Origin of the sequence: Pimelobacter simplex (genome assembly GCF_900114845.1) — a bacterium.
GTDB lineage: Bacteria > Actinomycetota > Actinomycetes > Propionibacteriales > Nocardioidaceae > Nocardioides > Nocardioides simplex.
This window is the reverse complement of the sequence record NZ_FOUK01000001.1, coordinates 619,131-722,453: the sequence shown is the minus strand read 5'-3', so window position 1 is coordinate 722,453 and position 103,323 is coordinate 619,131. Positions and strand designations below refer to the sequence as shown.

Annotated in this window: 105 protein-coding genes, 4 tRNA genes and 1 pseudogene (1 of these 110 cut by a window edge); 43 read left to right on the top strand and 67 right to left on the bottom strand. The window is 72.6% G+C overall.

The window, feature by feature from the left end; genetic code table 11:
- Together BM223_RS28820 and BM223_RS28230 are read left to right on the top strand one after the other, a co-directional pair.
- Positions 1-1,011, top strand: a pseudogene (locus tag BM223_RS28820) (hypothetical protein); the annotation flags it as partial.
- Entirely contained in the window at positions 993-1,613 is a 621-nt protein-coding gene (locus BM223_RS28230; protein WP_038681631.1) for a hypothetical protein, read from the top strand. The pseudogene BM223_RS28820 and the gene BM223_RS28230, both read left to right, overlap by 19 nt.
- On the opposite strand, the gene BM223_RS03405 is transcribed toward BM223_RS28230, so the two are convergent.
- Positions 1,576-2,637 (bottom strand): alpha/beta hydrolase, encoded by a 1,062-nt coding sequence (locus tag BM223_RS03405; protein ID WP_235319053.1) that lies wholly within the window; start codon positions 2,635-2,637, stop codon positions 1,576-1,578. The genes BM223_RS28230 and BM223_RS03405 overlap by 38 nt on opposite strands.
- Positions 2,638-2,740: 103 nt before the next feature.
- Here BM223_RS03405 and BM223_RS03400 point away from each other — a divergent pair, with 103 nt between their 5' ends.
- The 3 genes from BM223_RS03400 (at position 2,741) to BM223_RS03390 (ending at position 6,673) form a co-directional block, all read left to right on the top strand.
- The gene (locus BM223_RS03400) at positions 2,741-4,903 is read left to right on the top strand and encodes an RNA degradosome polyphosphate kinase (protein ID WP_082003791.1); all 2,163 of its coding nucleotides are present in this window, start codon (positions 2,741-2,743) and stop codon (positions 4,901-4,903) included.
- Positions 4,904-5,022: 119 nt separating this feature from the next.
- The gene (locus BM223_RS03395) at positions 5,023-5,640 is read left to right on the top strand and encodes a DUF47 domain-containing protein (RefSeq protein ID WP_038681635.1); all 618 of its coding nucleotides are present in this window, start codon (positions 5,023-5,025) and stop codon (positions 5,638-5,640) included.
- Between the two features lie 4 nt (positions 5,641-5,644).
- On the top strand, positions 5,645-6,673 hold the full coding sequence (locus BM223_RS03390; protein ID WP_038681638.1) for an inorganic phosphate transporter: 1,029 nt from the start codon (positions 5,645-5,647) through the stop codon (positions 6,671-6,673).
- 73 nt (positions 6,674-6,746) lie between these two features.
- Here the strand turns inward: BM223_RS03390 and BM223_RS03385 are convergent, their stop codons facing one another.
- The 6 genes from BM223_RS03385 to BM223_RS03360 form a co-directional block, all read right to left on the bottom strand.
- Positions 6,747-7,487: a response regulator transcription factor gene (locus tag BM223_RS03385; RefSeq protein ID WP_052139011.1), complete on the bottom strand. Its 741-nt coding sequence runs from the start codon at positions 7,485-7,487 to the stop codon at positions 6,747-6,749.
- A 32-nt stretch (positions 7,488-7,519) separates the two neighbouring features.
- Positions 7,520-8,299 (bottom strand): phosphate ABC transporter ATP-binding protein PstB, encoded by a 780-nt coding sequence (pstB, locus tag BM223_RS03380; RefSeq protein ID WP_038681640.1) that lies wholly within the window; start codon positions 8,297-8,299, stop codon positions 7,520-7,522.
- 11 nt (positions 8,300-8,310) lie between these two features.
- Positions 8,311-9,366 (bottom strand): phosphate ABC transporter permease PstA, encoded by a 1,056-nt coding sequence (gene pstA, locus BM223_RS03375; protein ID WP_038681641.1) that lies wholly within the window; start codon positions 9,364-9,366, stop codon positions 8,311-8,313.
- Complete coding sequence (pstC, locus tag BM223_RS03370; RefSeq protein WP_038681643.1) at positions 9,363-10,334, bottom strand: phosphate ABC transporter permease subunit PstC; 972 nt, start codon at positions 10,332-10,334, stop codon at positions 9,363-9,365. Before pstC ends, pstA begins: the two co-directional genes overlap by 4 nt.
- An 89-nt stretch (positions 10,335-10,423) precedes the next feature.
- On the bottom strand, positions 10,424-11,521 hold the full coding sequence (gene pstS, locus BM223_RS03365; RefSeq protein WP_038681646.1) for a phosphate ABC transporter substrate-binding protein PstS: 1,098 nt from the start codon (positions 11,519-11,521) through the stop codon (positions 10,424-10,426).
- Between the two features lie 197 nt (positions 11,522-11,718).
- Positions 11,719-12,591, bottom strand: coding sequence for an NUDIX hydrolase (locus BM223_RS03360; RefSeq protein ID WP_038681648.1), 873 nt, complete (start codon positions 12,589-12,591; stop codon positions 11,719-11,721).
- 19 nt (positions 12,592-12,610) lie between these two features.
- Here BM223_RS03360 and BM223_RS28815 point away from each other — a divergent pair, with 19 nt between their 5' ends.
- Positions 12,611-13,663 carry a hypothetical protein gene (locus BM223_RS28815; RefSeq protein WP_038681650.1) on the top strand — a complete coding sequence of 351 codons (1,053 nt, stop codon included), beginning with the start codon at positions 12,611-12,613 and terminating at the stop codon, positions 13,661-13,663.
- 321 nt (positions 13,664-13,984) lie between these two features.
- Here the strand turns inward: BM223_RS28815 and BM223_RS03350 are convergent, their stop codons facing one another.
- From BM223_RS03350 to BM223_RS03330, 5 genes are all read right to left on the bottom strand, one after another.
- Complete coding sequence (locus tag BM223_RS03350; protein ID WP_038681651.1) at positions 13,985-14,188, bottom strand: cold-shock protein; 204 nt, start codon at positions 14,186-14,188, stop codon at positions 13,985-13,987.
- Positions 14,189-14,477: 289 nt separating this feature from the next.
- The gene (locus BM223_RS03345) at positions 14,478-16,094 is read right to left on the bottom strand and encodes a flavin-containing monooxygenase (protein ID WP_038681653.1); all 1,617 of its coding nucleotides are present in this window, start codon (positions 16,092-16,094) and stop codon (positions 14,478-14,480) included.
- A complete protein-coding gene (locus BM223_RS03340) occupies positions 16,091-17,056 on the bottom strand; it encodes an alpha/beta hydrolase (RefSeq protein ID WP_038681655.1) in 966 nt (321 codons plus the stop codon). Before BM223_RS03340 ends, BM223_RS03345 begins: the two co-directional genes overlap by 4 nt.
- Before the next feature lie 98 nt (positions 17,057-17,154).
- Positions 17,155-17,925 carry a glucose 1-dehydrogenase gene (locus tag BM223_RS03335; RefSeq protein ID WP_052139012.1) on the bottom strand — a complete coding sequence of 257 codons (771 nt, stop codon included), beginning with the start codon at positions 17,923-17,925 and terminating at the stop codon, positions 17,155-17,157.
- A 90-nt stretch (positions 17,926-18,015) separates the two neighbouring features.
- A complete protein-coding gene (locus BM223_RS03330; protein ID WP_038681656.1) occupies positions 18,016-18,891 on the bottom strand; it encodes a DICT sensory domain-containing protein in 876 nt (291 codons plus the stop codon).
- A gap of 58 nt (positions 18,892-18,949) precedes the next feature.
- Here BM223_RS03330 and BM223_RS03325 point away from each other — a divergent pair, with 58 nt between their 5' ends.
- The 10 genes from BM223_RS03325 (at position 18,950) to BM223_RS03290 (ending at position 25,885) form a co-directional block, all read left to right on the top strand.
- Positions 18,950-19,228, top strand: coding sequence for a sigma-70 family RNA polymerase sigma factor (locus tag BM223_RS03325; protein WP_052139013.1), 279 nt, complete (start codon positions 18,950-18,952; stop codon positions 19,226-19,228).
- Positions 19,225-20,127 (top strand): NAD(P)H-binding protein, encoded by a 903-nt coding sequence (locus BM223_RS03320; RefSeq protein WP_218030669.1) that lies wholly within the window; start codon positions 19,225-19,227, stop codon positions 20,125-20,127. The genes BM223_RS03325 and BM223_RS03320 overlap by 4 nt, the downstream gene beginning before the upstream one ends.
- Entirely contained in the window at positions 20,124-20,897 is a 774-nt protein-coding gene (locus BM223_RS03315; RefSeq protein ID WP_075018455.1) for a CPBP family intramembrane glutamic endopeptidase, read from the top strand. Before BM223_RS03320 ends, BM223_RS03315 begins: the two co-directional genes overlap by 4 nt.
- Before the next feature lie 9 nt (positions 20,898-20,906).
- Positions 20,907-20,982 (top strand) — tRNA-Lys (locus tag BM223_RS03310).
- A 350-nt stretch (positions 20,983-21,332) separates the two neighbouring features.
- A complete protein-coding gene (locus BM223_RS03305; RefSeq protein ID WP_038681658.1) occupies positions 21,333-21,818 on the top strand; it encodes a hypothetical protein in 486 nt (161 codons plus the stop codon).
- A 9-nt stretch (positions 21,819-21,827) separates the two neighbouring features.
- A complete protein-coding gene (locus tag BM223_RS03300; RefSeq protein ID WP_075018454.1) occupies positions 21,828-22,565 on the top strand; it encodes an ABC transporter ATP-binding protein in 738 nt (245 codons plus the stop codon).
- Positions 22,566-22,768: 203 nt separating this feature from the next.
- On the top strand, positions 22,769-23,842 hold the full coding sequence (locus BM223_RS28220) for an MFS transporter (protein ID WP_143128545.1): 1,074 nt from the start codon (positions 22,769-22,771) through the stop codon (positions 23,840-23,842).
- Positions 23,839-24,390 (top strand): hypothetical protein, encoded by a 552-nt coding sequence (locus BM223_RS28215; RefSeq protein WP_141267372.1) that lies wholly within the window; start codon positions 23,839-23,841, stop codon positions 24,388-24,390. The genes BM223_RS28220 and BM223_RS28215 overlap by 4 nt, the downstream gene beginning before the upstream one ends.
- 279 nt (positions 24,391-24,669) lie before the next feature.
- Positions 24,670-25,368 carry a hypothetical protein gene (locus tag BM223_RS03295; RefSeq protein WP_141267373.1) on the top strand — a complete coding sequence of 233 codons (699 nt, stop codon included), beginning with the start codon at positions 24,670-24,672 and terminating at the stop codon, positions 25,366-25,368.
- 52 nt (positions 25,369-25,420) lie between these two features.
- Positions 25,421-25,885 carry a hypothetical protein gene (locus BM223_RS03290; protein ID WP_075018453.1) on the top strand — a complete coding sequence of 155 codons (465 nt, stop codon included), beginning with the start codon at positions 25,421-25,423 and terminating at the stop codon, positions 25,883-25,885.
- A 40-nt stretch (positions 25,886-25,925) separates the two neighbouring features.
- Here the strand turns inward: BM223_RS03290 and BM223_RS03285 are convergent, their stop codons facing one another.
- Positions 25,926-26,348 (bottom strand): Fur family transcriptional regulator, encoded by a 423-nt coding sequence (locus BM223_RS03285; RefSeq protein WP_038681664.1) that lies wholly within the window; start codon positions 26,346-26,348, stop codon positions 25,926-25,928.
- A gap of 168 nt (positions 26,349-26,516) precedes the next feature.
- Here BM223_RS03285 and BM223_RS03280 point away from each other — a divergent pair, with 168 nt between their 5' ends.
- Positions 26,517-27,530, top strand: coding sequence for a hypothetical protein (locus BM223_RS03280; RefSeq protein WP_038681666.1), 1,014 nt, complete (start codon positions 26,517-26,519; stop codon positions 27,528-27,530).
- Here BM223_RS03280 and BM223_RS03275 read toward each other — a convergent pair.
- On the bottom strand, positions 27,520-28,047 hold the full coding sequence (locus BM223_RS03275; protein WP_038681668.1) for a GNAT family N-acetyltransferase: 528 nt from the start codon (positions 28,045-28,047) through the stop codon (positions 27,520-27,522). The genes BM223_RS03280 and BM223_RS03275 overlap by 11 nt on opposite strands.
- Positions 28,048-28,110: 63 nt before the next feature.
- On the opposite strand from BM223_RS03275, the gene BM223_RS03270 reads away from it, so the two are divergent.
- A complete protein-coding gene (locus tag BM223_RS03270) occupies positions 28,111-28,755 on the top strand; it encodes a PaaI family thioesterase (protein ID WP_038681670.1) in 645 nt (214 codons plus the stop codon).
- On the opposite strand, the gene BM223_RS03265 is transcribed toward BM223_RS03270, so the two are convergent.
- Positions 28,739-30,229, bottom strand: a complete 1,491-nt coding sequence (locus BM223_RS03265; protein ID WP_052139015.1) for an NAD(P)/FAD-dependent oxidoreductase — start codon at positions 30,227-30,229, stop codon at positions 28,739-28,741. The genes BM223_RS03270 and BM223_RS03265 overlap by 17 nt on opposite strands.
- 286 nt (positions 30,230-30,515) lie before the next feature.
- Between BM223_RS03265 and BM223_RS03260 the strand changes: the two genes are divergently transcribed.
- Genes BM223_RS03260 through BM223_RS03250 form a run of 3 tightly spaced genes read left to right on the top strand, consistent with a single transcriptional unit; the run spans position 30,516 to position 32,225 of the window.
- Positions 30,516-31,496 carry an ATP-binding protein gene (locus BM223_RS03260; RefSeq protein ID WP_038681672.1) on the top strand — a complete coding sequence of 327 codons (981 nt, stop codon included), beginning with the start codon at positions 30,516-30,518 and terminating at the stop codon, positions 31,494-31,496.
- Positions 31,497-31,506: 10 nt separating this feature from the next.
- On the top strand, positions 31,507-31,899 hold the full coding sequence (locus tag BM223_RS03255; RefSeq protein WP_038681674.1) for a fluoride efflux transporter FluC: 393 nt from the start codon (positions 31,507-31,509) through the stop codon (positions 31,897-31,899).
- Positions 31,896-32,225: a fluoride efflux transporter FluC gene (locus BM223_RS03250; protein ID WP_038681676.1), complete on the top strand. Its 330-nt coding sequence runs from the start codon at positions 31,896-31,898 to the stop codon at positions 32,223-32,225. The genes BM223_RS03255 and BM223_RS03250 overlap by 4 nt, the downstream gene beginning before the upstream one ends.
- Here BM223_RS03250 and BM223_RS03245 read toward each other — a convergent pair.
- The 4 genes from BM223_RS03245 to BM223_RS03230 form a co-directional block, all read right to left on the bottom strand.
- Positions 32,216-32,572, bottom strand: coding sequence for a metallopeptidase family protein (locus tag BM223_RS03245; protein ID WP_038681678.1), 357 nt, complete (start codon positions 32,570-32,572; stop codon positions 32,216-32,218). The two genes, BM223_RS03250 and BM223_RS03245, sit on opposite strands and share 10 nt — an antisense overlap.
- An 85-nt stretch (positions 32,573-32,657) precedes the next feature.
- A tRNA-Asp gene (locus BM223_RS03240) sits at positions 32,658-32,731 on the bottom strand.
- A gap of 81 nt (positions 32,732-32,812) precedes the next feature.
- Positions 32,813-32,885, bottom strand: a tRNA-Glu gene (locus BM223_RS03235).
- A 79-nt stretch (positions 32,886-32,964) separates the two neighbouring features.
- Complete coding sequence (locus BM223_RS03230; RefSeq protein ID WP_235319054.1) at positions 32,965-33,468, bottom strand: MarR family winged helix-turn-helix transcriptional regulator; 504 nt, start codon at positions 33,466-33,468, stop codon at positions 32,965-32,967.
- Between the two features lie 67 nt (positions 33,469-33,535).
- Here BM223_RS03230 and BM223_RS03225 point away from each other — a divergent pair, with 67 nt between their 5' ends.
- Together BM223_RS03225 and BM223_RS03220 are read left to right on the top strand one after the other, a co-directional pair.
- Complete coding sequence (locus tag BM223_RS03225) at positions 33,536-34,366, top strand: sulfurtransferase (protein ID WP_038681680.1); 831 nt, start codon at positions 33,536-33,538, stop codon at positions 34,364-34,366.
- A gap of 3 nt (positions 34,367-34,369) precedes the next feature.
- Positions 34,370-34,708: a hypothetical protein gene (locus BM223_RS03220; protein WP_038681682.1), complete on the top strand. Its 339-nt coding sequence runs from the start codon at positions 34,370-34,372 to the stop codon at positions 34,706-34,708.
- Here the strand turns inward: BM223_RS03220 and BM223_RS28810 are convergent.
- Positions 34,701-34,871, bottom strand: coding sequence for a GNAT family N-acetyltransferase (locus BM223_RS28810; protein WP_158510228.1), 171 nt, complete (start codon positions 34,869-34,871; stop codon positions 34,701-34,703). The two genes, BM223_RS03220 and BM223_RS28810, sit on opposite strands and share 8 nt — an antisense overlap.
- A 190-nt stretch (positions 34,872-35,061) precedes the next feature.
- Between BM223_RS28810 and BM223_RS03215 the strand changes: the two genes are divergently transcribed.
- Positions 35,062-35,135: transfer RNA gene (locus BM223_RS03215), tRNA-Phe, on the top strand.
- A 41-nt stretch (positions 35,136-35,176) separates the two neighbouring features.
- Here BM223_RS03215 and BM223_RS28805 read toward each other — a convergent pair.
- Complete coding sequence (locus BM223_RS28805) at positions 35,177-36,145, bottom strand: hypothetical protein (RefSeq protein WP_038681684.1); 969 nt, start codon at positions 36,143-36,145, stop codon at positions 35,177-35,179.
- 10 nt (positions 36,146-36,155) lie between these two features.
- Complete coding sequence (locus BM223_RS03205) at positions 36,156-38,201, bottom strand: MMPL family transporter (protein ID WP_038681686.1); 2,046 nt, start codon at positions 38,199-38,201, stop codon at positions 36,156-36,158.
- Between the two features lie 17 nt (positions 38,202-38,218).
- On the opposite strand from BM223_RS03205, the gene BM223_RS03200 reads away from it, so the two are divergent.
- Positions 38,219-38,692 carry a MarR family winged helix-turn-helix transcriptional regulator gene (locus BM223_RS03200; protein ID WP_038681688.1) on the top strand — a complete coding sequence of 158 codons (474 nt, stop codon included), beginning with the start codon at positions 38,219-38,221 and terminating at the stop codon, positions 38,690-38,692.
- Positions 38,693-38,696: 4 nt separating this feature from the next.
- Here BM223_RS03200 and BM223_RS28205 read toward each other — a convergent pair whose 3' ends face one another.
- The 10 genes from BM223_RS28205 to BM223_RS03150 all read right to left on the bottom strand — a co-directional run bounded on the left by BM223_RS28205 (position 38,697) and on the right by BM223_RS03150 (position 47,607).
- The gene (locus BM223_RS28205; protein ID WP_141267374.1) at positions 38,697-39,068 is read right to left on the bottom strand and encodes a lipoprotein; all 372 of its coding nucleotides are present in this window, start codon (positions 39,066-39,068) and stop codon (positions 38,697-38,699) included.
- 10 nt (positions 39,069-39,078) lie between these two features.
- Positions 39,079-39,501: a GlcG/HbpS family heme-binding protein gene (locus BM223_RS28800; protein ID WP_038681691.1), complete on the bottom strand. Its 423-nt coding sequence runs from the start codon at positions 39,499-39,501 to the stop codon at positions 39,079-39,081.
- A gap of 11 nt (positions 39,502-39,512) precedes the next feature.
- The gene (locus BM223_RS03185; RefSeq protein WP_038681693.1) at positions 39,513-39,896 is read right to left on the bottom strand and encodes a RidA family protein; all 384 of its coding nucleotides are present in this window, start codon (positions 39,894-39,896) and stop codon (positions 39,513-39,515) included.
- Positions 39,893-40,726: a mycofactocin-coupled SDR family oxidoreductase gene (locus BM223_RS03180; RefSeq protein ID WP_038681695.1), complete on the bottom strand. Its 834-nt coding sequence runs from the start codon at positions 40,724-40,726 to the stop codon at positions 39,893-39,895. Before BM223_RS03180 ends, BM223_RS03185 begins: the two co-directional genes overlap by 4 nt.
- 32 nt (positions 40,727-40,758) lie before the next feature.
- Positions 40,759-41,796, bottom strand: a complete 1,038-nt coding sequence (locus BM223_RS03175) for an ABC transporter permease (protein ID WP_075018452.1) — start codon at positions 41,794-41,796, stop codon at positions 40,759-40,761.
- Positions 41,759-43,282, bottom strand: a complete 1,524-nt coding sequence (locus BM223_RS03170) for a sugar ABC transporter ATP-binding protein (protein ID WP_038681698.1) — start codon at positions 43,280-43,282, stop codon at positions 41,759-41,761. The genes BM223_RS03175 and BM223_RS03170 overlap by 38 nt, the downstream gene beginning before the upstream one ends.
- 31 nt (positions 43,283-43,313) lie before the next feature.
- On the bottom strand, positions 43,314-44,456 hold the full coding sequence (locus tag BM223_RS03165) for a sugar ABC transporter substrate-binding protein (protein ID WP_141267375.1): 1,143 nt from the start codon (positions 44,454-44,456) through the stop codon (positions 43,314-43,316).
- Between the two features lie 112 nt (positions 44,457-44,568).
- A complete protein-coding gene (locus BM223_RS03160; protein WP_038681702.1) occupies positions 44,569-45,822 on the bottom strand; it encodes an aminotransferase-like domain-containing protein in 1,254 nt (417 codons plus the stop codon).
- A gap of 42 nt (positions 45,823-45,864) precedes the next feature.
- Positions 45,865-46,698 (bottom strand): mycofactocin-coupled SDR family oxidoreductase, encoded by an 834-nt coding sequence (locus BM223_RS03155; RefSeq protein WP_038681704.1) that lies wholly within the window; start codon positions 46,696-46,698, stop codon positions 45,865-45,867.
- 54 nt (positions 46,699-46,752) lie between these two features.
- Positions 46,753-47,607 (bottom strand): SDR family NAD(P)-dependent oxidoreductase, encoded by an 855-nt coding sequence (locus tag BM223_RS03150; protein WP_082003795.1) that lies wholly within the window; start codon positions 47,605-47,607, stop codon positions 46,753-46,755.
- A gap of 231 nt (positions 47,608-47,838) precedes the next feature.
- Here BM223_RS03150 and BM223_RS03145 point away from each other — a divergent pair, with 231 nt between their 5' ends.
- Both BM223_RS03145 and BM223_RS03140 read left to right on the top strand, forming a co-directional pair.
- Positions 47,839-48,438, top strand: a complete 600-nt coding sequence (locus BM223_RS03145) for a TetR/AcrR family transcriptional regulator (RefSeq protein ID WP_052139019.1) — start codon at positions 47,839-47,841, stop codon at positions 48,436-48,438.
- Complete coding sequence (locus tag BM223_RS03140) at positions 48,435-49,037, top strand: TetR/AcrR family transcriptional regulator (RefSeq protein ID WP_052139020.1); 603 nt, start codon at positions 48,435-48,437, stop codon at positions 49,035-49,037. Before BM223_RS03145 ends, BM223_RS03140 begins: the two co-directional genes overlap by 4 nt.
- Positions 49,038-49,272: 235 nt before the next feature.
- Here the strand turns inward: BM223_RS03140 and BM223_RS03135 are convergent, their stop codons facing one another.
- The 12 genes from BM223_RS03135 to BM223_RS03080 all read right to left on the bottom strand — a co-directional run bounded on the left by BM223_RS03135 (position 49,273) and on the right by BM223_RS03080 (position 62,850).
- A complete protein-coding gene (locus BM223_RS03135; RefSeq protein WP_038681706.1) occupies positions 49,273-50,205 on the bottom strand; it encodes an ABC transporter permease in 933 nt (310 codons plus the stop codon).
- 1 nt (position 50,206) lies between these two features.
- Positions 50,207-51,301 carry an ABC transporter permease gene (locus BM223_RS03130; protein ID WP_200887017.1) on the bottom strand — a complete coding sequence of 365 codons (1,095 nt, stop codon included), beginning with the start codon at positions 51,299-51,301 and terminating at the stop codon, positions 50,207-50,209.
- Positions 51,294-52,862, bottom strand: coding sequence for an ABC transporter ATP-binding protein (locus tag BM223_RS03125; protein ID WP_075018451.1), 1,569 nt, complete (start codon positions 52,860-52,862; stop codon positions 51,294-51,296). The genes BM223_RS03130 and BM223_RS03125 overlap by 8 nt, the downstream gene beginning before the upstream one ends.
- A gap of 2 nt (positions 52,863-52,864) precedes the next feature.
- Positions 52,865-53,863 carry a BMP family protein gene (locus BM223_RS03120; protein ID WP_082003797.1) on the bottom strand — a complete coding sequence of 333 codons (999 nt, stop codon included), beginning with the start codon at positions 53,861-53,863 and terminating at the stop codon, positions 52,865-52,867.
- A gap of 219 nt (positions 53,864-54,082) precedes the next feature.
- The gene (locus tag BM223_RS29645) at positions 54,083-55,855 is read right to left on the bottom strand and encodes an ABC transporter substrate-binding protein (RefSeq protein WP_038681710.1); all 1,773 of its coding nucleotides are present in this window, start codon (positions 55,853-55,855) and stop codon (positions 54,083-54,085) included.
- A 94-nt stretch (positions 55,856-55,949) separates the two neighbouring features.
- On the bottom strand, positions 55,950-56,948 hold the full coding sequence (locus BM223_RS03110) for an ABC transporter permease (protein WP_038681712.1): 999 nt from the start codon (positions 56,946-56,948) through the stop codon (positions 55,950-55,952).
- Positions 56,932-58,446: a sugar ABC transporter ATP-binding protein gene (locus BM223_RS03105; RefSeq protein ID WP_038681714.1), complete on the bottom strand. Its 1,515-nt coding sequence runs from the start codon at positions 58,444-58,446 to the stop codon at positions 56,932-56,934. The genes BM223_RS03110 and BM223_RS03105 overlap by 17 nt, the downstream gene beginning before the upstream one ends.
- A gap of 20 nt (positions 58,447-58,466) precedes the next feature.
- The gene (locus tag BM223_RS03100; protein WP_038681717.1) at positions 58,467-59,498 is read right to left on the bottom strand and encodes a sugar ABC transporter substrate-binding protein; all 1,032 of its coding nucleotides are present in this window, start codon (positions 59,496-59,498) and stop codon (positions 58,467-58,469) included.
- A 79-nt stretch (positions 59,499-59,577) separates the two neighbouring features.
- Positions 59,578-60,420, bottom strand: coding sequence for a polysaccharide deacetylase family protein (locus BM223_RS03095; protein WP_038681719.1), 843 nt, complete (start codon positions 60,418-60,420; stop codon positions 59,578-59,580).
- Between the two features lie 36 nt (positions 60,421-60,456).
- On the bottom strand, positions 60,457-61,329 hold the full coding sequence (locus BM223_RS03090) for a nitrilase-related carbon-nitrogen hydrolase (protein ID WP_038681721.1): 873 nt from the start codon (positions 61,327-61,329) through the stop codon (positions 60,457-60,459).
- 37 nt (positions 61,330-61,366) lie between these two features.
- Entirely contained in the window at positions 61,367-62,092 is a 726-nt protein-coding gene (locus BM223_RS03085) for an SDR family NAD(P)-dependent oxidoreductase (RefSeq protein WP_038681722.1), read from the bottom strand.
- 38 nt (positions 62,093-62,130) lie between these two features.
- Positions 62,131-62,850: an SDR family NAD(P)-dependent oxidoreductase gene (locus BM223_RS03080; RefSeq protein WP_038681724.1), complete on the bottom strand. Its 720-nt coding sequence runs from the start codon at positions 62,848-62,850 to the stop codon at positions 62,131-62,133.
- A gap of 168 nt (positions 62,851-63,018) precedes the next feature.
- On the opposite strand from BM223_RS03080, the gene BM223_RS03075 reads away from it, so the two are divergent.
- Complete coding sequence (locus BM223_RS03075) at positions 63,019-64,419, top strand: ethanolamine ammonia-lyase subunit EutB (RefSeq protein ID WP_038681726.1); 1,401 nt, start codon at positions 63,019-63,021, stop codon at positions 64,417-64,419.
- Positions 64,416-65,153: an ethanolamine ammonia-lyase subunit EutC gene (gene eutC, locus BM223_RS03070; protein ID WP_038681728.1), complete on the top strand. Its 738-nt coding sequence runs from the start codon at positions 64,416-64,418 to the stop codon at positions 65,151-65,153. The genes BM223_RS03075 and eutC overlap by 4 nt, the downstream gene beginning before the upstream one ends.
- 4 nt (positions 65,154-65,157) lie before the next feature.
- Here eutC and BM223_RS03065 read toward each other — a convergent pair whose 3' ends face one another.
- Entirely contained in the window at positions 65,158-65,760 is a 603-nt protein-coding gene (locus BM223_RS03065; protein WP_038681730.1) for a TetR/AcrR family transcriptional regulator, read from the bottom strand.
- Positions 65,761-65,859: 99 nt separating this feature from the next.
- On the opposite strand from BM223_RS03065, the gene BM223_RS03060 reads away from it, so the two are divergent.
- Positions 65,860-66,615 carry an SDR family NAD(P)-dependent oxidoreductase gene (locus tag BM223_RS03060; protein WP_038681732.1) on the top strand — a complete coding sequence of 252 codons (756 nt, stop codon included), beginning with the start codon at positions 65,860-65,862 and terminating at the stop codon, positions 66,613-66,615.
- 1 nt (position 66,616) lies between these two features.
- Here BM223_RS03060 and BM223_RS03055 read toward each other — a convergent pair whose 3' ends face one another.
- Positions 66,617-67,903, bottom strand: a complete 1,287-nt coding sequence (locus tag BM223_RS03055; RefSeq protein ID WP_038681734.1) for an alpha/beta hydrolase domain-containing protein — start codon at positions 67,901-67,903, stop codon at positions 66,617-66,619.
- Between the two features lie 35 nt (positions 67,904-67,938).
- Between BM223_RS03055 and BM223_RS03050 the strand changes: the two genes are divergently transcribed.
- Positions 67,939-69,270, top strand: a complete 1,332-nt coding sequence (locus BM223_RS03050) for a hypothetical protein (RefSeq protein ID WP_052139022.1) — start codon at positions 67,939-67,941, stop codon at positions 69,268-69,270.
- A gap of 20 nt (positions 69,271-69,290) precedes the next feature.
- Here the strand turns inward: BM223_RS03050 and BM223_RS03045 are convergent, their stop codons facing one another.
- The 4 genes from BM223_RS03045 to BM223_RS03030 form a co-directional block, all read right to left on the bottom strand.
- Positions 69,291-69,479, bottom strand: a complete 189-nt coding sequence (locus BM223_RS03045) for a DUF3073 domain-containing protein (RefSeq protein ID WP_038681736.1) — start codon at positions 69,477-69,479, stop codon at positions 69,291-69,293.
- Between the two features lie 142 nt (positions 69,480-69,621).
- Positions 69,622-70,683 carry a phosphoribosylformylglycinamidine cyclo-ligase gene (gene purM / locus BM223_RS03040; RefSeq protein WP_200887198.1) on the bottom strand — a complete coding sequence of 354 codons (1,062 nt, stop codon included), beginning with the start codon at positions 70,681-70,683 and terminating at the stop codon, positions 69,622-69,624.
- Between the two features lie 26 nt (positions 70,684-70,709).
- Positions 70,710-72,170, bottom strand: a complete 1,461-nt coding sequence (purF, locus tag BM223_RS03035) for an amidophosphoribosyltransferase (protein ID WP_235319055.1) — start codon at positions 72,168-72,170, stop codon at positions 70,710-70,712.
- 33 nt (positions 72,171-72,203) lie between these two features.
- A complete protein-coding gene (locus tag BM223_RS03030; protein WP_052139024.1) occupies positions 72,204-73,595 on the bottom strand; it encodes an FAD/NAD(P)-binding protein in 1,392 nt (463 codons plus the stop codon).
- A gap of 84 nt (positions 73,596-73,679) precedes the next feature.
- Between BM223_RS03030 and BM223_RS03025 the strand changes: the two genes are divergently transcribed.
- Complete coding sequence (locus BM223_RS03025) at positions 73,680-75,218, top strand: PQQ-binding-like beta-propeller repeat protein (protein WP_038681738.1); 1,539 nt, start codon at positions 73,680-73,682, stop codon at positions 75,216-75,218.
- Between the two features lie 15 nt (positions 75,219-75,233).
- On the opposite strand, the gene BM223_RS03020 is transcribed toward BM223_RS03025, so the two are convergent.
- Positions 75,234-76,586, bottom strand: a complete 1,353-nt coding sequence (locus BM223_RS03020) for a dipeptidase (protein ID WP_038681740.1) — start codon at positions 76,584-76,586, stop codon at positions 75,234-75,236.
- 44 nt (positions 76,587-76,630) lie between these two features.
- On the opposite strand from BM223_RS03020, the gene BM223_RS03015 reads away from it, so the two are divergent.
- The gene (locus tag BM223_RS03015; RefSeq protein ID WP_141267377.1) at positions 76,631-77,287 is read left to right on the top strand and encodes a SecDF P1 head subdomain-containing protein; all 657 of its coding nucleotides are present in this window, start codon (positions 76,631-76,633) and stop codon (positions 77,285-77,287) included.
- Here the strand turns inward: BM223_RS03015 and BM223_RS03010 are convergent.
- Together BM223_RS03010 and BM223_RS03005 are read right to left on the bottom strand one after the other, a co-directional pair.
- Complete coding sequence (locus BM223_RS03010) at positions 77,274-77,639, bottom strand: sterol carrier family protein (protein WP_052139025.1); 366 nt, start codon at positions 77,637-77,639, stop codon at positions 77,274-77,276. The genes BM223_RS03015 and BM223_RS03010 overlap by 14 nt on opposite strands.
- Complete coding sequence (locus BM223_RS03005) at positions 77,639-78,241, bottom strand: winged helix-turn-helix domain-containing protein (protein WP_052139026.1); 603 nt, start codon at positions 78,239-78,241, stop codon at positions 77,639-77,641. The genes BM223_RS03010 and BM223_RS03005 overlap by 1 nt, the downstream gene beginning before the upstream one ends.
- Before the next feature lie 69 nt (positions 78,242-78,310).
- Between BM223_RS03005 and BM223_RS03000 the strand changes: the two genes are divergently transcribed.
- Positions 78,311-79,570 (top strand): MFS transporter, encoded by a 1,260-nt coding sequence (locus BM223_RS03000; RefSeq protein WP_038681751.1) that lies wholly within the window; start codon positions 78,311-78,313, stop codon positions 79,568-79,570.
- Positions 79,571-79,647: 77 nt separating this feature from the next.
- Positions 79,648-80,691, top strand: coding sequence for a hypothetical protein (locus BM223_RS02995; RefSeq protein ID WP_141267378.1), 1,044 nt, complete (start codon positions 79,648-79,650; stop codon positions 80,689-80,691).
- Positions 80,692-80,865: 174 nt separating this feature from the next.
- Here the strand turns inward: BM223_RS02995 and purL are convergent, their stop codons facing one another.
- Complete coding sequence (gene purL / locus BM223_RS02990) at positions 80,866-83,139, bottom strand: phosphoribosylformylglycinamidine synthase subunit PurL (protein WP_038681756.1); 2,274 nt, start codon at positions 83,137-83,139, stop codon at positions 80,866-80,868.
- Between the two features lie 228 nt (positions 83,140-83,367).
- Here purL and BM223_RS02985 point away from each other — a divergent pair, with 228 nt between their 5' ends.
- Positions 83,368-84,795 carry a glycoside hydrolase domain-containing protein gene (locus tag BM223_RS02985; protein ID WP_052139027.1) on the top strand — a complete coding sequence of 476 codons (1,428 nt, stop codon included), beginning with the start codon at positions 83,368-83,370 and terminating at the stop codon, positions 84,793-84,795.
- A gap of 12 nt (positions 84,796-84,807) precedes the next feature.
- Here BM223_RS02985 and BM223_RS02980 read toward each other — a convergent pair whose 3' ends face one another.
- From BM223_RS02980 to BM223_RS02970, 3 genes are all read right to left on the bottom strand, one after another.
- Positions 84,808-86,133: a radical SAM protein gene (locus BM223_RS02980; RefSeq protein WP_038681758.1), complete on the bottom strand. Its 1,326-nt coding sequence runs from the start codon at positions 86,131-86,133 to the stop codon at positions 84,808-84,810.
- 1 nt (position 86,134) lies between these two features.
- Entirely contained in the window at positions 86,135-87,766 is a 1,632-nt protein-coding gene (locus BM223_RS02975; protein WP_038681760.1) for an NUDIX domain-containing protein, read from the bottom strand.
- Positions 87,767-87,866: 100 nt separating this feature from the next.
- Complete coding sequence (locus tag BM223_RS02970) at positions 87,867-89,402, bottom strand: PucR family transcriptional regulator (protein WP_038681762.1); 1,536 nt, start codon at positions 89,400-89,402, stop codon at positions 87,867-87,869.
- Positions 89,403-89,531: 129 nt separating this feature from the next.
- Between BM223_RS02970 and BM223_RS02965 the strand changes: the two genes are divergently transcribed.
- Positions 89,532-89,990 carry a nucleoside deaminase gene (locus BM223_RS02965; RefSeq protein ID WP_038681764.1) on the top strand — a complete coding sequence of 153 codons (459 nt, stop codon included), beginning with the start codon at positions 89,532-89,534 and terminating at the stop codon, positions 89,988-89,990.
- The gene (gene codB, locus BM223_RS02960; RefSeq protein WP_038681766.1) at positions 89,987-91,285 is read left to right on the top strand and encodes a cytosine permease; all 1,299 of its coding nucleotides are present in this window, start codon (positions 89,987-89,989) and stop codon (positions 91,283-91,285) included. Before BM223_RS02965 ends, codB begins: the two co-directional genes overlap by 4 nt.
- A 96-nt stretch (positions 91,286-91,381) precedes the next feature.
- Here the strand turns inward: codB and purQ are convergent, their stop codons facing one another.
- The 3 genes from purQ to BM223_RS02945 are packed head-to-tail and all read right to left on the bottom strand — an operon-like array spanning position 91,382 to position 93,317.
- Positions 91,382-92,050, bottom strand: coding sequence for a phosphoribosylformylglycinamidine synthase subunit PurQ (gene purQ, locus BM223_RS02955; protein ID WP_038681769.1), 669 nt, complete (start codon positions 92,048-92,050; stop codon positions 91,382-91,384).
- Positions 92,047-92,292 carry a phosphoribosylformylglycinamidine synthase subunit PurS gene (gene purS / locus BM223_RS02950; protein ID WP_038681770.1) on the bottom strand — a complete coding sequence of 82 codons (246 nt, stop codon included), beginning with the start codon at positions 92,290-92,292 and terminating at the stop codon, positions 92,047-92,049. The genes purQ and purS overlap by 4 nt, the downstream gene beginning before the upstream one ends.
- A complete protein-coding gene (locus BM223_RS02945) occupies positions 92,274-93,317 on the bottom strand; it encodes an AraC family transcriptional regulator (RefSeq protein ID WP_244895414.1) in 1,044 nt (347 codons plus the stop codon). Before BM223_RS02945 ends, purS begins: the two co-directional genes overlap by 19 nt.
- A 44-nt stretch (positions 93,318-93,361) precedes the next feature.
- Here BM223_RS02945 and BM223_RS02940 point away from each other — a divergent pair, with 44 nt between their 5' ends.
- Genes BM223_RS02940 through BM223_RS02930 form a run of 3 tightly spaced genes read left to right on the top strand, consistent with a single transcriptional unit; the run spans position 93,362 to position 94,644 of the window.
- Positions 93,362-93,616, top strand: a complete 255-nt coding sequence (locus tag BM223_RS02940) for a DUF4242 domain-containing protein (RefSeq protein WP_141267380.1) — start codon at positions 93,362-93,364, stop codon at positions 93,614-93,616.
- An 18-nt stretch (positions 93,617-93,634) separates the two neighbouring features.
- Positions 93,635-94,141 carry a YflT domain-containing protein gene (locus BM223_RS02935; protein ID WP_038681774.1) on the top strand — a complete coding sequence of 169 codons (507 nt, stop codon included), beginning with the start codon at positions 93,635-93,637 and terminating at the stop codon, positions 94,139-94,141.
- On the top strand, positions 94,138-94,644 hold the full coding sequence (locus BM223_RS02930; RefSeq protein WP_038681776.1) for a GNAT family N-acetyltransferase: 507 nt from the start codon (positions 94,138-94,140) through the stop codon (positions 94,642-94,644). Before BM223_RS02935 ends, BM223_RS02930 begins: the two co-directional genes overlap by 4 nt.
- On the opposite strand, the gene BM223_RS02925 is transcribed toward BM223_RS02930, so the two are convergent.
- From BM223_RS02925 to BM223_RS02910, 4 genes are all read right to left on the bottom strand, one after another.
- Positions 94,577-95,269, bottom strand: a complete 693-nt coding sequence (locus BM223_RS02925; RefSeq protein WP_038681778.1) for a hypothetical protein — start codon at positions 95,267-95,269, stop codon at positions 94,577-94,579. The genes BM223_RS02930 and BM223_RS02925 overlap by 68 nt on opposite strands.
- Positions 95,256-97,046, bottom strand: coding sequence for a M91 family zinc metallopeptidase (locus tag BM223_RS02920; protein WP_038681780.1), 1,791 nt, complete (start codon positions 97,044-97,046; stop codon positions 95,256-95,258). Before BM223_RS02920 ends, BM223_RS02925 begins: the two co-directional genes overlap by 14 nt.
- A complete protein-coding gene (locus BM223_RS02915; protein ID WP_052139029.1) occupies positions 97,046-97,432 on the bottom strand; it encodes a hypothetical protein in 387 nt (128 codons plus the stop codon). Before BM223_RS02915 ends, BM223_RS02920 begins: the two co-directional genes overlap by 1 nt.
- Positions 97,433-97,498: 66 nt before the next feature.
- Positions 97,499-99,055 carry a long-chain-fatty-acid--CoA ligase gene (locus tag BM223_RS02910; protein WP_038681782.1) on the bottom strand — a complete coding sequence of 519 codons (1,557 nt, stop codon included), beginning with the start codon at positions 99,053-99,055 and terminating at the stop codon, positions 97,499-97,501.
- On the opposite strand from BM223_RS02910, the gene BM223_RS02905 reads away from it, so the two are divergent.
- On the top strand, positions 99,054-100,106 hold the full coding sequence (locus BM223_RS02905; protein ID WP_082003799.1) for an RNA polymerase subunit sigma-70: 1,053 nt from the start codon (positions 99,054-99,056) through the stop codon (positions 100,104-100,106). The two genes, BM223_RS02910 and BM223_RS02905, sit on opposite strands and share 2 nt — an antisense overlap.
- On the opposite strand, the gene BM223_RS02900 is transcribed toward BM223_RS02905, so the two are convergent.
- From BM223_RS02900 to BM223_RS02890, 3 genes are read right to left on the bottom strand one after another with little or no spacing between them, the layout of a single operon-like run.
- The gene (locus tag BM223_RS02900; protein ID WP_038681785.1) at positions 100,076-100,978 is read right to left on the bottom strand and encodes a phosphoribosylaminoimidazolesuccinocarboxamide synthase; all 903 of its coding nucleotides are present in this window, start codon (positions 100,976-100,978) and stop codon (positions 100,076-100,078) included. The two genes, BM223_RS02905 and BM223_RS02900, sit on opposite strands and share 31 nt — an antisense overlap.
- A gap of 30 nt (positions 100,979-101,008) precedes the next feature.
- Positions 101,009-102,028, bottom strand: a complete 1,020-nt coding sequence (locus tag BM223_RS02895) for a hypothetical protein (protein ID WP_038681787.1) — start codon at positions 102,026-102,028, stop codon at positions 101,009-101,011.
- On the bottom strand, positions 102,025-102,591 hold the full coding sequence (locus tag BM223_RS02890; RefSeq protein WP_038681789.1) for an RNA polymerase sigma factor: 567 nt from the start codon (positions 102,589-102,591) through the stop codon (positions 102,025-102,027). The genes BM223_RS02895 and BM223_RS02890 overlap by 4 nt, the downstream gene beginning before the upstream one ends.
- 95 nt (positions 102,592-102,686) lie before the next feature.
- Here BM223_RS02890 and BM223_RS02885 point away from each other — a divergent pair, with 95 nt between their 5' ends.
- Positions 102,687-103,323, top strand: partial view of a sulfotransferase family protein gene (locus BM223_RS02885; RefSeq protein WP_052139030.1) — the 5' portion only. Its footprint extends 362 nt past the window's final position; the window shows 637 of its 999 coding nt (coding positions 1-637); its start codon is at positions 102,687-102,689; the stop codon falls past the right edge of the window.

Sequence of the window (103,323 nt, the reverse complement as noted above, 5' to 3'; positions counted from 1 at the left end):
GAGCCCGAGCCGATCGCGGAGCCCGAGCCGATCGCCGAGGTTGAGCCGAAGCACGAGGAGTCGGACTCCTTCACCTCCGTCGCGGCCCAGATGGCCCAGATCCGGGCGCGTCTGCGCGCCGAGGAGGACGGTCCCGCCGAGCCCGAGGTCATCGAGCCGGAGCCCGAGTCCGAGGTCGAGGCGGCCGCCGCCGACGCCCCGGCGATCGCGGACGACGACCGGCCGCCGTCCCTGCTCGAGCAGTGGCACGCGTCGGCCGGGTCGGTGCCGGTGGCCGAGGTCGCGTCGGTGCCGGACGAGACCGATGAGCTGATCGACGCCGAGGACGACGACTCGGCGAGCGAGGACTCCGAGGAGCCGCCGACGCCGTGGCGGATGCGGACCGCGGCCGAGCTCGTGGACGAGGCCGACGAGATCCAGCCCGAGCCCGAGCCCGAGCCCGAGCCGGAGCCCGAACCAGAGCCGGAGCCGGAGCCCGAGGCAGTCATCGAGCCCGAGCCCGAACCAGAGCCGGAGCCCGAACCAGAGCCAGGGCCCCAGCCGCAGCCGGTCGCCGCCTTCACCACCAAGACCACCACCAAGCCCATCCCCTTCCACGCCAAGCGCGGCAACGGCAGCCTGGCGCCGGTCGCGATCCTGGTCGCGCTCGCCTGCGCGGCGGTCGTCGGCCGGATGGCGATCAAGGGCAGCCTGTGGGACGACATCGGGTTCAGCGCGACGCTGACGGTGGCGGCGGCGGTGCTGCTGGGCTATGCGCTCAAGGTGTCGAGCTCGTCCCGGAGCGTCCACATCGACGAGGTGGGCGTGCTCAAGGTGACGGTGGGCGACACGAACAGCCAGTTCGACCTGACCAGCCCGAACACGAAGATCGAGCAGACGGGGACGCCGGGCCAGCGCAACTGGCGCGTGCTGATCCTGCGCCGGAGCATGTCCCCCGTGGTCATCGACGCGCGGATGGTCGAGCCGCGCACGTTCCTGGAGGCGCTGCGCCAGTGGCGAACGGACCTGTAGAGCCCGACGAGGCGACGTCGCTCCGCACCGAGCGTGACGACCTGCTCCGGCGCTGCGAGGAGGCCGAGGCGCAGGTCGCGGCGCTGACCGGTGAGCTGGCGGCGGCGCGGGAGCGGATCGCTCAGCTCGAGGCCGACGGCGGCTCGCTGTCCTTGTTCGACGGCGACCCGGCGCCGGGCAGTGACCGGCTGACCGGTGACGGCAGCGACCCGCGGATCCTGTCGCTGGTGCTCGGGGCGACGGCGGTGGTGGCCGCGATGGTGGCGCTGCTGGCGCTGCTCAACGGCAAGATCGCGACGCCGTTCGGCGTGGTGATGATCGCGCTGACGATCGGTCTGGCGTGGGGCGCGGCGCGCACCCGGGTGGTGCCGGTCGAGGTGAGCGTCGTGCGCGGCATCGTGTACGTCGAGCAGGGCGAGACGACCTACCGGTTCGACCTCCGCAAGCCCGGCACCCAGGTCGAGATCAGCGGCCGCCCGGGCGAGAGCGGGTGGGCGGTGCGCTTCCCGCGCCGCAACCTCGACCCGTTCGTCGTCGACGGGTCGATGGTGGACGCGGCGGACTTCACCCGTCAGCTGCGCGAGTACCGCCCCGAGCTGTAGCCAGCTCCCGCAGCCGCCCGGCGATCTCGAGGACGGCGGCCCGGCTGGACCGGCCCACGCCGACGATGTTGAGGAAGCCGTGGATCTGGTCCACGAACCGGCGCAGCTCGACCTCGGCGCCGGCCTCGACCAGGTGCCGGGCGTAGGCCTCGCCCTCGTCGCGCAGCGGGTCGAACCCCGCGGTCACCACGTACGCCGGCGCGAGCCCGGGAGGCAGGGCGACGTCGAGCAGGTTGACCCGCTCGTCCGCACGCGCCTCGGGGGTCGTGAGGTAGGTCGCGGTGAACATGTCCATCGACTCGGCGGTGAGGTAGAGCCCCTCGCCGAACAGCCGCAGGCTCTCGGTGTCCCGGTCGATGTCGGTGCACGGGTAGACGAGCAGCTGGAACGCCAGCGGGATGCCGTCGCGGGCCGCGGCGATGGCGGTCCAGGCGGCGATGTTGCCGCCGGCCGAGTCGCCGCCGACGCCGATCCGGTCCGGGTCGACGCCGAGCTCGTCCGCGTGGTCGCGCACCCAGCGCAGGGCGGCCTCGGCGTCGTCGAAGGCGGCCGGGAAGGCCGCCTCGGGGCCGACGCCGTAGTCCACCGCCAGCACCGGGACGCCGGACTCCTCGGCGAGCACCCGGCAGGGGGCGTCGTGGGAGTCGAGGTCGCCGTAGAGGAAGCCGCCGCCGTGGAAGAAGAGCAGCAGCGGGGTGCCCTGGTCGGCCGCGTGGGCGCCGTGCGGAAGGTAGTGGCGGGCGGGCAGGCCGGCGACGACGAGGTCGCGGACGGCGCCGATGGGCTGCCGGCCGCCGGCGAGGGCGGCGTTGGCGCTCAGCGCGGCCCGGCCGGCCTCGAGCGAGGCGCCGCCGAGCTCGCCGCGGCGGGCGAGCTTCTGCATCCCCAGCAACAGCTGGAGGTCGGGCGCCAGGGTCTGCCCGTCGAGGACGAGCGGGCGCCCGGACAGCGCGCGCTGCACCGTCGCCGGCAGGCTCAGCAGGGTCTTCAGGGCGCCGCCCTCGATGGTCGCTCGCAGGTCCACGGGCACAACTTACCCGTGAGTCACCTCGGTGGGGAGGGGTGCTCGCCCGAGCGGGCACCGCGACGTCACCTCGCGTTCACCCGGAACTGCCACACTCGATCACATGTCCCTCGAGCAGCAGCCGGACCTCGCCGTCGTCCCGTCCGAAGGCCACCCCGCCGACCCGGCCGCGCTCGATCTCGACGGCATCCCCAACCCCGGTCTCGTCGCCGCGATCGAGGACGTCGACAACAGGTTCATCGACCGCGAGCTGTCCTGGCTGCGCTTCAACGAGCGCGTGCTCGAGCTCGCCGAGGACGAGAGCCTGCCGCTGCTCGAGCGGGCCCGCTTCCTGGCGATCTTCACCAGCAACCTCGACGAGTTCTTCATGGTCCGCGTCGCCGGCCTCAAGCGCCGGATCGCGACCGGCCTCGCCGTCCGGGCCGCCAGCGGGATGATGCCGCTCGAGGTTCTCGAGGCGATCTGGCAGCGCACCGCCGAGCTCAGCCACCGCCATGCGCGCGCCTTCCACGACCAGGTGATCCCCGAGCTCAACCAGCAGGGCATCGAGCTGGTCCGCTGGTCCGACCTCGACCGCGACGAGCAGAAGTTCTGCAAGCGCCTCTTCAAGGACCGCATCTTCCCGGTGCTGACGCCGCTGGCGGTCGACCCGGCGCACCCCTTCCCCTACATCTCGGGGCTCTCGCTCAACCTCGCGGTCGTGATCCGCAACCCGAAGACCGAGAAGGAGCTGTTCGCGAGGGTCAAGGTGCCCTCCAACTTCGACCGCTTCGTGGCGCTCGGCAACGCCCGCTTCGTCCCGCTCGAGGACGTCATCGGCGCCCACCTCGGCCGGCTCTTCCCCGGCATGGACGTGCTCGAGGCGCACACCTTCCGGGTCACCCGCAACGAGGACCTCGAGGTCGAGGAGGACGACGCCGAGAACCTCCTCGCCGCCCTCGAGAAGGAGCTCCTGCGCCGCAAGTTCGGCCCGCCGGTGCGCCTGGAGGTCGAGGAGTCCATCGCGCCGTCGGTGCTCGAGCTGCTCGTCTCCGAGCTCGACATCAGCCCCAAGGAGGTCTTCCGGGTCCGCGGCCCGCTCGACCTGCGCGGCCTGCACTCCATCGCCGACCTTCCGCGCGACGACCTCAAGTACCCCTCGTTCGTCCCCGCCACCCACGCCCGCCTGGCCGAGGTCGAGTCCGCCGCTCCGGTCGACGTCTTCAAGGCGCTGCGCCGGCGCGACGTCCTCGTGCACCACCCCTACGACTCGTTCGCGACGTCCGTGCAGCGCTTCATCGAGCAGGCCGCCGCCGACCCCCACGTGCTCGCCATCAAGCAGACGCTCTACCGCACCTCCGGCGACTCCCCCATCATCGACGCCCTCATCGACGCCGCCGAGGCCGGCAAGCAGGTGCTGGTGCTGGTCGAGATCAAGGCGCGCTTCGACGAGCAGGCCAACATCCGCTGGGCCCGCAAGCTCGAGCAGGCCGGCTGCCACGTCGTCTACGGCCTGGTCGGTCTCAAGACCCACTGCAAGCTGGCGATGGTGGTCCGCGACGAGCCCGAGGGCATCCGCCGCTACACCCACATCGGCACCGGCAACTACAACCCGAAGACCTCGCGGATGTACGAGGACCTCGGCCTGCTCACCACCGACGAGACCATCGGCGAGGACGTCGCCCACCTCTTCAACAACCTGTCCGGCTGGTCGCGCAAGGCGACCTACGACCAGCTGCTCGTCGCCCCCGACTCGGTGCGTGCGGGCCTGGTCGAGCAGATCCACGCCGAGATCGCCCATCACCGCGCCGGCCGCCCGGCCGGGATCCGGTTCAAGGCCAACTCCGTGGTCGACGAGGAGACCATCGACGCGCTCTACCTGGCCTCGTGCGAGGGCGTCCCGGTCGAGCTGCTGGTGCGCGGCATCTGCGCCGTGCGTCCCGGCGTCCCGGGCCTGAGCGACCACATCCACGTCCGCTCGGTGCTCGGCCGCTTCCTCGAGCACAGCCGGATCTTCTCCTTCGAGGGCGGCGGCGAGCCGGTCGCCTGGATCGGCTCCGCCGACCTCATGCACCGCAACCTCGACCGCCGCGTCGAGGTGCTGGTCCGGCTCCCCGACGCCTCGCGCGACGAGGTGCGCCGGCTGCTCGACCTCGCCTTCGCCCCGACCACCCAGGCCTGGGTGCTGGGCCCCGACGGCGAGTGGAAGCGCAACGCGGGCGTCGACCACCTCCAGGAGAAGCTCATCGAGCAGCAGCGCCGCCGCCGGGCCGACACGCCGCGCTGACCTGCGGCAACGCGCCACGTGCGCGGAGCCACACCGGCCGGGGCACCCCTCGGGTTGCGTTCACCGGCGCGTGACCCCCTAGCATGAGCGCGTTCGCCTCCGCCTCAACGGGAGTCCATGTGGGTCTGCGTCTGCGTCCGGTCGATACCTCCTTCTACGACCTCTTCACCCAGTCCGCCCAGCACCTCGTGGGCGGCGCCGAGCTCCTCGCGGAGATGCTGTCCGACTCCTCGGACAAGGCCGACGTCGCCGAGCGCATGCGCGCGGCCGAGCACGCCGCCGACGAGACCACCCACGAGATCGTGAAGAAGGTCAACAGCACCTTCGTCACGCCGTTCGACCGCGAGGACATCTACTCCCTCGGGTCGGGCCTCGACGACATCATGGACATGATGGACGAGGCGGTCGACCTGATCCTGCTGTACGAGGTGAAGGTGCTGCCCGCCGAGCTGTCCGAGCAGGTCGACGTCATCCAGCGCTGTGCCGAGCTGACCGCGGCCGCGATGCCGCGGCTGCAGTCGATGCAGTCGCTCGACGACTACTGGATCGAGATCAACCGTCTCGAGAACGCCGGCGACCGCAACCACCGCCGCACCCTCGCCAAGCTGTTCTCCGGCGAGTACCCGACGATCGAGATCCTCAAGCTGAAGGACATCGTCGAGTCGCTCGAGGGCGCCATCGACGCCTTCGAGAAGGTCGCGAACACCATCGAGCAGATCGCCGTCAAGGAAAGCTGAGTCTGTGACTCTCACGCTGGCGATCGTGATCGCCGTGGTCGTCATCGCCCTGGCGTTCGACTACACCAACGGATTTCACGACGCCGCCAACGCGATCGCCACCTCGGTCTCGACCCGGGCGCTCACGCCGCGGATCGCGCTGACGCTGGCGGCGCTGATGAACTTCATCGGCGCGCTCCTCGGCCAAGAAGTCGCCAAGACCGTCGCCGACGTGATCACCATCGAGGATGCCAACGGCACCTTGCAGGTGGGCGTCCACCACGGGCTGGTCATCGTCATGGCCGGCCTGCTCGGCGCGATCATCTGGAACCTGATCACCTGGTACTTCGGCCTGCCGTCGTCGTCGAGCCACGCGCTGATCGGTGGCCTGGTCGGCGCCGCGATCGCCGGCGGGGTCAGCGTCAAGTGGGACACCATCGTGCAGAAGGTGCTCATCCCGATGGTGGTCTCGCCGCTGTTCGGCTTCCTCGCGGCGTTCGCGGTGATGACCGCGATCCTGTGGATCTTCCGCAAGAGCAACCCCCACAAGGTCAACCGCGGCTTCCGCGGCATGCAGACCGTCTCCGCCGCCGCGCTCGCGCTCGGCCACGGCCTGCAGGACGCCCAGAAGACGATGGGCGTCATCCTGCTGACGCTCGTCATCGCCTACCCCGGCTCGTACGACATCGAGACGCTGCCGATCTGGGTCGTGCTCGCCGCGGCCGGCGCCATCTCGGCCGGCACCTACGCCGGCGGCTGGCGGATCATGCGGACCCTCGGCCGCAAGATCATCCACCTCGACCCGCCGCGCGGCTTCGCCGCCGAGTCGGTCGGCGCCGGTGTGCTCTACACGACCGCCTTCGTCTTCCACGCGCCGATCTCAACCACCCACACCATCACCTCCGCGGTGATGGGCGCCGGCGCCACCAAGCGGCTCTCCGCCGTGCGCTGGGGCATGGCCCGCACGATCCTCGCCGCCTGGGTGTCGACCTTCCCGGCCGCCGCGCTCGCTGCGTGGGGCTGCTACGAGCTGCTCCACCTCGTGCTCCTCTGACCCCTCTCCTGTCGTACCGGACAAAACGGTCGCGGATCAGCCGTTTTCACGACCGTTTTGTCCGGTACGACGGTCAGACCACGGTGAGCGAGTACCCCCGCCCCCGGATCCGGCGGACGTCGGCGACGTCGCCGAGCCGGGTCCGCAGCCGGGTGACGTGCATGGCGATGGTGTTGCCGCCGGGGCGCTTCCCGTCGGCGCCCCACAGCGCCTCGCGCAGCTCGTCGTCGGTGACCACGCCGGGCGACGAGAGCATCAGGGCGCGCAGGAGCTCGAACTCCTTGAGCGGCAGGTCCGCGATCCGCGCACCGTTGACGCGCACCGCGTACGCCGTCGCGTCGAGCTCGATGGGTCCCACCTCGAGGGTCGCGTGCTCGGCGACCGAGCGCGGGGCGTGGGTGAGGAGGTCCCAGAGGTGCTGGGCGGCGTACGGGCGGACGGTCACCGCGGAGGCGCCGGCCAGCATCAGCGGGCCCACCGCCTCGGTGGTGGGGTCGTCGGCGCCGCCCGCCCCCGCGATCACGTACGGCGAGCCGTGCTGGCGGATCAGCCCGACGAACTCGTCGGCGGGGATCCCCGGCGCGCCCGCCGCGACCACGACGGCGTGGGGGTCGGTGCGCCCGAAGGCGACGAGGCCGTCGAGCGTCGTGCCGACCCAGGTGACGTGGACGCCGCGACCCGCCATCGCCTCCGCGAGCGCGCCTCCGTCGTCGGCCGGGTCGACCACGAGGAGCTGGGCTCCCGCGGACTCGACCCAGCGGTGCAGGTAGGCGCGCACGGACTGGCGACGGGCGTCCCGACGCCCGTCCAGCATGCCCATGTCGTCTGGTCCGAGAACCCGCCGGCTCAGCCGAACCGGCCCGAGATGTAGGCCTCGGTGGCCGGGTCGTCCGGGTTGGCGAACATCTTCTTCGTCGGGTTGAACTCCACCAGGTGGCCGGGCTCACCGGTCGCCTTGAGGTTGAAGAAGCCGGTGTCGTCGGAGACCCGCGCCGCCTGCTGCATGTTGTGGGTGACGATGACGATCGTGTAGTCGTTCTTGAGCTCGTGGATCAGGTCCTCGATCGCCGAGGTCGAGATCGGGTCGAGCGCCGAGCACGGCTCGTCCATCAGCAGGATCTGCGGCTCGACGGCGATCGCGCGGGCGATGCACAGACGCTGCTGCTGGCCGCCGGACAGGCCCATGCCGGGCTTGTTGAGGCGGTCCTTGACCTCGTTCCAGAGGTTGGCGCCGCGCAGCGACTTCTCGACGACCTCGTCGGCGGCGTTCTTCTTCAGCTTGCCGGCGTTGAGCTTGAGACCCGCGAGCACGTTGTCGTAGATCGACATCGTGGGGAACGGGTTGGGCCGCTGGAAGACCATGCCCACCTGGCGGCGGACGGCGACCGGGTCGACGCCGGGCTCGTAGAGGTCCTGCCCGTCGACGACGATCTTGCCCTCGACGCGCGCGCCGGGGATGACCTCGTGCATCCGGTTCAGCGAGCGCAGGAAGGTCGACTTGCCGCAGCCCGACGGACCGATGAAGGCGGTCACCGCGCCGGCCCGGACCGTCATGTTGACGCCCTGCACGGCGAGGAAGTCGCCGTAGTAGATGTTGACGTCGGAGACGTCGATGCTCTTGGCCATGGTGTTGCCTCTCAGCCCTTCTTGGGCGCGAAGATCTTGCCGACGATGCGTGCTGCCAGGTTGAGCACCATCACGATGACGATGAGGATGAAGGCGGCGCCCCAGGCGATCGCCTCGGCGGGAGCGTCGCCCCGCAGGTTCTGGCCGTAGATGAGGACCGGGAGCGTCGTCATCGCGCCGTCGAAGAGGTTCATGTTGGTGCGGTCGGTGGCGCCGGCGATGAGCAGCAGGGGCGCGGTCTCGCCGATGACCCGCGAGATCGCGAGCGTGATGCCGGTGAGGATGCCGCCGAGCGCGGTCGGGAGCACGATCCGCACGATCGTCTTCCACTTCGGCGTGCCCAGCGCGTACGCCGCCTCGCGGAGCTCGTCGGGCACGAGCATCAGCATCTCCTCGGTGGCCCGCACCACGATGGGGATCATCAGGAGCGACAACGCCACCGAGCCGCCGATGCCGGACACGTACGCCGGCCCGAAGATCAGCGTGAAGAGGGCGAACGCGAACAGGCCGGCGACGATCGACGGGATACCGGTCATCACGTCGACCAGGAAGGTGATCGCCTTGGCCAGCTTGTTGCCCTTGCCGTACTCGACCAGGTAGACCGCGGCCATGACGCCCACGGGCACCGAGATGATCGTCGCGCCCAGCGTGATCAGCAGGGTGCCGATGATCGCGTGGTAGATGCCGACCGGCTGGTCGATCTGGGTCTTGAAGAACGAGTAGCTCAGGAACGTGCCGTCGATCCGCCCGGCACCCTTGCTGACGACCCGCCAGACGAGCGAGACGAGGGGCACCACGGCGACGCCGAAGGCCGACCAGATCAGCGCCGTCATCAACCGGTCGGTCGCGCTGCGCCGGCCCTCGATCGCCAGCGACCACAGCGGCAGCGCGACGATGTAGACGACCACGGCGAGGACGATGGCCCCCACGACGCCCATGCCCAGCACGAGCATCAGCGCGCCGAGGGCGACCGCGATGACGCCGGTGATGGCCGGCGCCTGCCGCGGCAGCCGCGGCTGGACGAGCGAGACGTGCACCCGCGTCGAGACCTCTTCGAGCGTGCTCATCGAGCCATCCGCCTCTCGCTGCGGCCCACGATCCAGCGGGCGAGGAAGTTGACCAGGAAGGTCAGCAGGAACAGCACCAGACCCGTCGCGACCAGGACGTTGAGCAGGTCGGCGCTGCGCTCCTTGTACTTGAGCGCGATGTTGGCGGCGATCGAGGTCGGGCTCGAGGTGGCGAGCACGTTCCAGGACAGGTCGAAGCCGACCGAGAGCACCATGGTGACGGCCATCGTCTCGCCGAGGGCGCGGCCCAGGCCCAGCATCACGGCCGAGACCATGCCGGAGCGGGCGTAGGGGAAGACCGTCATCCGGACCATCTCCCAGCGCGTGGCGCCGAGGGCCAGCGCGGCCTCCTCGTGCAGCCGCGGCGTGCGGGAGAAGACCTCGCGGGTGATCGCGGTGATGATCGGCAGGATCATGATCGCCAGCACGATGCCGGCGGTCAGCAGCGTGCGACCGGCCGGGCTCGGCTCGCCGAAGAGGTGGCCGATGACCGGGATCGGGCCGAGGTGGTCGTGCAGCCACTGGTGCATCGGGACGAGCTTCTTGGCCAGGTAGAAGGCACCCCACAGGCCGTAGACGACGGACGGCACGGCGGCCAGCAGGTCGATCACGTAGGCCACGGGGGCCGCGATCCACCGCGGCGCGTAGTGGCTGATCACCAGCGCGATGCCGAAGGCGAGCGGCACCGCGATGATCAGCGCGATGATCGAGGCGGTGAAGGTGCCGACGAGCAGCGGGACGACGTACCCGACGAAGCTCTCGGCGTGCGGCCCGTAGACCTCGGCCGGCTTGGTGAAGCCGGTGACGCCCTTGATCGCCAGGAAGATGAAGACCCCCGCGAGGGCGGCCAGGATGCTCAGTCCGGCCAGGAGGGCCGCGCCGCTGAAGATGCGGTCGCCGGCCCCACCACGGACGCTGGCCCAGGAGGCCGCGGGGGCGTCCTCGGCCTCGGTGGTGGGTGCTGTCACGTCGTTCGCCTTCGTGCTCGGAGTGGGGGTGCTGGGGCTGACGGAAGGGGTGAGGCACGCGTCGCGCGTTCCTCACCCCCTCCGGTGGATCACTTGGCGGAGATGCCCGCCACGATGTCCTGGACCTTCTTCGCGGTCTCGGGCGCGAGCTTCGCCGAGCCGGCGAAGTCGGCAGCCTCGGCCTGGCCCTCGTCGGAGACGATGTACTCGAAGTAGCCCTTGACGTTGTCGGCCTCGGCCTTGTCGTCGTACTTCTCGCAGGCGATGAGGTACGACAGCAGGATCACCGGGTAGGCGCCGGCCTCCGTGGTGGTGCGGTCGACGTCGACGGCGATGTCGGTGGCGTCGCGGCCCTCGACGACCGGGGAGACCTCGACGGTCTTGGCGGCACCCTCGGGGGACGGCGCGACGTAGGCGTCACCGACCTTGACCGAGACGTGCTTCAGGTCGCCGGTCTGGCTGGCGTCGGCGTAGCCGATGACGCCCTCGGTGTCGGTGATCGACTTGACGACGCCCGACGTGCCCTCGGCGGAGAGACCGCCGGAGACCGGGAACGCGTCCTCGGCCTCGTACTTCCACGAGTCCGGCGCCACCTTGTTGAGGTAGTCGGTGAAGTTCTTCGTGGTGCCCGAGTCGTCGGAGCGGTGGACGGGCGTGATCTTCAGGTCGGGCAGGTCGACGCCGTCGTTCTGCGCGGCGATGGCCGGGTCGTTCCACTTCGTGATCTTGTTGTCGAAGATCTTCGCGAGCGTGTCGGCGTCGAGGTTGAGCTCGTCGACACCCGGGAGGTTGTAGGCGACGGCGATCGAGGAGATGTAGGCCGGGACCTCGACGATGTTGCCGTCGCAGCGCTCCTTGGCCTTGGTGAGGTCCTCGTCCTTGAGGTAGGAGTCGGAGCCGGCGAAGGACAGCGCCTTGGCGATGAACTGGTTGCGGCCATCGGTGGACCCGAGGAGCTGGTAGTCGACAGTGAGGCCGGTGTTCTTGCCCTGGAACGCGGTCTTCCACGCCTCCTGGGCCTTCTCCTGCGACGTGGCGCCGCCACCCTTGAGCGTGCCGCTGAGGCCGGCGGAGTCGTTGTTGTCGTCACCGGAACCGGACTCGTTCGAGGCACCGCAGGCGCTCATGAGCAGGGCCAGAGCAGCGACACCGGGCACCGCGGCGCGGCGGATGGTCTTGAGGTTCAAGGAACTTGCCTCTCAGGGGTGAGGGGCCTTCTCGATCCGCCCCTCGATGCGTACTGGACGACCATGAAGTTAGGCAGCGTCGGTAACGCAACTCCCCGGCGGATCTGAACGCATGGTGAACAGTGGCGGTCGGGGCGGGGAGACGGCGTGGCGCCGGTCTCAGGGCCCGGGCCAGGGGGCCCGGTCACGGGGCGCGGTCAGCGCGGCTGGTGCCGCTCGACCGCCACGATCCGCCCCTTGCGCACGTGCAGGACGAGCATCTCGGCCGGGGCCAGCCCGTCGTCGGGGGCGAGCTCGACGCCCGCGGCGTCGTACACCAGCGGGAGGACGGGGCGGTGGGTGCAGAGGACGGCGTTCTCGGCGGTGGCGCCGTCGCCGTCGAGGAGCTCGTGGACGATCTTGGCGACCGGGCGCGGGGCGGCGTTCTCCTCGGTGAGCCGGGGGCGCAGGTCGAAGGGGTAGCCGGCGGTCTCGGCGTAGGGGCGGACCGTCTGGACGCAGCGGGTGCTGGTCGAGGTGACGACCCGGGTGACGCCGTACGCCGCGAGGAGCGGGACCAGGCGGTCGGCCTCGGCCTCGCCGACCTTGAGGAGGGTGCGTCCGGCGTCCGGGCCGCGCCAGGCCGAGCGGGAGCGGGCCCGGGCGTGGCGCAGGACGACGACCGCGTGGGTCTTGCGACGGACCCGGAGGGCGTCGGCGAGGGTCTCCCGGTCGCGGTCGTAGGTGAGCCGCTCGGGGGCGTCGGCGACGGGCACCCAGGCGACCTGGTCGATCTCGTCGTTGGGCCGGTACGCCGACACGTCGTCGTCGCCCACGACCCGGCCGGTCCAGTAGTGGACGGTCTTCATCCGGCGCGCGACCGGGTAGCGCTGGGTGGGCAGCGGCGGCCCGAGCCGGACGTGGACGCCGGTCTCCTCGGCCACCTCGCGCACGGCAGCCGCGGTGGCGTGCTCGCCGCGGTCGAGCTTGCCCTTGGGGAAGGACCAGTCGTCGTACTTGGGCCGGTGCACGAGCAGCACCTCACGTCCGGGACGGAACGCGACCACGCCGGCAGCGAGGATGTCGGGCACGGGCCTAGGGTATGCAACCGTGACGCCTCGCCGCTGGTTGGTCCTCGTCGTCGCCGTGGCGCTGGTCGCGGCGGTGGCCGCGGTGGTCGTCGTGCGACTGCGGGGCGACGACGCCAGCCGCTTCTCGGCCGCGCTCGAGCTCGCGCCCACGAGCACCCAGCGCTACAGCTGGACCGACTGGGCCGGCGTCCGCGAGGAGCTGGGGGTACGCCTGTCCGACAGCTCCTCACCCGAGGACGTCGACGACTTCCTCCAGCAGGCCTACGACCGCGACCTGTCGTCGATGACCGCGCTGAGCGAGTCCGCGCCGACGATCCAGCAGGAGCTCGGCTTCTCCCCCGCCACCCTCGACTGGGAGCTGTTCGCCCAGGGTCGCGACGGCGCGCTGGTGATCATGGGCCTGCCCGAGTCGTACGACATCGGGCGGCTGCGCGAGCGGCTGCGGACGGCGGGCTTCCTCGAGCCGCCCGAGGCCGACGGCGTCTGGGAGGGCGGGGTCGACCTGCTCGAGGGCTTCGACGGGCCGGTCACCCCCGAGCTGGCGGCGCTCCAGGTCGACGAGAAGAACCGGCTGCTCATCGGCAGCGACGACGCCGGCTTCCTGGCCCAGCGCACCGACCTGGCCCGCGGCGACGAGGACGACGCGGTGGCCGAGGCGGTCGCCGCGGCCGGACCGGCACTGAGCGCGGCGGCGTACACCGGCGACCAGGTCTGCACGGCCCTGGCCATGTCCGAGGCGGACCCGGCCGAGCGGACCCGGGCGAGCGAGCTATTGAAGGCGGCAGGCGAGGTGCACCCGATCGCGGGCTACGCGATGGCGGCCCAGCCCGGCGGCGACGTCCGGGTGGCGATGGCGTTCGAGACTGCGGAGCAGGCCCGCTCCGACGCGGACAGCCGATCGCGGCTCGCGGCCGGCCCGGCGCCCGGCCAGGGCGGCAGCTTCACCGACCGCTACCGGCTGGGCAAGGTGGTCGCCTCGGACAAGGTGCTCACCCTGGCCCTCGACCCGGTCGCCGGCGCCTTCGTGCTGTCGGACCTGACCAGCGGTCCGGTCCTGTTCGCGACCTGCTAGGACAGCTAGGCGGGCGAGCCGACCCCCGAGGATCCGGTCGATCTCCTCGGTGCTGAGACGCTCGTCGGAGGCGCTGGCGGCGATGATGAGGTTGGTCGTCAGCTCGACCTCGACGAGGAGGTCGCCGTCCTCGAGGGTCACGTCGAACTGATCAGGCATGCGCTCCTCCCTTCCGGCCCGCCACGGCCAGCACATCGATCCGCAACCATCCTCCCCCCAAGCGGATCGGGCAAACCCAAAAGTTCTGGAAAAATTCGCGAGGCCCCGCCGGTCGCCCGGCGGGGCCTCGCGGAAGACGCGTGTCTCCTCGATCGGGAGGGATCAGAGAGGACGGACGTTCTCGGCCTGCGGGCCCTTGGGGCCCTGGGTGACGTCGAACTCGACCTTCTGGTTGTCCTCGAGCGACTTGTAGCCGTTGGACTGGATCGCGGAGTAGTGGACGAAGACGTCGTCGCCGCCACCCTCCTGCTCGATGAAGCCGAAGCCCTTCTCGGCGCTGAACCACTTCACGGTGCCCTGAGCCATGCTGCTCGTTACTCCTTGTGTCGGGGCGAGAGCCGCCACCTCGACGGCCCACAGCGGCTGCGATGACACGTCGCACCGACCGGGATGAGCACACCACCAACCAAGTACGCCGTCGGCCACAGACTCCGCAGGCGTTCACCTTCGAGAACGGCAGCCGCTGCGCTCACGACCCTACCAATCCGGGACGGCCGCGGAACCGGCTCGCCGCCAGGAACTTCGGTTCGGTCATGAAGGTTCTGCGTCCCACCGGTGACAGGGCGGAAAACCGCTCCTGGGCGGCCGCCGGGGATCAGGAGCGCGTGGTCAGCACGTACCCGGCGTACCCCGTGTCGCGGGCCTCGTCGCAGAGCCGGCGGTAGTTGCCGAAGCCGCCGATGTAGGGCATGAAGGTGCGCTTCTTGCCCTCGACGTTGGCACCCATGTACCAGGACGCCGCGCGGGTGAAGAGCGTCCCCTCGGCCACCTCGCCGAGGTGCTCGGTCCACTTCTCGGCGGCGTCGCGCCGCGGCTCGGCCTGGTCGATGCCGTTCTCGAGGCAGTAGGTGACCAGGTCCATGCCCCAGTCGACCTGCTGCTCGGTGTGCGTGGACATGTTCGCCAGCACCGACGGGCTGCCGGGGCCGTTGAGCGTGATCAGGTTCGGGAAGCCGGCCACGCCGAGCCCGAGGTACGTCGTGGGGCCGTCGGCCCACTCGTCGGCGAGCACCGCGCCCCGCGCGCCCCGGAGGTCGATCGAGGTGAGCGCTCCGGTGAGCGCGTCGAAGCCGGTCGCGAAGACCAGCACGTCCAGCTCGTACGCCGCCGTGCTCGTCTTGATGCCCCACGCGGTGACCTGCTCGATCGGCTCGCGCCGCAGGTTGACCAGCTGGACGTCGTCGCGGTTGTACATCTCGTAGTAGCCGGTGTCGGTGACGATCCGCTTGGTGCCGATCGGGTGGTCGGTGGGGATGAGGTCCTCGGCGACCTGGGGGTCGGCGACGATCGCCCGGATCTTCGCCTCGGCGAACTCGCGGGCGTAGTCGTTGGCGACGAGGTCCGTGCCCTGGTCGGGGAAGGTCTTGGCGAACAGGACGCCGCCCTCCTGCCAGCGCGCCTCGAACGCCCGGGCCCGCTCCTCGGCGCTGACCTCGGTCGCCTTCTGCGGGTGCGTGGTGCTCAGCGAGCCGGCCGGCGCGTAGCGCGAGGCCTCCCGGCGCTGGGGGTAGGTCGCCTGGATCTCCTGCTGCTCCTCCTCGGTGAGCGGCCGGTTCCGGGCAGGGACGGTGTAGTTGGCGCTGCGCTGGAAGACGGTGAGCGACTGCGCCTGCTCGGCGAGCAGCGGCGCCGCCTGGATGCCGGACGACCCGGTGCCGATGAGGCCGACCCGCTTGCCGGTCAGGTCGACCGGCTCGTCGGGCCACTGCGCGGTGAAGAGCTGGGTGCCGGCGAAGTCGTCGATGCCCGGCAGGTCGGGGCGGTGCGGCGCGGACAGGCAGCCGGTCGCCATCATCACGAAGCGCGCGCGGTGCTGGGCGCCGTCGTCCAGGGTCAGCGTCCAGGTCGAGGCCTGCTCGTCGAAGCGGGCCGCGGTCACCCGCCGGCCGAACGTGAAGTGCCGGCGCAGGTCGTAGCGGTCGGCGACGTGGTCGAGGTACGAGCGGATCTCGGGCTGGGTCGCGAACCGCTCGGTCCAGCGCCAGTCCTTCTCGAGCTGGCGGTCGAAGGAGTACGAGTAGTCGACGCTCTCGACGTCGCAGCGCGCGCCCGGGTAGCGGTTCCAGTACCAGGTGCCGCCCACGCTCTCACCGGCCTCGACCCCGACGACGTCGAGGCCCTTCTCGAGGGCGCGGTACATCGCGTAGATGCCGGCCAGGCCGGCGCCGACGACGAGCAGGTCGCGGACGGGGGTGTCGTTCGGTGCGTTCACGGGTGGGTCTCCAGGGAGGTTCGGGCGAGCAGCGTGCGCAGGTCGGCGTGGAGCAGCGCGCGGGCCGAGGCACCGGCCCGCAGCGAGAGGATCGTGAGGAAGCCGTGGAAGAGCGTGGGGTAGGTCCGGGCGAGGGTCGGTACGCCGGCGGCGGCCAGCGCCGCGGCGTAGGCCTCACCCTCGGAGCGGAGCGGGTCCGCGCCGGTGACCACGACGATCGCGGGCGCCAGCCCGGCCAGGCTCGCGGCCCGGCCCGGCGCGACCAGCTCGGGCGGCTCGGGCAGGCGGCGCTCGGGGCCGAGGTACTGGTCCCAGTACCACTCCATGTTCGCCCGGGTGTTGAAGTAGCCCTCGGCGTAGGTGGCGTAGCTCGCGGTGTCGCAGGCCGGGTCGAGGACCGGGTAGAGCAGCACCTGCGCGGCCAGCGCCGGGCCGCGGCGGTCGCGGGCCATCAGCGCGACGACGGCCGCGAGGTTGCCGCCCGCGCTGTCGCCGGCGACGACCACGCGGGCCGGGTCGGTGCCGAGCTCGTCGTGACGCTCGCTGGCCCAGAGCAGGGCGGCGTAGGCGTCCTCGGCGGCGGTCGGCGCGGGGTGCTCGGGGGCGAGCCGGTAGTCGACCGAGACGACGACCGCGTCGACGCCCCGGGCCAGGTCGCGGCAGAAGCCGTCGTGGCTCTCGAGGTCGCAGAAGACGAAGCCGCCGCCGTGCAGGAAGACGACGAGCGGACGCCGGACGTCGTCGGGGCCGTGCGGCCGGTAGACGCGGGCGCCGATGGTGCCGCCCGCGACCGGGATGGTCACGTCCTCGGCCGAGCGGACGTCGTCGAGGTTGGCCGGCGGGACCTGCCGGGCCTTGGTCGCGGCGCGCGCGTCCGCGCCGGTCATCGTCGCCACCGGCGGGAAGCCCTCGTTGAGCACCGCCAGGAAGCCGGCGACCTCGGGGTCGAGCTGGTCGATCATGACGCGAAGGTAGGCAGCGGCCCCGCCTGGCGGGGCCGCTGATGCCACTGTGCGGAACCGACATATTCCTATTCGAAATAGTCCATCGCCGACCCCGGTCAGAGCGAGGTGAAGCCCCCGTCGGCGACGAACTCCGAGCCGGTGCTGTAGCTGGACTCCTCCGAGATCAGGAAGAGCACGAGCGCGCCGATCTCGGACGGGTCCGCCGCCCGCGCCAGCGGCTGGGTCCTGACCTGCTCGTGGGAGCGGTCGGAGCTCGCGGTCATCGCGGAGGCGACGATGCCGGGGTGCACCGAGTTGACCCGGATGCCGTCGGGGCCGAGCTCCTGCGCGGCGGTCTTGGTCATGCCGCGCACGGCCCACTTCGAGGCGACGTACCCGAGGATCCGGGAGTAGGCGACCAGCCCGCCGGTCGAGGAGATGTTGACGATCGAGCCGCCCCCCGCGCGCCGCATCGACCCGATGACCGCCTTCATGCCGAGGAAGACGCCGACCTGGTTGACGTCGATCACCCGCCGGTAGTCGGCCTCGCTCAGGGTCTCGATCGGGTCGATGTGCACGATGCCGGCGTTGTTGACGAGTCCCGAGACCGGCCCGAAGCGCTCCTCGGCCGCCGCGACCGCGTGCTGCCACGCCTCCTCGCTCGTCACGTCGAGCGGGACGTACGCCGTCCGCTCCCCCAGCGCGGCGACGAGGGCGCTCGCCTCGGCCTCGAGGACGTCGGCGACCACCACCCGGGCGCCCTCGGCGACGAGTGCGCGCACGCAGGCGGCGCCGATGCCGCGGGCTCCTCCCGTCACGATGACGACGCGGTCGGCGACGCGGCCGGGAGTGGTGGACGGGTTCGTCGGGGCCTGGATCTGGGTCATGGCCCCAATGAAGCGCCGTCCGCGCGGGCGCGCGGGCAGGGTGCCGGCCAGCGGCACCGGCTCAGCGCGACCGAGCGCCGGATTGGGCGCTCAGGAGAGCCGGTCGACGTAGGCGACGACGCGGTTGAACAGCGCGGTGACCGCGGCCGGGGCGGTGGCCCGCGGAGCCGGGGCCGCGGCGAGCTCGTCGAGCAGCGCCGGCGCCCCGGCGACGCCGGCGTCGGCCGCGACCGCGGCGGCCACCCGGGCGGCGTCCCGGACGGCGACCGGGTCGACGGTCCAGAGTGCCTCGAAGAGGCGCTCGCGGTCGGGCACCGCGCTCTGCCCCGGCAGCTCCCAGGCCGCCAGGCAGGCGGTGGAGTCGAAGGCGTCGCAGACCACGGACCACTCCCGGCGCAGCGGGGCACTCGGGTCGAGGGTGACCCGGACCGGGCCCTCCGCGTCGTCGACGCCGCCCGACCAGCCGTCGGCGAAGACCACGGCGGAGCGGGCGACCCGGGCCAGCTCGGCCCAGCGCCGGGCCGACGGGGCGTAGAACTCGGGGCGCTGGAAGGCGCCGAACAGGACCGGCCGGTCGGCGACCGCGCAGCACTCGTCCTCGATCGCCCACGAGAGCGCGATCAGGGTCGACTTGCGCAGCCGGTGAACTGCCAGCGCCGGGTGCCGGCGGCGCAGCTCGGCGAAGACCGACGGGCTCGCGGGCGGCCGGGTCGCGGCCGCCTCCGCGATCGCCACGTCGAGCCGGATGCCGGCGTCCTTGCGCCGAACGACCTGGCGGACCAGGTCGACGTCGCTCGCCGAGTAGCGCCGGTGCCCGCTGGCCAGCCGGCGCGGGTCGGGGAATCCGTGCCGGGTCTCCCACATCCGCAGCACGGCCGTGCTGACCCCGGTGCGCTGGGCGAGGTCGCCGATCGTGAGGTCCACCGCGTCGGCGGGGGGTTGCGCCGCGTCCGGCCCGTGGTCCATGCTCACACCCTAATCCTAAACAACTCGTTGAGCAGTTTGTTCAACTTCTGGAGTGGTCATGAGCAGCACGCGCACCGCCCTGCCGGACTCCGCGCTGGCGGACCTCCTGAGCCGGGCCGCGGACGGCGACGTCCGCGCCTTCGGCGAGCTCTACGACGCGACGTGCGCCGCGGCCTGGCGCCTGGAGCTGTGCCGGCACGGCAACCGGGACGCCGCCGCGAAGGCGGTCCGCCGCCGCTACGCGACCGCCTGGCGGCACGCCGCCGCGCAGCCCGCCTCCGGCCGCTCGCCGCAGGGCTGGCTGCTCAGCCTCGTCCCGGACCGGGAGGCGTCGTGACCGCCCCCGCGGGCCCGGTGCTCGTCGCGGGCGGCACCGGCTTCGTCGGCCGCCGCCTGGTCGCCACTCTGGCCGAGGCCGGCGAGGACGTCCGCGTGATGACCCGGCACCCCGACCGGTACGACGGTCCGGGCACCGCCGTCTTCGGCGACGTCGCGGAGCCGGGCTCGCTCGACGTGCCGCTGACGGGCGCGCGGGCGGCGTACTACCTGGTGCACGCGCTGGGGCACGCGGACTTCGAGCGCCGCGACGCCGCCGCAGCCACGGCGTTCGGCGAGCGCGCCGGCGCCGCGGGACTGGACCGGATCATCTACCTCGGCGGCCTCGGCGACGACCACGACGACCTCTCCGCGCACCTGCGCAGCCGGCGCGAGGTCGAGTCGCTGCTAGCCGGAGGCGGCGTCCCGGTGACGGTGCTGCGCGCCGGGATCGTGGTCGGGCACGGCGGCATCTCGTGGGAGATCACCCGGCAGCTGGTCGAGCACCTCCCGGCCATGATCACGCCGCGCTGGGTGCGGACCCGCACCCAGCCGATCGCCGTCGCCGACGTCGTCCGCTACCTCGTGGGGGTGCTCGACCACCCCGACGCGCTCGGCCGCACCTTCGAGATCGGCGGGCCGGAGGTGCTCGCCTATGCGGACATGCTCGGGCGGGTGGCCGCGATCGAGGGCCGCCGGCTCCCCATCGTGCCGGTCCCACTGCTCAGCCCGGGGCTGTCGTCGCGCTGGCTGGCGCTGGTGACCGACGTCGACGTCCGGGCGGGGCGCAACCTCATCGACTCGATGGTCAACGAGGTCGTGGTGACCGACCCGAGCATCCGCGAGCTCGTCCCGTTCCGCCGCACGTCGTACGACGACGCCGTCCGCGCCGCGCTCGCCGAGCGCCGGGCCGAGCGGTGACCCGCCCCCCGAGCCGGCTCGACCGCCTGCTCCCCCGGCCGCTGTCGCACGTCGTCCGCGACGAGGTCCCCGAGACTGCCGCCGTCCGGTCACGACGCCGGCGCGTCGTCGCGGCCACCGCGGTCACCGGCGCCGGGCTCCTCGGCGCCTCGCTCTCCACGGCACCCGGCTCGCGCGAGTTCTACCTGTCGACCGCCGCCGTGGCCGGCGTGTGGACCGCGGGCGGGCTCGCCTCGGGCCCCCTTCACCTCGGCTGGATCGAGAACCGCGACGCCACGCTGCGCCGTCCGGTGCTCACCCCGGTGGCCACCGGGGCGGGCGCCTTCGGCCTCTTCTACGCCGCCGCGCTGGTCGCGCGCCGGATCCCCGTCCTCGACGACGCCCTCCGCCGCGTGCTGCGGTTCGCCGACGAGGGCGAGGGACCCATCGTCCTGGCCACCACGCTCGCCAACGGCTTCGGCGAGGAGGTGTTCTTCCGCGGCGCCCTCTACGCCGCGCTCGGCGACCGCCGTCCGGTCGTCGCCTCGACCGCCGTCTACGCGCTCGCCACCTCGACCACCCGCAACCCGGCCCTCGTCCTCGCGGCCGGCGCGATGGGCACCCTCTTCGCCCTCCAGCGCCGCGCCACCGGCGGCCTGCAGGCCCCGCTGCTCACCCACACCACCTGGTCGGCGCTGATGCTCCGCTTCCTCCCGCCGCTCTTCCGCGACCAGCGGACCGCGGCCCGCGGTGGCGGACCGGGACGGCGCCGGCGCCGGGGCGCTCGATAGGCTCGCCCCGGGCCGTTAGCTCAGTTGGTAGAGCACCGGACTTTTAATCCGAGTGTCGCGGGTTCGAGCCCCGCACGGCCTACCAATGCCTCCCTACTCCCGCCGACGCCCTCCGGCGCGAGCGAACCAAGGAGGCTTCTAGGTGCTGGCTTCCCGCTGCGCTGCAGATAGTTCTCTGACGGCGTCCTGAAGGTCCTGGCGGGCAACATTGCGCCCTCGTCGAGAAACAACCGGCGAAAGAGGCTCCGACTGACCCAAGGCCAGGCCAGCGCCTGTAGCCGGTTACGCCCGAAGGCATCGGACGTACGCCGCAGCGTTCTAGCCCTGCCTAGTTCTTGGCAGATGAGTGAACATCTTGCTTGACATTTCACCAGGCTTCATCAACCATGTGGCCCCAGCGGTCAGAGCGATCGCGTGACGAAAGGTAGGGAACGCATGCGGCTCTCCGTGGATCGCAAGAAGCTCGCGGCGGCTACGCTCGTGTGTGGCGCAGCGCTGGCCATCTCGCCGGCAGCAGATGCCTTCAGCGAGAACTGGTACAGCCGCTCCGCTCCGCTCAAGGCGACTGGCGACGGCCAGGCGGCGGCGTACGGAACGGTGTACACCAAGAACGGCTACGTGAAGAACCACACCTACTACAAGGACCTTGCGCCTGGCGGCAATGGCGTCTACACGCAGACGGACTACCAGTACCTCGTCAAGAAGCCGTCGGATGGGACGGTCGGATGGTCGCTCACCTTCCACCAGGACCAGAGTGCTCGGACCACGAGCAGTTCCTGGCAGGACCAGTACGACAGCGACGACTATACCTCCCGCAGCCAGGAGGGCTCTGTCCGCGTTTGGTACAAGGTCTGCGAGGACCAGTCCATGAGTCCCGACGCCTGCAGCCGCAACCCGTACATCCGCGTTAACGGGCTCTAAGATCCTGAGGTGGAGCTTTCGCTGACCGCCCTTCGGTGTCGCTACCCGGGCGCCAACTCAGATGCTGTTCATGTTGACGAGCTGGTCCTAGGTAGCGGTGTCACGGGCTTGGTCGGTGTCAATGGCGCTGGCAAATCGACCCTCCTCGCGACCCTCGCTGGTGCGAGGCGTCCACAGGGAGGGTCGGTCACGCTCGGTGGACAGGACCTGTACGGTCGACGACGTATCGATGTGTTGCAGTCGGTTGGGTACATGCCGCAAACGTTGGAGTTGCCCGCAGAAATGGCGACCGGCGACGCATTGACCTATTTTGCGTGGCTGCGAGGCGTTCCTGCTCGCGAGGCGGGTCGACGGGCTTCTGCACTTCTCGAGAAGGTGGAGCTGTCTGGTCGCCGGAAGGACCGCATCGGTAGCCTCTCAGGGGGGATGCAGCGTCGGCTGGCGTTTGCGGCGAGCCTGGTGACGAATCCACTTGTACTGCTACTCGACGAGCCGACCACCGGCCTTGACCCGGAACAGAGGGCCAATCTACGACGCCTCATCCAGGATTTGCCGAGTACCTCAAGCGTGTTCATCAGCAGCCACGTCATGGAAGACGTGGAGAAGATGACGACGAGATTGGTCGTGCTGGCCGAGGGGCGCGTACTGCACCATGGCCCAACGAAAGCCTTTGTAAAGGAACACGGTGGTCCAGAACGATCGGCCGAGCTTGCGTTTCTGAGCACAATCTCTAAGGCCGTCCGTTGAGGTCCCGATTCTTCGCCTGGCTAGGCAGGCCCGGCGTTGTCGTCGCGCAGTTTGTCGCCTTGCTCGCGGCAGCAGCGATATCTGCGACCAGCAGGGGAATCGAGTGGCTCGGGTCCTGGAAGATGGCACTTGACTGGGGGACCTTCAGTGTCACATTGGTCGGCCCGATTGCGGCTGGAATGGCCTGCGCTGCATATGTCCGAATGGCGAACGCAGGCGTCGCCTCGATCAGCTTAACCAGCACTAGGCCGCTTCGCGCCTGGCTCCAGCCGGCGTTTGCTGTCTGGGCGATGGCGTCGGTCGCTGTTGTCGGCACCTGTTTGGTGACGACTACCGCAGCCAGCCTGGCCGGCTCTCACGCGTTCCCCACGACCTATTGGGTGGTCGTGCCGGCCTTGTGCGTGCTGGCCGCAAACGTCGGAATCGGCGTACTTGTTGCGAGCCTCGGACGTAGGCAATGGCTGGTCCCGGTCGCGGCGACACTGGCGTTCGCCGTGGGTGTACTTTCTGCCACTGGCGCTATCCCGGAGGTGTTTCGGACAGGCGGTGTCACTGGACCGCTGATCGGCGAGACCTTTGCGTCCAGCACCCTCCTCTTGCAGTCGCTGGCTGCACTCGGTGTCGCGGTGTTGCTGTGCTGGGGAGCGAACCTGCCGTGGACCCGCTCGTCGGCCGCAGCCGCATTGCTTGGCGGACTCGTTCTGGTCCCGGGGGTTGCCGCTGCTGGAGCGCTGAGCGTGGGTGAGCACGAGCGGTATCGGGCCGTCGACGGCGGACTCGGATGGGATTGCGCTGGTCAAAAGCCGCAGGTGTGCATGTCCCTCGAAACAAGCCGCAATGTCAGGGGCCTCGCAAAGCGGATAGACCGCCAAGCGTCCCTTCTGAAAGACGCTGGGGTGCAACTGCCCGACCGCTTTGTGCAGCTCGTGCCCGTACGAACGGCAGAACTTCTGCGCTCACGCGACGGCGTGATCGATCTGTCGACAGAAGACCTACTCCGAGGACGTCACGAGGACGAGACCGCGACAGATGCACTGACGATGCCGCGTCTCTGTCCAGAGTTCGTGTCGAATTCCGGACCGCCCGAAGCGTGGTACGACGTGCGCCGTCAGCTTGGGCGATGGATCTTGTTTCGGGATGGGGCGCTCACTTTGAAGGGCAGCGAGTCGGACGCAAAGTGGCTCGAGTTACCGGTCGAGCAGCAGAGCGGATGGCTGACGACGACCTACGCCAAGCTCAGCCAATGTGACATCGACTCGGTTCAGTTGCCCTGGTGAGCCCGTCCCGGACGCACATTGCAATCTTGAAAGCGTGGGGCATTCCACGAAGCCTAGCGCTTGGCGCTCTCCTGTCGAGCGCCGTCGTGGTGCTTTCGGGAGAAACGCTTCCACTGCCGTTCTTGGATCAGGCGGTGGTCTTGACTAATCTCGCGCCGCCGGTCACGGCATTGCTGCTAGGACATGCACTGACGGACTCAATGCAGAAGGTCAATCGGGTCGCGCAGCGGTCACTCCCGCTCATCGCCGGAATGCGTTTCGCATGGCTCCAAATTGCGGCGCTGCCCGTCGCGATCGCGATGAGTTCGACCGTCGACCCAGCCCTCTACGCAACAGTGCCCGCCTTCGTGGCAGTGTCGGCGGTCCTTGTCGCAGCCCTTGGCCAGTGGTACTGGCCGCCGATCCTAGTCAGCACCTACGCTTGGATCCGATTCAGTCAGGGCGAGAGTTTCCATCAGACAGTCGACTCTTCGCCGGTTGGCCTCGCTGCACTGCTGCTGGTATCCGGCCTTGTCTATGTTGGAGCAGCCAGTCTTCGAAATCGCTAGGGCCCGGCTCGTCGACCGCTGGTCTGGGAGTCGAATCAGAAGGAAACTGCACAAGGAGGACGGAATGTCGAACAACTCGGGTTGGGGAAGCTCTCTTTGGAAGGATGTCCGGAAGGTCCGCGTTACCAGGGGCAAGATCGAGGCGCCTGTCAGAGCCAACGGCAAGGACGGAATCCGGATCGGTAGTTCCTCGATCGTCGGCGACGATCCGAAGGCGCCGGCGGCTGGCGTCTCGGGCAGGCAAGGACGAAAGCTCGGGCTGCCTGCGCGACTTCGCCGATGGCTGCGCAAGAGACGCTGACTGTTGGCCGCGGCGAGACCACCCTCGCCGCCCCCGCGTCCGCGCACTGTCCGGACCCCGGCAACAACGGACACCGCTATGTGGCCGGAGGCAGCAGCGCAGTCGAGGCGAAGTCGGCCAGGGTTCGCGCAGGATGGATGACCCCCTCGCAGCAGAACGTCTGCAACTCGGGGTCGAGCTACTCGGTGTCGATCACCCGGGGGTTGGGCACCTCGAACCCCGGCTGGATCCAGGCCGGCTGGCGGTACTACCACCACTACGCGCGCCCGATGGGGTACTGCGAGCGGAGTCCGCGCTCCGGCGGCACGGGGGTCTACGCAGTGAGCGAGTACCGCGTGGCCCAGGAGGCTCAGCTCTACAACCTCGTCAAGGACACGGCAGCGGCCCGGTTCGAGTGCCGGATCGGCGGAGTGGTCCGCCAGTCCTTCCACCAGGACGTCGTCGGCTTCGCGAACGGCGACTGGATGCCGGTCCAGGCCGAGGCGCACGCGCGGCATGTCCAGCTCGGCACGATGTCGCCCTTCTGGTTCGGCTTCGCCAAGGCCAAGCGGCAGCGGGTGGGAGGAGCGACTCCCTGGGAAGACATGAACATCGGCACCGTTCGACGCGACGACACGATCTACAACTCCGCGCAGCCCGCCCCCGACGGATTCTTCGTGAACACCGATGCGCACTGAACGCAGACGCAGCACCCGACGGGTCACGGCAGCAGCGGGAGCGGCGGCCATCGTGGCCTTCTCGCTCGCCGCTTGCGGCACGGGTGACTCGGCAGACGGCCCGAGCACTCCAGCAGGCCGGTCGACCACGGCCGGGGTCCTGCCGCCCGCCCTCGTGGCGGTCCTGGCGCGGGATGAGCTGAGCGCGGCGGGCACCACCCTCGCCGACGACGCGATCGAGCCCGATGAGGTGGTCGACCTGTTCGCGAAGATGTACGACCCGACGGCGTACGACAGCGCCCCGACGGCGTATCCCGTCCTGATTCGCTCCTCCGACGAGGCGAGCCTGCCGCCAGGGACGGTGGCATGGATGGTCCACGTTGCGGGGGTCGAGCAGGACATCTCCGGACCCGTGCCCGAAAGCGGCGACCCTCCCCCGGAAGTGAGAGCGAGGACCGACATGTTCACCTTCTTCACCCCGGTGACGGGCGAGCACCTGGTGACCGTCTACATCGGCCCCGAGGCGAGGGGAAGCTGAGGGCGGCGACGGTCCCAGCGCTGCCCGCCGCTGCCCGCGCTCAGGCGCGGGCGGCCCGGGCGGCGCACTCGGCGCACAGACCCACCAGCTCGACGGTGTGGCTGACCTCGGAGAAGCCGTGCTCGTCGGCGATCGCGTGCGCCCACCGCTCGACCGCGGAGCCGGTGATCTCGACCGTGCGCCCGCACGAGCGGCAGACCAGGTGGTGGTGGTGCGAGGAGCTGCAGCGGCGGTACGTCGCCTCGCCGGCGGGGTTGTGCCGGACGTCGACGTCGCCGGCGTCCGCCATCGCCTGGAGGGTCCGGTAGACGGTGGCCAGGCCGACCTTGTCGCCGCCCTGGCGGACGCTGTCGTGGATCTCCTGGGCGCTCTGGAAGTCGGCCGCGGCGGCCAGGGCGTCGGTGATGGCCCGGCGCTGGCGGGTCGGCCGCAGGGAGGGCGAGCGTGCGTCGGTGTCGGACACCGGACCTCCTGGGGGGTCGAACCGGACTGGGAATCGATCTCAATCTACCGGGCAACCGGAGGGAGTAGCCCATCCGGACCATCGGCCGCGGACGTTCGGACCAACGACGGCCGGGACCGCGGCGGAGTACCCTGAGCGCCGGGACTGAGGGAAAGGGAGGACTCTGTCGTGGGGAGCAATGACGAGTTCGGGCCCGACACGGAGACCATCCGTGCGTGGCTGAACAAGCGTGCGACCTATGCCAAGGACGCCCGGGTCACCGCCTCCCCGCGCGGCGGGCTCGCGACCACGCCGGCGCCGCCGCCCGCACCGCCCGTCGCGGAGCCGCCGCCCCGGCGGCGTCGTCCGCAGGGTCCCGGTCCCGACGGCAACCAGGCCGGCCGCTCGGTCCTCGACGCGCTGGGCGTCGGGGCGCCGCCCGAGCCGCCCTCGCGGATCGCGCAGGCCGGCAGCCTCGACAGCACCGACCTCGGCCGGTCCGTGGTCGACGCGCTCCGCACCGAGCCGGCCGCGGCGCCCGCGCCCGAGCCCGCCTCCGAGCCCGTCCCCGAGCCGGTCCGCCCCGCCCGCGGCTTCACCACGACCGCCCCGCCGCCGCGCACGCCGGGTCCCGATGCCCAGCCGCGCCGCAGCGCGCCGACGACGCCGGTCCCGGCCGAGCCGGCGACCGTCCCGCAGGGCCGGTGGACCGAGCCCGAGGAGCACCGCAACGCCCTCAACGCGACCACCGACGCCGACTTCCCCGAGCGCAGCGGCGTCCGGCGGACGATGACGATCCTGCTGCTGGTCGTGCTGGCCGGCACCGCGGCCGCGTCGTACGCCGCCGCGACCGCGCCGACGACGGCCACGGTGGGGGTCGCCGCGACGCTCGGCTTCCTGCTGCTGGTGGTGTGGGCGGTGCGCGCGAGCTGCACGACGACCAAGCTCACGATCCGCCGCGGCCAGCTGACCATCCGGCGCAGCGGGCACACCGAGGTGGTCGAGGTGGGCAGTCCCTACACGCCGATCGCTATCGTCGGCGAGCCCGGCCACCGGCGCTGGACGGTGCTCATCGAGCGCGACGGCCTGCCGCTGATCGTGATCAACCGGTCGATGGTCGACCCGTTCTGGTTCACCACCGTGCTCTACCGGCTGCGCCCCGAGCTGCGCCCGGTCGACCAGGCCGCCCCGGTCAGGACGTGATCCAGTAGCGCAGCTTGCCGCTGCGCTCGTCCTCGAGCACGCCGCCGCCGGCCTCGATCGTGCGGCGTGACGCCTCGTTGTCGGCGTCGCAGGTGACCAGGACCCGGTCGATGCCGAGCCCCGCCGCGGCCTGGAGGCCGAGGCGCAGCGCGGCCACCGCGTGCCCGCGGCGCCGGGCGGAGGGCTTCACCGAGTAGCCGATGTGCCCGCCCTGCTCGAGCAGCCAGGGGTTGAGCGAGTGCCGCAGGTGCAGGAAGCCGACGAGCTCGTCGTCGGGACCGCCGTCGCCGGCCGCGATCCAGAAGTACGTCGACGGCACCCGCGTCCCGTCGAGGTCCGCCGGGGCGGTCACCTCGGTCATCGTGACGAACGCCGAGCAGCCCACCTCGGTCGGCACCGGGTCGCCGGTGAGCTGCCAGGCGCCGGAGCCGTGCATCTCGGTGACGAGGTCGAAGTCCTCGACCATCGCCGCCCAGGACTGCCAGCGTCGTGCGTCGGGCTCCACCAGTGCGGTCATCCCCCGATCCCATCACGTCGGAGTCGACCAGCCAGAAACGAGAACTTGTTCTACTCTGCCCCCATGAACTGGTCCTTCGCCGCCGACGAGACCCCGGCCTCCGTGATCGAGGCGGAGGCCGCCGTGTGGCGCCCGCTCGCCGAGGCCGCGCGCGAGCTCGTCGACCTCTGTGTCATGTCCGACGTGGACGACGACGAGGTGCGCGCCGCCCAGGCCGACGTCGAGGCGGCGGTCGCCCGGCTGCGCAAGGTGCGCCGCACCCAGACGCTCGGCCAGGAGCACCTGACCGCCGGGCGCCGGCGGCCGTGGGGCAACCCGGTGATCGGGCTGCGCAACCCGATCGCGCCGCCGCTCGAGGTGCGCAGCCACCCCGACGGGCGGGCCGAGACCGACTTCCACTGCGGGGCGGCGTACGAGGGGCCGCCCGGGCTGGTGCACGGGGGCGTCGTCGCGCTCATCCTCGACCAGGTGCTCGGCCACTCGGTCGGCGCGGCCGGGCGTCCCGGGATGACCGGGACGCTGACCCTCGTCTACCGGCAGGGGACGCCGCTGGGCGACCTGCGCGTCGAGTCCTGGATCGACCGCGAGGACGGCATCAAGACCTGGGCCAAGGCCCGGATGATCGGCCCCGACGGCGTGACCGCCGAGGCCGAGGGCGTCTTCATCCTCCCCCGAGCAGTGCGGGAGAGGCTCAGCCGCCGACCTTGACGCCGCGCTTGTTCTCGTCGCTCAGGCGCGCCTCCTCGGCGGCCTGCTGCTCGAGCTCGGCGCGGCGCTGCGCCTCGTCGAACGCACCGGGCTGGGAGACCAGGTCGGTGGCACCGCGCGCGAGGCGCTGGAGCGCCACCCGGGCGAAGATCTGCTGCTCGGTCGAGGTCCGCTCGGAGCGTCCCTTGCCGAGGAACGAGACCGCCCAGCGCAGCACCGCGGTGACCCGGTTCTTGAAGCCGGTGAGGTAGAAGAGGTGGACGACGAGCCACATCAGCCAGGCGAGGATGCCGGTGATCCGCAGCTTGCCGACCATCGCGACCGCGCGGAACCGGCTGATGATCGCCATCGAGCCCTTGTCGAAGTACTTGAACGGCGGCTGCGCGGGCTTGCCCTGGAGCCGGCCGTCGATCTCCTTGGCGGCGTACTTGGCGCCCTGGATCGCGACCTGCGCGACACCGGGGAGGTTGTCGAGGGAGATCATGTCGCCGACGACGAACACCTCGGGGTAGCCCGGGAGGGTGAGGTCGGGGTTGACCGAGATCCGGCCGGCCCGGTCGAGCGGGGCGCCGGTCTGGGCGGAGAGCTGCTTGCCGAGCGGGTTGGCCTGGACGCCGGCCGCCCACACCTTGGCGACCGCGTCGATGCGCTTCTCGCTGCCGTCCTTGTACTTGACGGTCAGGCCGCGCTCGTCGACCTGGGAGACCAGCGCGCCGAGCATGACCTCGACGCCGAGCTTCTCGAGGCGCTCCTGGGTCCACTTGCCGAGCTTGGCGCCGAACGGCGGCAGCACCTGGGGCGCCGCGTCGACGAGGATCACGCGCGCGTGGCGCGAGCTGATCGCGCGGAAGTCGCGGGTCAGCGTGCGGTGCGCGAGCTCGGCGATCTGGCCGGCCATCTCGACCCCGGTCGGACCGGCGCCGACGACGACGAAGGTGAGCAGGTGGTCGACGTTCTCGCCGCGGGCGGCGGCGAGCTCGGCCATCTCGAAGGCGCCGAAGATCCGGCCGCGCAGCTCGAGGGCGTCGTCGATGCTCTTCATGCCGGGGGCGAACTCGGCGAAGTGGTCGTTGCCGAAGTAGGACTGGCCCGCGCCGGCCGCCACGATCAGCGAGTCGTACGGCGTCACGAGCTCGCGGCCCAGGACGTGGGAGGTGATCAGGCGGCTCTCGAGGTCGATGTCGGTGACCTCGCCGAGCAGCACCTGGGCGTTCTTCTGGTTCGCCAGCACCTCGCGCGTCGGGGGCGCGATCTCACCCTCGGAGAGGATGCCGGTGGCCACTTGGTAGAGCAGTGGCTGGAAGAGGTGGTGCGTCGTCTTGGCGATCATCGTGATGTCGACGTCCGCCTTGCGCAGCTGCTTGGTGCCGAAGAGCCCGCCGAACCCGGAGCCGATGACGACCACCTGATGGCGGTCGGAGCGGGGGACGATGATGCGATCGGGCAGTTCCGGCTGGGTGTCGCCTGCTGCCATGGCTTTCTTCCTCCTGGGCACTTCGGGTGACGACGCTGGCAGGTCCTCTGGGGCCATTCTTCCGCGTCCGGTCCGCGGGCCCCAATCCGAGGTCGCGGTCTGGTCGGTCACACTGCCCCGGAACCCCTCTCGCCGGCCTCCTCAGGACGTCTGCGAACTCGCTCGAAGACGTTGGTTTAGGGGGATCGGCGGCGGGGTATCCCACCCGGGATCGGCACCCTCGCCGATCAGGTGACCACCCGCGACGACGAACCCCACCGGCTGACACACCCAGCGAGGCGCACCCGTGCAGCACCGGCAGACCCTGGACCTGGCCCCCGGGCCACGCATCGTGCACGACGCACGACGCTGGGTGGTCCAGACGTGCCAGCAGATCGGTCGTGACGACGTCGCCGACTGCGCCGAGCTCGCCGTCTCCGAGCTGGTCACCAATGCGGTCCTGCACGGCACCCCGCCGGTCCAGCTGCACCTGAGCGGCACCGCCGACCACCCCCGGTTCGAGGTCCACGACGGCTCCACGATCGCCCCGCAGCCGGCGACCCAGGCCGGCGGCTTCGACATCGACGCCTTCGACCTCGACGCCTTCGACGCGCTCGACGAGGAGCAGCTCGCCGCGCTGACCACGGTCGGGCGCGGCCTCGACATCGTCGCCCGCGCCTCGCTCGCCTGGGGTGCCGAGATCGAGGAGGACGGCAAGGCGGTGTGGTTCGAGCCCTCCGACGAGCTCTCCGAGACCGGCGGCGCGCCGTACCAGCTGACCCACAGCGTCCCGTCCCTCGCCGAGGACCACACCCGGGTCGGCGAGGTCGCGGTCCAGATCAACGGCGTCCCGGTCCTGGAGTTCGGCCGCTTCCAGCGCCACTACCGCGACCTGCGCCGCGAGATCCGGCTGCTCGCCCTCGCCCACGAGGACGACTACCCCCTGGCCAAGGTGCTCTCCGAGCACTTCGACGCGCTCGAGCGGCCGCTGCGCTCCAACATGGGCCGCGAGCAGGTCGACGACGCCCACGAGTCCGGGCGCAACGCCGTCGACCTGCGGCTGCGGATGCCGCGCGAGGTGGCCCGGCAGATCGGCGGGCTGATCGACCTGCTCGACGCCGCCGACGAGTTCAGCCGGGCGCAGCGACTGCTCACCGCGCCGCGCACCCCGGACCAGCGCGCCTTCCAGATCTGGTTCCTCGGCGAGTTCCGCCGCCAGTCCGTCGGCGCTCCGCCGGTCGCCTGGCAGGGCAGTGCCGGGTCCGGGGCTCCGTCGCGCGCGCTCTAACCTGCTGGGCATGACGCCGTCGCCTCGCCTGCTCCTGGCCGTGGCGGCCGGCGGCGCGGTCGGGGCGCTCGCCCGCTACGGGGCCACGGAGCTGGTCCACGACGGCTCCGGCTTCCCCTGGACCACCTTCGCCGTGAACGTGACGGGGTCGGCCCTGCTCGCCGCCCTCCTGCTGCTCCCGCTCGCCCGGCGCTCGCCGGTGTGGGCCGCGGCGTTGGGGCCGGGCGTGCTCGGCGGCTACACGACCTTCTCCGCGACCTCCGAGCAGGGGCGGGCGCTCCTCGAGGCGGGGCGGGTGGGGCTGGCTCTCGCCTACCTGCTCGGGACCCTGCTCTCCTGCCTCGTCGCGGTCACCGTCGTCGGCCGGGCCGCGCCCCCGCTGCCCGAGGAGGACGAGCTGTGAGCGCGCTCCTCGTCGCCCTCGGCGCCGCCGTGGGCGCTCCCCTGCGCTACTACCTCGGCCAGCGCCTCGACGGCCGCTGGCACCACGGCACCCTCCTCGCGAACCTGCTGGCGAGCCTGCTGCTCGGGGCGTGCGCCGGCTGGTCCCTCGACGGCTCCGCGCTCGCCCTGGTCGGGACCGGCTTCTGCGGCGGGCTGTCGACGTACTCGTCGCTCGCGGTGCAGACCCGCGACCTGGGCCCGGTCCGCGGCGCGGCCTACGCGGCGACGACGATCGTGCTCGGCCTCGCCGTCTGCACCCTCGGGTTCTGGGCGGCTCAGGCGTAGCCGAGGTCGTGCAGCCGGGCGTCGTCGATGCCGAAGTGGTGGGCGACCTCGTGGACGACGGTGATCCGGACCTCGTTGGCGAGGTCCTCCTCGTCGTCGCACATGTCGAGCAGCGGGCCGCGGTACAGGAAGATCCGGTCCGGCAGGTGCGGCAGCATCGAGCTGTCGCGCTCGGTGAGCGCCACGCCGTCGTACAGGCCGAGGAGGTCGTCGGGCTCGCCCTCGGGCGGCTCCTCCTCGACCAGCACCACGACATTGCGGACCAGCCGGGCGAGCTCGTCGGGGATGTCGTCGAGCGCGGTGTCGACCAGCGCGTCGAACTCCTCGGGACTCATCTCGACCGGCACGGGTTCATTGTGCCGGTCGGCTCCACGCGGTGGCGCGCCGGGAAATGCAGCAAGCCCGGACCTGGTGGTCCGGGCTTGCTCTCTGCGACCCCGACGGGACTCGAACCCGCGGCCTCCGCCGTGACAGGGCGGCGCGCTAACCAACTGCGCTACGGGGCCTGGCTTGCTTCTCCCTGGCGGGCGAAGCGGATGGAACTCTAACCCATGGCGGCGTGCGGCTCCCAATCGGGACGCACCCCGTACCCCCAACCGGATTCGAACCGGCGTACCCGCCGTGAAAGGGCGGTGTCCTAGGCCGCTAGACGATGGGGGCCCACCGGGAGGACGGATCCTCCGCAGCCGGGCCAGCATAGTGCCCACCCGGCCGGGTCCGCGCATCCCCTCAGCCGGCCTCAGCGCGCGGTCGGGGCGCCGTTGGCGGCATTGGCCGCGGCGATCACCTCGGTGAGCCGGCGGTGCAGCGAGAGGAGCTCGGCGACGTCGATGCCGAGCCGCTCGACGATGGCGGGCGGGACCTTCTCGGCCTCGGCGCGCAGGGCGCGCCCCTTCTCGGTCAGGACGACGGCGAGCGCGCGCTCGTCGCGGGGATCGCGCTCGCGGCGCAGGTAGCCGATCGCCTCGAGCCGCTTGAGCAGCGGCGAGAGGGTGCCCGGATCGAGCTGGAGGAGGCGGCTCAGGTCGGCGACCTTGAGCGGCTCGGAGCCCCACAGGGCGAGCATGACGAGGTACTGCGGGTGGGTGAGACCGAGCGGCTCGAGGAGCGGTTTGTAGACGGCGATCACGCTGCGCGAGGCGACGGCGAGGGCGAAGCAGACCTGCTGCTCCAGGGCCAGCGGGTCGTCGACCCCGGCCAGGGGGCTCTCGGTCCGCGGAACGGATTTCTCTGCGCTTGCCACGATCGTTAGTCTAGCAATAGTTAGTACCCCAACTATTGGTGCGGCAAGCACTACCCAGGAGGACACCATGGCTCGCTCCGACGTACTCGTGGACGGCGCCTGGCTCGAGCAGCAGCTCGGCCGGCCCGGACTGGTCGTGATCGAGGTCGACGAGGACGCGACCCGGCACGCCATCGACCACGTCCCCGGCGCGATCGGCCTCGACTGGCGCCACGACCTCGGGCATCCGGTCCGCCGCGACGTCGTCGACGCCGACGCCTTCGCCGCCCTGCTCTCGGCCAAGGGCGTCGCGAACGACGACACCGTCGTCCTCTACGGCGGCGACAACAACTGGTTCGCGGCCTACGCCTACTGGACCTTCAAGCTCTACGGGCACCGCGACGTCCGGCTGCTCGACGGCGGCCGCAAGAAGTGGGAGCTCGAGCAGCGCCCGCTGACCACCCAGCCGGTCACCCTGCCCGCCACGTCGTACGCCGCCGGGCCGGCCGATCCCGCGCTGCGCGCCTTCCGCGACGACGTCGTCGCCGCGATCGGCGTCCGCGCGCTGGTCGACGTCCGCTCCCCCGCCGAGTTCAGCGGCGAGATCCTCGCCCCGGCGCACTTCCCGCAGGAGCTGCCGCAGGTGCCCGGGCACATCCCGACCGCGGTCAACGTGCCGTGGTCGCGCGCCGCCGCCGAGGACGGCAGCTTCCTCCCCGACGACGAGCTCCGCGCCCTGTACGGCGACGCCGGGCTCCCCCTCGACGGCTCCCCCGTCACGGTCTACTGCCGGGTGGGCGAGCGCAGCGCGCACACGTGGTTCGTCCTGCACGAGCTGCTCGGGCTGCCTGACGTCCGCAACTACGACGGCTCGTGGGTCGAGTACGGCTCGCTCGTCGGCGTACCGGTGGAGGTCTGAGCCGTGTCCGCCTCGACCGCGCCCCGCCGCCGCCACCTGATGGACCCGGCCCACCCGGTCCGGCCCGTCAACGACCGCTCACTGACCCACACCCAGCGCTGGGTGTCGTCGACCCTGGCGGTGTTCACGATCTCGCACCTCGCGCTCGGCATCGTGTTCGCCGCCCTCGAGACACCCGACTCGGCCACCGCCGCGCGGATCGGCCTCAACGTGATCGCCGGCGGTTTCGGGGTCATCGCGGTCGCGGCGGGTCTGGTGATCCACCGCCGCAGCCCGCTCAGCCCGTGGCTCGCGCTCGGCGTCCTGCCGACGCTGCTGGGGCTGTGGCTCTGCTTCAGCTGAGGCCGGGGCTGGGGCGGCGGCAGAAACCGGCCGCCCGCTCGTTGCCGTCGAGCACCCGCAGGTACGACGGCCGCGCGGCGAGGGCCTCGGTCAGCATCCGGTGCCCGAGCCCGCGTCCCGGGCCGACCGACACGAAGCCGACGAGCTCGCCGTCGTCCGCCACCGGTCGACGCGCTCGGCGACGCCGGCCCGGCGGGCGGCGAGGATCTCGGCAGGCACGAGCCCGTCGTACGCCTCCTCCGGAGCACGACCTCGGCGGGCGTCGTCATCGGGCCAGCCTAGGCGTGACGAGGTCCAGGAACGGCGCCGCTTTCGTACGACGCGCCACCCTCCGGTAAGGTTAGCGACTGCTCGGGCAGGTAGCTCAGTTGGTACGAGCGATCGCCTGAAAAGTGATAGGTCGGCGGTTCGACCCCGCCCCTGCCCACCGAGCACGAGACCCCCGCCGGGAGACCGGCGGGGGTCTCGTCATCTCCCGAGCGTGATCCGGTGGACGAGCGTCCGGCGGCCGGCTCCGGCGTACCAGGCGCCGACGGCGAAGGTCCGGTCGCCGAGCGCGCAGACCCACTCGATGTCGGTGTCGTCGTCGCTCAGGTCGAGGTCCGGGAGCGCGAGCGGCCGCGACGTCGTGAGGTCGCGCGTCGCGAGGAGCAGCCCGTGCTCGATGTCGACGAGCAGCAGGTGGTCGTCGTCGAGGAAGGTCCCCGACATGTCGATCCCGATCGCGAGGCCGGCGTCGGCGGCGCTCAGCCGACCCATCTCGCTCAGGTCCGTCCAGCGCAGCACGCGCGCGGTCTCGGGATCGCTCGGGTACGGCGTCAGCAGGATCTGCTCGCCGTCGGGACTGATGTCGGCGCCGACCACGTCCTCCCCCGGGCACAGCTCGGTGACCGCCAGACCAGGTCCGGCGGTGATGTCGACGCGCAGCACGAAGCTGCCGTCCTGGCCCATCGGCAGGTCGACCACCGCAGCCCGGCCGGAGGGGTGGGCGAGCACGTGGGCGCTGGCGTCGTGGGCGTCGCGGACCAGGTGCTCGGCGACCACGCGGGCCGGGGCGGCCTCCGTGCCGAGGTCGACGAGGAGCAGGAGGTGGCCGCGCTCGTCGAGGTCCGGCGCGGTGACCAGGGCCAGGCCGTCGGCCAGCAGGCAGGCTGCGTCGGCCGCCGCGACCGGCAGATCGGTCCGGCCGGCCGGGGTGACCACGGCGAGCTCGCCGTCCTCGGCCAGCCAGGTGCCGAGGTCCGGTGCGGCGGCGAGCAGCCGGGCGCCGCCGGACAGCCCGGTCGCCACCGAGCCGGCCGGCTCCAGTCGCGCGCTCAGCGCGGTGAGGGTGCCGTCGTCCAGCCGGAAGCGGGGTCGCGCTCCCCCGAAGTGGGCCGCGGGGACGGCGCCCTCCAGGCTCGGCGCCACGCTGACCAGCTCGATCGAAGGCTCCACGGCCCGCAACCTACCGACCTGGTCGCACCACCCGGCGCGGCCACCAGAACCGGTCCCCCATCCGCACGGCGAGCGCCGGCACCAGCACCGTCCGCACCAGCAGCGTGTCGAGCAGGACGCCGACGCAGATGACGATGCCGAGCTGGGCCAGCACGACGAGCGGCAGGACGCCGAGGACGGCGAACACCGCGGCGAGCAGGACACCCGCGCTGGTGATCACCCCGCCGGTCGACGCGAGCGCGCGGAGCATGCCCTCGCGCGGGCCGTGCCGGCGTCCCTCCTCGGCGGCCCGGGTGACGAGGAAGATGTTGTAGTCCACGCCGAGCGCGACGAGGAACAGGAACGCCTGCAGCGGCACGCCGACGTCGAGGCGGTCGAAGCCGAAGACCTGCGAGCCGATCAGCCAGCCGGCGCCGAGGGCGGCGAGGTAGGTCGCGACGACGGTCGCCACGAGCACCACCGGCGCGACCACCGAGCGCAGGAGCAGGCCCAGGGCGAGCAGCACCACGACGAGGATGAGCGGCAGGATCAGGCCGCGGTCGGCCGAGGTGGCGTCGGCGATATCGACGTCCTCGGCGTCGACGCCGCCGACGAGGGTGTCCGGCAGGTCGTCGAGCGCGGCGCGGAGCGAGGCGACGTCGGCGCGGGCGTCCGCCGTCCCCGGAGCGTGCGCGAGGACGACGTCGAGCCGGGTCCGGCCGTCGTGCTCGCCCACCTTCCGCACGGACTCGACGCCGTCGGCGCCCTCGGCAGCCGCGACGACAGTGGGCACGTCCGCCGAGGTCAGCACGACGGCGGGGTCGGTGCTGCCGGCCGGGAACGACTCGGCGAGGCGGGCGGCGGCGGTGATCGACTCGGGGGTGTCGAGGAACTGGTCGGCCTCCGACAGCCCGCTGCGGATGCCGAGCATGCCGCTGGCCAGGGCGGCCAGGACGACGAGCCCGGCGACCGCCGCGGTCACCGGACGAGCAGCGACGGCGTCGCCGATCCGTCGCCAGAACGTGCGTCCCTCGGCGACCGCGTCCTGCCCGACCTCGGGCCGGCGCGGCCAGAAGATCCAGCGCGGGAAGACGACGAGGGCCAGGGGCAGCACGACCAGCACCGCGACCGCGGCGACCACGACCCCGATGGCGCACGCGAGCCCGAGCCCGCGGGTCGTCGGGAAGGCCGAGAGCAGCAGCGCCAGCAGGGCCAGGACGACGGTGGCGGCGCTCGCCAGCACCGCCTCGCCGGTCCGCACCCACGCGTGCGCCATCGCCTCGGCCCGGCTCGGCGTCCGCCGGAGCTCGTCGCGGTAGCGGGAGATCAGCAGGAGGGCGTAGTCGGTCCCCGCCCCGAACACGAGGACCGACAGGATGCCGGTGGTGGACTCGTCGAAGGCGACGCCGAGCCCGGAGAGCGCGTGGGTGGCGGCGACGGCGGCGAGCCGGTCGGCGACACCGACCACGGTCAGCGGGACCAGCCACAGCAGGGGCGAGCGGTAGGTGATGATGAGCAGCACCGCCACCACCGACGCGGTCACGAGGAGCAGCCGCAGGTCGGCGCCGTCGAAGACCCGGGCCAGGTCGCCCTGGATCGCGGCCGGCCCGGTCACCGCCGCGCGGACGCCGTCCGGGAGCCCCTCGCGGACCTGCGCGCGCAGCTCGTCGACGTCGTCGGCGAGCCGGGTCGCGTCGGTCTCGGCGACGGGGACGACGCCGACGAGCGCCGTCCCGTCGGCGGAGGGCTGGAGCGGCACCTGCTCCGCGCCCGCGCCGGCCGCCCGCTCGAGGACGCGCGCCACCGCCGCGCGGTCGCCGTCGCTCAGGGCCCGGTCCGCCGAGAACAGGACGACGGCGACCTGGTCGCGCCCCGACGGGAACGCCTCGACCAGCCGGGCGACCTCCGTCGAGTCGTACCCGCCGGGCAGCTGGTCGGTCGTGGCGCGCTCGACGGGCGCCGTCCCGGCGAGCCCGATCAGCGCACCACCGAGGACGAGGTAGATCATCGGAAGGACCCACGCCACCCGCGGACGCAGGAACGGGAGCAGGCGCTGGGACACCGCAGATAGTTCCATGATGGAAGGATAGGTCCATGAGCGACACCGGGGGCAACCCGGGCACGGCGGTGCCCGCGCTGGTGCAGGAGCTGTCGTACGAGCTCAACCGCTTCTCCCACGGGTTCGCCCACCGCCACGGGCTGCACCCGACCGACGTCGACGCGCTGGCCCACCTGCACCAGGCCCGGCTGCGCGGCATCCCGGTCACGCCCTCCTCGTTGGCCGCCTCGATCGAGCTCAGCCCGCCCGCCACCACCGCCCTCCTGCACCGGCTGGAGGCGAGCGGGCACGTCGTACGGACCGCCGATCCGGCCGACGGACGCCGTCGGCTGCTCGCGCTGCACCCCTCGGCCCAGCAGCTCGCCGGCGACTTCTTCCGGCCGCTCGCCGGGGCACTGCGCGACTCGCTCGACGGGTTCACTCCGGACGATGTCGCGGTCGTGGAGCGCTGGCTGGCGCAGGCGAGCGCGGCGGCGCGCACGCTCGCGGCGACGATCGACGAGGGCTAGCGAGTCAGTCCGGCAGCTCGATCGAGTCGCGGACCGACTCGATCGGTGCCACGACGCCGGCGGGCGACCCCAGGATCGAGCACACCAGGTCGAAGCCGCCCGGGCTGGTCAGGCTCTCGTCGTCGGCACGCGCCACCATCTCCGGGGTCAGCGCCTCGACGTGCCACTTCTCGGGGACCCGGACCAGCACCGGCAACGCGCAGGCGGACTCCGCCGGCCCGATCTGCGTCGCGGCCGCGTCCGCCGGAGCACCGGGTGACCGGTCTCCGCGGCTCCCGCGGTCCCCCTCGTCGCCACATGCGGCGAGCGCCAGGAGCGGTAGGACGAGGGCCAGGGCCACGGCACGGGACGATCGCCGGATCCGGGGAGGCACCATGCCGGCCAGACTAGGTACGATCGCTGCCCTGAGCCCCCGCCGTCCGCGCGATCGCGGCGTCCTGCTCCGACGTCCCCCCACTGACGCCGACCGCACCCACCACCTCGCCCCCGACCCGGACCAGGTCGCCGCCGGCGAGCGGCGTGAACCCGGGCACCGTGCCGACGGCCGCCGCGAACGACGGCTCCGCGGCCGAGCGCTCCTCCCACACCGCCGTCGGTACGCCGAGCCCGGCCGCCGTGCGGGCCTTGCCGTGGGCGGCGGCGGCCACGAGCCCGGAGACGCCGTCCATCCGGGCGGCGAGGACCGGCTCGCCGCCCGGATCGACGACGACCACGGCGACGGCGAGCCCCTGGCCGGACGCCTCGGCGAGCGCGCGGCGGAGGACGGCGTCCGCCTCGGCGAGCGTCACCGTCGGGCGCGACCACGGCACGGCGGCCGGGCCTATCCGGCCGTGCCGACGTAGGCCCAGGCCTCGACCTCGAGGAGCATCCGCGGGTCGAGCAGCGCCGAGACGACGACGGTCGTGCTGGCCGGCGCCGAGCCCGACGCGAACGCCTCCCCCTTCGCCTTGCTGTACGACGGGAAGTGCGCCGCGTCGGTGAGGTAGCAGACGAGCTTGGTCACCTGCGTGAGCGTCGCGCCCGCCTCGGCGAGCGCGAGCCCGATGTTCTCGAAGCACTGGCGGGCCTGCTCGTACGGGTCGTCGGTGGCGATCTGCGCCGAGGCGTCGAGCGCCACCTGGCCCGAGAGCACGACGAAGTCGCCGCTGCGCACCGCCTGCGACATCCCGTCGAAGCGCAGGTGCGGCGGGTTGAAGCCCCTCACGGCATGCCCGCGGAGGCGGCGGTGCTGACGTCGATCGTCGTCCCGCTGACGTAGCGGGCGTCGTCGGAGACCAGGTAGAGCACGGCCTTCGAGATGTCCTCGGGCGCGACCCACGGGACGCCCATCGGGCTCATCGCGGCGTACGCCGGCTCGACCTGGTCGCGCGTGGGGGCGTCGAGGTCGGGGCAGAAGAGCCCGTAGAGCGCGTCGTTGTGGACCATGCCGGTGTCGACCGTGGCCGGGCACACCGCGTTGACGGTGATCCCGGACGACGCGGCCTCCAGGGCGAGCGTCTTGACCAGCCCGATCACCCCCCACTTGGCGGCGACGTAGTGGGCGAGGTTGGGGTTGCCCATCCGCCCGCCCATCGACGACGTGGCGACGATCCGCCCGCGTCCCTGCGCGAGCATCGGCCGCACCGCGGCGCGCATCGTCTTGAAGACGCCGGTGAGGTCGACGCCGATCATCTCGTCCCACGCGGCGTCGTCGAGCTCCCAGAACCTCGCGAAGCCGCAGACGCCGGCGTTGGCGACGGCGATGTCGAGCGACCCGAACCGCTCGACGGCGCCGGCGACGACCGCCTCGATCGCGTCGGTGTCGCGGACGTCGGCCTGCACCGTGTGGCAGGCGACGCCGAGCGCCTCGACCTGCGCCTTGGTCTCGGCGAGGTCGTCCGGCGTGGCGAGGGGGTACGGGATGGTCGCGAGGTCGGCACAGAGGTCGACCGCGACGACGTTCGCGCCCTCCGCGGCGAGGGTCAGGGCGTGCGAGCGCCCCTGGCCGCGGGCGGCGCCGGTGATCAGCGCGGTCCTGCCGTCGAGCTTGCCCATGTCGTTTCTCCTTCTCTGAGGGGGATCGAGGCTCAGCCGTCGGCGCGGACGGAGAGCTTGCGGAGCTTGGTCAGCACGACGGCGAGGATGAGCGCGCCGCCCTGGAAGGTGGAGATCACCCAGAACGGGATCCCCTGCAGCTGCAGGCCGTTGATGCCGATGGCGAGGATCGCCAGGCCGACGAGCTGCCCGGGCACGTTGAACCGGCCCGGCTTGATCATGGTCGAGCCGAGGAACGCCGCGGCGTACGACGGCAGCAGGTACTGGGCGCCGACGTCCGGCTGCCCGGTCCCGATCCGCGAGGTGTAGACGAGGCCCGCCAGGGAGGCGCAGAAGCCGGAGATGACGAAGGCCAGCACCAGGATGCGGTTGGTCGGCACTCCCGCGAGCCGGGACTGCTCGCGGCCGAACCCGGTGGCGTAGAACATCCGACCCAGCGGGGTCATCTCCAGCACGTAGAAGACGATGAGCGCGAGCACCACGACGAGCACGATGGGGTTCGGGATGCCGAACAGCTCGCCGCGGCCGAGGTCGGTGAACGCCGTCGGGATGTCGCGCGAGACGACCTGGCCGTTGGCCACGAGCTGCGAGACGCCGAGGAAGATCGAGCCCGAACCGAGCGTGACGATGAACGGGTCGATGCTCAGCCGGACGACGAGCAGCGCGTTGACGAGCCCCGCGGTCGCGCCGACCGCCAGCGTGATCAGGATGGCCAGCGGCACCGGCATCGAGCCCGCCGTCTGCTGGAAGGTCCAGGCCGACGTGATCACCGACAGCGTGAGCACGCCGCCGATGGAGATGTCGAAGACCCCCGCGGCAAGGGGGAACAGCAGACCCAGCGCGACCACCGCGGTGATCGTCTGGTTGTTGACGACGGCGAGCAGGTTGCTGCTCGTCAGGAAGACACCGGGCGAGGCGATGGTGAACGCGACGATCATCGCCACCAGCAGCAGCGGCCCGGCCCAGCGGTCGAGCAGGTCGAGGCCGATCCGGCCGGCCCGGTGCTCGATGGCGCGGGCCGTCGTCACCTCCTCAGCCGGCTGCGTAGCAGAGCTCAACGATTCGCTCACGGGTGATCTCCTTGTCGGTCAGTTCGTCGGCGACCACCCCGTCGCGCAGCACCAGGACGCGGTCACAGGTGGCGGCGAGGTCGTCGGTGTCGGAGGAGCACAGGAGGACGGCGGTCCCCTCGTTGCGTGCCGCCTCCACGAGCAGGCGCAGGATCTCGGCGGTGCCGCCGACATCGACGCCGTGGGTGGGCTCCTCCATCACCAGCACCCGTGGTGCGGTGCGCAGGAGCCGCGCCACGTAGGCCTTCTGGGCGTTGCCGCCGCTGAGCAGCTCGATCGGACGCTGCACGTCGGGCGGCCGGATCCGGTAGCGCTCGACCAGGGCGACGGCGTCCGCGCGCTCGGCGCGGTGCCGGAACCGCCCGCCGCGCCAGTACGGCGACAGGTCGGCGATCGTGATGTTCTCGGCCAGCGTCATCCCGGTGATCCGCTTCTGGTCGCGCTCCCCCGGCAGCACCGCGACGCCGAGCCGCCGCAGCGACCGGACGCCGGGCCGCGGCACGGGAGCGCCGCCGACCAGCACCGCGCCCGACCGCAGTGCCGACCGACCCTGGAGGAGCCGGACCACCTCGTGCACACCGGAGCCGGCGAGGCCGGCGACGCCGAGCACCTCGCCCTCGCGGAGCGTGAGGCTGGCGCCGGCGAGCTCGCGCCCGGCGACGACGCCGGCCAGCTCGAGGACCGGCGCGCCCGTCGTCCGTCCGGCGGCGCGGTCGGAGGTGTGCACGGCCTCGACCTCGCTGCCGGCGATGACCCGGGCGAGGTCCTCGCGGGTGAGCGCCGAGACGCTCTCCTGCAGGACGACGGCGCCGTCGCGCAGCACCGTCACGCGGTCGGCGAGGTCGACGACCTCCTCCAGCCGGTGGGTCACGTAGACCACGCCGACGCCGCGAGCCGCGAGCGTGCGGACCAGCCGGAACAGGTGCTGCACCTGCTCCTCCGGCAGGGCGGCGGAGGCCTCGTCGAGGACGAGGACCCGGATCGCGTCGGGATCGTCGATCGCCCGGGCGATGGCGACCTCGGTCCGCTCGACGGCGGAGAGGCCGGCCACCTCGGCCGCGGGGTCGATGTGCCCGAGCCCGAGATCGTCGAGCCGGGCCCGGGCCGCGGCACGCTCGTCGCGCCAGCGGATGGCGCCGAGCGTGCCGGCCCGGTAGGTGCCGACGCCGAGCCGGAGGTTCTCCAGCACCGACAGCTCGTCGACCAGACCGATGTCCTGGTGGATGATCCGGACACCGGCCCGGCTGACGGCCACCCCGTCGCCGAACCGCAGCCGCGATCCGGCGACGGAGCAGTGCCCGGTGTCGGGCTGGTGGAACCCGGAGAGCACCTTGATCAGGGTCGACTTCCCGGAGCCGTTGTGGCCCAGCAGGGCATGGATCTCGCCGCGTGCGACGGTGAAGTCGACGCCGTCGAGGGCCCGCTGGCCGGGGAACGTCTTGACGATCCCGCGCAGCTCCAGGGCGGCCGCATCGTCCGTGGTCATCGTGGTCTCCGCTCTCGCTGCTGCCGTCGGCTCAGCTGACGCCCCAGAGCGCCTGGAACTGGTCGCGGAAGCCGTCGGCGCCCTCGTAGGTGCCCTTCTCGGGCGCGCTCTCCTGGGTCATCAGGAGCTGGGTCGGGTTCTCGATGTTGTCGGGGATGGTCTGCCCGGCCTTGAGCCGCAGCGCCGCGTCGACGACGGTCCAGCCGTTCTCGTAGACACCGGAGGCCACGTCGGCCTTGATGATGTCGCCCTGGCGGACCAGCGCGAGGGTGGGCTCGTCGCCGTCGAAGGTGCCGACGGAGATGGCGTCCTCCTTGCCCGCCTGACGCACGGCGTCCGCCGCCATCACCCCCGAGAACCCGGGCGTGCTGACCACCCAGTTGAGCTGCGGGTTGGACTGGATCTTGGCCTGCAGCGCGGGCGGCAGGTCGGTCTGCGCCGTCGCGACGCTGAACCGGTCGACGCTCACCTTGCAGCTCGGGCACTTCTCGAGGGCGGCCTTGACGCCGTCGGCGCGCTGGCCGTTGCACTGGTAGACGGTGTCGGCGAAGATCGCGACGTTCGCCTTGCCGCCGGACTCCGAGACGATGTAGCTCCCCAGCAGCTCGCCCTCGATCTGGCAGACGTTGCCGACCTCGACGGTATTGCCCTTCTCGGGGTCCGGGAGCTGCGCGGTGAACTGACCGATCACCGGGATCTTCAGCTCGTGCGCCTTCGCGTAGGCCTCCGACGCGTCGGCCGAGGGCCGGGCGTTGTTGACGATGACGTCGGGCTTGGCGTTGACCGCCTGGCTCATGCAGTTCTGGAAGGACGCGACATCGCTCTTGGCGTCGCAGACCTCCAGGTCGAAGCCGAGCGCCTCGGTCGCCTGGCGGACTCCCTCGACCTGGGCCACGCAGCCCGGGATCGACTGGTCGCAGCCGACGAAGTAGACGGTCATGGACGCGGGCGGCTCGACCGGGCCGAGCGCCTTGACGGCGATCTCGGTCGGCACCTTGACGGCGGTCTCGGCGGCGGCCTTGGCGTCGTCGAGCCACGGACCGCTGGCGGCCGGGCCGTCGTCACCGCCGGAGTCGGAGCTGTTGCAGCCGGCGAGCGCCACCGTGGCGGCGACCACCAGAGCGGCGACCGCCGCGCCGCGGCGGCGGGCGCGAGGGAGGTTGTTGGAAGGCACGGGCATTCCTCTCGTTGGTTGGGTCGGGTGTTTTCGGGCGCCCGAGCTCCGTCCCCGACGCGTGCGCCGGGAACAGCAGGTGGTGGTGCGTCAGCGGCCGGTCGGCCGCCGGTCAGCGCGCGTTGGCGACGATCGCCTCACCGAGGGCCTTGATCCCGCGCTCGAGCTCGTGGTCGGGCGCGTGGCTGTAGGCGAGCCGGAGGTAGCCCTGACCGGCCTCCTGGCCGAGGAACTTCTCGCCCGGACGGCAGAAGACGCCGGCCATCGCGGCCTCGTGCTGCGCCTTCTCCCAGTCGACGTTGTCGGCGATCCTGAGCCAGAGGTAGTAGCCGCCGTCGGGCACGTCGAAGCTGACCAGGCCGCCGCAGTGCTCGCGCACCGCCTTCACGGCGAGGTCGCGCTTGCGGCGGTAGACGGCGTTGGCGCGCTCGATGTGCGGGTCGAGCAGGCCCTCCTTCAGGTACTGCTCGAGCATCCGGCAGGTCCACTGGCTGACGCCGAGGTCCTGGCGCACGGAGGCGAGCGCGTGGATGAGGGGCTCGGGCGCGGTGATCCAGCCGATCCGCAGGGCGGGGGCGAGCACCTTGGAGAAGCCGTGGCTCTGGATCACCCGGCCGTCGGTGTCCATGCTCAGCAGCGACGGGACCGGGTCGCCGCCGTAGCGCAGGTCGGCGTAGATCGAGTCCTCGAGGATGACGAAGTCGTACTCCTCGGCCACCTCCAGCAGCCGGCGGCGGCGGTCCTCGGGCATCACGACGCAGGTGGGCAGCTGGAACGTCGGGATGACGTAGAGCAGCTTGGGCGTCACGCCGTCGCGGCGCATCTCCTCGAGCCGCTCGACGAGCGACTCGACGACCAGTCCGTGCTCGTCGATCTCGACGGTGCGGATGTCGGCGCCGCGCATCTGCATGAAGCGCATGGCGTAGGGGAACGTCGCCTTCTCGACCAGGACGCCGTCGCCGGGGTTGACGAGCGCGTTGACCGCGAGCGCGATCGCCTGCACCGAGCCCGAGGTGAGGATGAGGTTGTCCGCGCCGAGGCCCTCGACCTGCTGGGTCTTCCCGATCCACCGGGCGACCTCCTCGCGCAGGCCGGTGTGCCCCAGCATCAGCTCGATGTACGACGGCAGGTAGACGATCTGGTCGGTCTCCTCCTCGTAGCCGAAGGAGATGTACTCCAGCGCGCGGCCGCCGTCGCGGTCGAGGACGTCGCCCATCAGCCGCCGGAAGTCGTCGAGCGGGAAGGTCTCCTCGGCCGCGATGCCCTGGTCGAAGTTGAACGTGACCTGGGCGGGCGGGTCGGGGAAGAACAGCGCCGGGCCGCCGGCGGCGAGGTCGGAGAGCTTGTCGGTCGGGTCGAAGGTCACGGGGAGGCTCCTTGGTGGTCGGGGTGGGGCAGCGGGTGCGGGTCAGGCGCTGTGGAAGGCGTTCCAGCCACCGGCGACGTCGAGCGCCGTGCCGGTGATGTAGCGGGCCTCGTCGGAGGCGAGGAAGAGGACGGCCTCGGTGGCGTCGCCGACCTCGATCCACGGCACGGCCATCGGGTTGAGGGTGGCGAAGGTGGCGCGCACGTCGTCGGTGGTGGGCGCCTCCAGGTCGGGGCGGAAGAGGCCGTAGGTCAGGTCGTTGTGGCACATGTCGGTCGACACCGACATCGGCGAGAACGCGTTGACCGTCACCCCGTAGGGAGCCAGCTCGATCGCGACGGACTTCACGAGTCCGATCACACCCCACTTGGACGCCGCGTAGTTGGCATTGTTGGGACCGCCCTCGCGGCCGACCGACGAGGCGGTCGCGACGATCCGCCCGGAGCGCTGCGCGGCCATCACCGGCGCGACCGCGCGGATGCTCGCCGCCACTCCCCCGAGGTTGACGTCGACGACATCGCGCCAGACGTCGTCGGCCATCTCGCGGACCGGGCCGAAGGCGGCGATCCCCGCGTTGGCCAGCAGCACGTCGACCCGGCCGAACCGCTCGACGGTCGCCGCGACGACGTCGCGCATCTGCTCGGGGCTGCGGGTGTCGGCCTTGAGCGTCAGGCACGGCGCGCCGAGCGACTCGACGATGCGCGCGGTCTCGTCGAGCTCCTCGGGCGTGGCCATCCGCGACGCGCACGGGATCTGCGCGGCGATGTCGACCAGCACCAGGTTCGCGCCCCGCTGGGCTAGGGCGATCGCGTGCGAGCGCCCCTGCCCCTTGGCGGCGCCGGTGACCACGGCGGTCCGGCCCTCGAAGTTCCTCATCGTCATCTCCTCGATGTCGTCGGTGTCGTCGGTGTCGTCGGTGTCGTGGCCGGGTCAGGCCGTGTTGGTGGCGGCCAGGCCGGCCGAGACGTCGACGACGGCGCCGGTCCGGTCGAGGCCCGGCTCGGCGACGAGCTGCTCGACCGCGCGGACCACCGCGCCGACGTCGGCATAGGTCGCGCTGCTGGGGTGGCGCACGCGCAGCGCGTGCTCGGCCGCACCGCGGTCGGGAGCGGTCACGGCGAGCGAGCCGTCCCGCCCGGCCTGCAGCACCGCCCAGTACGACGGGTCGGCGCTCATCGCGGTGTCCATCACGCCGGGGCACACCACCCCGACCGCGGTGCCCTGCTCGGCGACCTCGTGGGCCAGCGACTTGGCCAGCCCGATCTGCGCCCACGCGGCGGCGGCGTAGTGGCTCAGCCCGAAGGCACCGCGCCGTCCCTCCTCGGCGGCGATGACGACGATCCGGCCGCGACCGGAGTCCCCCAGGGGGCCCAGCGCCTCGCGCAGGACGTGGAAGGTCCCGTGCAGGTTGGTGTCGACCACGTCGTCCCAGGCGGCGTCGCTCATCGTCGCCGCGGTCGCGGCCGTGCGCACCCCCGCCGCGCAGACGACGACGTCGAGGCCGCCGAGCGCGGCGACGGCGGCGGGCAGCGCAACCCGCACCTGCGCGACGTCGCGGACGTCGACCGCGGCCACGTGCCCCGTCGGGCCCACCACGGCCCGGGCCGCGTCGAGCTCGGCGGCACCGGAGAGCGGGTAGTCGAGCGCCATCGCACCGGGCGCGTCCCACACCGCCACGCGGGCACCGGCGCCGGCGAACGACGCGGCGATCGCGGCACCGAGGCCGCGGGCACCGCCCGTGACCAGCACCCGACGGCCGTCGAACGTCATTGAATTTCCGTTCATGTGGGTAGTCCTACCGCGCCTCCCGAGACTGTGTCAAGGGACACAGGCGGCCGGTCACAGCGTGCCGTTTACCGCTATTTCAGGCGCATTCTCGCTTCCAGCAGAGCGGCCTCGCGATGGTGAAGAAGAATTCAGGTGCCGTGAATTGCCGTTCATTTCTGGCATCTCGCGGGCGCACTGGCTAGCCTTCGGGCAGTCCCACGACCACCCACGGCTCTGAGAGGCGGCCCGGTGACCCTCCCTCCGACACGGCAGGCGCTGGTCGACGCTGCCGTCGACGTCTTCACCGAGAAGGGCCTGCACGGCGCCCGGGTGATCGACGTGACCAAGCGGGCCGGCGTCGCGGCGGGGAGCTTCTACACCTACTTCGACACCAAGGAGGGGCTCTTCCTCGAGGTCGTCGAGCAGGCCCGGCAGGCGCTCGCGGCCGACGTCCCGCGGGCCCGGTTCTCCGATGCCGACAGCGCGCGGGCCTGGCTGCACGACGTCGTCCGGCTCCAGGTCGCGCGGCTGGCCGAGGGCGCCGCGACCTGGCGGATGATCAACGCCGCCGCGCTCGGCAACGTCCAGGTGGCGACCGCCCTGCGCGACCAGGCCGACCCGCTGACCCGCACGCTCACCGACGAGCTCGGCTTCTGGGCCGAGCAGGGCTGGATCGACCCCGGCGTCGACAGCGCCGTCGTGGTCGACGCGCTCATCGCCCTGACCGAGCAGGCCGTGCAGCAGTGGTCCCACGACGAGGCCGGGTTCGACCTCGACGCCGCGACCGCCGCGGTCGCCGACGCCTGGACGGCGCTGCTCCGGATGCCGCCGCGCGGAGCCGGCCGATGAGCGAGCGCGCCACGACGACCACCCAGGGCAGCCGCACCCGCGGAGCGCTGCTGCGCGCCGGGCGGCGGGTCCTCGAGCGCAAGGGCCTGCACAAGGCCCGGATCTCCGACATCACCAAGGAGGCCGACGTCTCCGTCGGCACCTTCTACCTGCACTTCGAGAACAAGGACGACCTGTTCCGCCAACTGCTCATCACCGTCGAGGACGAGGTCTACGGCGAGCTGGTGCCGGCCGAGCCGGGCTCCGTCGACCCGGCCCAGCGGATCCGCGAGACCAACCGGCTCTACCTGACGGCGTTCAAGCGCAATGCGGCCTTCTGGACCTGCGTCGAGGCCGCCGCGCTCGAGCAGCCCGACGTGCCCGGCGTCCTGGCCGAGCGCAACCGCTACTACCGCAGCCGCACCGAGCGGGCGATCGCCCGCTGGCAGGCGGCCGGCCAGGTCGCGCCCGAGGTCGACCCCGCCACGGCGGCGTTCCTGCTCGGCGCGATGACCGAGCGGCTCGCCTACCTCTGGTACGTCTTCGGGCACCGCGAGGACGTCGACCAGGCCACCGAGGACCTCACCCGGCTCTGGCTCAACTACCTGGGCCTCGACTGAGCCACCCGGCGAAGTGCGCCGGTTGCGGGCACGAAGTGAGGCTCTTGCGGGCGCGAAGTGGGTGTCTTGCGGGCGCGAGATCTCGCCAGTGACGACGCACCTCGGACCCGCAACCACCCCACTTCGTACCCGCAACCTCCCCACTTCGCACCCCACTGGGCCCGGACGCGCACCGGGGCGGTGACCTGGTCAGGTCACCGCCCCGGCTTCCGCGTCCTGGCTGGCTGAGCGTGGATCAGCCCACCAGGCGGCTCTCCCGGTCGTAGTTCCGGCCGAGGAAGGACGGCTGCCGGGCCCAGCGGAACGCGAAGACCATCACCAGCAGCGTGGCGACGTACGGCAGCATCAGGACGAACTGGTGCGGGATCCCGATCCCCGCGACCTGGGCCCGCAGCGCGAGCACCTCCATGCCGGCGAAGAACGCCGCGCCGGCGATGACGAGGTGCGGGCGCCAGCCGCCGAGGAAGGCCAGCGCGATGACCAGCCAGCCGCGGCCGGCCACCATGCCCTCGGTGTAGAGGCCCGTGTAGACCATCGGCAGGTAGGCGCCGGCCATGCCGACCAGGCCCGAGCCGACGACGGTCGACCAGGTCCGCGCCCAGGTGACGTTGATGCCGAGGCTGTCGGCCGCCTTGGGGTTCTCGCCGATCGAGCGGAACGCCAGCCCGCTGCGGGTCTTGTACATGAACCACCAGATCGCCACGGAGATCGCGAACGCGAGGTAGACGACCAGGTCGTGGTCGAAGAGCACCTCACCCAGGAACGGGATGTCCGAGAGCAGCGGGATCGGCTTGTCCTCGAGCGTCGGGATGAGCGGCGGCTCCATGGTCACCCCGATCACCTCGCGGTAGAGCAGACCCGCGGCGCCGAGCGCGGCGAAGTACAGCGCCAGGCCCACGACGAACTGGTCGAGCCGCAGCTGGGTGGTCATGTAGGCCAGCACGAGGCCGAAGACACCGGCGATCGCGAAGGCCGCGGCCATGCCGACGGTGTTGCTGCCGACCTTGAAGCTGACCAGGAAGCCCACCGCCGCACCGAGGACCATGAGGCCCTCCTGCGAGACGTTGAAGACGCCGGCCCGGCCGCTGAGCACGGTGCCCTGGGCGGCGAGCAGGAACGGCACCATGGCCGGGATCATCAGGGTCAGGAGCTCGGTGATCTCTCCCATGTCAGTTCCTCCGGAGCTTGGCGCGGGCGATGTCGGACAGGAGCAGGAACAGCAGGATCAGCGCCTCGATGATGAGCACCATCTCGACGGGGACCTGTGCGGTGCGCTGCATCGAGCCGGCACCGACCTCGAGGACGGCGATGCCGAACGCGATGAACGGGATCGCGATCATGCTGCCGCGGGACATGAGCCCGACGATGATGCCGAGGATCAGGAAGTTCGACTGCATCCCCTCGAGCATCTTCCCGTGCACGCCGGCCACCTCGATCGCGCCGGCGAGACCGGCGACGGCACCGCCGACGACCAGGCCCGCGCCGGCGAGCCGGGAGGTCCGGATGCCGTGCACCTGGGCGGCCCGCAGGTTCGCCCCGACGGCCCGCATCTCGAAGCCCGTCGACGTCCGCCTCATGAAGATCGCGATCGCGACGACCAGCACGAGCGTGATGATCACGCCCGAGTGCAGCGGCGGTGCCTGGCCGATGCCCGGCAGCAGCGCACCCTCGCCGACCCGCACGGTCGCGGGGTGACCGGCACCCCGGTCGGGCCACACGTGGCTGGCGACGTAGTCGATGAGCTGGAACGAGATGAAGTTCAGCACCACCGTGCTGAGGATCTCGTTGACGTTGAACTTCACCATCAGCACGGCCGCGATGCCCGACCACACGGCGCCCGCGAGGGCACCGGCCACCAGGACGCACGGCAGCAGCACCAGCATCGGCAGGTCCGACCAGAGGATGCCGATCGCGACACCTCCGGTCGCTCCGACGAGCAGCTGCCCCTCGGCGCCGATGTTGAACTTGCCGGTCGCCAGCGGGATCGCGAACGCGTAGGCGCAGAGCAGCACCGGGACCCACTTGTGCAGCGTCTCCACCGTGCCGAAGCGGGTGTTGAAGCTCGTGGTGAGCACCGACTCGAACGCGGCGACCGGGTCCTGCCCGAGGGCGAGGATGATCAGGCCGCCGACGGCGAACGCCGCCACCACGGACAGGACGGACGGCACCACCAGCCACAGCGCGTCGGCGACGCGGCGTGGCCCGGCGGCCTCGGGTGCCGCCGGCGGGGTCGCCGGCGGAGCGGTCATGGTCGTCTCAGACACGAGCTTCCCCCAGTCCGGTCATGCTGCGGCCGACCTCGTACGCGTCCACCGAGCCGTGCGGCCACTCGCCGGCCCGGGAGCCCTGGTAGAGCGCGATCACCCGGTCGGAGAGGGCGATCACCTCGTCGAGGTCCTCGGAGATGAGCAGGACCGCGCACCCGGCGGCCGTCGCCGTGCGGACCTGCTGGTAGACGAACCGGGTCGAGCCGATGTCGAGGCCACGGGTCGGGTTGTGCAGGATCAGCAGCCGTGGCCGGCGGGCGAACGCGCGGGCCAGGATGACCCGCTGGATGTTGCCGCCCGACAGGTCGCCGACGAGCGTGCCGGGACCGTTGGCGCGCACCGAGAACTCGGCGATCGCGTCGACGGCCCGCTGCTTGGCAGCACCCCAGTCGATGAGCCCGAACCGGCGCACCTTCGGGCTGCGCTGCGAGCCGAGCACCAGGTTCTCGGTGATGCTCGCCGTCGGCAGGATGCCGTCGCGGTGCCGGTCCTCGGGAACGTAGGCGACGCCGTGCTCGAGCCAGGACGACGTCGCGAGCCCGCCCATCGCGCGCCCGCTCACCTCGACGCTGCCCGCCCGCAGCGGCCGGACGCCGGCCAGCGCCTCGGCCAGCTCGACCTGGCCGTTGCCGGCGACGCCGGCGATGCCGACGATCTCGCCCTCGCGGAGCTCGAGGTCGAAGCCCCGGATCAGCTCGTGCCCCTGGTCGTTGACGACGACCAGGTCGCGGACGGCGACCGCGATCGTCGTCCCGACGGACGAGAGGGTCTCCTCGACCGCCTCGGCGTCGACCGCCCCGAGCGCCGCGGCCTCCACCACGGCACCCGGGTCGGTCGTGCTGCCGACCATCTTCTCGGCGAGGTGCTCGGCGTCGGTGTCCGAGCGCTCGAGCGTCTCGACCCGGCGTCCGTCGCGCATCACCGTCATCCGGTCGCAGACGCTGAGCGTCTCGCGGATCTTGTGGGTGATGAGCACGACGCTCATGCCGTCGTCCACCATCGCCCGCATCGAGCCGAACAGGTCGTCGACCTCCTGGGGGGTGAGGTTGGTGGTGGGCTCGTCGAGGATGAGGACCTTCGCGCCGCGGTAGAGCGCCTTGAGGATCTCGACCCGCTGGCGCACGCCGACGGGCAGCTCCTCGACGACCGCGTCGGGGTCGACGGTGAGGCCGAACCGCTCGCTCAGCTCGCGGATCCGCTCGCGCGCCTCGGTGAGGTCGAGCCGCAGCGGCCCCGGGACGTCGGTCCCGAGCACGATGTTCTCGGTGACGGTGTAGTTGTCGACCTGGAGGAACGTCTGGTGGACCATGCCGACCCCGGCCGCGATGGCGTCCTTGGGCGAGCCGATGCTGACCGGCTGCCCGTCGAGGAGGACCTCACCGGCGTTGGGCCGGTAGAGCCCGTAGAGGACGTTCATCAGCGTCGTCTTGCCGGCGCCGTTGCCCCCCAGCAGGCCGTGCACCTCGTTCCGGCCGACCACGAGGTCGACCGCGTCGAGGGCGGTCACGGGCCCGAAGGTCTTGACGATCCCCCGCATCTCCAGACGCGGGTTCTCCATGGTCACTTCACCTCGGCCTGGTCGAGCGCGACCTCGATGGAACCGTCGGTGATGCCGGCGACGGCCTTCTCGACCTCGGCCTTCACCTCGGCCGGGACCTTGTCGCCCACGTGGACGCTGGCGCCCTTGCCGAAGCCGATGACGTAGTGGCCCTGGGTGGTGCCCTTGTCGATGTCGGCGAGGATCTCGGTCAGCGGGTGCTTGAAGTCGTAGAGCACGGTGGCCGCGTAGTGATCGGGGCCGTTCTGCGACTTGTCGGTGTACTTCACGGTGACCCACGCCGCTCCCGGCGCGGTGTCGTTGACCGCCTTGAAGGCGCCCACCACGCCGAGGTTGAGCGAGGTGATGATGACGTCGGCGCCACCGGAGATGAGCTGGCTCGTGAGCTGCTGGGCCTTGACGGTGTCGTTGAAGTCGCCGCTCCACACGGGGGTCAGCTCGACGTCCTTGCCGCTGTCGTCGATCGCCTGCTCGACGGCGTGGACCTCGGAGTACGAGAACGGCAGGCTCAGGCCGCCCAGGTAGCCGACCTCGCCCTTCTTGGTGAGGTTCGTGGCCAGCACGCCGATCGGGTAGAAGACGGTGTGGAAGTTGCGGTCGATGACCCACACGTTGTCGGGCTGGCCCTCGGGCTCGCCGTCGAACTCACCGATGAACCGGACCTCGGGGTTCTGCTCGGCGATCTTGGCGGTGGCCTCGTAGAACTGCGAGCCGTGCGTCCAGATCACGTTGAAGCCGTCGGCGACGTACTCCTGGAGGACGCGCTCGATGTCGGGCACGGCGACGCTCTCGGAGTACGACACCTCCGCGCCGTCCTTCTCGGCCGACTTGAGCGCCTCCAGGCCGAGGGCGTTGTAGTCGGCATCGGTCGTCGGTCCGGAGAAGATCGCCGCGATGCGCAGCTTGCCGTCGTCGGCGCCGCCACCGCCTCCGCCCCCGCAGCCGGCTGCCACCAGCAGCACCGCCACCAGACCGGTGAGCACACGAATCAGTCCACGCATGATTGCCCCTTCGAGGTGTGTCCCTCGCCCGCCGACCCGGTGCGGGATCCGCCCGCAGGGGGTGTGTCGGGCGTCACTTTCGGAGGAGTTTGGTGCCGCGTGCTATACGCCAGCACCGGCGAGCGTTGCCCAACGGTCGTGGGACGCTTGGTAAAGAAGTGACCGGGTGGGCCGGGTCGTCGGTGCCCTAGGGTCTCCGAGGTTGGGGACGTGCATCCCCTACGCCGGCCACCACGCCGGACGCCGGAACCGCGCCTCGGTGTAGGGCGCCGGGTGGACGATCCGCTGCCGGTTGTCCTGGATCTGGAACACCAGGTGGGCCATGCCGATCGACGGATCGGGCGTGGCCAGCGGGTAGGCGAGCGCCGACTGGCCGGCGTTGGCGAAGCTGTAGGCGCCGTTGACGCCGCGGTGCACGCCCTGGCGCAGCGACTCGATCACCGACGCGAAGTCGCGCGGGGAGTCGGCCCGGGACCACGCCGAGGCGAGGATCCGGACCCGGTCGTAGGCGATGCCCGCGTGCGAGCGCCCCGGGCTCACCGCCCAGGCGTCGCGGTAGCGCTGGGTGAACCGGCGTGCCACGTCGTCGGAGTAGGTGCCCGTCGTCGTGGCCCACAGCAGCCCCTCGGCCGCCGGGCCCAGCTCGATCCGGAAGCGCGGGATGGACGGCGCGTAGAGCGCGTAGAGGACGGTCGGCGCGGGATCGGCCTGGAAGGCCCGCACGAACTGGGCGACCTCGTCCTCGAAGTAGCTGCCGATGAGCACGGCGGCCGGAGCACGCTGGGCGACCAGCCGGCCGTGCTCGCGCCAGGCGTCCTCGCCGACGACGTCGTCGGCGAGGTAGTCGATCTGCCAGCCCTCGCGCTCGGCCCGGGCGATGGCGACCTCGAGGCCGAGGTCGCCGAGCTTCCACCGGCCGCGGACGACGGCGAGCGAGCGCGAGTGCGGCGAGAGCTGCCCCGACTCGCGCAGGAAGGACATCGCGTCGACGAAGCCCGGCCCGTAGTTGGTGTCGCTCGGGCAGATCTGGAAGACGTTGCCGTAGCGGCCCGGGTTGTCCTCGACCATCCGCACCATCGAGTCCAGCGTCGCCGCGTGCAGGTACGGCGCCTGGTGCTCCGCCGCGATCTCGTGGGCCACCAGCTGGTCGTCGAGGTAGCCGGACACCATCGCGTCGACGTCGAGGCCGGCGAGCTCGTCGAAGGCGCGCGCGACGGAGGCGGAGCTGCGGATGTCGAGGTCCACGTTGACCAGGCTGACCGGCCGGCCGCTGATGCCGCCGTGGGCGTTGATCTCGTCGATGGCGAGCTGGCTGGCCCGGACCATCTCGAGTCCGTCCTCGGCGATCGCGCCCGTGGTGGGGAACGCACTGCCCAGCAGGATGGGACGGCGTACCGAGCGCCGTCCGCTGCGCGGGGGCGGCGGCGGCCGGAGCCCGCGCGGAGCCGGCGCCGGCTCCTCCTCCGGGCTGCTGAGCCGGCCGATGAGGAGTCGCTCGAAGCCCTCGGCGCCGCCGGGCACGGGCAGCACCAGGAGGCTCTCCTCGACCGCGACCGCGGCGGCCCCGGCTCGCGAGGAGACCTCGAGCTTGGCGAGGACCCGCTCGACGTGGGTGGAGACCGTGCGCACGCTGGTCCACAGCCGGGCGGCGATCTGGGCGTTGCTGAGGCCGCCGACGAGGAGGGTGAGGACGTCGAGCTCGCGCTGGGTGATCTGGTGCGGGACCACCGCGTCGTCCAGCCAGGAGAGGGAGGTCCGCGACTCGTGGCCCGGCGAGCGGACCGTCGCGAACAGCACCCGGTTGTCGTCGTCGCGCCAGTAGAAGGAGAGCTCGTGGTGGCCCGCGAGCCGCCCGGCCCGGCGGGCGATGTCGAGCAGGCCCTCGAGCCGCTCGGCCGCCTCGGCGCCGACGCCGCGCACCGTGGAGAGCGCGCCGGCCGGGGTCAGCACGATCTCGTGCGCCGTCGCGGCCGTCGTGTCGTCCGTGGGCACGGCTCCCTCCTTCCCCCCACCGAGCAGAGCCCGAGCCCGTCCTCCGAGGATAGAGGTGCGGGCCGGGCCCTGCCCAGGGCGTCGATCCGGCCGGTCAGGACCGCCGGTTGCGCGACCAGGAGTCGAGCGCCACGGCGAGCAGCACGATCGTCCCCTTGGCGATGAGCTGCCAGTTCTGCGACAGGTTGAGGCTGTAGAACAGGTTCGTCAGGGTCGCGAAGATCAGCAGACCGACCGCGCTGCGCCACACCGCGCCCTCGCCGCCGCGCAGCGAGGTGCCGCCGACGATCACGATCGCGATGGCGTCGAGTGCGATGTTGGCGCCGACGTCGGCCTGGCCCACGCCGAGCCGCGAGGCGTCGATGGTGCCGGCGAACGCAGCGAGGACGCCGGTCAGCACGTAGACGCTGGCGGTCAGGTCCTTGACCCGCAGCCCCGAGAGCCAGCCTGCCTCGTGGTTGCCGCCGACGGCGTAGATGTTGCGGCCGTAGCGGGTCATCGCGAGCGCGACACCGCCGATCACGAACGTGACCACGAGGATCAGGATCGGCGTCGGGATCCCGGCGATGCTCGAGCGGGCGAGGATCTTGAAGCTCGGGTCGGCGACGATGAACGGTGCCGAGTTGGAGTACAGGTAGGCGATGCCCGAGATCACCGAGGCGCTGCCGAGCGTGGCGACGAACGGGTTGATCCCGACCCGCGCCACCAGGACGCCGTTCGCGATGCCGCAGGCGAGGCCGGCCAGCACCGCGGCGCCGATCCCGACCACCGGGGAGCCGGTCGAGAGCGCGACGCCGGCCGAGACCGTCGCGCCGAGCGCGTACGTCGCGCCGACCGACAGGTCGAAGCCGCCGGAGATGATCACGAAGGTCATGCCGAGCGCCACGATGCCGACCGCGGTGTTCTGCAGGAGCAGGTCACGCAGGTTCGCCGGCGCCAGGAAGCCCGGGTAGAGCGCGCTGGCGAGGACGACGAGAAGCACGAGCACCGCGATCATGGCGAACCGCGAGGCCAGCGGCGCGAGCGAGGCCCGGGCCGGTGCCGGTGCCGGCGCCACCGCCGCCGCGGGCGAGAGTTCAGTGGACGGGTTCATGGGTCTCTCCTGTGCTGAAGCCGTGACGCACCACGGCGTCGACGTTGAATTCGGGGTGGTCGCTGGGGAGCTCGCGGACGACGGACCCGTGCGCGAAGACGAGCAGCCGGTGGGCGATCGCGAGCACCTCCTCCAGCTCCGAGGACGTGACGACGACCGCCGCCCCCTCGGCCGCCAGGCGCACGAGCGAGGTGAGCACCTCGGCCTTGGCGCCGATGTCGATCCCGCGCGTGGGCTCGTCGATGAGGAAGACGTCGGGGCGGTGCCCGGCCCACTTGGCGAGGAGCACCTTCTGCTGGTTGCCGCCCGACAGGTTGCGCACCGGCTCCCCCAGGCGCGAGCGCTTGAAGGCGAAGAAGTCCGCGGTGCTGCCGGTCTCCTCGCGCTCGCCGGCGCGGTCGAGGAAGAGCCGCCGGCCACCGCGGCCGAGCCAGTAGTTGCTGGTGGCGTCCATGCCGAGCACCAGCGCCTGCTTGCGCGACTCCGGCACCATCACGACACCGCGCCCGACGGACTGGCGCACCGATCGGGGCCACGGCACCTCCTCGCCCGCCAGCCGCAGCTCACCGGACGACGCCGGCTCGGCTCCGGCGAGCGAGCGCAGGAACGTCGTCCGGCCGGAGCCGACGAGGCCCCAGAGCCCGACGATCTCGCCCGCGCGCACCGTGATGTCGATGTCGTGCAGCACGCCGGGCAGGCTCACCCCGCGGGCCGCCAGCACCTCGGTGCCGAACGGGTGCGTGCCGCGCTCGGCGAGCTTGTCGACCGTGCGGCCCACCATGTGCTCGATCAGCGTGGGCTTCGTCCACTCCGCGCGTGGGGCACTGCGCACGACGTGCCCGTCGCGGAGCACCGTGATGGTGTCGCTGAGGTCGAGCACCTCGTCGAGGTTGTGGCTGACGAACACGATCGTCGTCCCGCGGGCGGTGAGCGTGCGCAGGATCCGGTAGAGCGTGTCCCGCTCGTGCTCGGCCAGCGCGGCGGTGGGCTCGTCGAGCACCAGCACCCGGCCGTTGCTCTCGACACCGCGCATGATCTCGAGCATCTGCTGCTGCGAGACCGACAGGTCCCGGGCCAGCGCCCCGGGCGGGACGTCGATCTCCAGGTCGGCGCACAGCTCGAGGTAGCGGCGGCGCATCGCGCGGGCGTCGAGCAGGCCGCGCCGGGTCCGGACCTGCCCGAGGAAGACGTTCGCCTCCGCGGACAGGCCCGGCACCATGGTCAGCTCCTGGTAGACCGCCACGAGGCCGTGCTCCCGGCTCTCGCGCGGGTTCCCGCCGTGCAGGCGGTGCCCGAAGACCTCGACCGTGCCGTCGTCGGCGGCGAGCCGGCCGCTGACCATGCCGAGCAGGGTCGACTTGCCCGCGCCGTTCTCGCCGACCAGCGCGTGCACCTCCCCGGCGCGGACCGTGAGGTCCGCGCCGGCGACGGCGACCGCGCCGCCGAAGACCTTGCGCGCGCCGCGACAGGCGATCGCGGGTGTGTTGGTGTCGCTCATGACAGCTCCCGGACCCCGGCTCAGTACTCGGCCGTGAACTGCGCGACGTTCTCCGCGGTGGCGAACGGCGTGCCCGGCAGCGTGTCGGACTCGGCGAGGTTGATGAACGTGGGCACGTCCTCGCCCTTGACGTAGCGGGCGACGGCCTCGATGGCCTCCCGGGTCTCGACCCGCGGCAGCATCATCACCGAGCTGGTCAGCGAGCCCGACCTCACGTTCTGCAGCGCCCAGCTGTCGCCACCGAAGTCGTAGATCTCGACGTCGCGGTCGCCGACGGCCTCGACCACGCCCCGGGTCATGCCGGAGAAGTTCGACATGATCACGTCGACGTCGGCGTTGGCGCGGACGATCGTCTGCGCGGCGTCGAACGCCTTCGGCGTCGTGTAGTCGGTGGTCTGCCGGGCGACGACCTCGAAGCCGTCGGCCTTCGCGAACGCCTCCGCGGCCTTGAAGAAGCACAGCGTGTTGGCGTTGAGGTCCGGGCCCGAGACGAGCGCGATCTTCGCGCCGTCGGGGTGCGAGTCGATGACGTCCTGCACCCAGTCCTCGTAGACGTCGAGGGTCTGCCCGCCGACGTACGTGATCGTGCCGGGCTGGTGCGTCTCCTCACCGAGCTTGGTCGCCCGGCCGCAGATCGGCAGGTTGAACACCGAGACCAGCACCTTCTTCTCCGGTGCCTGCTGGGTGAGGATGTCGCACACCAGGTTGCCGTCGTTGGGCTCGACGACGAACGCGTTGTACTTGCCGCTGGTCAGCGCCTGCTGCATCTGGTCGAACTGGACCTGGGCGTCGAAGGCGCCGTCGAAGACGTCGAGGTCGGCGCCGATCTCGTCGGCGGTCTTCTTCGCCTCGTCGATCGCGGCCTGCAGGTAGGAGTTGCTGGTGCCGGCCGAGAAGTAGGCGATCTTGAGGTCGGCCGGGTCGGAGACCGGCGGGGCGATGATCTCGGTCGACGCGGACGCCGAGTCGGTCACACCGGACGAGCAGCCGGCCATCGCGAGGCAGGCGGCGACGCCGGCGGCGGCGACGGTGAGGAGGGGACGGTGCTTCATGTTGCTTCCTTCGAACGTGGGGTCGAGAGACGGGCGCGACGCTGCGACCGGGATGCCCGAGACGGAGCGGTGGACCGGGTCAGTCGTCGGTCCAGGTGTCGTAGATGTCGCTCAGCGACGCGAACCACACGCCCTCGTGGGACGCCATGTGGTCCAGCAGCCGCTCGAGGCCCAGCAGGTGGTGGGCACGGGCTGCGGTCTGCGGGTGCAGGGTGATCGCCAGGACCGGGGCGGTCTCCCGCTCGTAGGCGTAGTCGAAGTGGTCCTGGAACCGCTGGAACATGACCTCGCTCGAGCCGAGGCCCGGGTTGACGCCCGGGATGTACTCCCCGACCGGGAAGTCGTCGAGGTACCAGGAGACCGGGAACTCCAGGAGCGGGCTGGGCGGGCCGAAGACCGACCCCTCCTCCCAGCGGACGTCGACCGGCCGCGGGTGGTAGGGCTGGAAGTCGTGGCCCATGAGCGAGGAGTCCCACTCGAAGCCGGTCTTCTCGAGCAGCTCGAGGGTGTGCTCGGTGAAGTCCCAGGCCGGCGAGCGGTAGCCGCGCGGCGCCTTGCCGACGTGCTTGAGGTGACCCTCGATGGTCTGCTCCATCAGCCGGATCTCGGTGTCCTGGTCGAGGCTCGGCACCGACTCGTGGTAACAGCCGTGGGCCGCGATCTCCTGGCCCGCCTCGACGATCGTGGCGAACGCCTCGGGGAAGGTCTCCATGGTGTGCACCGGCGTGCACCAGGTGCCCTGGATGTCGTAGCGCTCGAACAGGTCGAGCAGGCGCGGGACGCCCACGGTGGCGCAGTACTCGCCGCGGGAGAGGTAGCTCGGGCTGGTCTTGCCGAACGTTCCCATCCAGACGGCGTGGGCGTCGAAGTCGGCGCCGATGTTGACGGCGATCTTCTTCCCCTCGGGGAGGTGGAGTGGCATGGCGGGCTCCTTGCGGGACAGCGGGTCAGCGGGGACTCAGAGGGTGTGGTGGGCGTACTTCTCGTAGAGGTCGCGGCGCCGGCCGCGGTCGGTGTGCGTGGTGGCGGCGCCGGTGCGGCGGTTCTCGACGAGCAGGTCGAGGTCGAGCTCGTGGGTGATCGCGTCCTGCTCGTTGGTGCGGGCCTCGACGAGCACGCCGTCCGCGGGGAAGACGAGGTCGCACGGCGAGAGCACCGACGCCCGGGCCCAGCCCGGCGCGAGCGGCGCCTCGAGGTGGGAGACGGTCGGGCAGTGCACGACGTACACCTGGTTCTCGATGGCGCGGGCCGCGGCGCAGTGCCGCACCCGCCAGAAGCCCGCCTCCGTGAAGGTGTACGACGGCACGAGCAGCACCTCGGCGCCCATCGCGGTCAGCGTCGTGCAGACCTCGGGGATCTCGGCCTCGTAGCAGATGGCGATCCCGACGGTGACGTCGTCGATGACGTGCACGGCCAGCTCGTCGCCCTCGCCGGTGTCCCAGTCGGCCTCGGCCGGGAAGATGTGCGTCTTCGCGTGCCGGAGGACCTCGCCGCCGGGCCCGAAGAGGAAGGCTACGTTCTCGTGGCCCCCGGGGGTGGCGACGAGGTGCGTGCCGGCCAGGATCCACTGGTCGCGGCGGGCGGCCTCGGCGGTGAAGAGCGCGACGTACTCGTCGGTGTAGGCGCTGATCCGGGTCAGCTGGGCGATCTCGTGGGTGCGCCAGTCGGGATCGATGGTGAAGAGCGACTCGGTCACCAGCTCGGGCAGGACGACGACGCGGGCGTCCGGTGTCCGGTCGAGCAGGTCGCGGACCTGCTCGGCCCACGCGGCGAAGGAGTCGACCTCGCGCAGCTCGAGCTGCGCGGCGGCGACGGTCAGGGTGCGGCTCATCGGACTTCCTCTCGTTGGGGTACGGCGGGGCGGGCGCTCACTGCGCGAGCAGGCCGCCGTCGATGACGAGCTCGCTGCCCGTCACGAAGCGCGACTCGTCGCTGGCCAGGTAGACGCAGCCCCAGGCGATGTCCCGGGGCTCGGCGCCGAAGCCGAGCGGGGTCAGCGCGATCACCTCGGCGTTCTTCTCCGCCGGCTGCGCGTCGGTCAGCGGGGTCGTGACCCAGCCGGGGATCACGGTGTTGACCCGGACGCCGTCGCGGGCATAGGTCACCGCGCCGTTGCGGGTCAGGCCGCGGACGCCGCCCTTCGCCGCCTGGTAGGCCGCCACCCCCTCGGAGCCGACGACGCCCCAGGCCGACGACAGGTTGATGATCGAGCCCGCGCCCTGCGCGAGCATCGGGCCCAGCACGGCCCGCATGCCGAGGAACACGCCGGTCTGGTCGACCCCGACCACCCGCTCCCAGGCCTCCGGGGTGACGGCGTCGATCGCGGCGTAGTCGATGACGCCGGCGTTGTTGACGAGCACGTCGATCCGGCCGTGGCGGGCCACGACCTCGTCGACCACCCGCTGCCACGCGGTCTCGTCGGTGACGTCGAGCTCGGCGTACTCCAGCGCGGGGCCGTCGACCTCCTGCTCGGGCTTCTCCAGGTCGGCGACCACGACGGTCGCGCCCTCCTCGGCGAACAGCCGGGCCGTCGCCAGGCCGATGCCGACGGCGCCGCCGGTCACGACGGCCACCTTGTCCTTGAGTCGGTCCATGTCAGTCTCTCCGGTTCGTGTCGTGCGCGTCGGGGTGCTCAGCGGGCCAGGTAGCCGCCGTCGACCGGGAGGTCGACGCCGGTGATGAACCGCGCGCGGTCGGAGGCGAGGAAGCAGACGGCGTCCGCCACGTCCTCGGGGTCGCCCCCGGTGCCCATCGGCGTCGCGTCGAGGAAGGCCTCGTTGAGGTCGTCGGTCTGGCCGAGGGTCAGCGGCGTGCGGATCCAGCCCGGGAGCACCGCGTTGGCGCGGATCCCCTCGCGGGCGTAGGTCACCGCGGCGTTCTTGGTCATGGTGAGGACCGCATGCTTCGAGGAGTGGTACGCCGCGACGCCCGCCACCGAGGTGGCGCCGCAGATCGACGAGATGTTGACGATCGCGCCGGACCGCTGCGCCCGCATCGGCCGCAGCGCGGCCTGCATGCCCAGCAGGGTGCCGGTCTGGTTGATCGCCACGATCCGCCGCCACTCGTCGAGCGCGAGCTCGTGGAGCTGGTCGTAGCCCGAGACGCCCGCGTTGTTGACGAGGATGTCGAGCCGGCCGTGCTCGGCGACGGTCTCCGTGACGACCTCGGCCCAGCGGGCCGCGGACGTGACGTCGTGCGAGCGGGTCGCGATGTGCTCCCCCAGGTCGGACTGGTCGCGCACGTCGGTCGCCACGACCTGGGCCCCGAGCTCGGCGAGTCGCGTCGCGACGGCGTACCCGATGCCCTGTGCGGCGCCGGTCACGAGGGCCACGCGCCCCGTCAGGTAGTCCATGCGTCCTGCTTCCTCGTAGTGCGGTCCGGGTCACACGCCCGGCGGTGATGAGGACCGTAGGAAGCCGGGGCAGGGCGGCGCGTCGGTCGATCTACGTATCTGCCCTCACCGGCGGCGTACGTCGATCGACGGACGCCCCCGTCCGGCGGGCGGTCCTACGCTGAGCGGGTGAGGTACTCGCACCAGGTCCGTGGCCGGTCCTACTCGTTCACCTCGCTGGTCGACGTGCTCGGCAAGGCGTCGCCGCACCGCTCGGGCGACGTCCTCGCGGGGAGCGCGGCGGGCTCGGCCGCGGAGCGCGTGGCGGCGCAGTGGGTGCTCGCCGACCTGCCGCTCGCGACCTTCCTCGACGAGCCGGTCGTGCCCTACGAGACCGACGACGTCACCCGCCTGATCCTCGACACCCACGACGCGGCGGCCTTCGCGCCGCTGCGGCACCTGACCGTGGGCGGCCTGCGCGAGTGGCTGCTCGCGACCGCCACCGCACCCGGCGCGGCGGCCGCGCTCACCGCGGTCGCGCCCGGGCTGACGCCCGAGATGGTCGCCGCGGCCAGCAAGCTCATGCGCAACCAGGAGCTGATCACGGTGGCGGCCGCCACCGAGGTGGTGACCGGCTTCCGCTCGACGGTGGGACTGTCAGGGCGGCTCGCCACCCGGCTCCAGCCGAACCACCCCGCCGACGACCCGGCAGGCGTGGCGGCCGCCGTCCTCGACGGGCTGCTGCTGGGCTGCGGGGACGCCGTGATCGGCATCAACCCCGCCTCCGACAGCCCGGCCGCGGTGGCCCGCCTGCTCCGGCTGCTCGACGACGTCCGGCAGCGCTACGAGATCCCCACCCAGTCCTGCGTGCTCACTCACGTGACCACGACCATCGACCTGGCCGCCGCCGGCGAGCCCGTCGACCTCGTCTTCCAGTCGATCGCCGGCACCCAGGGCGCCAACGCCGGCTTCGGCGTCGACCTCACGCTGCTCGCCGAGGGCCGCGAGGCCGCACTGTCGCTGGGCCGCGGCGAGGTGGGCGAGCAGGTCATGTACTTCGAGACCGGGCAGGGCTCGGCGCTGTCCGCGGACGCACACCTCGGCACCGGCGGCCTGCCCGTCGACCAGCAGACGCTCGAGGCCCGGGCGTACGCCGTGGCGCGGGCGTTCGACCCGTTCCTGGTCAACACGGTGGTCGGCTTCATCGGCCCCGAGTACCTCTACGACGGCAAGCAGATCATCCGGGCCGGCCTGGAGGACCACTTCTGCGGCAAGGTCCTCGGCGTCCCCATGGGCGTCGACGTCTGCTACACCAACCACGCCGAGGCCGACTCCGACGACACCGACACCCTGCTCACGCTGCTCGTCGCGGCGGGCACCAGCTTCGTGATCACCGTGCCCGGCGCCGACGACGTGATGCTCGGCTACCAGTCGACGAGCTACCACGACGCGCTCTACGCGCGCCGGGTCGGGCGCAAGCGCCCCGCACCGGAGTTCGAGGCCTGGCTCGACCGGGTCGGCCTGCTCGCCGAGGACGGCGGCATCCGCGCGGTCGACCCCGCGCGCAGCGCCCTGCGGGAGCTCGTGTGAGCGACTTCTGGCAGGCGCTGCGCGCCCACACCCCGGCCCGGATCGGCCAGGAGCGGCACGGCGAGGCACCCGGCACCCGGGACCGGCTCGCGTTCGCGACGGCCCACGCCGCCGCGCGGGACGCCGTGCACCAGCCGCTCGACGTCCCCGCCCTCGTCGCCGAGCTGGCCACGGTCGACGGGCTCGCCCCGGCCTGCGTGGTGGCCTCCGCGGCGCCCGACCGGGCGACGTACCTGACCCGGCCGGACCTGGGACGGCGCCCGCGCGACCCGGTCCCTGCCCTGACGCCCGGCGCCGAGGGCGACCCCGACCTGCTCGTCGTCCTCGCCGACGGGTTGAGCGCGCTCGCCGTCGAGCGGCACGCGGCCGGCGTCCTGCGCGCCCTGCTTCCGCTGCTCCCGGCCTCGACCCGGCTCGCCCCGCCCGTCGTCGCGACCCAGGCCCGGGTGGCCCTGGCCGATCACGTCGGACTGGCCTGGCGGGCCCGGCTGGCGCTGGTGCTGATCGGCGAGCGGCCCGGCCTGACGACGGCGGACAGCCTCGGCGCCTACCTGACCTGGGCGCCGCGGCCCGGCGTCGCCGACGCGGCGCGCAACTGCGTGTCCAACATCCACCCGCCGCACGGCCTCGACCACGCCACCGCGGCTCGTACGATCGCGTCGCTCGTCCAGGGCGCGACGCTGCTCGGCGCCACGGGCGTGGCCCTCAAGGAGGGACGCGCCGCCCTCGGGTGAGCGCTCACTCCCCCGCGGTCAGGTCCCGCGGCCACCAGTCGGGAAGCAGCCGCACGTAGATCTCGAGCAGGTCGTCCACCGACAGCTCCGGCCGGTCCAGCCAGGCGGCGATGACCCCGACCGTTCCGTCGGCGATGAACCGGGCCGCCACCTCCGCCACGGCGGCCTGCGGCTGCCCCGGGACGTCGAGCGACGGCGCCACGCCGGAGACCTCGCGCAGCAGCCGGCCGCTCTCCAGGAAGTGGCGCCCGAGCATGCCGCGCAGGCCGTGGTCGGCGTCGCCCGCGGCCAGCCCGGCCCGGTAGAGGCCGGCATGGCGGGCGACGTGCTCCAGGACGCCGCGGGTCACGGCGGTGACCGCGCGGGCGGCCTCCGCCGGTGGCGCCCCGGGGGCCGGCAGGCCGGCGCGCAGCTGGTCGAGCTCGGCGCCCAGTGCCTGCTGGAGCAGCTCGTCGACGGAGCCGGCGTGCTGGTAGACGGTCGAGCGGTGCACCCCCGCCGCGGCGGCGACCGCGGTCATCGAGAGGTCGGCGATCGGCTGCTCGGCGGCCAGCCGGAGCACGGCCTCGTGGAGGCGGGCGCGGCTGCGGGCCTGGCGCGGATCCATGGCCGGAATGTTATGCGACACCCGTCGGTTAGATCTCTAACCGACGGGTGTCGGATAGAGACGGAGGCCGCGGACGCGGCCCGGAAACCGGAGGAAGACATGGCCACCTATGACGTTGCCGACCGCTCTGCGATCGTGACCGGAGGGGGCTCGGGCATCGGCCGCGCCGTCGCCGAGCTGCTCGCCGCCAACGGAGCGGCCGTCCTGGTCGCCGACATCGACGCCACCGCCGCCGGCGAGGTCGCCACGGCGATCACCGAGGCCGGCGGCACCGCCGCGCCCTTCGTCGGCGACGTGAGCGACCCCGAGGTCGCCGCCGCCCTGGTCACCGCCGCCGAGGAGCTCGCTCCCCTGCGCATCGCCGTCAACAACGCGGGCATCGGCGGCGCCGACGCGCCCGTCGGCGAGTACCCGATCGACAGCTGGCGCAAGGTGGTCGAGGTCAACCTCAACGCGGTCTTCTACGGCGTGCGCGCCCAGGTGCCCGCGATCGCGGCCAACGGCGGCGGCGCGATCGTCAACATGGCCTCGGTGCTCGCCTCGGTCGGCATCGCCGGCTCGTCGGCGTACGTCACGACCAAGCACGGCCTGCTCGGGCTCACCAAGAACGCCGCGCTCGAGCACAGCGGGCAGGGCGTGCGCGTCACCGCCGTCGGCCCCGGCTTCATCTCGACCCCGCTGCTCGAGGCCAACCTCGACGCCGCGACCCAGCAGGCCCTCGCCGACCGGCACGCCACCGGCCGCCTCGGCACCTCCGAGGAGGTCGCCCACCTGGTCGCCTTCCTCGCCTCCGACGCGGCGACGTTCATCACCGGCAGCTACCACCTGGTCGACGGCGGGTACGCGGCGTCCTGAGTCAGGGCGTCCGCAGCTCCCCCAGGACCGCCACCCGGTCCTCGGCCAGCACGAAGCCCGCGGCGACGGCGGCGTCCGTCGCCGCGGTGTACGCCGCCACGTAGTCGTCACGCGTCGCCCAGCGCCGCTCACCGGCCCCGGCCGGGAGCGGCAGGGTGCGGCCGAACAGCCCGCAGATGGCCGAGGCACCCGGCGCCGCCTCGCCCACGACCACGTCGGCGGGCGCGTCGACGACCGGCGTCCGGACGCCACCGCGGACGATGCCGAGCTCGTCGCGGACGAACGCCCCGTCGACGATCTCCAGCGGCACGGCGGACGGCGCGGGCGCTCCCCCACGCGCCCACCGGTCCAGGTGGCGCAGCGCGGCGCGGACGACGTACACCTGCTGGCCGCGGTTGACCGGGTCGGCGCAGCCGAGGAAGGCCTCGAACTCGCCGATCTGGAAGTAGTCGGCGTGGGCCGCGCCGGCCACCTCCCAGACCCGCAGCAGCGGACCGTCGGGCTGGCGTGCGGGCAGGTAGTTCATCCGGCCGAGCAGGTCGCCCTCGCTCTGCAGCACGATCACCGGCACGTCGAGGTCGTCGCGCAGCGGCGTCGGCACCCCGCTCGCCCGCGCGGCCATCAGGTCGATCCCGCGACCGATCTCGCCGAGCGGCGCGGCGACGTCGCCGCGGCTGTGGATCAGGAAGCCGTCGAAGAAGAGCTCCCGCGGGTGCACCTCGTTGACATAGGTGGTGAGCAGGTAGGCCGACTGCGACTCGCCGATCGCCAGCACGGTCGTGGCGCCGGTCTCGGCGGCGAGCGCCCGGGCGACCTCGGTGAAGATGCCGTGGGCGAAGGCGTCGCCGGGGTGGTGCAGGTCGCCGTACCGCTCGGGGTCGAGGCCGGTCAGCCCCTGAAGCGCGACCCCCTCGACCGCGACCGCCGCTGTCCCGCTCACCACGCCGTTGTGCTGCGCCGAGACGCCCGCCCACGCGTGCCCCTGCCGGACGAGCTCGTCGGCCAGGTAGGTCCAGTCCGGCGCCGCGTCGGCCCCGCTGCTCACGTTGAGCCACTCGACGACGAGCGTCCCGCTCGCGGGCGCCGTCACCGGGCGCCGGACGACGACGCGGGTGGCGAACCCGGCCGAGCCCAGCGCGGGGTCGACGGCCTGCGCGGTGCCGGACGCGGCGTACTCGGTCTCGGACCAGCCGGCGGCCGCGAGGTCGGGCCCGGGTCGGGCGGAGGTCAGGGCGATGCCGTGACCGCCGGTGAGGGGGGCGAGGGTGACGGGGGTGACGGGGGGCACGGGTCGATCATCCCCCGGGTCGGTAGCCTGCGCGGGTGCTCCCGGCGTTCGAGATCGTGGCCCGGCACCGGCCGATCGCGCTGGTGGGCCGCCCCGGCGCAGCCCTCGTCGCCCCCTTCGCGGCGGTCGAGGCGGACCTCGACCTGACCGGCGCCGGCGAAGGGGCCGGCGCCGAGCTCGCGCTGACCCACCCGGACGGCACCCGGCTCGCGGTCCGGCTCGACGGGCAGCGCGCCTCGCTCCGGGTCGGCGAGCGGCCGCTGCGCAGCCGGCGCCACGGCCGGACCCGCGCGACGCCGTCCCGGCTGGGGCTGACCCTGACCGGCAGCCACCTCGCCGTGCTCACCCGCGAGGACGGGGCCTGGGTGGTCCGCGGGCGGGTCGACCTGCGCGAGGTGGGCGGACCCGACACCCGCGCGGCGGGCTGGGCGGGTGGGCTCCGCGGATCGGGGTCGGGAGCCGTGACCGGCGTCCGGACCGGACCCTTCGGCCAGCTCGGGCTGCGCGACGTGCGGCTGGTCTCGCACGCCGACGGGACGCCGTACCGGCGCGGGGGCGAGGTGCTGCTCACCGCGACGAGCGCGGGCCCGGGCTTCTTCGACACCGCGCACACGTCGCTGTGGGCACTGACGGCCGACGACCGGGTCGAGCACCGGGCGGACCTCTTCTTCGGCCGCCCCGACCGCCCCGGCGTGTACGGCGACCACGCCACCCACCTGCTCCGCGACGGCGACCGCTGGCTGGTCGCGACCAGCACCTGGTCCGACTTCCCCGCCGACCGGCACGCGCGGGTGCCGGGCGTGCTGCGGGTGACGCTCGCCGAGTCGAGCGCCGACCTCACCAGCGGGCAGCACGTGCTGCCCACCCGCGAGCTCGCCCTGCCGGCGCCCGAGTGCACCCCGAGCGTCGGCACCTGGGACCCGCACCTGGTCCGCGACCCGGCCACGGGCGAGTGGCTGGTCGGCTACGTGAGCGCGCGGAGGTTCTTCGACTTCCACCCCGCGCTCGCAAGCGGGCCCACGCTCGACGACCTCACGCTGCGCGGGGCCGCCACCGACCGCCGCGCCACCGAGGGCACGACGCTGCTCCGGGACGGCGCCACCTGGCGGGTCCTCGCCAGTGACGGCAGGGACAACCGCCGGGCGACGCGTGCCCGGTTCCCGGTCTTCGACACCTCACTGCGCGAGGTCGGCACCCTGAGGGCGCCGTACCCGACGAACATCCCGTGGCCGAGCGTCGTCCCGCCCGACCCGGCGGTGCCGGGCGACGAGTGGCGGTGGGTGACGTTCAACGGCCGACCGGCCGGGGGGACCCTGGCCGGCTACGGCACGCACGGGGACGTCGTCGTGATGCGTCAGCAGCGCTGACGCGCCGCGCGCGGCAGGGCTCAGTCGGCGCGGGGGTCGGCGTAGTCCGACCACTTGTCGAGGTCGACGTCGTCCACCGGCGTCTTCTCGACCTCATCCGGCTCACCGTGGAGCTCACGCGCGAGTGCGCCGAGATCCGTTTCGTGAGTGCGGTACTTCAGGTCGCGAGCGACCTTCGTCTGCTTGGCTTTCGCACGGCCGCGGCCCATAGGGTCCAGCCCCCTCGCACACTTGGCCGGGAACCCTCCGGGCCCCGGACTGCTGAATCAGAGTCTCGTGGGGCCAACGGTACATGGCCGGTGGGTGTTCCCGCACGTCGGGCACCACCCCCGCGCGCCGGTGAGGCCGAGGTCACCAGCCGGGGTGCTGGCCGACCAGCTCGACGGTGCCCTTCTGGTCGGGATCGACCGTGACGTCGCCGGCCACCCAGCTGTCGATCCCGGACTCCGCGAGGCGGGCCAGGGCGCCGTCGACGGCGTCGGGGGCGACGAGGGCGACCATGCCGACGCCGCAGTTGAGGGTGGCCTCGAGGTCGGGCTGGGCGACGTCGCCGAGGCGGCGGACGAGGTCGAAGACCGGGCCCGGCGTCCAGGTGGCGCGGTCGAGGGTCGCCTTGAGCTCGGGCGGCATGACGCGCGCGAGGTTGTTGGCGAGGCCGCCGCCGGTCACGTGGGCCATGGCGTGGGTCTCGGTCTCGCGGGCGATCGTGAGGCAGGGCTTGGTGTAGAGGCGGGTCGGCTCGAGGAGCTCCTCGCCGAGGGTGCGGCCGAGCTCGTCGACGTGGCGCTCGACGCTCCAGCCGGCCTGGGTGAAGAAGACGTGGCGGGCCAGCGAGTAGCCGTTGGAGTGCAGGCCGCTGGCGGCCATCGCGATGACGACGTCGCCCTCGCGCACCCGGGAGGCGCCGAGCAGGGCGTCGGCCTCGACCACGCCGGTGGTGGCGCCGGCGACGTCGTACTCGTCGGGGGCGAGGAGGCCGGGGTGCTCGGCGGTCTCGCCGCCGACGAGCGCGCAGCCGGCCTCGACGCACGCCTCGGCGATGCCCTTGACGATGGCCGCGATCCGCTCGGGGACGACCTTGCCGGTGGCGATGTAGTCGGTCATGAAGAGCGGCTCGGCACCGCAGACGACGAGGTCGTCGACGACCATGCCGACGAGGTCGAAGCCGATGGTGTCGTGCTTGTCGACCATCTGGGCGACGGCGACCTTGGTGCCGACGCCGTCGGTCGAGGTCGCCAGCAGCGGGCGCCGGTAGGACAGCAGGGCCGAGGCGTCGAAGAGGCCGGCGAAGCCGCCCAGGCCACCCCGCATCTCGGGACGGCGGGCCTTCTCGACCCACTCCTTCATCAGGTCGACGGCGCGGTCCGCGGCCTCGATGTCGACGCCGGCACGGGCATAGGCGTTGTCGGCCACGATTCCCTCGGTCTCCTTGCTGGGTGTCACGGGTTGTTGAAGACGGGCAGCGCCTCGCCGTGCGTGCTGGGGGCGAGCGTCGCCTCCAGCAGGTGCTTGCCGAGCAGGCTCTCGTCGGGCAGCTCGATCGGGTAGTCGCCGGTGAAGCACGCGGTGCAGAGGGTGGCCTGCGGCTGGCCGGTCGCCTCGACCATGCCGTCGAGCGAGATGTAGCCGAGGCTGTCGGCGCCGACGCTGGCGGCGATCTCGGCGGCGTCGAGGCCGTTGGCGATCAGCTCGGCCCGCGTCGCGAAGTCGATGCCGTAGAAGCACGGCCACTTCACCGGCGGGCTGGAGATCCGGACGTGCACCTCGAGCGCGCCGGCCTCGCGGAGCATCCGGACCTGGGCGCGCTGGGTGTTGCCGCGCACGATCGAGTCGTCGACGACGACGACCCGCTTGCCGCGGATCATGTGCTCCAGCGCGTTGAGCTTGAGCCGGATGCCGAGCTGGCGCAGCGTCTGCGACGGCTGGATGAAGGTGCGGCCGACGTAGGCGTTCTTGACGAAGCCCTGGCCGAACGGGATGCCGCTCTCGAGCGCGTAGCCGGACGCGGCCGGCGTACCGGACTCGGGGACCGGGATCACCAGGTCGGCCTCGACCGGGAACTCCCGGGCCAGCTGGCGGCCCATCTCGACGCGCGCCTCGTGGACGCTGCGCCCGGCGATGGTGGCGTCGGGGCGGGCGAGGTAGACGTACTCGAACACGCAGCCCTTGCGGCGCGGCTCGGCGAACTTGTGGGAGCGCAGGCCGTCCTCGTCGATGACGATCAGCTCGCCGGGCTCGACCTCGCGGATGACGCTCGCTCCGATCGTGGCCAGCGCGGCGTCCTCGCTCGCGACGACCCAGCCCCGGTCGAGCCGGCCGAGCACGAGCGGCCGGATGCCCTCGGGGTCGCGGGCGGCGTAGAGCGTGTTCTCGTTCATGAAGACGAAGGAGAAGGCGCCCTCGACCTGCGGCAGCAGCTCGAGCGCACGCGCCTCGAGCGACTGGTCGGGGTGGTGCGCGAGCAGCGCGGTGACCAGGCTGGTGTCGTTGGTCGACGCCTCGAGGTCGCGCGCGTGGATGTCGAGCTCGCCGTCGTCGCTCGGCAGCTCCTTGACCATCTCGGCGAGTGCCGCGGTGTTGATCAGGTTGCCGTTGTGACCGAGCGCGATCGAGCCGTCCTCGGTGGGCCGGAACGTCGGCTGCGCGTTCTGCCACGTGCTCGCGCCCGTGGTCGAGTAGCGACAGTGGCCGACCGCGAGGTGCCCCGCGAACGACTCGAGGGTGTTCTCGTCGAACACCTGGGAGACGAGTCCCATGTCCTTGTAGACGAGGATCTGGCGCCCGTTGCTGACCGAGATGCCCGCGGACTCCTGTCCCCGGTGCTGCAGGGAGTAGAGGCCGAAGTAGGTCAGCTTGGCGACGTCCTCACCCGGGGCCCATACGCCGAAGACTCCGCACACGGGTTTCAGCGTACCGGCGATCGGCCGCAACGCTCAGTTGGCGGCGATGCTCCGAGACGTGCGCTCCACCACGGCGCTCGCGACCTGGGCGGCCTGGGCCCGGATCTCGGGGATCGCGGTCGACTCCCAGAGCGTGCCCTTGCGCGGCGGTCCCACCACGTAGAGGCCGTCGACGACCGCGCCGGACGCGTCCACGACCCGTCCGTCGACGGTGCTGTCGATGCCGAGCGCGAGCGGGTCGGGAGCGACCGTGCCGCGGGCGACCAGCGCCTGGATCAGCGGGTCGGCGCTGCGCCGCACGTCGGCGAGGGGGCCGGTGCAGTTGACGACGGCGTCGGCCGGGATCGGCGTGGCACCCGGCGCCGCGGTGACGGCGCAGCGCTCGCCGAGGTCGTCGACCTCGTGCAGGGTGCCGGGCCGGATGGTGAGCCGGCCGTCGTAGCGGTATCGCTGGAGGCGCAGCGCGACCTCGGGCGCCATCCGGTGCCGGCGCACCTCCCACTCGCGCACGTGGACGTCGAGGAAGCGGCGCCGCTCGTCGTGCGGGAGGCGGCGCCAGAGCTCCTGGGTGAGGGGACGCAGGCCGTCGACGACGGCGCGCCAGCCGACTCCGCGCTCGGCGGCGGCGCGACACTCCTCGGCGACGGCCTCGGCGACCTGGTCGGCGGTCACCGCGTCGTCGGGGACCTTGGTGACCCACGCGGTGTGCGCCTGCTCGACGTGCGGCTTGGGCAGGGTGCCGCTGCGGCTGAGCATGGTGACGTGGCGCTCGGGGCCGTCCTCGAGCAGCGTGATGACGGTGTCGACGGCGGTCAGGCCGGTGCCGACCACGACCACCCGGGCGTCGGCAGGGAGGGCGCGGAGCCGGCCGAGCTGCCACGGGTTGCCGATGTGCCAGGGCGCGTCGGGGAGGTCGGCGAGCGGCCGCGGCGGCTGGTTGCCGTGGCAGAGGACGACGGCGTCCGCGGGCGCGGTCGAGCGCTCGGTGACGACGTCGAAGCCGGTCGCCGTGGGGACCACGTCGCGCACCCGGCCGGCCCGGATCCGGAGCCGGTCGTCGGCGACGTCCGCGAGCCGGTCCTGGAGGTAGATCGCGTAGTCGGCGCGCGGCAGGAACGCCTGCGGGTCGCTGCCCCGCCCGGTCCGCAGCGCCCAGTCGAGCAGGTCGGAGGGCGCGTCGGGGAAGGCGCTCATGTGCCGGGCCCGGACGTTGAGCAGGTGCCGCTGGTCGTTGGTGCCGTAGGCGATGCCGCGCCCGACGATGCCGCTGGCCTCGTGGACGACCACCTCGAGGCCCGGGTCGTCGGAGCGGACGAGCAGGTTGATCGCCGTCAGGACCCCGCTCGCACCGCCGCCGATCACCGCGACGCGGGTACGCGCGCGGAGGGGGGCGGGGGTGGGCGCGGCGGCCTGGGTCGACGTCATGAGGTGAGTCTAGTGGATCGCTAGACTTTGGCGGGAATAGTCGGTGCCGGTTTGCCCGGACCGCCCCGCGGAGAGGTTCCGAGCGTGCTCCTCCCCCGCGTCCTGGCCGGCCTGCTCCTCGCCGCACTGCTCACCGCGTGCGATGCCGGCGACGACCCCGGCCCTCGCCCCGCCCCCGCGCTGCCCGAGCTCGCGCCCGCGTGGACCGCGGCAGGCGTCACCGGCGACCGGGCCTGGCTGGTCGACGACCTGCTCGTGGTGGCCGGCAAGGCGACGCTGACCGGCCTCGACCGGGCGACCGGCGCGGTGCGCTGGACCCGGTCGCTGGCGCCCGGGATCTGCACGACCGCGCTCGCCCCCAACCCCGACAGCCTCCTGGCCCTGGTCGTGCAGCGCACTGCGAAGCCGCAGACCTGCGCGGCCGCCGCGCTCGTCGACCTCCACGACGGCGCGCTGCGCTGGCGCAAGGATCTCAGGGACCAGCACCCCTCCCACTGGGACGACGCCCGGTACGACGGCGCCGGCGCGGGCACCAAGGTCGTCGCCGTGACCGACACCGTGATCGGAGCGGCGCTGCGGCTCGACGTCCGCGACGGGGCGGTGCTGTCGCGGTCCGACGACGCCGAGTACACCACCGACGGCCCGCACCTGGTCGCGCTGACCTCGCTCAACCTCCGGCGCAGCCCGACGATCGAGACCCGAGCGACCGTCACCGAGACCGACACCGGCCGCCGGGTGCGGACGTTCCGGACCCGCGACGCCAGCAACCTGTTCCCGGTCCAGGCCGCGCCTCTCGTCGTCGGCACCGAGCGCGGCCAGTGGGGCAGCGACCTGTACGTCGAGCACGGGGGCCAGGTCCGCGTGGTCGGCCGCGGCCTCGGGCTGTTCACCGCGACCGTCGACGACCGTGTGGTGCAGGGCTACGACGGCGCGCTCGTCGTCTCCGACGCGGGCACCGGCGAGGAGCTCTCGGCCCAGCCGCTCGACCCGCAGGAGGAGGTGGCCGGCGTCGCCGGGGACGCCGTGATCACCTACGACCGGGTGCCGGGGTGGCTCCCGGACGCGCCGGCCGTGCTGCGCCGGCTGCCGCTCGACGGCTCGGGCGAGCCGGTCGTGCTGGGGCGGGTCCGCGGCGCGGCGCTGCTCGTGGCCGACGGCGTCGCCTACACCGCGGGCCGGGACGGGATGCGGGCCTACCGGCTGCCGGCCGACGGGACGCCGACGTCGGCCTACCTCGACCGGCTGGCCTGGCGCGAGGGCGACCTGCGCCCGGCGGAGGTGTTCGACGCGTGCCGCGCGGTCAGCGGCGAGACGCTCGCCCAGGTCGGCCTCGCGGCCGACGAGCGGGTCGACGCGTCGTGCTGGTGGGGTGGCGGGCGGCGGTTCTCGGTCGCCGTCGAGGCGGGGCTGCCGGAGGCGCCCGCACCGGCGCGCGAGGACGGCGCCGAGGACGTGCCCGGCCTGGGCGACAGCGCCTGGCTCGTCGAGCGCAGCCGGGCCCTGGAGCTGACGGTCCGGCTGCGGAACGTCACCGTGCGGGTGACGGCGACGGCGACCGACGCCCGGCCCGGGGTCCTCGAGGCCGCGCGCGAGGTGCTCGCGGCGCTCGAGGACCGGGACTGAGCCGGCGGGCTCCGATCAGGCGCCGAGGTTGCGGAGCAGCAGCGCCTCGGCGAGCAGGACCTTCTCGAACTCGGCCAGGTGCAGGCCCTCGTTGGGGCCGTGCGCGCGGGTGTCGGGGTCCTCGACGCCGGTCACCAGCACCGCCGCCTGGGGGAAGGTCTCGAGGAACTCGGCGATGAACGGGATCGAGCCGCCGACGCCCATGTCGACCGGGGCGGTGCCGTCCCAGGCCTCGGCGAAAGCCGACCGCGCGGCGTCGTACGCCGGGCCGTTGACGTCGAGCGCGATCGGCTCGCCGGTGTCGACGACGTCGACGGTGAGCTGCGCGCCCCACGGCACGTGCTTCTCGAGGTGCGCCTTGAGGCAGGCCAGCGCGTTCTCGGACGTCTCGCCGGGCGCGGTGCGGAGCGCGAGGCGGGCCCGCGCCGACGGGATGAGCGTGTTGGACGAGCCGTCGACCTTGGGCGCGTCGAGGCCGATGACCGACAGCGCGGGCTGGGTCCAGAGCCGCTCGACGGCGGGGCCGGAGCCGACCCACTGGACGCCCTCGGCCACCCCGGACTCGGCGCGCAGCCGCTCCTCGGGGTAGTCGACGTCGGCGGCGGGGCCGGAGTGCAGGCCGGCGACGGCGACCTGGCCGGCGTCGTCGTGCAGCGAGGCGATGAGGCGCGAGAGGGTGATCAGGGCGTCGGGGACCAGGCCGCCCCACATGCCCTGGTGGACGGCGTGGGTCAGCGTGCGGACCTCGACGTTGACGCGGACCAGGCCGCGCAGGCTCGTGGTCAGCGCGGGGACGCCGATGTCCCAGTTGCCCGAGTCGGCGATCACGATGACGTCGGAGCGCAGCTCGTCGACGTACTTCTCGAGGAGCTGGGGCAGGGTCGCGCTGGCGACCTCCTCCTCGCCCTCGATGAAGAGCCGAACGGTGACGGGCAGCTCGTCGCCGAGCATCCGCAGCGCGGCGACGTGGGTCATGATGCCGCCCTTGTCGTCGGCGACGCCGCGACCGTAGAGGCGGCCGTTGCGCTCGGTCGGCTCGTACGGCGCGCTGTCCCACTCGGCGTGATCGTTCTCGGGCTGCACGTCGTGGTGGGCGTAGAGCAGCACCGTGGGCGCGCCCGCGGGCCCCTTCTTCTCACCGATCACGGCGGGCGGGGCGCCGTCGAAGGCGCGCACGATCTGGACGTCCACCCCCTCGGCGGCGAAGAGGTCGGCGGTCGCCCGCGCACTCACCTCGACCTGGTCGAGGCGGTCGGGATCGGCGCTGACGGACTGGATGCGGACGAGGGCCTCGAGGTCCGATCGGACGCCGGGCAGGAGCTCGGCGAGGCGCGCGCGCAGGTCAGTGGTGGAGACGGGTCCGGTCATGGGCCCCAACCTAGTGCGGAACCTCCGTCAGGCATGATCGCGGTATGGCACTCTCTCGGATGCTCCAGGCCACGACCGTTGCCGCTGCGCTCACTCTCGCGCTCTCCGCCTGCGGCAGCGGTGACGACGGCGACGCCACCGACAAGGACGGCTCCGGCGCCGACGCCGCCGCCTCCAGCCCCGCTCCCGGCGACTCCCCCGCGGCCGGCGACGAGGCCTCCGACGACGCCTCCGACGACGCCGCCCCGAGCGGACCGGTGCAGTTCCGCCGGGTCCTCGAGGCCACCGGCATCCCGGCCGACGGCGCCGAGAGCACGCCGCTGCCCGAGGACTGCAGCGACGTCCCGGCCGGCCAGCCCAAGGCCGGCGCCGAGACCATCGCGTGCGACGAGTCCGGCATCGTCTACCGGCTCGCGCCGGCCGAGATCACCGGCGGCGTCGAGAGCGCCGAGGCCGAGAAGCCGGCGAACCTCACCGACTGGGTCGTCTCGCTCCGCTTCGACGCCCAGGCCGCCACGGCCTTCGGCGCCCTGACCCGCGAGCTGGCCGGCACCAACAAGCTGCTCGCGATCGTGCTCGACGGCGAGGTGATCAGCGCGCCGACGATCCAGGACGCCGTCGAGGACGGCCGGGTCCAGATCGGCGGGACGTTCACCGAGGAGCAGGCCACGACGATCGCCGGGCAGCTCACGAAGCGCTGAGCGGCAGGTACGGCGTCAGGTCGGTCCGCTCGCCGCTCGCCTGCACCCGGGCGCCGTCGAGCGCGGCGTCCCAGCCGAGCCGGCCGGTGGCGAGCTCGATCCAGGTGGCCGCGTCGGTCTCGACCACGGCCGGCGGCGTCCCGCGGGTGTGCCGGACGCCCTCGATCACCTGGACGGCGGCGTACGGCGGCACCCGGACCTCGACCGAGCGGCCGGGGGCGCGGGTCTCGAGCAGCGCCAGGTAGTGCTTGGTGAGCAGCCGGAGGTCGGCCCGCTCGGCGGTCCCGGCCTCGACCCGGGCGAGGGCCTCGGCGACGAGGGCGGGGTCGGCAGGGCGCAGGCGCGCGGGCATCAGCTGTCGTTCTCCTCGGTCGGCTGGTCGACGGGCAGGCCCGGGTAGGGCTGGATGAGCTGGTAGACCGAGTAGGTCTCGCGCTCGTCGTCCGCGCCGCCGGAGCCGGGCCGCTGGGCGGCGAGCCGACGGCGGTCGACGAGGTCGGCGATCTCGTTCATGAGCTCCTCGGCCTCGCCCGGGGTCAGGAGCAGCGCCCACTCGGAGATGCTGCGCTCGGGCCGGGCGCCGTCGTCGGGCGGCGTGAACGCGCGCTCGACCAGGTGCCGGCCCCACTCGACGGCGTTGCGCTGGAAGACGGCGTACGCCGCCTGGCCGCCGGGCTGGGCGAGCATGTCGGAGGTGCGGAACCGGATCCCCTGGGGGTCGACGAGCCGCCAGACCCGGTCCCGGCGGTCCCGGGCGGCCTCGGGGTCCTCCTCGACCAGGCCGTACTTGGCGAGCTGGCGCAGGTGGAAGCTCGCCTGGTTGGCGGGCACGTCGATGCGCCGGGCGATGTCGGCCGCCCGCAGCGAGCCGGCCGCGGACAGCTCGTGGAGCACCCGGTTGCGGGTGGGGTGGGCGATCGCGCGGAGGATCCGCGGGTCGTCGTACAGCACCATGGGGCCAGCCTAGCGAAGATGCGCACGCTCTATTGCGCACCACATGTTGCGCAACATAGTGTGCGCAATATGCCCGCCTTCCGCGCCCTCGCCCGCAACCACGACTTCACCGCGCTCTGGGTCGGCGCGACGGTCGCCGAGCTGGGCTCGCGGGTGACGATCTTCGCGGCGCCGCTCGTCGCCTACGCGCTCACCGGGTCGCCGCTCTGGGCGGCCGCCGCCGAGGGCGTCTTCCTGACCGGGATGGTCGCCGCGCTGCTGCCCGCCGGGGTCCTCGCCGACCGCTGGCACCGGCTGCGGTTGATGCGGATCTCGCTCGGCACCGGCTTCGCGCTCTACGCCTCGCTCGCCGTCGCGGGTGCGGCCGGCGCGCTCACGCTCCCCCACCTGCTGGTCGTGCTGCTCGTGACCGGCGTCGTCACCGGCCTGTTCGGCCCGGCCGAGTACGCCGCCATCCGCACCATCGTCAGCGACGAGCAGCTGCCGACGGCGCTCAGCCAGCAGCAGGCGCGCCAGCACGTCGCCGCCCTGCTCGGCGGTCCCCTCGGCGGCGCCCTGTACGGCGTCGCGCGGTGGGCGCCGTTCGCCGCCGACGCGGTGACCTACGCGCTCGGCTGGCTGCTGCTGGGGCGGGTCCGCGCCGACCTGTCCGCCCGGCCCGACCCCGAGCGCACCCGGTCCCGCCCGCTGCGCGACGTCGGCGACGGGATCCGGTTCGTGTGGCGCCGGCCCTTCCTGCGGGTGCTGCTCTTCTGGTCGCCGACGGTCAACCTGACGATCAACGCCCTCTTCTTCGTCGCCCTGCTCCGGCTGATCGAGGCGGACTTCTCGGCGGCCCAGATCGGGCTCACCCAGGCCGCGATCGGCGGCTTCGGCGTCCTCGGCGCGATCGTCGCCCCGGTGCTCGTCGAGCGCTTCGCGACCGGCACGCTGACCGTGCTCGTCGCGTGGAGCTGGGTCCCGCTGGCGGTCCCGCTCGCGCTGTGGAACCACCCGCTGAGCATGGCCCTGGCCGGGGCGCTCGGGATGTTCCTCAACCCCGCCGGCAATGCGGGCGTCGGCGCCTACCGGATGGCGACCACCCCACCCGAGCTGATCGGCCGGGTCCAGTCGGCGATGCAGTTCGTGTCGATGGCGACGATGCCGCTGGCCCCCGCGCTGGCCGGCCTGCTGCTCGCCGTGCTCGGCGGCCGGGACGCCATCCTCGCGCTCGCGGTGCTGACCGGTCTCGCCGCGCTGGCCCCGACGCTCTCGCGCTCGGTGCGGACCGTGCCCCGGCCCGCCGACTGGCCCCGGCACGACGCGGGGCTCACGCTCGCCGGCCCCTGAGCGCCGTCGGGGGCGATCCCGCGGCTTTCCCGGACGCTTCCCCACGGCGTCGGGGCCGGACCGTCACAATGGGGCCCATGCTCCCCCCTCGCCGTTGCGCCGTGGCCGTCGTCGGCCTGCTCGCCCTCGCCCCTGCCCTCGTCGCGTGCGGAGGCGACACGGGCGTCCAGGCGGGCGACGTCGTACCGGCCCGGGACGACGCGCAGTTCGCCGGCACCGGCAACGAGTCGATGCTCGCACTGCCCATCGGCCGGCTCGAGATCACGCTCGGCAAGCCCACCGACCGGCTCTCCGCCGACGACACCCGCCAGATCGAGGCGCTCGACGCCCCCGACGGCGGCACCTTCGTCCCCATCACCTGGCAGTACGACGCGAGCACCTTCGGCCGCTACGCCGCCTTCATCGACACCCCCGACAGCCCGGTCGTCGACCTGGTCGCCGACGGCGCCCGCTACCGCATCCCGCCGCCGGACGACTCCGGCAAGGGCTCGACGTCCTTCTACGTCGTCGTCGCGGGCCCCGGCAAGGACCCGCGCCTCGAGGTCGACTTCGACGGCGTCACCCAGAGCGTCGACCTCACCACCGGCGACCGCGACGCCGGCGCCGCCGAGGCGCTCTACGACCTGCCCTCCCCCAAGACCAAGCGCACCGACTGCACCGGCACCATCGAGTACGGCCGCAAGCTCGTCGGCGCGTCGTCCTTCACCTGCGCGACCACCCGCCCCGTCCGCCTCCCCTACGCCGGCGACTCGTGGGCCGAGGACGGCCAGAGCTGGCTCGCCCTCACCGTCCGCACCACCCTCGGCCGCTGGAACGAGGTCGCCAAGGACCTCAAGTCAGGCGGCGTCTACTACGCCACCGGCGTCGCCGGCAGCTTCCGCCTCGGCGACATCGAGGCCACGAAGGCCTACCAGGACAACGAGCAGACCACCTGCCCCAGCACCACCAGCGGCAGCTGCACGACCGAGTTCCACGTGATCTTCGCGGTCGGCGACAAGGTGCCGAAGAAGCTCACCGTCGAGCAGGACTACACGCTGCTGCTGACCTCCGCGTGGGGCACCGGCACCGACGGCGAGCAGAACCTCGACCTGCCGGTGACGACGACCACCACGCTGAAGTAGGGCGGCGCCCGGGCTGGGCTCTTCGAGCCTTCGGCAGTTTCACCGCCTAGGCGGTGAAACTGCCGAAGCGAGCGCACGAAACTGGTCGTGGGCCCACGGAGTTCCCTGTGCCCACCGGCAGTTTCACCGCCTAAGCGGTGAAACTGCCCGGGCTACGGACGGCGGCGCCCGGGCTCAGCCCAGCGCGGCCGGGAGCGTCGCGGTCCAGGCCGCGCGCAGCTCGGCGAGCGGGACGTCGAACTGCCCCTCGACGACGAGCGCGTCGCCACCCGTCGTGCCGAGCTCGGTCAGCGGGACGTCGTGGCGGGCGCAGAGTGCGCGCAGCTCGGCGAGGTCGTCGGTCGCGACGGTGACCAGCGCGCGGGCGGCCGACTCGGCGAACAGGCCGACGAAGGCGTCCCCGTCGAGCGCCACCCGAGCGCCGATGCCGCTGACCATCGCCGCCTCGGCGAGCGCCTGGGCCAGGCCGCCGTCGGAGAGGTCGTGGGCGCTGGTGGCGATGCCGACCAGGTCCTTGAGCAGGCGGGCCAGGGAGCGCTCGGCGGCCAGGTCGACCTGCGGCGGGCGGCCGCCCAGGTGACCGTGGACGACGTGGGCCCACTCGGAGCCGGAGAGCTCCTCGCGGGAGGTGCCGAGCAGGACGACCCGCTCGCCGGCCGCCTGGAAGGACGACGGCGTCCGGCGGCGCACGTCGTCGATCACGCCGAGGACGGCGACGACGGGCGTCGGCAGGATCGCGGTCTCGCCGGTCTGGTTGTAGAGGCTGACGTTGCCTCCGGTGACCGGGATGCCGAGCTCGAGGCAGGCGTCCTTGAGGCCGCGGCAGGCCTCGGCGAACTGCCACATGACGTCAGTGTCCTCGGGCGAGCCGAAGTTGAGGCAGTCGCTGACCGCGAGCGGCAGCGCGCCGCCGGTGGCGACGTTGCGGTAGGCCTCGGCGAGAGCGAGCTGGGCGCCGGCGTAGGGGTCGAGCTTGGCGAAGCGGCCGTTGCAGTCGGTGGCGACGGAGACGCCGAGGTGGGTCTCCTCGTCGACCCGGACCATGCCGGAGTCGGCCGGCTGCGCGAGGACGGTGTTGCCCTGGACGTAGCGGTCGTACTGGTCGGTGATCCACGACTTGTCGCACAGGTTGGGGCTGGCGACCATCTGGAGCAGGGTGGCGCGCAGCTCCTCGCCGGTGCCCGGGCGGGCGAGCGCCTCGGCGCCGTCGGCCTGGAGGCCGTCCTGCCAGTCCGGGCGGGCGAACGGGCGCTGGTAGGTCGGGCCGTCGTGCGCCACCGACCGGGGCGGGACGTCGACCACGGTCTCGCCGTGCCAGGTGATCTCGAGCCGGCCGGTGTCGGTGACCTCGCCGATGTCGACGGCCTCGACGTCCCACTTGGCGCAGATCGCCAGGAACGCGGCGACGTCGCCGGGCTCGACGACCGCCATCATCCGCTCCTGGCTCTCGCTCATGAGGATCTCCTCGGGCGAGAGCGTGGAGTCGCGCAGCGGGACCCGGTCGAGCTCGCAGCGCATGCCGCCGTCGCCGGCCGAGGCCAGCTCGGAGGTCGCGCACGACAGGCCCGCGCCGCCGAGGTCCTGGATGCCGTTGACGACGCCCGCGCGGAACAGCTCGAGCGTGCACTCGATGAGCAGCTTCTCCATGAACGGGTCGCCGACCTGGACGCTCGGCCGCTTGGCCGGGCCGTCGGCGTCGAACGTCTCGGAGGCGAGCACCGAGACGCCGCCGATGCCGTCGCCGCCCGTGCGGGCGCCGTACAGGATGACGCGGTTGCCGGTGCCCGACGCCTTGGCGAGGTGCAGGTCCTCGTGGCGCAGGACGCCGACGCAGAGCGCGTTGACGAGCGGGTTGCCGAGGTAGGTCTCGTCGAAGACCGCCTCGCCGCCGATGTTGGGGAGGCCGAGGCAGTTGCCGTAGCCGCCGACACCGGCCACGATCCCGGGCAGCACCCGGTGGGTGTCGTCGGCGTCGAGCGGGCCGAAGCGCAGCGGGTCCATCACGGCCACCGGCCGGGCGCCCATCGCGATGATGTCGCGCACGATGCCGCCGACGCCGGTCGCGGCGCCCTGGTAGGGCTCGACGTACGACGGGTGGTTGTGCGACTCGACCTTGAAGCTGACCGCATAGCCCTGGCCGATGTCGATGACGCCGGCGTTCTCGCCGATGCCGGCCAGCATCGGGCCGATCGGGGTCTCCTGCGGGATGGCGCCGAACTGCTTGAGGTGCACCTTGGAGGACTTGTAGGAGCAGTGCTCGCTCCACATGACCGAGTACATCGCGAGCTCGGAGCTCGTGGGACGGCGACCGAGGATCTCCTTGATCCGGTCGTACTCGTCGGCCTTCAGCCCGAGCTCGGCCCACGGCTGCTCCCGCTCCGGGTCGCCGGCCGCCACGGCCACGGTGTCGAGGGTGGAACGGGCAGGTGCGGAAGCGGTGTCGGCCACGGGGCAAATCTATCGCTCCGGCTTCGCGAGGCCGCCGCCGCGTCCCTCCCGGAGGCGGTCGGCTGCGGTGCGGGTCGGTCGCCGTCGGCTGGCCTCGCCGAAGGATCTTCGGCCGCCCGTGAATTACACGGTTGTAGTTCCAGTGAACCCCTGTTACTCGTGTGAATGTTGTGGTTATCGTGACTCGGCACTCACCGGACCCGCCCCACCTTCCCCTGGAGATCTCCGATGCCTGCCCGGCCTGTCACCGTCCGCTCACCACGCCGCCTCCGAGCGTCCCTGGCGGGCGTCGCGACGCTCACCACCGGCGCTCTCGCCGTCGTCGTCACCCTCGCCCTCCTCGGTCCGCTGCGCCCGGACGCCGCTCCGACGACGGACGCCCCGGTCGACCTCAGCGCGAAGAGCACCAACCCCGTCACCCCGGGCAACTTCACCGGCTACGGCTTCGACCAGTGCCTGGCTCCGACCCAGAAGAAGATGGACGCCTGGCTCGAGCACTCGCCGTTCCTCGCGGTCGGCATCTACATCTCCGGCAACTCGCGGGCCTGCCGCAGCCAGCCGAACCTCACCCCCACCTGGGTGAGCACCCAGCTCGCGAAGGGCTGGCGGCTGCTCCCGATCTCGCTCGGCCCGCAGTCGAGCTGCGTGGGCCGCTTCCCGCGCTACGGCGCGAAGATCGACCCGACGATCAGCAACGTCAGCACCAACAGCTACGCCGCCGCGCGCGCCCAGGGCAAGGCCGAGGCCGACACGGCCGTCGCCGCCGCGCAGGCGCTCGGCATCGTCCCCGGCAGCACCCTCTGGTACGACCTCGAGGGCTGGTCCGACTACCGGAACGCGACCTGCCGCGAGTCCGCGCTGGCGTTCCTCACCAAGTGGACCCAGCGGATCCGCAACCGCGGCTACGTCTCCGGCGTCTACTCCAGCGCCGGCTCCGGCATGAAGATCCTGGACGACGCCCGCGCGGCCAAGCGCGCCGACGTCGTCGTGCCCGACCAGATCTGGGTCGCCCGCTGGGACAACGTGGCCAACACCTCGACGTCGTACCTCCGTGCGGACGGGTGGCTGCCCGGGCGCCGGATGAAGCAGTACCAGGGCGGCCACAACGAGACCTGGGGCGGCGTGACGATCAACATCGACCGCAACTACCTCGACCTCGGCAACTCCACCCCCGCGGCCGAGACCCACTGCGGCGGCGTCCGCGTCGACCTCACCTACCGCAAGGTGATGCCGCGCTCCGGCAGCTACCGCCCCGACCCGACGCTCGTGAAGGCGCTGCAGTGCCTGCTGCGCGAGAAGGCCGGCTACACCGGCGCCCTGACCGGCAACTTCAACAAGAAAACGCGTGCCACCGCGCAGGCCTGGCAGCGGCGCACGGGCACCGGCGTCAGCACCAAGTGGCGCAAGAAGGACTGGATCACCCTCCACGCCGCCGGCGCCCGTCCGGTGCTCAAGATCGGCTCGCGCGGCAGCGACGTACGGCGGGTGCAGCGCGCGCTGCAGATCGCGGTGCCGGGCGCACGGGTCGTCGTCAACGGCGTGTACGACGCCAGGACGGCCTCGGCGGTCAGCGCCTACCGCAAGCAGGTGGGGCTGCCGGCGTACGGCATCGTGCACAGCGCCACCTGGGCCAAGCTGGCCGCGGGCGCCCGCTGACCTGCTCCGCGCTCACGCAGGAGCGATCGCGAGCCCGGCGTCGTCGTCCACGACGATGCCGGGCTCGCAGCGCGCCAGGCTCTCCGGGTCGAGCCACAGGTGCTCGATCGTGAACGGTCGCGCCCCCATCGCGGTGAACGCGACGAGGCGGTCCATCATCTGGATGAAGCCGCGGTCGATGCAGCTGACGCAGGTGCGGATCAGGTCCGGCCGGGACACGGGGTAGACCTCGAAGCTGCGGGCCCACGCCCGGTCCCAGGTCGCCGGATCGGCGTCCGCGGCCAGCGGCGGCAGCTGCATCGCCTGGCCGACTCCACTGCCCCGGTACCGGCCGCACAGCTGCACCCGCACGTCGTCGGGACCCGCGGCGGGCTCGAGCACCGTCTTGAACACCGACTGCCAGCACGACGTCGCGGCGATGTCCCCCGCCCGCGGCGACAGGTCGGACTCGGCGACGTCGCGCGCCGGCACGAACACCCGGAAGGCGTCCGCGTCGAGCTCGGCGACCTCCTGGAGCAGCTCCGGCAGCGCGGCCCGGGCGGCCGGGTCGAACGGGCGGCGCAGTGCGTCCGGCCCCAGCACGCGACGCACCGAGAAGTGGCGCACGCCGACCTCCCGGGCTCGGCGTGCCGCCAGGGCGACCTCGGCGTAGTTGTCGGGCGTGAGCAGGAAGGTCGCGCCGACCGGCGTGCGACCGACGGCGCGTGCGTGCTCGCAGGCGCGGGCCAGGACGTGCCACAGCCGGTCCATGTCGACCTTGTTGCCGTGCACCCGTCGGCGCACCGGCGTCGAGTGGGCGTTGAGGGAGACCCGCAGGTAGCAGTCCGCGTCGACGACGGCGCGCCAGTCGGTGGCGGGGAGCAGGTCGCCCGAGGTCAGGATCGTCGTCCTCAGCCCGAGCTCGGCCCCGAGCCGGACCGCGGCCCCGCTGCGCACGTCGGGGTGCAGCAACGGGTCTCCCCCGCCGTCGAAGCGCAGCACCCGGCCGCCGGCATCGGCGAAGGCGGAGATCGCCTGCCGCAGCGCCTCGCTGCCGATGCTCGCGCGCGGTCGCTGCGCGCGGTACTCGGCCGAGAAGCACACCTCGCCGCAGGACACCGACGCGCACGCGTAGGTGGGGTCGAGCTCGAGCGTCATCGGTCCCCGCGGGAGCGCACCGCCCAACCCGGAGAGGAAGGCGACGAGGTCCTCGGTGCTGCCGGGGACCAGCTCGCCCGCGTGGGCCCGGACGACGAGCGCGGCGCCGTCGTCGCGCACCACGTGGTAGGCGTTGTACCGGCCGAAACGCTCCCAGGGGCCACCCGGGACGAGCCGTCCGGTCAGGCGGTCCGCCGCCACCTCAGCGCCCGGCCATCCGGACCACGGCCTCGAAGGCGCGCCGCGGCGCGTGGCACAGCGGCTCCGCCCAGCTGTTGTCGGCGCCCTGCGCCGCCTTGCGCCGGAGGAGATCGGCGGCCGGCAGCGCGAGCGTCCGCCGGGCCGCGACGCCGTCCTTGCCGACGAGGAAGCTGCGGGCGTAGGACGCGAGCTCCGGCTCGAGCAGGTGCGCGGCGTACACCGAGAGGACGGGGACGCCCTCCTTCTGGGACTTCGGGTCGTAGGACCACGCGACCTGGCGCAGGTTCGCGTCCGGGGGCAGCACGAGCGCGAGCTCCTCGACGAGCTCGCGGCGGATCGTCGCGCGCCAGTCGGCGTCGTCCACGCCGACCTTGCCGCCGGGCACGTCGAGCGCCCAGATCCCCTTCGGCTTGTCGACCAGCAGGACCGACGGCTCGGCGCCGGGCAGCGTCATCAGCGCGAACGCCGCCAGCCGGTGCTTCTCGGTGACCGGCACCGTGCGGACCTCGCCGTGCGCTCCGTCGTCGACGCGGATGGTGGCCTGCTGACGCCGGGGCGCCATCTCGGCGGTGAACGAGACGACCGACCCGGCCGGGTCGAGGTAGGCCTCGTAGAAGGTGCGGACCTCCCACGGCTTGAGCGCGGTGCGCTCGCCGAGGAGCGCGACCGGGGCGGTGATGCTGACGTCGAACGACACGTCGTCGCGGCGCATGATCGGATGGGTCGAGATCTTCGCGAGCAGCTCGACGAGCCCGGCGACGTCGGCCCGCTCGTAGCCCAGGTCTGCCCGGACCAGCGGGAAGCGGCGGACGGCACGACGGCTGATGAGGTCCTCGGAGAAGCGCGAGAAGGCCTGGTACAGCTCCGCTCCGTCGACGTCGCCGGATGACGACTCGAACCGGAGCGTCGGCATGTCCTTCGGCTCGGTGCCGGCCACGACCGGCGTCCAGCGCAGGTGGTGCACGCCGCTGCCGGCGTCGTCCGCGGTCCAGACCCTCGACATCGTGAAGGCCGGCTCGGCGTCGAGGAGCACCAGGTCGAGCTCGCGCAGCGCGGGCGCCGCCCGGCGCAGGCCCTCGATCGCGTTCTCGATCGAGCGGGACCACTCGGGCAGGAGCCCGCTGCTGTGGCGCAGCGTCGGGTGCAGCTGCTCGAGGACCGGCAGCGCGTAGACGTAGAGGCACGCGGTGGTGAGCGCGTCGAGCTGGGCGCCGCGTGCGTTCACCTCGTCGAGCATGTCGGAGAGGCTCTTGTACGTGAGCCCGACGAAGTCGGCGCGGTGCGCGGCCAGGAGCAGCGGGTCGCCGTCCCGGACCTCCCGGTGCGCGCGGGCCGCCGCCGGGATGGACCCCAGGTCCGCGGGCAGCGGCTCGGCCTCGAGGCGGTCCTGCTGCCGCAGCTGGGCACTGAGCGCGACGATGCCGACCAGGCTCGCGGTGAGGAGCAGGGCGAGCGTCCCGACGACCCGCCAGGCGAGCGGGATCTCCTCGAAGATCCAGATGATCGTCGCCGGGATGAGGAAGGCGCCGGTCGTCAGCAGCAGGCGGAGCCGCTCGTTCTCGCGCACCTCGTCGCGCAGGGTCGTCGCCGTGCGCACGGGCGCCAGCGCGGTCTTGCGAAGTCCGTCGGCCATGCCTCACCCCATCTCCGGCGGCACCGGCCGCACGAGACAGATGCGGACCAGATCAGCCTGACTGAAACAACCGGGACGATGCTCCCACGGATCAGGCGATTCAGCCGCCGAAGCCGACCTGCGGATCGAGCCCGGTCCGCATCCGCCAGCCGAGCAGGGCCAGGCCCAGCCCGGTGCGGTGGTCGGCCTCGTCCAGCGAGACGCCGAGCAGCCGCTCGATCCGGGCCAGCCGGTCGTAGAGCGACTGGCGGCGCAGCCCGAGCAGGTCCGCGGTCCGCGCCTTCGACAGGGAGCAGGCCAGGTAGGCGTCGAGGGTGCGCAGCAGCTCGCTGCGGTGCTCGCGGTCGTGGTCGATGAGCGGCCCGATCTGCTCGCGCACGAAGTCGCTCAGCACCTGCGGGTCGACGGCCCGGGTGACGAGGCGGTGCGGGGCGACGTCGCGCTCCATCACGACCCCGGTACGACGGCCGTAGCGGCGTGCGGTCCGGACCACCTGGCGGGCCCGGCCCACCGCGGCGGAGAGGTCGCCGGGGTCGGCGACCGGGGTGGTGGCGCCGAGCAGGACCCGGCCGGGCAGCTGGGCGGCGAGCCGCTCGGCCGCCGCGGTGAGGTCGTCGCGGACCTGAGCGGGCACGGCCCGCCGCCCGCCCCGGTGCACGACGACGACGTGCCCGCCGCTGGTGCCGACGAGGACGGCGGGATCGCCGCGGCCGTCGTCCACGAGGGCCCGCTCGGTGGCGGCGACGGCGTCCGTGAGCGGGACGGCGGCGTCGACCTCGATCGCGGCGACCACGAGGTGGCGCCCCTCCAGCGGGGGCCAGCCGAGGTCGCCGAGGCGGTGCAGGACGTCGGCGCGCGAGACGACGACGCCGGCGACGAGGTCGGCGACCAGGGACTGCTGGGGACCGGGCCGGTGGCCGCCGCCGGCGCCGCGGCCGAGCTCGAGGGCGACCGCGATGCCGGCCGCCTCGGCGACCCGGACCCGGTGCGAGGTCTCGGCGCCGAGCAGCCGCAGCGTCCCGTGCACGCCGGCCTCGCCGCGGACCTGCACCTGGACGGCGGCGTCCCCGCTCACCGACGCGATCCGGCTCCGCTCGACGGTCTGCCCGTCGGGGTCGCGCAGCTCGACCGCGCACCCGGCCAGCCGGGAGGTCTCGTCGAGCAGCGCGCGGAGGCCGCGGCCCTCGATCACCGTCTGGGTGAGGGCGCGCCAGCCGGCGTCGCCGGTGCCGGCCTCGACCTTGCGGCGCACGAGGAGCTCGTGGAAGTCCTCGACCATCCGCTCGAACGGCACCACCCGGTGGAAGACCAGGAGCGGCACGTCCCGGCGCCGAACGGCCTCCAGGATCGAGTCGGGGACGGTGAAGAACGTCCGGCCGACCTCGAGCCCGATCGCCGCGACCCCGGCGTCGGCCAGCTGGTCGACGTACGCGCCGAGGTGCTCGGCGGTGCGCCCGTGCAGGCCGAGCCCGGAGGTCAGGAGCACCTCTCCCCCGGCCAGCAGGGAGCCCATCTCGAAGACCTCCGAGGAGTGCACCCAGCGCACCTGCACCCGGCCGACGTCCCCGTGCACCACCTCCGTCCCGGCCGCCCGGAAGGACGGCAGGGAGAGCACCTCGGCCAGGCTGGCGCCCACGTCAGCCGACCACGATGTCAGTCAGAACGCACGTCATGCCGGACAGTATGTCCCTTGTCGGTCGGGTCCGCCTCTGGTGGTGTGATCGGCGACACGCACTTTCCCCCTTTCCCGTTGGGAGGACGCAGGATGATCACCGACGACGACCGCCGCTACCTGGACCTGGCGATCGAGCAGGCACAGCTCGGCTGGGAGGAGGGCGGCATCCCGATCGGCGCCGCGCTCGTCCACGACGGCCAGGTGCTGGCCGTGGGCCGCAACCGCCGGATCCAGCTCGGCTCGGCCATCCGGCACGGCGAGACCGACTGCATCGAGAACGCCGGCCGGCTGCCGGCCTCCGTCTACCGCAGGAGCACGCTCTACACGACCCTCTCGCCCTGCTTCATGTGCGCGGGCACCTCGGTCCTCTACGACATCCCGCGGATCGTCGTCGGCGAGAACGTGAGCTTCCAGGCGTCCGAGGAGTGGCTGCGCTCGCGCGGCGTCGTGGTCGACGTCGTCGACGACCCGGTCTGCCGGGCGCTCATGGAGAAGATGATGAGCGAGCGTCCGGAGCTGTGGGCCGAGGACATCGGGGAAGAGGCGTGAGCGCCCCCGCCGGCCAGGAGTCGCCGGTCGCGGCCGAGGCCGTCGTCGACCCGGACTACCCGGTCACCCCCGTCCCGCTCCACGCCCGCAAGTCGTTCCTCTCGCTCGCGGTCGTGCTGCTCGGGTTCACCGTCTTCACGCCGACCATGCTCGCCGGCGCCCAGCTCGGCTCGGCGTTCGCGCTCGGCGACCTGCTGCGCGTCATCCTGCTCGGCTCGCTGGTTCTCGGCACGTACGTCGCCCTGCTCGGCTGGATCGGCGCCAAGACCGGCCTGACCACCGTCGTGATGGCCCGCTACGTGCTCGGGTACCGGGGCAGCAAGCTCGGCTCGATCCTGCTCGGCGGCACCCAGATCGGCTGGTACGGCGTCGTCATCGGCACCATCGGCGACCTCACCGCGACCGCCTTCGAGTGGGAGTCGGACGTCGCCAAGGCCGCCGTCATGATCGCGACGAGCGTCCTCATGTGCCTGACCGCCTGCTACGGCTACCGCGGCATGTACTGGGTCTCGGCGATCTCGACCCCGCTCATCCTGATCCTCGCGTTCTGGGTGCTCTTCCGCTCCCTCGACGAGGTCGGCGGCTGGTCCGGCCTGGCCGACGTCCAGCCGAACGCGACGATGACGACCGCCGTCGCCATCACGACCGTCGTCGGCACGTTCGTCTCCGCCGGCACCCAGGCCCCCAACTGGACCCGCTTCGCCCGCTCCGGCAACCAGGCGCTGCTCGCCTGCGTGATCGGCTTCCTCATCGGCAACGGCCTGATGATCTTCTTCGGCGCCACCGGCGCGATGACCTTCGGCCAGGGCGACTTCGTCCTCGTTCTCTACGACCTCGGCCTGGTCACCTGGGGCCTGGTGCTGCTCTTCGGCAACCTGTGGAAGTCGAACGCCGACACGGCGTACGCCTTCGGGGTGGCGGGCGCGGAGCTCTTCGAGAAGCCCAAGAAGACGCCGTTCGTCATCTACGGCTCGGTGATCGGCACGGTGCTCGCGCTGGTCGGCGTCCAGAACCACCTGGTCGACTACCTGGTGCTGCTCGGCGTCTTCATCCCGCCGCTCGGCGGCGTCGTCATCGGCGACTATTTCGCCCGGTGGCGCCACGGCGGCATGCCCGAGGGTGAGCGCCTGCCCGCCCTCAACATCCCGAACCTCGCGGTCTACGCGGTCGCCAGCGGCGTCGCCTGGATCGCGAAGGAGGCCGAGTTCGGCGTGCCTCCTGTCATCGGCGTCGTACTGGCCGCACTGGGCTCGTACGCCGTCGGCCGCGCCGGACTCAACCGCCGGCTCTCCTGACGGAGCCGCCGGCACGCACCGCAACCGGCCCTGGGCCCGCCTTCCTCCGGCGGCCCCGGGGCCGGTTCGCGTCTCCGCCGAAGTGGGTGGGAAGGGTCAGGCGAAGGTGTGCTCGACCAGCGAGGTGAAGAAGCCGAGGCCGTCGAGGCCGCTGCCGGTGAGCTCCTCGACGGCGTGCTCGGGGTGCGGCATCAGGCCGACGACGTTGCCGCGCTCGTTGGTGACGCCGGCGATGTCGTTGAGCGAGCCGTTGGGGTTGAGCTCGAGGTAGCGGGCGACGACCTGGCCCTCGCCCTCGATCCGCTCGAGGGTGGCGGCGTCGGCGACGAAGCCGCCCTCGCCGTTCTTGAGGACGATCCGGATCTCCTGACCCTGCTCGTACGCCGAGGTCCAGGGGGTGCGGTTGTTCTCGATGCGGAGCAGCTGGTCGCGGCAGACGAACTTGCGGTGGTCGTTGCGGATCAGCGCACCGGGCAGCAGGTGCGACTCGCAGAGGATCTGGAAGCCGTTGCAGATGCCGAGCACGGGCATGCCCGCGCCGGCCGCCTCGACGACCTTGTCCATCACCGGGGCGAACCGGGAGATGGCGCCGCAGCGGAGGTAGTCGCCGTACGAGAAGCCGCCGGGGAGGACGATCGCGTCGACGCCCTTGAGGTCGGCGTCGCCGTGCCAGAGGGCGACGGCCTCGTTGCCCCCGATCCGGACGGCGCGCTGGGCGTCGACGTCGTCGAGGGAGCCGGGGAAGGTGACGACTCCGACCTTCACTGCTCCACGCTCACGGTGTAGTTCTCGATCACCGGGTTGGAGAGCAGGGTCTCGGCCATCTTCTCGACCTGGGCGAGCACCGCGTCGGTGACCTCGCCGTCGAGCTCGATCTCGAAGCGCTTGCCCTGACGGACGTCGGTGACACCGGTGAAGCCCAGCCGGGGCAGTGCGCCCTGGACGGCCTTCCCCTGGGGGTCGAGGATCTCGGGCTTCGGCATGACAGCTACGACGACTCGGGCCACGGCCCGCAGTCTAGTGCGCCCCGGGCGCGACGCCGCCATCGGCTCGGTGCGACCTCGTGCTTGCGCTTGAAGGCGCGGCTGAACGCCTCCTCCGACTCGTAGCCGACCCGCCGCGCGACGACCGCGACGCCGAGCCCGGTGGTCGCCAGCAGACCCTGTGCGACGTGCATCCGCCAGGTCGTGAGGTAGCGGATCGGAGGCATCCCGAGCACGGTCCGGAAGCGCTCGTCGAGCAGGGACGGCGACACGTGGCTCTCCGCGGCGAGCGAGCGCACCGTCCACCCGATCTCCGGGCTGCGGTGGATGGCGCCGACCGCCGGCGCGACGACGGGATCGCGCAGCGCCCGGACGAAGCCGCGGTCGGCCGCCGGGACGCTCGCCAGGTGCAGCCGGAGCACCTCGACGAGCAGCATCCGGACCAGGTCGCGCGGGGTCTGCGCGTGGCCGGCGTCGACCAGCCCGGTCCGCTGCAGGGCCAGGTCGACGCTGGCCCGCACCCACTGCGCCGCCGCCCCCTCGGGCCGGACGACGACCACCGGTGCCAGCGCCCGCAGGCAGGGATCGAAGAGCGGGTCGTCGCAGGTGATGTAGCCGCACACCAGGTGCGTGAGGGCGCCGCCAGCGCCGTGCTCGATGAACGGCATCCGCTCCCAGGGCGGCGGCGGGACGAGGCCGCCGGCCTCGACCACGACGGCGTCCTCGGTGCCGCCCATCCGGTGCCGGTCGCCGTACGGCAGCACGATGACGTCGCCGGCCTGCGCCCAGTAGCGCTCGCCGTCGACGTCGATCCAGCAGCGGCCCGTGTCGACCAGGTGGAAGGGCACGATCCGCCGTGCCTCGGGGGCGAGCAGGGCGCCGAGGTCGTCGTTGGGGACCGACCGGAACGCCCACCCCTCGGTGTAGTGGGCGCGGAGGAAGATCGCGCCACCGACGTGCAGGTCGTCCAGGGCGGAGCCGAGTGCGTCCGTGGGGTTCTGATCAGGTTCGCCGGAGGCACGGTCATGGTCCACGGGCGACCGAGCCACGAGTCTGAGTGTGACACCTTCCGTCGACCTAAGGAACGAGAACGATGCCTCTCTTCATGGACGTGCACGAGACCATGCCCGAGGGCGCCACGGCCGCCGACGTCGCCGGCGCGCACGCCGAGGACCTCCGGGTCCAGGGCCAGTACGGCGTCCACTACCGCAGCTACTGGGTCGACGAGACGGACGGCAAGATCTTCTGCCTGGTCGAGGCCCCCGACGCGGAGACCGCGGCCCGGGTCCACCGCGAGTCCCACGGCCTGGTCGCCGACCGGATCTTCGAGGTGGTCGAGGGTTCCTGACCGGGGCAGACTGGGGGGATGAGCAACCCGATGCCCGGCGGTCCGGCCCGATCCCTGCTGACGCTCGACTTCCCCCAGTCCCTCGCGGTGTACGACGACTACGCCACCGCACAGCGCACCGTCGACTTCCTCTCCGACGAGGACTTCCCGGTGCAGAACTGCATGATCGTCGGCACCGACCTCAAGCAGGTCGAGCGGATCACCGGCCGGCTGACGTACGGCCGGGTCGCCGCGGGCGGCGCGATGAGCGGGCTGTGGTTCGGCCTGTTCGTGGGCATCCTGCTCAGCTTCTTCGGCACCGGCAGCACCCTCGCGATCATCCTGTCGACGGCGCTCATGGGCGTCGCCTTCGGCCTGGTCTTCGCGCTGGCCGGCTACGCGCTCACCCGCGGCCAGCGCGACTTCTCGTCGGTCAGCTCGGTCGTCGCGACCCGCTACGAGGTGCTGGTCGAGCACAAGGTGGCCGGCCAGGCGCGCGAGCTCCTGGCGAAGCTGCCGGGCGCGCTGCCCAACCCCTTCGCGTGAGCGAGCGGCTGCACGTCGCGGCCTTCGCGGACCTCGACCCGGCCACCCTCTACGCGCTGCTCCGGCTGCGGGTCGACGTCTTCGTGGTCGAGCAGGCGTGCGCCTACCCCGAGCTCGACGGCCGCGACACCGAGCCGGGCACCCGCCACCTGTGGCTGACCCAGAACGACGACGACGGCGCCCCGACCGCCTACCTGCGGGTGCTGAGCGAGCCCGATGGCAGCGCCCGGATCGGCCGGGTCGTCGTGACGCCCGCAGCGCGCGGCGGCGGCGCGGCGGGCCGGCTCCTGGCCGCGGCGCTGGCCGAGGTCGGCGACCGGCCGAGCGTCCTCGACGCCCAGGCGCACCTGGTCGCCTTCTACGGACGGCACGGCTATGCGGCGACCGGGCCGGAGTACCTCGAGGACGGCATCCCGCACGTGCCGATGGCGCGGCTCAGTCCAACGGGACCGGGTCGGAGCACAGCTGGTGCTGCGCCGCCCACGGCACGTTGCCGTGGTTGACGGTCGGCACGTCACCCTCGCCCTCCCCCTCGTCGAGCGCCAGCGCCGGCGGGTACGGCGGCGCGATCACCCCGAGGCAGAAGGTCACCTCGCTCAGGCGCGCGGGCAGCACGACCGGCCCGTCGCCGAGGTCGTCGCCGAAGGGGTGCGCGCGCACGAAGGGCTCCGGCACGGTCAGCTCGCGGCGCAGCTCCTGACCGGCCGCGAGCCGGGTGACGCCGACCCGGGGCGCCTGGTCCCAGGCCATGCCGTCGGTGTCCGGCCAGGGGAAGACCCGCTGCGACAGCAGGATCCCGTCGGCGCCGCGGCCCGTGATGTACGCGCGGTCGGGGGCGTAGCGGACGGTCGCGCCCGAGGGCCGCGGCACGCCGTCGACGACGAGCAGCTCGCCGGTCCCGTCGTTGCGCAACGTGTAGGTGATCCGCACGCCGTCGGCGCCCGGCACGACGTCGGCGTCGAACGTCGCCGGGGGCGCGGGCGCACCGCCCGGCGGATCGGCCGGGTCGGCCGGAACGGCTGGGTCGTCCGGTGCTCCGCCGGTGCTCCCGTCGCCGCCACCGCAGCCCCCGAGCAGCAGCCCGAGGACCGCGCCGGCGACGACCAGGCGCCGCTCAGTAGTGGTCACGGTGCGGTGCCCCCAACTCCTCGCGCAGCCCGTTCTCGGTGAGCTCGTAGGGGTGGTCGGGGTCGATGATCTCGGGCGTGCTCGGGTCGTCGTCGTGGTCGATGGGCAGGCCGGCGGCCTCGCGCTCGCGGTTCGGCGTCCCCTGGTTGTCGGGGTCGTCGCCGTGGTAGTCGCCGGGCGCCAGGGTGTCGTTGGCGTAGTCGTAGACGTGCGCGAACTCGTGGTAGAGCACCGCGACCGGCGGCCCGTCGACGCCACCGCCGCCGGTGCGGAGGTGGTCGAGCGCGACGTTGTAGTTGATGACGTAGTTGCCGTGGCCGTCGTTGCTCGCGGTGCTGTTGTCGGGGTCGTCGGGGTTGCTGTACTCGCGGATCGTCAGGGTGTCCTTGTTGAAGCCGAGGAAGCCCGAGTCGTCGATGTTGTGGGCGAGGTTGTCGAGCATCCTCTGCCCGGCCGGGGACGACGCGAGCAGCTCGAGGTCGGCGCGCACCCGGGCCTGGAACTCCGGTGAGCCCTCGACCCGGATCGCGCTCGGCACGTCCTTGAGCTCGACGGTGACCCGGTGCTCTCCCCCGCGGACGACGTCGCCCGCCTCGGCGTAGGTCGTGTCGTCGCCGGTCCCGGCGTGGACGGTGTCGTCCCCCTTGCCCGTGTACGTCGTGTCGTCGCCGGTGCCGCCGAAGACCGTGTCGTCGCCGGTCCCGCCCGAGAGCGTGTCGCCGCCGGCCCCGCCGTCGAGCCGGTCGTCACCGGCGCCACCCTCGAGGTAGTCCCAGCCGTCGCCACCGCTGATCCGGTCGTCGCCGTCGAGACCGTAGACGGTGTCGTCGCCGGTGCCGCCGGAGAGCCGGTCGTCGCCGGACTGGCCGTCGACGTAGTCGCGGCCCGCGCCGCCGGAGACCCGGTCGTTGCCGGCCCCGCCCTTGACCTGGTCGTCGCCGGAGCCGCCGAGCACGGTGTCGTCGCCGCCGCCGGTCTCGATCCGGTCGTCGCCGTCGCTGCCGAGGACCGTGACGTCGACCCGGGTGCCCGCCGGGACGGTGACCGTGTCGTCGCCCTCGCCCACGCGGACGACGACGTGCTGGCCCGCAGGCACCCGGTAGACCTGGCCGTTGATGGTGACGACCTGCTCGCCGGTCTTCGGGTCGATGGTGATCGTCACGGTGTCGTCGCCCGCGCCGGTGTTGAAGATCGTGCGGTCGCCGACGGTGATCGCACCGACGCCGTCGGCGTCCGGCGGGAGGTCGAACGGGTCGGCGCCGTTGGCGACGCTCGCCCAGCGGGTCGAGAGGGACTCCCACTGGGCGACGGTGTCGGCGATCGCGGCGCGGTCCTCGTCGAGCGCGGTGTCGAGCGAGCCCCGGATCTCGCCGGCCCGGTCGATCGCGTCGTTGACGGCCTTCTGCTCGGCCTCGTCGCGCGGCAGCCAGGTCAGCTCGCCACCGGGTCCGTAGTGCACGGGCACCGTGACGATGCTCGCCCACTGCTCGTCGAGGCGGCCCTGCGCCACCCGCACCGAGCCGGCCGCGAGAGTGAGGTGCCGCGCGACCGTGCCGGCCAGGTCGCCGCCCGTGTCGAGGTCGGTCACCAGTGCCCGCCGGTGCTCGTCGAACGAGTCACGGGTCTCGCCCTCCCAGCCCGCGTCGAGCACCGCCCGGGCCCCGGACGTCACGTCGTCACCGGCGCCGGAGAGCGCCGTCCCGACGGCGGCCCACTGGGTGGCGGCGGCATCGAGCTCGTCGACCTGGTCGCGCAGGTCGAAGATCCCGGCCCCCATCACGCCACCCGCGCTCGGGTGGACGTCGGCGGCGGCGTGGGCGCCGGTCCGGGCTCGGGCGAGGGCGTGCGCTCCGGCGCGGGCGCCGGCTTCTTCTCCTCGAGCCCGCGGGCCACTGTCTCGTCGGTGGTCGAGAAGTCGAAGGCGCACAGGTAGACCGCGTCGACGTCCGCCTCGAGGACGGCGACCAGCCGGCCCACCCCGGTCGCCGCAGCATCGGCCGCCTCGACGTGGGCGGACAGCACGGAGCCGCCGGCAACGGTGTTGCCGGCGGCTCCGGACGGGACCTGGATCTCGGTCAGCGCGTCGGACCAGGCGTCGGCGACGGCCTGGGACGCGGTCAGGCAGGTGTCCGCCAGCTCGGCGAGACGGGTGGGGACCTCCACGAGCGGCCTCCTAGGGAATGAGTCGGAGCTGAGCCCCTACCCGACCCGTTCCCGGGGAAACGCCCGCTACGACAGCTCGCGCTTGAGGATCTTGCCGGTGGCAGTCATCGGCAGCCCCTCGACGATCTCGACGACGCGCGGGTACTTGTACGCCGCCATCTGCTCCTTGCCCCACGCGACGATCTCGTCGGCGGTGGCCTCGACCCCCGGCTTGAGGATGACGAACGCCTTGATCTCCTCGCCGTGGCTCTCGTGCGGGACGCCGATCACGGCGGCGAGCGAGACGGCCGGGTGGGTGAGGAGGACCTCCTCGATCTCGCGGGGGTACACGTTGTAGCCGCCGCGGATGATCATGTCCTTCGAGCGGTCGACGATGTAGTACCAGCCGTCGGCGTCCTTCTTGCCGAGGTCGCCGGAGCGGAACCAGCCCTCGTCGTTGATCGCCTCGGCGGTCGCGTCGGGCCGCTTGTAGTAGCCCTTCATGATGTTGTGGCCCTTGATCGCGATCTCGCCGATGCCGTCGGGGTCGGTGACCTCGTCCCAGCCGTCGGGGTCGATCAGCTTCATCTCGACGCCGGGGATCGGCGTCCCGATGGAGCCGACGCGGACCGGCTCGCCCAGCCGCGAGAAGCTCGCGACCGGCGAGGTCTCGGACAGGCCGTAGCCCTCGAGGATGGTGACGCCGAAGCGCTCCTCGAACTGGTGGTGCACCTCGACGGGCAGGGCGGCACCGCCGGCGACGGCGACGCGGAGGTTGTCGGCGATGGTCTTGACGTCGACCGAGTCGTCGAGCGCGCCGAGCAGGCCCCAGTACATGGTGGGGACGCCGGCGAAGAAGGTGACCTTCTCCTTGAGCATCAGGCCCAGCGCGGGCGCGGCCTCGAAGCGCGGCAGCATCACGACGGTGCCGCCGAAGGCGAAGCCGCCGTTCTGGATGACGGTCTGGCCGAACGAGTGGAACAGCGGCAGCACGCAGAGGTACGTGTCCGGGTTCGCCGCGTCGGCGCCGAACAGGTCGGTGCCGGCGAGCGCGTTGTCGCGCATGTTGCGGTGGCGCAGCTCGGCGCCCTTGGGCTGGCCCGTGGTGCCGGAGGTGTAGAGGATGACGGCGGTGTCGTCGTCGTCGACGGCGACCGTGTCGAAGGTCGGAGCCTGGCCGGCCAGCGCCTGGCCGAACGTCTCGGTGCCTTCGATCGGGGACGGCGCGGTGGGGTCGGCGGTGATGACGAAGAAGTGCTCGCAGCCGTCGGCGGCCTGGAAGCCGTCGTGCGCCTCGGCGCCGATGGGCAGGTCGGGCGTGCCCTGGAAGGCGAAGTAGGCCTTCGCGTCGGAGTCGCCGAGGTGGTAGGCGACCTCGCGGCCCTTGAGCAGCACGTTGAGCGGGACGACGGTCGCGCCGGCCTTGAGGATGCCGTAGTAGACGATCGTGAAGTACGGCAGGTTCGGGCAGCTGAGCGCCACCTTGTCGCCCGGCTTGATGCCCCGCGAGACCAGCAGGTTGGCCACCTGGTTGGCGGCTCCGTTCACCTGGGGGTAGCTCAGTCGCGTGTCCCCGAAGACGATCGCGGTGCGGTCGGGGAACTGCTGGGCGCTGTTCTCGAGGAACTCGGCGAGGTTCGTCATGCGCACAAACTACTGGCCGGTCGTGAGCACGGTCACTGTGCGCGGGACCAGAGCGGCCGGATCGGGCCTGTGCCCGCGACCAAGGAGTGATGAGTTCCACGGCCCTCCGCCGTCACACCTGCGAGAGGTCCCGAACGACAGACGACCGAGAGGTGGATGCGATGAGCGTGGAGATCCAGGGCAGGAGACGTTCCTCCGGGCCTGGCGCCGGCGCGAGACCTTCGAGGGACGCGGGAGCCTGCGGGCCTGGCTCTACAAGATCGCGACCAATGCCTGCCTCGACCTCCTGGCCCACCGGCGTCCCGCGCCCGCGACCGGCGGCGAGGTGCGGTGGCTGGAGCCCTACCCGGACCGGCTCCTCGACGAGCTCTCCGCGGACGGCGCCGACGAGCCGGAGGCGGTGGCGCTCGCCCGCGAGACGGTCGAGCTCGCCTACCTGGTCGCCGTCCAGCACCTCGCGCCGCGGCCGCGGGCGGTGCTGATCCTGCGCGACGTGCTCGGCTGGCCGGCCCGGGAGGTCGGCGAGTTCCTCGGCGACTCGGTCAACTCGGTCAACAGCGCCCTGCAGCGCGCCCGGGCCGGGCTCCGCGAGCACCTGCCCGCCGAGCGCCAGGACTGGTCCGGCGGCACCGGCGAGGACGACGCGCGGACGCGCGACCTCGTGCGCCGCTACACCGACGCCAGCGTCGCCACCGACGTCGACACGCTCGCCGCGATGCTGCGCGACGACGTCCGCTGCTCGATGCCGCCGACCCCGGGCCTGCAGGTGGGCCGCGACGCCGTGGTGGCCGACTGGGTGTCGGGCGGGTTCGTGGGCATGACCGGCCTGCGCGGTGTGCCCACGGCGGTGAACCGGCAGCCCGCGGTCGCCTTCTACCTGTGGCAGGACGACGCGGGCGCGTACCTGCCGCTGACGATCGACGTCCTGCGGGTCACCGGCGGGGCGATCGCCGAGATCGTCACCTTCCACGCCGACCAGTTCCCGCGGCTCGGGCTGCCCGAGCGGCTCGAGCCTCCGGCTCAGAACCTCTCGCCGGTGAGCAGCTCGTAGGCCTCGAGGTAGCGCGAGCGGGTCCGCTCGATCACCTCGGGCGGCAGCGGCGGCGGGGCCTCGCCGGACGACTTGTCCCAGCCGCTCTCGGGCGAGAGCGCCCAGTTGCGCACGATCTGCTTGTCGTACGACGGCTGCGCGCGTCCCGGCTGCCAGTCGTCGGCCGGCCAGTAGCGCGAGGAGTCGGGGGTGAGGACCTCGTCGGCCAGCACGATGGTGCCGTCGCCGCCGGGGGCGACGCCGAACTCGAACTTCGTGTCGGCGAGCAGGATGCCCTTGCCGCGGGCGATCTCCTCGGCCCGGCCGTAGACGCGCAGCGTGAGCTCGCGCAGGGCGGCGGCGGTGTCGGCGCCGACGGTGGCGACGACGGCGTCGTACGAGACGTTCTCGTCGTGGTCACCGAGGTCGGCCTTGGTGGCGGGGGTGAAGATCGGCGTCTCCAGGCGGCTGCCGTCGTCGAGGCCGGCGGGCAGGGCGATGCCGCAGACCTCGCCGGTGGCGCGGTAGTCGAGGAGGCCGGAGCCGGTGAGGTAGCCGCGGGCCACGCACTCGACGGGGAACATGTCGAGCCGCTCGCAGATCACGGCTCGCCCGCGGACCGCCTCGGGGACGTCGGTGGAGATGACGTGGTTGGGCACCAGGTCGGCGAGCTGGTCGAACCACCACAGCGACATCCGGGTGAGGATCTCGCCCTTGTCGGGGATGGTGGTCTCGAGCACGAAGTCGAAGATCGAGAGCCGGTCGCTGGCGACCATGAGGAGCTTGCCGGCGTGCGGGCCCTCGGTCAGCTCGTAGAGGTCGCGCACCTTGCCGGAGTGCAGGTGGCGGGCGCCGGGCAGCTCCGGTGCGGGCGGGATGTTCGCGAGCGTCACGGACGACAGCCTATTGGCCTGTTGACCGTCTCAGTCGCTGCACCCCAGCCCCTCGTCGTACTCCACCGGCAGGACGCCGCGCACGATGTCGGCGGAGATCTCCCAGACCACCTCGGGGTAGTCGCCCTCGCGGTCCATCCGGCGCAGCACCGGCCAGTCGCGGCTGGTCCGCAGGGCGTCCTGGGCCTCCTGGGCGGCGGCGACGTCGCCGGTCTCGGTGGCCGCCTCGTACTGGGCGATCCACGCGCAGGCGACGGTGCCGGCGACGTCGGCGCCGAGGTGGTACGGGTCGACCTCGGTCGACTCGATCGAGTCGCGGTCGAGGGCGTCGGGGAGCGGGATGCCGGTCAGCGCCTGGGCGATGGCGTCGTCGCGCTCGGCGCCGGTGACGAAGCGGGCGGGGAGGTGGTCCTCGAGGTCGGCCGGGGCGACGGCGAGCAGCCGGTCGAGCAGGGCCAGGTACGCCGCCTCGTCGAGGCCGGTGCCGCGGAGCTCGAGGAACACGTCGCCCTCGGCCTGCCGGATGACGGTGTGGTCGTCGGGCCCGTACGCCCACAGCAGCCCCGGGGCGCCGAGCACGGTGACCGGCCGGCCGGGGTCGACCTTCGGGGCGTCGATCCGGGTGCGGCTGGCGACGTAGCCGTCGTGGTCGGCCGCCTCCTTCCAGCGGATCTCCAGCTCGGCGTCGCCGTTCTCGTAGCTGACGTCGCCGTAGCCGGGCTGCGCGGAGACCGACCGCACGCTCCAGCCGGGCGCGTCGAGCACGGCGAGCGGGCCACGGCTCGGGGTCGCGAAGGGGGGCGCGTCGACGACGGTGACCTCGTCGTCGAGGATGCGCGGCAGGACGACGGCCCCGGCGCCGATCGCGCCGAGCACGGACGCGGCGACGAGCGCCGGCAGCCAGCGGGTGCGGCGGGGCGGGCGCGGGAAGCCCGCGTCCGGGGTGGGGTGGACGGCGACGTCGGCGGTCATGATCTCCTCCAGCAGCTCGGCACGGCCCTCGTGGATGGCGAGCCCGGCGACGCCGGCGTCAGTGATCGGTCGGCTCATCGGGGTGCCTCCTTCGAGTGCGGCGCAACGGGTTCACCGGGGAGATGTCCGGCCGGTCCGGGATCGTTGCCGAGGACGTCGCGCAACCGCGACCGGGCGCGGGAGAGCCGGGGCCGGACGACGGCCGCGGGCAGGCCGAGCACCTCGGCGATCTCGCGCGGCTCGAGGCCCTCCCAGAGGTGGAGCCGGAGGACCTCCTCGTCGCGGGCGCTGAGCCGGCCCATCGCGGCAGTCACGTCGGCGCGGTGCACGACGTCGTCGGCGAGGTCGGCGACGGCGTGGGCGAGCTGGCCGCGCAGCCGCGCGCCGAGGGCGGCCCGGCGGCCCTCGCCGCGGCGCTGGTTGGCGAGCGTGCGGCGCGCGACGCCGTACAGCCAGGGGCGGGCGCCGTCGCCGGCCGGCACGTGCGCCATCCGGCGCCAGGCGACGACGAACGTGTCCGCCGTGACGTCGGCGGCGTCCTCGGGGCGCTCGGTGCGGCGCAGCGCGAACCCGAGGACGGCGTCGAAGTGCGCGGCGTAGAGACGACGGAAGTCGTCCTCGCGGTCCGAGATGTCCCTCATGACCTTCCCATGTCCGGATCGAGGGGGATCGTTGCACGCCGCCTCGTCATCTAACTACACTGACTTACCCGACAATGCGAGCGAGGGAGCCCGCCATGACCCGAGAGCCCCGACCGGACTTCCTGCTCGTCGGCGCGCCCAAGGCCGGCACGAGTGCCCTGCACCTCGCCCTGGCGGCGCACCCCGACGTCTTCGTCACCACCCCGAAGGAGCCGAAGTTCTGGCTCTGCGAGAACGCCCCGCCGCCGCACTGGAGCGGCCCCGGCGACCGGCACTCGCAGCGGGAGTGGGTCTGGCACCCCGACCGCTACGCCGACCTCTTCCGCCCCGCACCCGACGACGCGGTCCGCGGCGAGAGCACGCCGTTCTACCTGTGGCACCGCGGCGCCCAGCACCGGATCGCCGACGCGCTGCCCGGCGTCCGGATCGTCGCCGTCGTCCGCGACCCGATCGACCGGGCCTACAGCAACTGGATGCACCTGTGGTCCGACGGCCTCGAGCCGGAGGCCGACTTCGAGACGGCGTTCGGCCGCCAGGACGAGCGGATCGCGGCCGGCTACGCGCCCTTCTGGCGCTACCGCGACCTCGGCCTGTACGGCGAGCAGCTGCGCGACCTCTACAAGCTCGTCGACCCCGCGCGGGTGCTCGTCGTGCGCTACCGCGACATCGTCGACCACCCGGCCGCGACGGTCGACCGGACCTGCCGCTTCCTCGGCATCCGCGAGGGCCAGG

Coding starts and splice junctions, on each gene's coding strand:
- BM223_RS03400 (WP_082003791.1), top strand. CDS start 2,741: ATGTCCCTCGAGCAGCAGCCGGACCTCGCCGTCGTCCCGTCCGAAGGC.
- BM223_RS03385 (WP_052139011.1), bottom strand. CDS start 7,487: ATGCTGGACGGGCGTCGGGACGCCCGTCGCCAGTCCGTGCGCGCCTAC.
- pstB (WP_038681640.1), bottom strand. CDS start 8,299: ATGGCCAAGAGCATCGACGTCTCCGACGTCAACATCTACTACGGCGAC.
- pstA (WP_038681641.1), bottom strand. CDS start 9,366: ATGAGCACGCTCGAAGAGGTCTCGACGCGGGTGCACGTCTCGCTCGTC.
- BM223_RS03350 (WP_038681651.1), bottom strand. CDS start 14,188: ATGGCTCAGGGCACCGTGAAGTGGTTCAGCGCCGAGAAGGGCTTCGGC.
- BM223_RS03340 (WP_038681655.1), bottom strand. CDS start 17,056: ATGATCGACCAGCTCGACCCCGAGGTCGCCGGCTTCCTGGCGGTGCTC.
- BM223_RS03335 (WP_052139012.1), bottom strand. CDS start 17,925: ATGACCCAGATCCAGGCCCCGACGAACCCGTCCACCACTCCCGGCCGC.
- BM223_RS03330 (WP_038681656.1), bottom strand. CDS start 18,891: ATGGACCACGGGCCGGACGCGGCGCAACCCCCCGCCGACGCGGTGGAC.
- BM223_RS03325 (WP_052139013.1), top strand. CDS start 18,950: ATGAGCAGCACGCGCACCGCCCTGCCGGACTCCGCGCTGGCGGACCTC.
- BM223_RS03305 (WP_038681658.1), top strand. CDS start 21,333: ATGCGGCTCTCCGTGGATCGCAAGAAGCTCGCGGCGGCTACGCTCGTG.
- BM223_RS28220 (WP_143128545.1), top strand. CDS start 22,769: ATGGCGAACGCAGGCGTCGCCTCGATCAGCTTAACCAGCACTAGGCCG.
- BM223_RS03295 (WP_141267373.1), top strand. CDS start 24,670: ATGGCTGCGCAAGAGACGCTGACTGTTGGCCGCGGCGAGACCACCCTC.
- BM223_RS03275 (WP_038681668.1), bottom strand. CDS start 28,047: ATGACCGCACTGGTGGAGCCCGACGCACGACGCTGGCAGTCCTGGGCG.
- BM223_RS03270 (WP_038681670.1), top strand. CDS start 28,111: ATGAACTGGTCCTTCGCCGCCGACGAGACCCCGGCCTCCGTGATCGAG.
- BM223_RS03265 (WP_052139015.1), bottom strand. CDS start 30,229: ATGGCAGCAGGCGACACCCAGCCGGAACTGCCCGATCGCATCATCGTC.
- BM223_RS03255 (WP_038681674.1), top strand. CDS start 31,507: ATGACGCCGTCGCCTCGCCTGCTCCTGGCCGTGGCGGCCGGCGGCGCG.
- BM223_RS03225 (WP_038681680.1), top strand. CDS start 33,536: ATGGCTCGCTCCGACGTACTCGTGGACGGCGCCTGGCTCGAGCAGCAG.
- BM223_RS03205 (WP_038681686.1), bottom strand. CDS start 38,201: ATGGAACTATCTGCGGTGTCCCAGCGCCTGCTCCCGTTCCTGCGTCCG.
- BM223_RS03200 (WP_038681688.1), top strand. CDS start 38,219: ATGAGCGACACCGGGGGCAACCCGGGCACGGCGGTGCCCGCGCTGGTG.
- BM223_RS28205 (WP_141267374.1), bottom strand. CDS start 39,068: ATGGTGCCTCCCCGGATCCGGCGATCGTCCCGTGCCGTGGCCCTGGCC.
- BM223_RS03180 (WP_038681695.1), bottom strand. CDS start 40,726: ATGGGCAAGCTCGACGGCAGGACCGCGCTGATCACCGGCGCCGCCCGC.
- BM223_RS03170 (WP_038681698.1), bottom strand. CDS start 43,282: ATGACCACGGACGATGCGGCCGCCCTGGAGCTGCGCGGGATCGTCAAG.
- BM223_RS03155 (WP_038681704.1), bottom strand. CDS start 46,698: ATGAGGAACTTCGAGGGCCGGACCGCCGTGGTCACCGGCGCCGCCAAG.
- BM223_RS03150 (WP_082003795.1), bottom strand. CDS start 47,607: ATGAACGGAAATTCAATGACGTTCGACGGCCGTCGGGTGCTGGTCACG.
- BM223_RS03140 (WP_052139020.1), top strand. CDS start 48,435: ATGAGCGAGCGCGCCACGACGACCACCCAGGGCAGCCGCACCCGCGGA.
- BM223_RS03135 (WP_038681706.1), bottom strand. CDS start 50,205: ATGGGAGAGATCACCGAGCTCCTGACCCTGATGATCCCGGCCATGGTG.
- BM223_RS03125 (WP_075018451.1), bottom strand. CDS start 52,862: ATGGAGAACCCGCGTCTGGAGATGCGGGGGATCGTCAAGACCTTCGGG.
- BM223_RS03120 (WP_082003797.1), bottom strand. CDS start 53,863: ATGCGTGGACTGATTCGTGTGCTCACCGGTCTGGTGGCGGTGCTGCTG.
- BM223_RS03110 (WP_038681712.1), bottom strand. CDS start 56,948: ATGAACCCGTCCACTGAACTCTCGCCCGCGGCGGCGGTGGCGCCGGCA.
- BM223_RS03105 (WP_038681714.1), bottom strand. CDS start 58,446: ATGAGCGACACCAACACACCCGCGATCGCCTGTCGCGGCGCGCGCAAG.
- BM223_RS03100 (WP_038681717.1), bottom strand. CDS start 59,498: ATGAAGCACCGTCCCCTCCTCACCGTCGCCGCCGCCGGCGTCGCCGCC.
- BM223_RS03095 (WP_038681719.1), bottom strand. CDS start 60,420: ATGCCACTCCACCTCCCCGAGGGGAAGAAGATCGCCGTCAACATCGGC.
- BM223_RS03090 (WP_038681721.1), bottom strand. CDS start 61,329: ATGAGCCGCACCCTGACCGTCGCCGCCGCGCAGCTCGAGCTGCGCGAG.
- BM223_RS03085 (WP_038681722.1), bottom strand. CDS start 62,092: ATGGACCGACTCAAGGACAAGGTGGCCGTCGTGACCGGCGGCGCCGTC.
- BM223_RS03080 (WP_038681724.1), bottom strand. CDS start 62,850: ATGGACTACCTGACGGGGCGCGTGGCCCTCGTGACCGGCGCCGCACAG.
- BM223_RS03065 (WP_038681730.1), bottom strand. CDS start 65,760: ATGGATCCGCGCCAGGCCCGCAGCCGCGCCCGCCTCCACGAGGCCGTG.
- BM223_RS03060 (WP_038681732.1), top strand. CDS start 65,860: ATGGCCACCTATGACGTTGCCGACCGCTCTGCGATCGTGACCGGAGGG.
- BM223_RS03045 (WP_038681736.1), bottom strand. CDS start 69,479: ATGGGCCGCGGCCGTGCGAAAGCCAAGCAGACGAAGGTCGCTCGCGAC.
- BM223_RS03030 (WP_052139024.1), bottom strand. CDS start 73,595: ATGACGTCGACCCAGGCCGCCGCGCCCACCCCCGCCCCCCTCCGCGCG.
- BM223_RS03020 (WP_038681740.1), bottom strand. CDS start 76,586: ATGACCGGACCCGTCTCCACCACTGACCTGCGCGCGCGCCTCGCCGAG.
- BM223_RS03015 (WP_141267377.1), top strand. CDS start 76,631: ATGGCACTCTCTCGGATGCTCCAGGCCACGACCGTTGCCGCTGCGCTC.
- BM223_RS03010 (WP_052139025.1), bottom strand. CDS start 77,639: ATGCCCGCGCGCCTGCGCCCTGCCGACCCCGCCCTCGTCGCCGAGGCC.
- BM223_RS03005 (WP_052139026.1), bottom strand. CDS start 78,241: ATGGTGCTGTACGACGACCCGCGGATCCTCCGCGCGATCGCCCACCCC.
- BM223_RS03000 (WP_038681751.1), top strand. CDS start 78,311: ATGCCCGCCTTCCGCGCCCTCGCCCGCAACCACGACTTCACCGCGCTC.
- BM223_RS02995 (WP_141267378.1), top strand. CDS start 79,648: ATGCTCCCCCCTCGCCGTTGCGCCGTGGCCGTCGTCGGCCTGCTCGCC.
- BM223_RS02985 (WP_052139027.1), top strand. CDS start 83,368: ATGCCTGCCCGGCCTGTCACCGTCCGCTCACCACGCCGCCTCCGAGCG.
- BM223_RS02975 (WP_038681760.1), bottom strand. CDS start 87,766: ATGGCCGACGGACTTCGCAAGACCGCGCTGGCGCCCGTGCGCACGGCG.
- BM223_RS02965 (WP_038681764.1), top strand. CDS start 89,532: ATGATCACCGACGACGACCGCCGCTACCTGGACCTGGCGATCGAGCAG.
- BM223_RS02940 (WP_141267380.1), top strand. CDS start 93,362: ATGCCTCTCTTCATGGACGTGCACGAGACCATGCCCGAGGGCGCCACG.
- BM223_RS02935 (WP_038681774.1), top strand. CDS start 93,635: ATGAGCAACCCGATGCCCGGCGGTCCGGCCCGATCCCTGCTGACGCTC.
- BM223_RS02920 (WP_038681780.1), bottom strand. CDS start 97,046: ATGGGGGCCGGGATCTTCGACCTGCGCGACCAGGTCGACGAGCTCGAT.
- BM223_RS02905 (WP_082003799.1), top strand. CDS start 99,054: ATGCGCACAAACTACTGGCCGGTCGTGAGCACGGTCACTGTGCGCGGG.
- BM223_RS02910 (WP_038681782.1), bottom strand. CDS start 99,055: ATGACGAACCTCGCCGAGTTCCTCGAGAACAGCGCCCAGCAGTTCCCC.
- BM223_RS02895 (WP_038681787.1), bottom strand. CDS start 102,028: ATGAGCCGACCGATCACTGACGCCGGCGTCGCCGGGCTCGCCATCCAC.
- BM223_RS02890 (WP_038681789.1), bottom strand. CDS start 102,591: ATGAGGGACATCTCGGACCGCGAGGACGACTTCCGTCGTCTCTACGCC.